General features: G+C 70.0%; 95 protein-coding genes, 1 tRNA gene and 1 pseudogene (2 of these 97 only partly in view). 46 read left to right on the top strand and 51 right to left on the bottom strand.

Annotated elements, in window-relative coordinates; all coding sequences use genetic code 11:
* The 3 genes from ACFO6Q_RS07040 to ACFO6Q_RS07030 form a co-directional block, all read right to left on the bottom strand.
* On the bottom strand, positions 1-3,299 hold the 5' end (the start) of the coding sequence (locus ACFO6Q_RS07040) for an RHS repeat-associated core domain-containing protein (RefSeq protein ID WP_380019893.1). 6,286 nt of this gene lie to the left of the window's left edge; 3,299 of the gene's 9,585 nt are visible here — the first part of the coding sequence; it begins with the start codon at positions 3,297-3,299; the stop codon falls past the left edge of the window.
* A gap of 615 nt (positions 3,300-3,914) precedes the next feature.
* Positions 3,915-4,346, bottom strand: a complete 432-nt coding sequence (locus ACFO6Q_RS07035; RefSeq protein ID WP_380019892.1) for a helix-turn-helix domain-containing protein — start codon at positions 4,344-4,346, stop codon at positions 3,915-3,917.
* Positions 4,347-4,903: 557 nt separating this feature from the next.
* Positions 4,904-5,377 (bottom strand): DoxX family protein, encoded by a 474-nt coding sequence (locus tag ACFO6Q_RS07030; protein ID WP_380019891.1) that lies wholly within the window; start codon positions 5,375-5,377, stop codon positions 4,904-4,906.
* Between the two features lie 287 nt (positions 5,378-5,664).
* On the opposite strand from ACFO6Q_RS07030, the gene bufA2 reads away from it, so the two are divergent.
* From bufA2 to ACFO6Q_RS07015, 3 genes are all read left to right on the top strand, one after another.
* Positions 5,665-5,940, top strand: coding sequence for a BufA2 family periplasmic bufferin-type metallophore (gene bufA2, locus ACFO6Q_RS07025; RefSeq protein ID WP_380019890.1), 276 nt, complete (start codon positions 5,665-5,667; stop codon positions 5,938-5,940).
* 63 nt (positions 5,941-6,003) lie between these two features.
* A complete protein-coding gene (gene bufB, locus ACFO6Q_RS07020; protein ID WP_380019889.1) occupies positions 6,004-6,852 on the top strand; it encodes an MNIO family bufferin maturase in 849 nt (282 codons plus the stop codon).
* Complete coding sequence (locus ACFO6Q_RS07015) at positions 6,849-7,637, top strand: HvfC/BufC family peptide modification chaperone (RefSeq protein ID WP_380019888.1); 789 nt, start codon at positions 6,849-6,851, stop codon at positions 7,635-7,637. The genes bufB and ACFO6Q_RS07015 overlap by 4 nt, the downstream gene beginning before the upstream one ends.
* Positions 7,638-7,954: 317 nt before the next feature.
* Here the strand turns inward: ACFO6Q_RS07015 and lpxO are convergent, their stop codons facing one another.
* Positions 7,955-8,857, bottom strand: coding sequence for a lipid A hydroxylase LpxO (gene lpxO, locus ACFO6Q_RS07010; RefSeq protein WP_380019887.1), 903 nt, complete (start codon positions 8,855-8,857; stop codon positions 7,955-7,957).
* 328 nt (positions 8,858-9,185) lie between these two features.
* Here lpxO and ACFO6Q_RS07005 point away from each other — a divergent pair, with 328 nt between their 5' ends.
* Together ACFO6Q_RS07005 and ilvA are read left to right on the top strand one after the other, a co-directional pair.
* Positions 9,186-10,436: a porin gene (locus tag ACFO6Q_RS07005; RefSeq protein ID WP_380019886.1), complete on the top strand. Its 1,251-nt coding sequence runs from the start codon at positions 9,186-9,188 to the stop codon at positions 10,434-10,436.
* A gap of 145 nt (positions 10,437-10,581) precedes the next feature.
* Positions 10,582-12,108: a threonine ammonia-lyase, biosynthetic gene (gene ilvA, locus ACFO6Q_RS07000; RefSeq protein ID WP_380019885.1), complete on the top strand. Its 1,527-nt coding sequence runs from the start codon at positions 10,582-10,584 to the stop codon at positions 12,106-12,108.
* Positions 12,109-12,111: 3 nt separating this feature from the next.
* On the opposite strand, the gene ACFO6Q_RS06995 is transcribed toward ilvA, so the two are convergent.
* The 6 genes from ACFO6Q_RS06995 to ACFO6Q_RS06970 form a co-directional block, all read right to left on the bottom strand.
* Positions 12,112-13,287 (bottom strand): ABC transporter permease, encoded by a 1,176-nt coding sequence (locus tag ACFO6Q_RS06995; RefSeq protein ID WP_380019884.1) that lies wholly within the window; start codon positions 13,285-13,287, stop codon positions 12,112-12,114.
* A 148-nt stretch (positions 13,288-13,435) separates the two neighbouring features.
* A complete protein-coding gene (locus ACFO6Q_RS06990) occupies positions 13,436-14,170 on the bottom strand; it encodes an ABC transporter ATP-binding protein (RefSeq protein WP_380019882.1) in 735 nt (244 codons plus the stop codon).
* Positions 14,167-15,723 carry an alpha/beta hydrolase gene (locus tag ACFO6Q_RS06985; RefSeq protein ID WP_380019881.1) on the bottom strand — a complete coding sequence of 519 codons (1,557 nt, stop codon included), beginning with the start codon at positions 15,721-15,723 and terminating at the stop codon, positions 14,167-14,169. The genes ACFO6Q_RS06990 and ACFO6Q_RS06985 overlap by 4 nt, the downstream gene beginning before the upstream one ends.
* Positions 15,720-15,923 carry a helix-turn-helix transcriptional regulator gene (locus tag ACFO6Q_RS06980; protein WP_380019880.1) on the bottom strand — a complete coding sequence of 68 codons (204 nt, stop codon included), beginning with the start codon at positions 15,921-15,923 and terminating at the stop codon, positions 15,720-15,722. The genes ACFO6Q_RS06985 and ACFO6Q_RS06980 overlap by 4 nt, the downstream gene beginning before the upstream one ends.
* Entirely contained in the window at positions 15,920-16,324 is a 405-nt protein-coding gene (locus ACFO6Q_RS06975) for a hypothetical protein (RefSeq protein ID WP_380019879.1), read from the bottom strand. The genes ACFO6Q_RS06980 and ACFO6Q_RS06975 overlap by 4 nt, the downstream gene beginning before the upstream one ends.
* 41 nt (positions 16,325-16,365) lie before the next feature.
* Positions 16,366-16,764 (bottom strand): hypothetical protein, encoded by a 399-nt coding sequence (locus tag ACFO6Q_RS06970; RefSeq protein ID WP_380019877.1) that lies wholly within the window; start codon positions 16,762-16,764, stop codon positions 16,366-16,368.
* Between the two features lie 276 nt (positions 16,765-17,040).
* On the opposite strand from ACFO6Q_RS06970, the gene ACFO6Q_RS06965 reads away from it, so the two are divergent.
* From ACFO6Q_RS06965 to ACFO6Q_RS06950, 4 genes are read left to right on the top strand one after another with little or no spacing between them, the layout of a single operon-like run.
* Positions 17,041-17,535, top strand: coding sequence for a Csu type fimbrial protein (locus ACFO6Q_RS06965; RefSeq protein WP_380019876.1), 495 nt, complete (start codon positions 17,041-17,043; stop codon positions 17,533-17,535).
* An 8-nt stretch (positions 17,536-17,543) separates the two neighbouring features.
* Positions 17,544-18,308 carry a fimbrial biogenesis chaperone gene (locus tag ACFO6Q_RS06960; RefSeq protein WP_380019875.1) on the top strand — a complete coding sequence of 255 codons (765 nt, stop codon included), beginning with the start codon at positions 17,544-17,546 and terminating at the stop codon, positions 18,306-18,308.
* 7 nt (positions 18,309-18,315) lie between these two features.
* Complete coding sequence (locus ACFO6Q_RS06955; RefSeq protein WP_380019874.1) at positions 18,316-20,652, top strand: fimbria/pilus outer membrane usher protein; 2,337 nt, start codon at positions 18,316-18,318, stop codon at positions 20,650-20,652.
* A complete protein-coding gene (locus ACFO6Q_RS06950; RefSeq protein ID WP_380019873.1) occupies positions 20,649-21,647 on the top strand; it encodes a Csu type fimbrial protein in 999 nt (332 codons plus the stop codon). The genes ACFO6Q_RS06955 and ACFO6Q_RS06950 overlap by 4 nt, the downstream gene beginning before the upstream one ends.
* Here ACFO6Q_RS06950 and ilvN read toward each other — a convergent pair.
* From ilvN to ACFO6Q_RS06900, 10 genes are all read right to left on the bottom strand, one after another.
* Entirely contained in the window at positions 21,637-22,158 is a 522-nt protein-coding gene (gene ilvN / locus ACFO6Q_RS06945) for an acetolactate synthase small subunit (RefSeq protein WP_380019872.1), read from the bottom strand. The genes ACFO6Q_RS06950 and ilvN overlap by 11 nt on opposite strands.
* Before the next feature lie 184 nt (positions 22,159-22,342).
* Positions 22,343-24,208 carry a biosynthetic-type acetolactate synthase large subunit gene (ilvB, locus tag ACFO6Q_RS06940; protein ID WP_380019871.1) on the bottom strand — a complete coding sequence of 622 codons (1,866 nt, stop codon included), beginning with the start codon at positions 24,206-24,208 and terminating at the stop codon, positions 22,343-22,345.
* A 54-nt stretch (positions 24,209-24,262) separates the two neighbouring features.
* Positions 24,263-25,237, bottom strand: coding sequence for a ketol-acid reductoisomerase (gene ilvC / locus ACFO6Q_RS06935; RefSeq protein WP_380019870.1), 975 nt, complete (start codon positions 25,235-25,237; stop codon positions 24,263-24,265).
* A 159-nt stretch (positions 25,238-25,396) separates the two neighbouring features.
* The gene (gene ilvD, locus ACFO6Q_RS06930) at positions 25,397-27,100 is read right to left on the bottom strand and encodes a dihydroxy-acid dehydratase (protein WP_380019869.1); all 1,704 of its coding nucleotides are present in this window, start codon (positions 27,098-27,100) and stop codon (positions 25,397-25,399) included.
* The gene (leuB, locus tag ACFO6Q_RS06925) at positions 27,097-28,164 is read right to left on the bottom strand and encodes a 3-isopropylmalate dehydrogenase (protein ID WP_380019868.1); all 1,068 of its coding nucleotides are present in this window, start codon (positions 28,162-28,164) and stop codon (positions 27,097-27,099) included. Before leuB ends, ilvD begins: the two co-directional genes overlap by 4 nt.
* Before the next feature lie 183 nt (positions 28,165-28,347).
* Positions 28,348-28,929 (bottom strand): 3-isopropylmalate dehydratase small subunit, encoded by a 582-nt coding sequence (gene leuD, locus ACFO6Q_RS06920; protein ID WP_380019867.1) that lies wholly within the window; start codon positions 28,927-28,929, stop codon positions 28,348-28,350.
* A gap of 163 nt (positions 28,930-29,092) precedes the next feature.
* Positions 29,093-30,508: a 3-isopropylmalate dehydratase large subunit gene (gene leuC / locus ACFO6Q_RS06915; RefSeq protein WP_380019866.1), complete on the bottom strand. Its 1,416-nt coding sequence runs from the start codon at positions 30,506-30,508 to the stop codon at positions 29,093-29,095.
* A 247-nt stretch (positions 30,509-30,755) separates the two neighbouring features.
* Positions 30,756-31,700, bottom strand: coding sequence for a branched-chain amino acid transaminase (locus ACFO6Q_RS06910; protein ID WP_380019865.1), 945 nt, complete (start codon positions 31,698-31,700; stop codon positions 30,756-30,758).
* 77 nt (positions 31,701-31,777) lie between these two features.
* Positions 31,778-33,364, bottom strand: coding sequence for a 2-isopropylmalate synthase (locus tag ACFO6Q_RS06905; RefSeq protein ID WP_380019864.1), 1,587 nt, complete (start codon positions 33,362-33,364; stop codon positions 31,778-31,780).
* 477 nt (positions 33,365-33,841) lie between these two features.
* Positions 33,842-34,585: an FAD-binding oxidoreductase gene (locus ACFO6Q_RS06900; RefSeq protein ID WP_380019863.1), complete on the bottom strand. Its 744-nt coding sequence runs from the start codon at positions 34,583-34,585 to the stop codon at positions 33,842-33,844.
* Between the two features lie 83 nt (positions 34,586-34,668).
* On the opposite strand from ACFO6Q_RS06900, the gene ACFO6Q_RS06895 reads away from it, so the two are divergent.
* The 3 genes from ACFO6Q_RS06895 to ACFO6Q_RS06885 all read left to right on the top strand — a co-directional run bounded on the left by ACFO6Q_RS06895 (position 34,669) and on the right by ACFO6Q_RS06885 (position 38,961).
* Complete coding sequence (locus ACFO6Q_RS06895) at positions 34,669-35,631, top strand: ATP-binding cassette domain-containing protein (RefSeq protein ID WP_380019862.1); 963 nt, start codon at positions 34,669-34,671, stop codon at positions 35,629-35,631.
* Positions 35,632-35,717: 86 nt separating this feature from the next.
* Positions 35,718-36,494 carry an ABC transporter permease gene (locus ACFO6Q_RS06890; RefSeq protein ID WP_380019861.1) on the top strand — a complete coding sequence of 259 codons (777 nt, stop codon included), beginning with the start codon at positions 35,718-35,720 and terminating at the stop codon, positions 36,492-36,494.
* 136 nt (positions 36,495-36,630) lie between these two features.
* Positions 36,631-38,961 (top strand): delta-60 repeat domain-containing protein, encoded by a 2,331-nt coding sequence (locus ACFO6Q_RS06885; RefSeq protein WP_380019860.1) that lies wholly within the window; start codon positions 36,631-36,633, stop codon positions 38,959-38,961.
* Here ACFO6Q_RS06885 and ACFO6Q_RS06880 read toward each other — a convergent pair.
* Entirely contained in the window at positions 38,958-39,746 is a 789-nt protein-coding gene (locus tag ACFO6Q_RS06880; RefSeq protein WP_380019858.1) for a TatD family hydrolase, read from the bottom strand. The two genes, ACFO6Q_RS06885 and ACFO6Q_RS06880, sit on opposite strands and share 4 nt — an antisense overlap.
* A gap of 108 nt (positions 39,747-39,854) precedes the next feature.
* Here ACFO6Q_RS06880 and ACFO6Q_RS06875 point away from each other — a divergent pair, with 108 nt between their 5' ends.
* The 3 genes from ACFO6Q_RS06875 to hrpB all read left to right on the top strand — a co-directional run bounded on the left by ACFO6Q_RS06875 (position 39,855) and on the right by hrpB (position 44,967).
* Complete coding sequence (locus ACFO6Q_RS06875) at positions 39,855-41,051, top strand: hypothetical protein (protein WP_380019857.1); 1,197 nt, start codon at positions 39,855-39,857, stop codon at positions 41,049-41,051.
* 136 nt (positions 41,052-41,187) lie between these two features.
* Complete coding sequence (locus ACFO6Q_RS06870; RefSeq protein ID WP_380019855.1) at positions 41,188-42,327, top strand: hypothetical protein; 1,140 nt, start codon at positions 41,188-41,190, stop codon at positions 42,325-42,327.
* A gap of 81 nt (positions 42,328-42,408) precedes the next feature.
* Positions 42,409-44,967, top strand: coding sequence for an ATP-dependent helicase HrpB (gene hrpB / locus ACFO6Q_RS06865; RefSeq protein ID WP_380019854.1), 2,559 nt, complete (start codon positions 42,409-42,411; stop codon positions 44,965-44,967).
* 72 nt (positions 44,968-45,039) lie between these two features.
* On the opposite strand, the gene ACFO6Q_RS06860 is transcribed toward hrpB, so the two are convergent.
* Positions 45,040-45,525 (bottom strand): hypothetical protein, encoded by a 486-nt coding sequence (locus tag ACFO6Q_RS06860; RefSeq protein WP_380019853.1) that lies wholly within the window; start codon positions 45,523-45,525, stop codon positions 45,040-45,042.
* Between the two features lie 225 nt (positions 45,526-45,750).
* On the opposite strand from ACFO6Q_RS06860, the gene ACFO6Q_RS06855 reads away from it, so the two are divergent.
* From ACFO6Q_RS06855 to ACFO6Q_RS06845, 3 genes are all read left to right on the top strand, one after another.
* Positions 45,751-46,854 (top strand): flagellar motor protein MotA, encoded by a 1,104-nt coding sequence (locus ACFO6Q_RS06855; protein ID WP_380019852.1) that lies wholly within the window; start codon positions 45,751-45,753, stop codon positions 46,852-46,854.
* Positions 46,851-47,915 carry a peptidoglycan -binding protein gene (locus ACFO6Q_RS06850; protein WP_380019851.1) on the top strand — a complete coding sequence of 355 codons (1,065 nt, stop codon included), beginning with the start codon at positions 46,851-46,853 and terminating at the stop codon, positions 47,913-47,915. The genes ACFO6Q_RS06855 and ACFO6Q_RS06850 overlap by 4 nt, the downstream gene beginning before the upstream one ends.
* Before the next feature lie 65 nt (positions 47,916-47,980).
* Positions 47,981-49,876: a hypothetical protein gene (locus ACFO6Q_RS06845; protein ID WP_380019850.1), complete on the top strand. Its 1,896-nt coding sequence runs from the start codon at positions 47,981-47,983 to the stop codon at positions 49,874-49,876.
* A 36-nt stretch (positions 49,877-49,912) separates the two neighbouring features.
* Here ACFO6Q_RS06845 and ACFO6Q_RS06840 read toward each other — a convergent pair whose 3' ends face one another.
* A complete protein-coding gene (locus tag ACFO6Q_RS06840) occupies positions 49,913-50,803 on the bottom strand; it encodes a DMT family transporter (protein WP_380019849.1) in 891 nt (296 codons plus the stop codon).
* 174 nt (positions 50,804-50,977) lie between these two features.
* On the opposite strand from ACFO6Q_RS06840, the gene ACFO6Q_RS06835 reads away from it, so the two are divergent.
* Positions 50,978-51,679, top strand: coding sequence for an ArsR/SmtB family transcription factor (locus ACFO6Q_RS06835; protein ID WP_380019848.1), 702 nt, complete (start codon positions 50,978-50,980; stop codon positions 51,677-51,679).
* A 7-nt stretch (positions 51,680-51,686) separates the two neighbouring features.
* On the opposite strand, the gene ACFO6Q_RS06830 is transcribed toward ACFO6Q_RS06835, so the two are convergent.
* The 3 genes from ACFO6Q_RS06830 to ACFO6Q_RS06820 form a co-directional block, all read right to left on the bottom strand.
* Positions 51,687-52,430, bottom strand: coding sequence for a class I SAM-dependent methyltransferase (locus ACFO6Q_RS06830; protein ID WP_380019847.1), 744 nt, complete (start codon positions 52,428-52,430; stop codon positions 51,687-51,689).
* 62 nt (positions 52,431-52,492) lie between these two features.
* Complete coding sequence (locus ACFO6Q_RS06825; RefSeq protein WP_380019846.1) at positions 52,493-53,032, bottom strand: pseudouridine synthase; 540 nt, start codon at positions 53,030-53,032, stop codon at positions 52,493-52,495.
* 43 nt (positions 53,033-53,075) lie between these two features.
* Positions 53,076-54,008, bottom strand: a complete 933-nt coding sequence (locus ACFO6Q_RS06820) for a class I SAM-dependent methyltransferase (RefSeq protein WP_380019845.1) — start codon at positions 54,006-54,008, stop codon at positions 53,076-53,078.
* 172 nt (positions 54,009-54,180) lie between these two features.
* Between ACFO6Q_RS06820 and ACFO6Q_RS06815 the strand changes: the two genes are divergently transcribed.
* The gene (locus tag ACFO6Q_RS06815; RefSeq protein ID WP_380019844.1) at positions 54,181-54,345 is read left to right on the top strand and encodes a DUF1328 domain-containing protein; all 165 of its coding nucleotides are present in this window, start codon (positions 54,181-54,183) and stop codon (positions 54,343-54,345) included.
* 92 nt (positions 54,346-54,437) lie between these two features.
* Here ACFO6Q_RS06815 and ACFO6Q_RS06810 read toward each other — a convergent pair whose 3' ends face one another.
* The 3 genes from ACFO6Q_RS06810 to aceK all read right to left on the bottom strand — a co-directional run bounded on the left by ACFO6Q_RS06810 (position 54,438) and on the right by aceK (position 57,903).
* A complete protein-coding gene (locus ACFO6Q_RS06810) occupies positions 54,438-55,670 on the bottom strand; it encodes a collagen-like domain-containing protein (protein WP_380019843.1) in 1,233 nt (410 codons plus the stop codon).
* 59 nt (positions 55,671-55,729) lie between these two features.
* Complete coding sequence (locus ACFO6Q_RS06805) at positions 55,730-56,032, bottom strand: hypothetical protein (protein ID WP_380019842.1); 303 nt, start codon at positions 56,030-56,032, stop codon at positions 55,730-55,732.
* Positions 56,033-56,160: 128 nt separating this feature from the next.
* Positions 56,161-57,903: a bifunctional isocitrate dehydrogenase kinase/phosphatase gene (gene aceK, locus ACFO6Q_RS06800; RefSeq protein ID WP_380019840.1), complete on the bottom strand. Its 1,743-nt coding sequence runs from the start codon at positions 57,901-57,903 to the stop codon at positions 56,161-56,163.
* A gap of 192 nt (positions 57,904-58,095) precedes the next feature.
* On the opposite strand from aceK, the gene ACFO6Q_RS06795 reads away from it, so the two are divergent.
* Positions 58,096-60,561 (top strand): hypothetical protein, encoded by a 2,466-nt coding sequence (locus ACFO6Q_RS06795; RefSeq protein WP_380019839.1) that lies wholly within the window; start codon positions 58,096-58,098, stop codon positions 60,559-60,561.
* A gap of 67 nt (positions 60,562-60,628) precedes the next feature.
* Here the strand turns inward: ACFO6Q_RS06795 and ACFO6Q_RS06790 are convergent, their stop codons facing one another.
* Together ACFO6Q_RS06790 and icd are read right to left on the bottom strand one after the other, a co-directional pair.
* Positions 60,629-62,257, bottom strand: coding sequence for a hypothetical protein (locus tag ACFO6Q_RS06790; protein WP_380019838.1), 1,629 nt, complete (start codon positions 62,255-62,257; stop codon positions 60,629-60,631).
* A 250-nt stretch (positions 62,258-62,507) separates the two neighbouring features.
* Positions 62,508-63,767, bottom strand: coding sequence for an NADP-dependent isocitrate dehydrogenase (gene icd / locus ACFO6Q_RS06785; RefSeq protein ID WP_380019837.1), 1,260 nt, complete (start codon positions 63,765-63,767; stop codon positions 62,508-62,510).
* 183 nt (positions 63,768-63,950) lie between these two features.
* Between icd and ACFO6Q_RS06780 the strand changes: the two genes are divergently transcribed.
* From ACFO6Q_RS06780 to ACFO6Q_RS06770, 3 genes are all read left to right on the top strand, one after another.
* Positions 63,951-64,253 (top strand): FitA-like ribbon-helix-helix domain-containing protein, encoded by a 303-nt coding sequence (locus tag ACFO6Q_RS06780; RefSeq protein WP_380019836.1) that lies wholly within the window; start codon positions 63,951-63,953, stop codon positions 64,251-64,253.
* Between the two features lie 391 nt (positions 64,254-64,644).
* Positions 64,645-64,995 carry a nucleotide pyrophosphohydrolase gene (locus ACFO6Q_RS06775; protein ID WP_380019835.1) on the top strand — a complete coding sequence of 117 codons (351 nt, stop codon included), beginning with the start codon at positions 64,645-64,647 and terminating at the stop codon, positions 64,993-64,995.
* A gap of 28 nt (positions 64,996-65,023) precedes the next feature.
* Positions 65,024-66,856 (top strand): DNA/RNA helicase domain-containing protein, encoded by a 1,833-nt coding sequence (locus ACFO6Q_RS06770; RefSeq protein ID WP_380019834.1) that lies wholly within the window; start codon positions 65,024-65,026, stop codon positions 66,854-66,856.
* 279 nt (positions 66,857-67,135) lie between these two features.
* Here the strand turns inward: ACFO6Q_RS06770 and ACFO6Q_RS06765 are convergent, their stop codons facing one another.
* On the bottom strand, positions 67,136-67,354 hold the full coding sequence (locus ACFO6Q_RS06765) for a hypothetical protein (protein WP_380019833.1): 219 nt from the start codon (positions 67,352-67,354) through the stop codon (positions 67,136-67,138).
* A gap of 567 nt (positions 67,355-67,921) precedes the next feature.
* On the opposite strand from ACFO6Q_RS06765, the gene ACFO6Q_RS06760 reads away from it, so the two are divergent.
* The gene (locus ACFO6Q_RS06760) at positions 67,922-68,878 is read left to right on the top strand and encodes a DegV family protein (protein WP_380019832.1); all 957 of its coding nucleotides are present in this window, start codon (positions 67,922-67,924) and stop codon (positions 68,876-68,878) included.
* A gap of 42 nt (positions 68,879-68,920) precedes the next feature.
* Here the strand turns inward: ACFO6Q_RS06760 and ACFO6Q_RS06755 are convergent, their stop codons facing one another.
* From ACFO6Q_RS06755 to ACFO6Q_RS06710, 10 genes are all read right to left on the bottom strand, one after another.
* Entirely contained in the window at positions 68,921-70,141 is a 1,221-nt protein-coding gene (locus ACFO6Q_RS06755) for an MHYT domain-containing protein (protein ID WP_380019831.1), read from the bottom strand.
* A 220-nt stretch (positions 70,142-70,361) separates the two neighbouring features.
* Complete coding sequence (locus ACFO6Q_RS06750; protein ID WP_380019830.1) at positions 70,362-70,853, bottom strand: hypothetical protein; 492 nt, start codon at positions 70,851-70,853, stop codon at positions 70,362-70,364.
* A gap of 16 nt (positions 70,854-70,869) precedes the next feature.
* Positions 70,870-71,232: a LysM peptidoglycan-binding domain-containing protein gene (locus tag ACFO6Q_RS06745; RefSeq protein WP_380019829.1), complete on the bottom strand. Its 363-nt coding sequence runs from the start codon at positions 71,230-71,232 to the stop codon at positions 70,870-70,872.
* Between the two features lie 89 nt (positions 71,233-71,321).
* Positions 71,322-72,149, bottom strand: coding sequence for an NADPH-dependent 7-cyano-7-deazaguanine reductase QueF (gene queF, locus ACFO6Q_RS06740; protein WP_380019828.1), 828 nt, complete (start codon positions 72,147-72,149; stop codon positions 71,322-71,324).
* 16 nt (positions 72,150-72,165) lie between these two features.
* A complete protein-coding gene (locus ACFO6Q_RS06735; RefSeq protein ID WP_380019827.1) occupies positions 72,166-73,707 on the bottom strand; it encodes an ArnT family glycosyltransferase in 1,542 nt (513 codons plus the stop codon).
* Positions 73,708-73,829: 122 nt separating this feature from the next.
* Positions 73,830-76,940: an efflux RND transporter permease subunit gene (locus ACFO6Q_RS06730; protein WP_380019826.1), complete on the bottom strand. Its 3,111-nt coding sequence runs from the start codon at positions 76,938-76,940 to the stop codon at positions 73,830-73,832.
* Positions 76,941-77,036: 96 nt separating this feature from the next.
* A complete protein-coding gene (locus ACFO6Q_RS06725) occupies positions 77,037-78,206 on the bottom strand; it encodes an efflux RND transporter periplasmic adaptor subunit (protein WP_380019825.1) in 1,170 nt (389 codons plus the stop codon).
* A 64-nt stretch (positions 78,207-78,270) separates the two neighbouring features.
* A complete protein-coding gene (locus ACFO6Q_RS06720) occupies positions 78,271-79,785 on the bottom strand; it encodes an efflux transporter outer membrane subunit (RefSeq protein ID WP_380019824.1) in 1,515 nt (504 codons plus the stop codon).
* A gap of 296 nt (positions 79,786-80,081) precedes the next feature.
* Entirely contained in the window at positions 80,082-81,191 is a 1,110-nt protein-coding gene (gene zapE, locus ACFO6Q_RS06715) for a cell division protein ZapE (protein ID WP_380019823.1), read from the bottom strand.
* Positions 81,188-81,862 carry an alpha/beta hydrolase gene (locus ACFO6Q_RS06710; RefSeq protein ID WP_380019822.1) on the bottom strand — a complete coding sequence of 225 codons (675 nt, stop codon included), beginning with the start codon at positions 81,860-81,862 and terminating at the stop codon, positions 81,188-81,190. The genes zapE and ACFO6Q_RS06710 overlap by 4 nt, the downstream gene beginning before the upstream one ends.
* Before the next feature lie 83 nt (positions 81,863-81,945).
* Between ACFO6Q_RS06710 and ACFO6Q_RS06705 the strand changes: the two genes are divergently transcribed.
* The 4 genes from ACFO6Q_RS06705 to ACFO6Q_RS06690 all read left to right on the top strand — a co-directional run bounded on the left by ACFO6Q_RS06705 (position 81,946) and on the right by ACFO6Q_RS06690 (position 87,061).
* A complete protein-coding gene (locus ACFO6Q_RS06705) occupies positions 81,946-83,235 on the top strand; it encodes a choice-of-anchor Q domain-containing protein (RefSeq protein ID WP_380019821.1) in 1,290 nt (429 codons plus the stop codon).
* Between the two features lie 96 nt (positions 83,236-83,331).
* A complete protein-coding gene (locus ACFO6Q_RS06700; RefSeq protein ID WP_380019820.1) occupies positions 83,332-83,895 on the top strand; it encodes an ECF-type sigma factor in 564 nt (187 codons plus the stop codon).
* Positions 83,892-86,462, top strand: coding sequence for a serine/threonine-protein kinase (locus ACFO6Q_RS06695; RefSeq protein ID WP_380019819.1), 2,571 nt, complete (start codon positions 83,892-83,894; stop codon positions 86,460-86,462). Before ACFO6Q_RS06700 ends, ACFO6Q_RS06695 begins: the two co-directional genes overlap by 4 nt.
* Positions 86,459-87,061: an acyl carrier protein phosphodiesterase gene (locus tag ACFO6Q_RS06690; protein ID WP_380019818.1), complete on the top strand. Its 603-nt coding sequence runs from the start codon at positions 86,459-86,461 to the stop codon at positions 87,059-87,061. The genes ACFO6Q_RS06695 and ACFO6Q_RS06690 overlap by 4 nt, the downstream gene beginning before the upstream one ends.
* Positions 87,062-87,076: 15 nt before the next feature.
* Here the strand turns inward: ACFO6Q_RS06690 and ACFO6Q_RS06685 are convergent, their stop codons facing one another.
* The 4 genes from ACFO6Q_RS06685 to ACFO6Q_RS06670 form a co-directional block, all read right to left on the bottom strand.
* A complete protein-coding gene (locus ACFO6Q_RS06685) occupies positions 87,077-87,451 on the bottom strand; it encodes a VOC family protein (protein ID WP_380019817.1) in 375 nt (124 codons plus the stop codon).
* Between the two features lie 82 nt (positions 87,452-87,533).
* Complete coding sequence (locus ACFO6Q_RS06680; RefSeq protein WP_380019816.1) at positions 87,534-88,064, bottom strand: c-type cytochrome; 531 nt, start codon at positions 88,062-88,064, stop codon at positions 87,534-87,536.
* Between the two features lie 182 nt (positions 88,065-88,246).
* Positions 88,247-88,323, bottom strand: a tRNA-Arg gene (locus ACFO6Q_RS06675).
* 39 nt (positions 88,324-88,362) lie between these two features.
* Positions 88,363-89,796 (bottom strand): amino acid permease, encoded by a 1,434-nt coding sequence (locus tag ACFO6Q_RS06670; RefSeq protein ID WP_380019814.1) that lies wholly within the window; start codon positions 89,794-89,796, stop codon positions 88,363-88,365.
* Between the two features lie 146 nt (positions 89,797-89,942).
* Between ACFO6Q_RS06670 and ACFO6Q_RS06665 the strand changes: the two genes are divergently transcribed.
* From ACFO6Q_RS06665 to ACFO6Q_RS06655, 3 genes are all read left to right on the top strand, one after another.
* Positions 89,943-90,551, top strand: a complete 609-nt coding sequence (locus ACFO6Q_RS06665; protein ID WP_380019813.1) for a DedA family protein — start codon at positions 89,943-89,945, stop codon at positions 90,549-90,551.
* A gap of 79 nt (positions 90,552-90,630) precedes the next feature.
* On the top strand, positions 90,631-90,888 hold the full coding sequence (locus tag ACFO6Q_RS06660; RefSeq protein WP_380019812.1) for an AbrB/MazE/SpoVT family DNA-binding domain-containing protein: 258 nt from the start codon (positions 90,631-90,633) through the stop codon (positions 90,886-90,888).
* A complete protein-coding gene (locus ACFO6Q_RS06655) occupies positions 90,875-91,261 on the top strand; it encodes a PIN domain-containing protein (protein WP_380019811.1) in 387 nt (128 codons plus the stop codon). Before ACFO6Q_RS06660 ends, ACFO6Q_RS06655 begins: the two co-directional genes overlap by 14 nt.
* Positions 91,262-91,267: 6 nt before the next feature.
* On the opposite strand, the gene ACFO6Q_RS06650 is transcribed toward ACFO6Q_RS06655, so the two are convergent.
* Positions 91,268-92,908 carry an FMN-binding glutamate synthase family protein gene (locus ACFO6Q_RS06650; RefSeq protein ID WP_380019810.1) on the bottom strand — a complete coding sequence of 547 codons (1,641 nt, stop codon included), beginning with the start codon at positions 92,906-92,908 and terminating at the stop codon, positions 91,268-91,270.
* A gap of 85 nt (positions 92,909-92,993) precedes the next feature.
* Here ACFO6Q_RS06650 and ubiA point away from each other — a divergent pair, with 85 nt between their 5' ends.
* The 4 genes from ubiA (at position 92,994) to ACFO6Q_RS06630 (ending at position 97,114) form a co-directional block, all read left to right on the top strand.
* Complete coding sequence (ubiA, locus tag ACFO6Q_RS06645; RefSeq protein WP_380019809.1) at positions 92,994-94,496, top strand: 4-hydroxybenzoate octaprenyltransferase; 1,503 nt, start codon at positions 92,994-92,996, stop codon at positions 94,494-94,496.
* Positions 94,497-94,561: 65 nt separating this feature from the next.
* Positions 94,562-94,990 carry an antitoxin Xre/MbcA/ParS toxin-binding domain-containing protein gene (locus ACFO6Q_RS06640; RefSeq protein ID WP_380019808.1) on the top strand — a complete coding sequence of 143 codons (429 nt, stop codon included), beginning with the start codon at positions 94,562-94,564 and terminating at the stop codon, positions 94,988-94,990.
* On the top strand, positions 94,987-95,439 hold the full coding sequence (locus tag ACFO6Q_RS06635) for an RES family NAD+ phosphorylase (protein ID WP_380019807.1): 453 nt from the start codon (positions 94,987-94,989) through the stop codon (positions 95,437-95,439). Before ACFO6Q_RS06640 ends, ACFO6Q_RS06635 begins: the two co-directional genes overlap by 4 nt.
* A 94-nt stretch (positions 95,440-95,533) precedes the next feature.
* A complete protein-coding gene (locus tag ACFO6Q_RS06630) occupies positions 95,534-97,114 on the top strand; it encodes a serine hydrolase domain-containing protein (RefSeq protein WP_380019806.1) in 1,581 nt (526 codons plus the stop codon).
* Between the two features lie 48 nt (positions 97,115-97,162).
* Here ACFO6Q_RS06630 and ACFO6Q_RS06625 read toward each other — a convergent pair.
* Together ACFO6Q_RS06625 and ACFO6Q_RS06620 are read right to left on the bottom strand one after the other, a co-directional pair.
* Positions 97,163-97,327, bottom strand: a pseudogene (locus tag ACFO6Q_RS06625) (ECF-type sigma factor); the annotation flags it as partial.
* 182 nt (positions 97,328-97,509) lie between these two features.
* Positions 97,510-98,289 (bottom strand): ComF family protein, encoded by a 780-nt coding sequence (locus ACFO6Q_RS06620; RefSeq protein ID WP_380019805.1) that lies wholly within the window; start codon positions 98,287-98,289, stop codon positions 97,510-97,512.
* Between the two features lie 95 nt (positions 98,290-98,384).
* Here ACFO6Q_RS06620 and bioB point away from each other — a divergent pair, with 95 nt between their 5' ends.
* The 9 genes from bioB (at position 98,385) to ACFO6Q_RS06575 (ending at position 109,700) form a co-directional block, all read left to right on the top strand.
* Positions 98,385-99,398 (top strand): biotin synthase BioB, encoded by a 1,014-nt coding sequence (bioB, locus tag ACFO6Q_RS06615; RefSeq protein ID WP_380019804.1) that lies wholly within the window; start codon positions 98,385-98,387, stop codon positions 99,396-99,398.
* Between the two features lie 86 nt (positions 99,399-99,484).
* A complete protein-coding gene (locus tag ACFO6Q_RS06610; protein ID WP_380019803.1) occupies positions 99,485-100,051 on the top strand; it encodes an ECF-type sigma factor in 567 nt (188 codons plus the stop codon).
* Positions 100,048-102,783, top strand: coding sequence for a protein kinase domain-containing protein (locus ACFO6Q_RS06605; protein ID WP_380019802.1), 2,736 nt, complete (start codon positions 100,048-100,050; stop codon positions 102,781-102,783). Before ACFO6Q_RS06610 ends, ACFO6Q_RS06605 begins: the two co-directional genes overlap by 4 nt.
* Positions 102,784-102,886: 103 nt before the next feature.
* Positions 102,887-105,445, top strand: a complete 2,559-nt coding sequence (locus tag ACFO6Q_RS06600) for a serine/threonine-protein kinase (protein WP_380019801.1) — start codon at positions 102,887-102,889, stop codon at positions 105,443-105,445.
* A gap of 30 nt (positions 105,446-105,475) precedes the next feature.
* A complete protein-coding gene (bioF, locus tag ACFO6Q_RS06595) occupies positions 105,476-106,675 on the top strand; it encodes an 8-amino-7-oxononanoate synthase (protein ID WP_380019800.1) in 1,200 nt (399 codons plus the stop codon).
* The gene (locus tag ACFO6Q_RS06590; protein WP_380019799.1) at positions 106,672-107,079 is read left to right on the top strand and encodes a DUF7079 family protein; all 408 of its coding nucleotides are present in this window, start codon (positions 106,672-106,674) and stop codon (positions 107,077-107,079) included. The genes bioF and ACFO6Q_RS06590 overlap by 4 nt, the downstream gene beginning before the upstream one ends.
* A 1-nt stretch (position 107,080) precedes the next feature.
* Positions 107,081-107,842, top strand: coding sequence for a pimeloyl-ACP methyl ester esterase BioH (gene bioH / locus ACFO6Q_RS06585; protein ID WP_380019798.1), 762 nt, complete (start codon positions 107,081-107,083; stop codon positions 107,840-107,842).
* Positions 107,839-108,711 carry a malonyl-ACP O-methyltransferase BioC gene (bioC, locus tag ACFO6Q_RS06580; protein WP_380019797.1) on the top strand — a complete coding sequence of 291 codons (873 nt, stop codon included), beginning with the start codon at positions 107,839-107,841 and terminating at the stop codon, positions 108,709-108,711. Before bioH ends, bioC begins: the two co-directional genes overlap by 4 nt.
* Positions 108,708-109,700 (top strand): DMT family transporter, encoded by a 993-nt coding sequence (locus tag ACFO6Q_RS06575; RefSeq protein ID WP_380019796.1) that lies wholly within the window; start codon positions 108,708-108,710, stop codon positions 109,698-109,700. The genes bioC and ACFO6Q_RS06575 overlap by 4 nt, the downstream gene beginning before the upstream one ends.
* 25 nt (positions 109,701-109,725) lie before the next feature.
* Here the strand turns inward: ACFO6Q_RS06575 and ACFO6Q_RS06570 are convergent, their stop codons facing one another.
* Positions 109,726-110,475 (bottom strand): MHYT domain-containing protein, encoded by a 750-nt coding sequence (locus ACFO6Q_RS06570; protein WP_380019795.1) that lies wholly within the window; start codon positions 110,473-110,475, stop codon positions 109,726-109,728.
* Between the two features lie 31 nt (positions 110,476-110,506).
* On the bottom strand, positions 110,507-111,280 hold the full coding sequence (locus ACFO6Q_RS06565; RefSeq protein WP_380019794.1) for a hypothetical protein: 774 nt from the start codon (positions 111,278-111,280) through the stop codon (positions 110,507-110,509).
* Between the two features lie 323 nt (positions 111,281-111,603).
* Between ACFO6Q_RS06565 and ppc the strand changes: the two genes are divergently transcribed.
* Positions 111,604-113,572, top strand: the 5' portion of a protein-coding gene (ppc, locus tag ACFO6Q_RS06560) for a phosphoenolpyruvate carboxylase (protein ID WP_380019793.1). Its footprint extends 737 nt past the window's final position; only the first 1,969 of its 2,706 coding nucleotides appear in the window; the start codon lies at positions 111,604-111,606; its stop codon lies beyond the right edge, outside the window.

Below are 113,572 nucleotides of genomic sequence, written 5' to 3'. Positions count from 1 at the left end.
GCCGAGCATTCCCTGAGCGAGAACAGCACGGGACGGCCGCGTGCCCACGCCGGCACATAGGGGTCGCTGACGGCGGTGTTGTAGGTCGGCTCGTAGTAGCGCAGCGTGCTGCCGTCGGCTGCCTTGACCTCGATGCCGCTGACCAGCTTCGACTGGCGGCGCGGACCGAGCACGGAATACGCCACGTCCGGCCGGCCCGAGTCCTGGTATTCGAACGCGACGCTGCCGCCGGCGTAGTTCACCCGGTCCAGATAGCGCTCTCCCGTCGCGGTCTGCGCGCCGTACTGGAACGCGATCGCGTTGCCGGCGACGTCCCTCAGCTGGGTCTGCAACCAGGCCTGCGCCGTGTAGCGCGTGCTCTGGACCGGTGCCGGCTCGAGGCCGGCCTGGGTGGTCGAACCGTCGGAGCCTTTCGTCGCCATTGCGGAGACCGTTCCGGCGGCGCCGCCGAACGTGCGCACGCTGCCGTCCTTGCCTTGCACGGTGAACACGTATCCGGTCGCGTCGTGCCTGGCGATGCCGATGCCCTCCAGCGCGGTAAGCCGCACGCGCTGGAAACTCTCGATCTCGGTGCGGTATTCGGCGCCGACCTGACGATGCGTTCCGCGCACCAGCAGCAGGCGCTGGCCGTCCAGGCAGAATTCGCTCGGCTCGGCGGTCGGGCCGGCCGCGTCGCCGGTTTCCACGCCCGGACGACACGCCACGATCGCGGACGCGCCTTCCAGGCTGAAGCCGGTGCCGAACGCACCGTCCGCGCCATTGCTGTTGTAGACCAGCGCCAGCGACGGCGACAGCCCGCCGGCCCCGGGCGGTGTCGCCAGCGGAATGCGGTACGACGCCCCGCCGGCCTCGTCGACGCGGAATTCGCCGGCGATGGCGCCGACCTTGTCCGATTCGACGTCCGCGCCGGGATCGGCGAACGGCGCCCGCGGCGGCGGCATGTCGACCGTGCCGCCGTCGCTGGCGTCGCCGCCTTCGCTGTCGGTGCTGGCCGTCGTCGTCGGCGTCACCGCGTGCACGGCGCCGCCGATGCGCACCTCGTAGTGGACGCGCGCGCCTGGCGCGAGGAGGTCGTCGACGCTCCCGCTGAAGCCGGCGACGTCGTTGCCGCTGTCGTCCTTGAGGGGTTCGAGAACCTGGGTGGATTCGTTCAGACGGTAGATCCGCGCGCCGTCGACCGAATTCCAGTTGACCGTCACCGTGCAGGCCTTCTGGCCGGACGGCACGATGCAGTTCGGCACGCTCGTCCATATCCTGCTGGCGATCGCGCTGACGTCGTTGGACGCGCCCTGCGGCTGGGCGAACACCTTGACCACGTACTGCACGCGGCTGCCGGCGGTCAGCTTGTCGATCACGTCGGTGCCGTCGATGCCCGCGGCGATTTCCTTGTCCGGCGCGCTTCCGACCAGATCCTTGCGGAACACCTTCGCGTTCGCCGAGCCCGCCAGCCAGCTGACCCGGGTCGGGCAGGTCGTGTCGTTCAGCGGCACGGAGCAGGCGTTCGGCGTCGCCTTGACGTAGGCCGACACGGGGATCACGTAGCTCGTCACGGCCAGATGCGTGGAGGTCGCAGGACCCACGCGCCGCACGGAATAGACGACGACCTCGTTGCTCCTGATCGTGTCGTTCTTGCTGCCGACCGACTTGTACTCTTCCCAGGGACCGTTCGGTTCGTACACCGGCGCAGCGCCGCCCCGGCTCACGCTGCGATAGATCTTGATCGGGCTGCCGGGAGAAACCGCATCGGGAGTGCGCCAGCTCACCTGCGTCTCGCACTGGGTCGAACCGTACGGGATCACGCAGCGCGTGGCGGAGATCGTACTTTCGCCGACGCGGACCGATCGCGTGGTGACCAGCCGGTTGGCGACCCTCAACCGATAGAGCAGGCGTCTTTCGGACCGGAACTCGTCCACGGCGCGGCCCCAGGCGCTGGCGCCGACGATGCCGTCGTCGCTCTTGCCGTCGCGGATCATCGGCAGCAGTCGCTGGGTATCGGCGTCCAGGCGCTCGACGTAGGCGAGGATCGACGCGTTCCAGGCGATGTTGACCTTGCACACGCCCCCGGCCTGGTTCTGCAGGTCGCAGTTCGGCGGCGACACGGTGAGGTTCTCCTGGTCGGTGATGCGCTTCACCGGACGGCAGGCCTCATTGCGCGGGGAGTCGGTCGGACATCCGGAAACATCGCTGCCGGCGGGCACCGCCGGCCAGTCGTTCGGCGGCCAGTTGATCGCCACCGGCGACGCGGAGGCGATCCTCAGGCCCATCACGGCGTTGTTCAGACCCGAACTGGCGCTGCTGTAGTACGCGCGGCCGAAGAAGTTGCCCGGTCGCTGGAAGCGTTTCTCCTCGACGCAGCCGGCCAGCGATTCGCAGTCCCGCGCGGACATGTCGTACTTGGCGGTGCGATAGACCAGGTCCACCTCGGTGCGGTCCACGGCGGGGGCGTTGCCGCCGACCCAGGCGGTGGACGGCCAGTCGGTCGGTCCGCTCGCACCCGAAGGCAGCAGCGGAATCTGCGCGGAGACCCAGGTCGGCTCCTTGTTCTGGTCGTAGATGTTGAGCGTGACCAGTTCGTGGAACGGATTGATCATCGAGACCGCGGCCTCGAATCCCGGCGTGGAGGGATCGGTCCAGATGCCGGTGTAGAACGGTCCGCGCGCGGAAGCGTCCGTGGCCGGCGGCGGCGCGGACTCCGTCGCCTGCTCCAGCGACGGCCCTCTCGCGGCCGGCGAATCGTTGCCGAAGGAGTAGATGCACTCGACGTTGCTCAGCGCCCTGCCCGCTCCGTTGTCGGAGTCCCAGCGCCAGACCACCGCGGCGCGCGTGGCACTGTCCTGCGGGAAGGCCAGCGTGATGCGGCCGATGCGCGAGAACGGTGGCGCCTGACGGTATTTCGGGCGATACGCCCCCGCGCTCCAGACGCGCTCGTTCGGCCCCGCGCGCTGCACTTCGGCCGAGTCCGACGCCAGCCAGGTCATGCCGCCGCCCACGCGCGGATAGAACGTGTGCCAGAGCACGCGCATGCGCGCCCCGTCGTAGGCCAGGGTCCAGCCGGTGCTGCTGCGCTTGGGGTTGGACCAGATTCCCGGCGGCGCGTCACCCGGATCGGGATTGCTCACGTTCGAGGTGCAGGCTGTGCGCACGTGCGCCAGCGCGGTCTGCATGTCCGCCTCGGCTTCGCTCGCATCGACGGCGTCCTCCGGCGGCACTTCCAGCGGCATCGCGCCTTCCTCGCCGGATTCGATCGAATTCCCCGAATCCGGCAGATCCGGAGAAGCGGCCGTGACCGCCGTCGCCACGCCCGGTTCGGACAGGAGCAGCGGCGCAGCACCGCGGGAATCGTCCGCCGCGATCGCTCCGTCTTCCGCCGGCGCGGGCGGCATCGCCGCGGCGACGTGCGGAGTCTGCGCAGGCGCCAGCCATCCCGACGACCACGCCCATGCACCTCCGGTGGCTCCCAATGCAAGCGCCAGACCCGCCCAAATCCCTTTCCTGCCCATGATCGTTCCTTGAAATTCCTGTCGTCTGTCCGTTCGCCTCGACGATCGCCGCTCGCCGGAATCCGCTCCGCCGCGAGGGCGCAGCCGTCCGTCGAGCCGATGCCCGATGCGAGACCACCCGATTGCCGTCGGTCGCCGCGCTCGAAAGCGGACGACCCGGGGAGTCCATGCGCCGTGCGCGATGCGCACCGCATGGATTGCCCGGATCTGCCGTGCTGTGGCGGCGTGTACCGGGAGACGGGCGTTGCGTACGCGCAGGCGTACCCGAACCGCGCAGCGCGCGGTCGCCCTAGGGATGCATCGTGGATGCCTTTTTCCCGGATGTGCCGCCGATGCGATCGGCGAACCGGTCACGCGCCGCCGGGCACGTGATCCGCTTCACAGAATGCAGAAAACGCCGGGGATTTTCAAAGTTTAGAACCGCTTGATACGGCGCTTGCGCCGATGGCTCGTCGACTCGTGCACCAGCGCCGCGAGATGGTCACGCGCCCTGGCCGGCAGGAGGCGGAAATCCCTGAGCAGGGCTTCCTCCTGCAAGGTCTCCGCGTAGACGTCGAAGACGACGGCGGGCGGCTCCTTTTCCGCTTCCGCCGGAGCGGACCTGGGCGTCCAGGCGCCGCCGGCGATCAGCCAGTCGATCGGAACGCGCGTCGCCTGCGCGATGACCTCCAGCCGCTGCAGGCTCGGCCGCGTGCCTTCCGGGTGTTCCCATTGCGCCACTGCGCTCGCGGTGACCTCGGTGCTGCGCGCCAGTTTGGTCTGCGAAAGCCCGGCCCAGTGGCGCGCCATGCGGATTCTCTGGCCTAGCGTGGAAATCGAAGGTTTAGCATTCCTTGAAAAATTCATTGCAGTATTGCTCAACAATTAGCCGTACTTGGCGAATAAACGATCCATGCCGACAAAACGACGGCGCTCGCGGCCCGCTCAGTATCGAGCACATGGCATTGTCACAAAAGGGAAAATCCTCACTGGACGACTGCCTGGATTTCTGACAGGGCCGGAACGCCGGCATTTGCGAGGCCCGCCATAGACACCGGCGGCAGGCGAATGGTTCCGGAAAAAATGTCGCAGCGTCGCCTCGGCGCCGCCGCACGGAGATGTCACGGGAATACCGCCGATGGCATTTGCGCAACGGAAAACGCGGCCGGCAAGAAAATCACACGCCGGCCGACGGATATTCCATCGGTAATACCAGAAATCCTCTTTTACAAATATCACGGAAAATCGCGACTGGATTATCGCCTCATCCGCATCCGTGACGGATTGGCAGCCGACCCGGATGGCGGCGATTGCCCCTCACCGGAGCGTTTCCCGCGCACGCGGGCGGAAATCGGTTCGACCGATCCCGGGCGGCGATGCCTTGCGCATCCGCCGCCGCGTGCAATCGAGGTTCCTGCCGCGCATCACCCCAAACGCATCTGCGGCGTGGCGATCCCGAGCCGGCGCGCGACCAGCGTGTCGAGGCTGGCCTTGCCGGGCCCGGCCATCAGCAGCCAGAAGAAGATCAGCACGTAGACCACTTCGTCCAGCTCGACGAACTCGTCGAAGCCGGCGACGTTCTTGATCACCACCAGCGCGATCGCGACGACCATGTTGAAGCCCATCGCCGCCGCGGTGAAGCGCGTGAGGAAGCCGAGCATCAGGAACAGGCCGCCGACGAAGTCGGTGCCGGCCGACAGCGCCGCGCTCGCCGCCGGAAACGGGATGCCCCAGTCGACGAAGCGCGCGGCGAAGCCGTCGAGATTGTGCAGCTTGGCCCAGCCCGTCTCGAGCCAGAAGTAGCCGAAGAACAGGCGCAGCACCAGCGGACCGAGCCAGTGCAGGCGCGTCAGCAGTCGGAGAACGGCCTCGCAGCCGCGGGCGATCGGGTCGAGCATCGGAAGGCTCCCTGGCAGGAATCGCTGAAGGAAAACGTGCGCCGGGCGACGCAACCGCGACGGTTTTGGCGACCGTTGCAACCGGTTCACGTTCGGCGTGTACAAAGACCAGCGCCGGCCGGGAGTTCTTTCACGCAGGTGTTCGCGCTTCGCTGCATTGCGGCAAGCGGACGTTGAAAGGACTCGCGCACAATGCCGTTCCTTTCCCCGCCGGCCGGTGAGCGGGAACCGCGACGGGACGGCGACCCAGCAACACACAACCACTCGAACCCACTACGGAGTACGTCATGGAAACGAATGTTTCGAAGCTGACCGGAATCGCGCTCGCCACCGCCGTCGCCGGCCTGTTCACGCTGGTCAGCGCCGCGCCGGCCTACGCCGCCGACGAGGCCAAGGTGAAGTGCGAACACTCCTCTTCCTGCAAGGGCCAGGGCGCCTGCGCGACGGCGAAGAACTCGTGCAAGGGCGAGAACGCGTGCAAGGGCGAAGGCATGACCATGCAGAAGGACGATGCGGCCTGCAAGGCGGCGCAGGAAGCGGCCAAGAAGAAGGAAGCCAAGTAAGACCGGACGGCTCCGGCCGCGCCCGTCCGCACGGACGGTGCGCGGCTCCGCCGGCGACCGCTGATGTCCAGCCACGATCCGCGCCACCCGCCGCTCGGCTATGGCCTCGGCCTGCGCGTCGAGCACTACGAGGAAATCTTCGCCGGCGATCCGCGCGTCGACTGGTTCGAGGCGCTGAGCGAGAACTACATGGTCGACGGCGGCCGCCCGCTGGAGAACCTCGCGCGCGTGCGCGAGCGCTGGCCGGTCGTGCTGCACGGCGTGTCGCTGTCGATCGGCAGCGTCGATCCGCTGGACCGCGACTACCTGCACCGCCTGCGGCAGCTCGCCGACGCGGTGCAGCCGGCCTGGGTCTCCGACCACCTGTGCTGGACCGGCGTCGACGGCGCCAATCTGCACGACCTGATGCCGCTGCCCTACACCGAGGAAGCGCTCGGGCACGTCGTCGCGCGCGTGCGCCAGGTGCAGGACTTCCTCGGCCGCCGCATCCTGCTCGAGAACGTGTCGAGCTACGTCGCGTTCCACGCCTCGCAACTGTCCGAATCGCGGTTCCTGGCCGAAATCGCGCGACGCGCCGACTGCCTGATCCTGCTCGACGTCAACAACGTCCACGTCAGCAGCCACAACCACGGTTTCGACGCGCGCGCCTGGCTGGAGGAAATTCCGGTCGAGCGCGTGCAGCAGTTCCATCTCGCCGGCCACGAGCACGACGGCGCGCTGATCGTCGACACGCACGACGCCGCGATCGTCGATCCGGTGTGGGATCTGTACGCGCACGCCGTGCGCCGCTTCGGCCCGGTGTCGACGATGATCGAGCGCGACGACCACATTCCGCCGCTGGCCGAGCTGATCGCCGAACTCGACCGCGCGCGCGAGATCGCCGCGCCGATCCTGCAGCAGGCCGCGGCGTGACGACGCTGGCCGGGCTGCAACGCCAGATGCAGGCGCACGTGCTGCGCGAGGACTCGTCCGCGCTCGACGCGGTGGTGGCGAGCGCCGACGCGGATGCCGGCCGGCGCCTGGGTATCTACACGCATGCCTACCGCGCGCGCCTGCTCGGCGTGCTGCGCAACGATTTTCCCGGCCTGCGCGCTCTCGCCGGCGAAGACGAATTCGAGCGGCTCGCCCGGGCCTACGTCGAGGCGGCGCCTTCGACGCACGCCAACGTGCGCTGGTACGGTGCGCGCCTCGCCGCATTCGCGCGCGAACGCGCGCCGTGGTCCACGCGCGCGGAGCTGGCCGAAATGGCCGGGCTGGAATGGAAGCTCGGCCTCGCCTTCGACGCGGCCGACCAGGCGAGCGTGGAGTTCGCAGCGCTCGCCGCGTTGCCGCCGGCCGACTGGCCGACCCTGCGCCTGACTCTGCACGCGTCGCTGCAGCGCGCGCGGCTGACGCGCAACGTCGATGCAATCCGCCGCGCCGTCGACCGCGAGGAGGCCGTTCCCGCGCTCGAACCGTTCGCATCGCCGCAGGGCTGGGTCACGTGGCGCAGGGATTCGATCGTGCGCCACCGCCGCCTCGACGACGACGAAGCCGCCGCGCTCGACGCGGTCGCGCAGGGAGCGACGTTCGCCGACCTGTGCACGCACCTGTGCCGCTGGCACGCGCCGGAAGCCGTCGCCGCGCGCGCGGCGACGCTGCTGCGCCGCTGGGTCGAGGACGGCTGGATCGCTGGATACGCGCCGGCAGGCGAGTGAGTCCGCGGAACATCCGGGGCCCGAAGAGCATCTCTCGCAGAGCCGCAGAGAGCGCGGAAAAGAGAAAAAAACGAACTGCCGGCACATCGAAAACTTCGAGTGCCGTCATTTCCGCGAACGCGGGAATCCATCTGGCTTCCGGGTTGCAGAAAAATCAACGTGGATTCCCGCATTCGCGGGAATGACGCCGCTCGCTTGGCGCCTTTCGCCCCCTTCGCGCCCTTCTCCGCGCCCTCTGCGTCTTTGCGAGAAATCTTTCCCGCAATCCGCAGGCTTGCGCTCACCCGTACGGCGAACGGAAGCTCAATTCGCCACGTTCACCAGGGCCAGAAGATCGCCAGCGCCAGCGCGCCGAGCAGGCCGAACTTCAGCGTGTAGTACAGCTTCTTGCGCGTCTTGCGCAGCCGCTTGGCGCGTTCGCGCACGCGGTAGAACGAGGCGAACGCACGATTGAGTCCGCCGGTGGCGTCGCCGTCCATGTTCGGCGAGGCGGCGGCGGCGACGAACTTGCGCGCCACGAAGCGGTTCAGCGCGGCCGCCCAGCGGTATTTCATCGGCCGCTCGACGTCGCAGAACAGGATGATGCGATCGCGCTCGGTGGCGTTCTCGGCGCGATGGATGTAGGTCTCGTCGAACATCACGCTCTCGCCGTCGCGCCAGCTGTAGCGCTCGCCGTCGACCTCGATGTAGCAGCGGTCGTCGCCCGGCGTGACCAGGCCGAGGTGGTAGCGCAGCGAACCGGCGTACGGATCGCGGTGCTTGCGCAGCTCGCTGCCCGGCGGCAGTTCGGCGAACATCGCCGCCTTCACGCTCGGGATCGAGCGCAGCAGCTCGGTCGTGCGCGGGCACAGCGTCGCCGCGGACGGATGCGCGTCGTCGTACCACTTCAGGTAGAAGCGCTTCCAGCCGCGGCGGAAGAACGAATTGAAGCCGACGTCGTTGTACTTGTCCGAGGCCTTGATCTGCTGCGCCGCGCGCAGCGCCAGCGCCTCCTCGCGGATCTCCTGCCAGCGCTCGCGCAGCGGCGCGAGCTCGGGGAACTCGTCCACCGCGATGTAGCGGGTCGCCGGCACGCGCGAGCAGGCGTACATCAGCACGTTCAGCGGCGCCATGAAGGTCGAGTGATCGGTGATCTGGCGCGACAGACGCAGGCGCACGCGGCCGCGCAGATGGATGTACGCGGCACAGCCCACGAAGATTGCGAGGATCAACCACTTCATCGGAAGGACATCGGGTTTTCGGCGCCGCGTAGTCTATCGCCTGGGCATGACCGGCCGCGGTGGCGCGCGATACGGCTGTACCGCGGGGATCGCGAACTGTTCCGTTCCGGCGACAGGGCGCGGGCAATGTGTCATGAAAAACTCACGGCGACGCGGGCGACGCGCCGGGCACGGCCGCGAGAATCGATCGTGCGTCGCAGCATTCTCCTGCCGCGAGCGGCCAATTGGCAAGCATTTGGCAAGCATCCGGCCCTGCCTCGCCGCAGCAAGACGAGCGGTGGCACGCAACCTGCTGATACGGGGCGCTGCTGCAGCGGAGGAGGACGACATGCACGCGTTTTCAGCGAGGTCGAATGCCGCGCGGATGGTCCGCGCGGAGGCTAACCGCAATCTGCCGCGGGCGAGGCCGCGGCGCTTCGTCGCGCTCCTGCGCTGGAGCGTGCTCGGCATCGCCGCCTGTGCGGCGGACGCCGGTGCCGTCTCGATCCAGGGCGGCGACTGGGAACTGGACGTCGGCGGCATCGTCAACGCCTACTACACGGCGACGAGCTGCTCGGGCGATGCGGTTGGTGGCCTGGCGCTGGCCGGCCGTGCGCTCGGCTGCTCGGGCGAGAGCCACAAGACCAGCATCGGCAACGGTCTGCTGCCGAGCGGCCTGATCACCAAGTTCAAGACCACCCAGGACGGCATCGACATCGGCGGCACCGTCGGCATCATGGTGCACGCGGCCACGTCCTCGGGCGTGGACACCAACACCAACGTCGACGTGCGCCAGGCGTTCTTCACGGTCGGCACGGCCGAGGCCGGCACGGTGAAGATCGGCCGCGACTACGGCATCTTCGGCGCCAACGCGATCCTCACCGACATGACTTTGCTCGGTGCGGGTGCGCCGACGCAGGCCACGCAGCGCGGCCGCGTCACGCTCGGCCACATCGGTGCCGGCTACACGTATCTGGACAACTACGGCCAGATTTCCTACAGCTCGCCGACCTTCGGCGGCGGCTTCACCTTCACCGGCGGCGTGTTCAGCCCGGTCGACGCGAGCACGCTGTACGTGTCCAAGGCGTATCCGCAGGTGCAGGCGCAGCTCGCCTACAAGACCGAGGGCGTCAAGGTGTGGGCCGGCGTGAAGTCGCAGAAGTTCTACGGCGCCAGCGGCAGCACGGCCGAGGGCGACAACTTCACCGAAGTGGCCGGCGAGGTCGGCGCCTCGCTCAGCGCCGGCGCGTTCGGCCTGCTCGCCAACGTCCAGTACGGCAAGGGCATCGGCATCCTGTCCGACGGCGACCAGGGCGACGTGAAGGGCCTGAACTACCTGCTGCAGGGCACCTGGAACTTCACCGACAAGCTGAAGTTCGGCCTGAACTACGGCAAGAGCGAGAACCGCGACGACGACGTCTACAACGACGCGCTCAACGCGAGCTTCAAGTCGAACGAGAACATCACCGGCGGCCTGTACTACAAGCTGACGCAGAGCGTGACGCTGGCCGGCGAACTCGGGGTGACGCGCTCGAAAGACTACCTCGGCCAGGAGGCCAAGCAATACGGCGGGTCGCTCGGCGGCATCGTGTTCTTCTGAACCGGACGCCGGCGCTCCGCGACGACGCGTTTGCGCCCGAACCGACCCGCGCGCCGGCCTGCGTCGGCGCGCGGGTTCGGTATGCCCGCTCGCCGACGGCGCGATCGTCTATGATCGCGAAGGTCCCCCGCGTCCGCGACTGCGCATGTCCGCCAACGATCTGCTGCGCCGCATCCTGACCGCGCGCGTCTACGACGTCGCGCGCGAGAGCGAGCTGGATTTCGCGCCGAACCTGTCCGCGCGCCTGCGCAACCGCGTGTTCCTCAAGCGCGAGGACAACCAGCCGGTGTTCTCGTTCAAGCTGCGCGGCGCGTACAACAAGATGGCCGGCCTCTCCGGCGAGCAGCGCGCGCGCGGCGTATTCGCCGCCTCGGCCGGCAACCACGCGCAGGGCGTGGCGCTGGCGGCGCGCCGGCTCGGCGTGCGCGCGGCGATCGTGATGCCGGTGACCACGCCGGCGGTGAAGATCGACGCGGTGCGCGCGCACGGCGGCGACGCGGTCGAAGTCGTGCTCGCCGGCGAGTCCTACAGCGACGCCTACCGCACCGCGCTCGAACTCGGCCGCGAGCGCGGGCTGACCCTGATCCATCCGTTCGACGACGACGATGTGATCGCCGGCCAGGGCACGGTGGCGATGGAGATCCTGCGCCAGCACCAGGCGCCGATCCACGCGATCTTCGTGCCGGTCGGCGGCGGCGGACTGGCCGCCGGCGTCGCCGCCTACGTCAAGGCGGTGCGGCCGGAGATCCGCGTCATCGGCGTGCAGACCGAGGACTCCGACGCGATGGCGCGCTCACTCGAAGCCGGCCGGCGCGTCGAACTCGCCGAAGTGGGCCTGTTCTCCGACGGCACCGCGGTCAAGCTGGCCGGCGAGCGGACCTTCGCGCTGTGCCGCGACCACCTCGACGAAATCCTGCGCGTGGACACCGATGCGCTGTGCGCGGCGATCAAGGACGTCTTCGCCGACACGCGCAGCCTGCTCGAGCCGGCCGGCGCGCTCGCCGTCGCCGGCGCCAAGCGCTACGCCGAACGCGAGGACCTGGCCGGACAGACGCTGGTCGCGGTGTGCAGCGGCGCCAATCTCAACTTCGACCGCCTGCGCTTCGTCGCCGAGCGCGCCGAGGTCGGCGAGGCGCGCGAGGCGCTGTTCGCGGTGACGATCCCGGAGGAACGCGGCAGCTTCCGCCGCTTCTGCGCCCTGCTCGGCGAACGCAGCATCACCGAGTTCAACTACCGCATCGGCGATCCGCGCCGGGCGCGCCTGTTCGTCGGCGTGCAGACGAGGAACGCCGGCGAGAACGCCGCCATCGCCGCCGATTTCGCGCGCGGCGGCTTCGACGTGCTCGACCTCACGCACGACGAGCTGGCCAAGCTGCACCTGCGCCACATGGTCGGCGGGCGTTCGGAGCTGGCCGTCGACGAGCTGCTCTACCGCTTCGACTTCCCCGAGCGCCCCGGCGCCCTGGCGCGCTTCCTCGCCGCGCTCGACCCGGCCTGGAACATCAGCCTGTTCCACTACCGCAACCACGGCGCCGACTACGGCCGCATCCTGGTCGGCATCCAGGTGCCCGAATCCGACCGCGCCGCCCTCGCCGGCTTCCTCGAACGACTCGGCTACGCGCACCGCGACGAGAGCGCCAATCCGGCCTACCGCCTGCTGCTGCGCGCGTGAGCCTCAGGCCGAGATCGCCAGCCGCTCGCTGCCGTAGATGCGCGCGGTGATCAGGTAGAACACCAGCGCCGCGACGGCGGTGCAGGCGAAGCACAGGCCGAGCTGCTGCGGCGTGACGACGTCGCCGCGCAGGAAGCGCATGATCGCGACCTGCTGGCCCATCAGCGGCACCGCGTACATCCAGGTCTGCGTCTTGAGCGGGAACACCGACAGCATCAGGGTCGGGATCACCGGCACGAACATCAGCAGCGAGAGATACGTCTGCGCCTCGCGGAAGCTCTTGGCGAACGCCGCCGCGAGCGTCTGCAGGGTCGCCAGCAGCAGCACCAGCGGCAGCATCACGAACAGCGTCAGCGCGGCGAAGCGCACGCCGATGTCGAGCGACATGCCGAGCTTCTCGGTCGGCAGGAACTGCCCGGCGATCGAGAACGCGACGATGCTCAGCAGCACCGTGACGAAGGCGAACAGGCTGGTCGCGCCGAGCTTGCCGGCGAGGATGCGGCCGCGCGCGACCGGATTGACCAGCAGCGGCTCCAGCGACTGCCGCTCGCGCTCGCCGGCGGTGGTGTCGATGGCCAGCGCCATGCCGCCGATGAAGCCGCCGAGGATGAAGAAGTACGGCAGCATGCCGAACAGCGCGCTGCTGCGGTTCTGCGCGGTGGACTGGTCGCGCGAGGCGACGGCCAGCGGGCGGATCAGGTCCGGGGTCAGCCCGCGCGCGATCAGGCGCAACGCGCCGGCGCGCTGGCCGTAGCCTTCCAGCGCGCGCTGCAGGCGCGACACCGAACCCTGCGCGTCGCGCTGCGAGGCGTCGAAGATCAGCTCGACCTGGGCCGATTCGCCCTTGCGCCACGCGTCGCCGTAGTCGGGCGGAATGCGCAGCACCAGGTCGGCGTCCTGCTCGCGCACGGCGCGCTCCGGATCGGCCGGCGCGTCCTTGATGCGGAAGTTCTGCTGCTTCAGCGCGGCGATCAGGTTCGGCGCGTGCTCGGCGCCGACCACCGGCACGTCCAGCGGCAGCTCGGCCTTGTCCAGTTCGCGCGTCACCGCCGCGTTGATGATCAGCACGAACACCAGCGGCGCGAACAGCGGCCCGGTCAGCAGCGTGTTCATGACGGTGCGCCGGTCGCGAAGGTTCTCGCGGATTTCCTTCCAGAAGACGGTCAGTACGGATTTCATGTCGAAAACCATCCTTTCGGAAAAAGCCGAGTCGGTGTGCAGGCGTCATGCCCGCGAAAGCCGGCGATTGCCTTGCGTGACGCCACGGGAACGCGAGGGATGCCCGCGTTCGCGGGCATGACGTCGCGGCGAAATCGGAGGGGAGCGCTCATGCGGCCAGTCCCTCTTCGGAGCCGATGATCTGGACGAAGGCGTCCTCCAGGCTCGTCTGTCCGGTCTGTGCGAGCAGCTGTGCCGGCGACTCGTCGGCGACGACGCGCCCGTGCGCGATCACCACGATGCGGTCGCACAGCGCGCCGACCTCCTGCATGATGTGGCTGGAGAACAGCACGCAGCGGCCCTCCTCCTTCAGACGGCGCATGAAGGTGCGCATCGCGCGCGTGGCCATCACGTCCAGACCGTTGGTCGGCTCGTCGAGGATCACGTTGCGCGGATCGTGGATCAGCGCGCGCGCGATCGCCGTCTTCACGCGCTGGCCCTGCGAGAAGCCCTCGGTGCGGCGCTCGGCGATGTCGGCCATGTCCAGCGCGGCGATCAGCTCGTCGGCGCGGCGGCGGCGGGTGGCCGCGTCCAGCCCCTGCAGGCGGCCGAAGTAGTCGATGTTCTCGCGTGCGCTCAGGCGCTTGTACAGGCCGCGCGCGTCGGGCAGCACGCCCAGGCACCGGCGCACGGCGAGCGGATCGGCGGCCGCGTCGATGCCGTCCACGCGCACTGCGCCGCGGTCGGGCCGCATCAGCGTGTAGAGCATGCGCAGCGTGGTGGTCTTGCCGGCGCCGTTCGGGCCGAGCAGGCCGGTGATCTCGCCGTCGCGCGCGGCGAAGGACACGCCGTCGACGGCCTTCACCGCGCCGAAGGCCTTGTGCAGGTCGTTCACTTCGATCATGGACCGGCTCCGTTGAAGTCGATGAAGGCCGGGGTCGGACCGAAGTCGGCGATGCAACCGGCGTCGAGGTTCTTCGCGTCGAGGTCTTCGACGAAACGCGCGACGAGCTTGGGCAGACAGCCGCGGCCCATCACGCTGTGGCCCTGCCCGGCGGCGACCAGCTGGCGCCCGTTCGACAGCCCCTTCACGATCGCCTCGCCGTAGCGCGGCGGCGTGACCGGGTCGAACTCGCCGGACAGGATCAGCACCGGCTTGTCGCTCTTGGCCGGCGCGTGGAAGTCGGCCGGCCGGCTGCCGCGCGGCCAGACTGCGCACTGTTCGCGCAGCACGCGCACGAACGCGTCGCCAAGCAGGAGGCCGGCGTCCTGCGGCCGCTCGACGAGGCCCTCGGCGTCCTCGGCACAGATCACCGACAGCTGCATGGCGTTGCCGGTGAGATCGGACATCTCCTGGGCGATGAACTCGGACTGGCCGACCATCGGCGCGAAGTCGCCCTTCAGCGCACGATCGATCACCAGCGGCAGCAGGGCGCTGGTTTCCGGCGCGTAGGCGAACAGGCGTACCAGCCCGGCCAGGCGCAGCGCGCCGAGCGGCTTCTTATCGGTCGCGTAGGTGCGCGGATCGCGCAGGCTCACCTCCTCGGGCCGGGCGGCGAGCTGGTCGCGCAGGCGGTACAGGCTCGCGTACGGGTCGCCGAAGGCTTTCGCGCAAGCCGGCGTCTTGCCGCAGGCGGCGAACTGCGCCTTCAGCGAGGCGTCGAGGTTGGCGGCGAACTGCGAGCCGAGCATCTCCTCGTTCGGCACCGGGCTGTCGAGCACGATGCTGCGCACGCCGTCGGGATGACGCATCAGGTATTGCTGCGCGACGCGCGTACCGTAGGAAACCCCGACCAGGTCGAACTGCGGTGCGCCGAGCGCCTGGCGCAGGGCCTCCAGGTCGCGTACCGCGGCGCTGGTGGTGTACTGCGCCGGATCGGACGTCGCGGAGAGCTGCTCCAGACAGGCCTGCGTGTCGGCGCGCATCCTGGCCAGGTCCAGCGCCTGCGCCGACGGCGCCTCTTCGTCCAGATCCTGCTTGCACTCCAGCGGATGCGAGGCGCCGGTGCCGCGCTGGTCCATCAGCACGAGGTTGCGATGACGCAGGATCGGCGCGAACGCGCCGGCCACGCGCGGATACGACTCGGTCGCCGCCTGGCCGGGTCCGCCGGCGAGCAGCACCGCCAGGTCGCGCGCCGGCGCCGGCGCCTCGCTGCGGATCAGCGCCAGGTGCAGGTCGATCTTGCGGCCGTCGGGGCGATCCCAGTTCTCCGGTACCTGGAACGGCGCGCAGAACGCGGCCGTGGTCGCGGCCGTGTTGCGCTGGGCCAGCTCGCACGGCTCGAACGCGAGCGAGCCGAGGCGAAAGCCGCGCTCGCCCTTCTTCTGCACGATCGCCGGTCCCTGCGCCGCGGCCGGCGTGCGGCCGGACTCGCGCGACTTGCTCCATTCGCGCGCGCCGACCACGGCCAGGAACGCCACCGCGACCGCGATTTGCAACAGGTTGCGTCTGTTCATTGCTCTGGTTCTCCCGGATCGAAGATCGCCTCGATCGATGTGCGGAAAAGCTTCGCGATGCGGAACGCCAGCGGCAGGCTCGGGTCGTACTTGCCGGTCTCGATCGCGTTCACGGTCTGCCGGGAAACGCCGAGCTGCTCGCCCAGTTCGCCCTGCGACCAGCCTCGCGCCTCGCGCAGTTCGCGCAGGTGGTTGTTCATCCTCGGCCTTCCCTGCCGTAGTACCGCGACAGGCTCCATCGCGTGAGGCCGTAGATCGCGCACAGACCCGGAAACACCCAGATCAGCGCGTCTTCGCCCGGCGCGACCACACCGCCGGCGGCGAGAAAGCCGACGATCAGGCTCAGCGAGGCGACCGTGCCGCTGGCGACGCTGAGCGCGATCAGGTGTACGCGCTGCTCGAGTTCGTCGCTGTGGACGACGCGCCAGGTCATCAGCCAGACCACGCCGACCACCGGCAGCGCCGGCGCGACCGCGAGCACCGCCTTGGCCAGCACGCCTTGCGCGTCGCGCACGTGCGGCGACAGCAGGAGGATCGCGGCGAAGTAGATCGCCATCAGGACCAGCACGGCGGTCTGGTAGCGCTTGCGGCTGTATTTCATGCGCAGTGCCTGCAGCAGTCGGAGAAGCCCATCGTGGCGTTCTACTGGTAGTGCCGGTGCGCCCAGACCTGCGCGGCGATGTAGACCACGCACATCACCGGCGCGGCCAGCAGCAGCGGCAGCTTCACCACGCCGGCGCCGTCGAGCAGGCCCAGCGCCATCACGATCAGGATCGAGGCGACCAGGCCGAGCAGACCGGCCTCCAGCTCCATGCGCTGCCGCAGCTCGTCGGTACGGCGGATGCGCAGGTATTCGAGGTAGACCGCCGCCAGCAGGAACGGCATCGGCGACAGCGCCGCGACCGCGCGCAGCAGCGGCGACTGGATCGAATGCATCTTCGCCATCGCGAAGACGAAGGTCGGAATGTAGGCGGCCATCAGCCCGGTCATCGCCCACCAGTACCTGCGCGTCGTGCCGGAACACCACAGTTCCCTGAACATGCCTCACCCCTGTCAAGCTTCCTTGACAAGAGGCTATCCGCGGCCGGGAGGACTGTCAAGCGTCCTTTACAGCCTGCCGCCGCATCCCGCAGGGAAGCGGCAGGCGGACGGCGGCCCCGTCACAAGCAGGCATTTTTCGACAGGAACTACGGCCAGAAAGTCAATTGGAGAACTGTTTCCAAGTACATAAATGACTAATTTGTCATTTTTGAGGCTGGCACGACTTCTGCGTAGCGGTGCGTACCGACACTTCGTCGACTACCCAGTGGAGACGTCATGCAAGCCAGAATCCTCGCCGCCGTCCTTGCGGCCCTCGCCGCCGGCACGGCTTCCGCCGCCACCGACACCACGACCTTCAACGTGAAGATCGTCATCACCAGCTCCTGCGACATCCACACCGTGGCGGCCACCGACGTCGACTTCGGCAACCAGCCGTCGACCTCGACCAACATCGACAACCAGGGCGCGCTCAACCTGAGCTGCACGCCCGGCACCGCCTACACCGTCGCGCTGGACAACGGCCAGAACGGCACCGACGTCAACTCGCGCAAGATGGCCAACGGCGCGAACCTGGTGCCGTACCAGCTGTACCGCGCCGCCGCGCGCGGCGCCGGCGACGTCTGGGGCAGCACCATCGGCGCCGGCGGCAACGTGCTGGCCGGCAGCGGCACCGGCTCCACCGTGAGCATCCCGGTCTACGGCCGCGTGCCGAGCGCGAACTTCCCGGCCGGCAGCTACAACGACGTGATCACCGCGACCGTCACCTACTGAGGCCGCCGATGTCCCTGCGTCGGCTCGCGCTCGCCTGCGCCGTGGCCTGGCTCTGCGGCGCCGGACCGCAGGCGCGCGCCAGCGGCCTGCAGGTCACGCCGACCTCGCTGACGCTGGCGCCGGGTCGCAATGCCGACGGCCTGTGGCTGGGCAATACCGGCGGCCAGACGCTGCACGCGCAGGTGCGCGTGCTGCACTGGACGCAGCAGGGCGGCGAGGAACAGCTGGCGCCTTCGCACGGCCTGGTCGCCAGTCCGCCGATGATCGAGCTGGCGCCCGGCGCGCGCCAGCTGGTGCGCGTGATCCGCACGGCGCCGGCCGACGGCGCGCGCGAGGACGCCTACCGCGTGCTGGTCGACGAACTGCCGCTGGCGCCGGCATCCGCGCCGCCGCCGGCGCAGGATGCGGACGCACAGCGCGGACTGCGTTTCGTGCTGCGCTACTCGGTGCCGGTGTTCCTGCCGCCCGCGGGCGACGCGCCGGCCGCGCCGCAGCTGCAGGGCCGCCTGCTCGAGGACGGCGGAAAGCGCGTGCTGGAAGTGGCCAATCGCGGCGCCGCGCACGCGCAGCTCGGCAATCTCGTCCGCGTGGACGTGCAGGGCCGCCGCACCGAACTGGTCCCCGGCCTGGTCGGCTACGTGCTGCCCGGCAGCGCGATGCGCTGGCCGCTGGCGGCGGACGCGCCGGCGCTCTCGGCCGGCGATCGCCTGGCATCGAGAATCAACGGTGCACCCGACGAACAGACCCTCGCCGTCGTCGGCGCCTCGCCGTAGCGCGGCGATGCGCCTGCGGCTGGCCTGCGGCGCCGCGCTGATGCTGGCGGCGTCCACCGCCGCAGCCGACACCGCGCCCGGGCTGATCGCCGACGGCGAGGACTGGACGCGCGGCACCAGCCTGTACCTGGAGGTACGCGTGAACGGCCGCGACACCGGGCAGATCGCGCACTTCGACGAACGCGCCGGCAAGCTCTACGCGCGCACGGCGACGCTGCGCCAGCTCGGCTTCGTGCTGCTGGACGACGCGGTCGATCCGCTCGCGCCGGCCGACCTGGACGGCGTCGAAGTCCAGTACGAGGCCACGCACCAGCGCATCGCCATCCAGGCGCCGTCGCGCTGGCTCGCCTACGAAACGACCCGGCTGAACGCACCGGACGCACACGTGCCGCGCGCCGACGGCGCCACCGGCCTGCTGCTGAACTACGACGTGCGCGGCGCGCGCGACGGCGATGCGACGCAGCTGGACGCGAGCACCGAGCTGCGCGCGTTCGCCGGCCGCGCCGGCGTCTTCAGCACCACCCAGATCCACCGGTTCGGCGACGGTTCCGGCGCCGGCTGGAACGGCGAGACGGTGCGCCTGGACAGCAGCTGGCAGCTCGCGTTTCCCGACTCGATGCTGCGCCTGACCGTCGGCGACACCACCACCGGCGCGCTCGACTGGACGCGCCCGACCTACATCGGCGGCGTGCAGATCGGCCGCGATTTCGGCCTGCAGCCCGATCGCGTGACCGCGCCGCTGCCGGCCTTCTTCGGCGAGGCGACGGTGCCGTCGACGGTCGATCTCTACATCGGCGGCATGCGCCAGTACAGCGGCAGCGTGCCGCCCGGCCCTTTCCAGCTGACCACGATCCCGACCGTCAACGGCGCCGGCATCGCGCGCGTCGTGCTGACCGACGCACTCGGCCGCAGCCGCAGCTACGAACTGCCGTTCTACGGCTCGCGCCAGCTGCTGCAGGCCGGACTCTCCGACTGGTCGGCGAGCCTGGGCTTCGTGCGCCAGCGCTACGGCCTGGCCTCGTGGGACTACGCCGGCGAACCGATGGCCAGCGCCAACCTGCGCTACGGCTGGAGCGACCGCCTCACGCTCGAGGCGCACGCCGAAGGCAGTGCCGACGTGTTCGCCGCCGGCGGCGGCGGATCGCTGCAGCTGGGCAGCGCCGGCATCCTCGGCGCGGCGGTCGCGCACAGCGTCGGCGACGGCCGCTCCGGCTCGCTGCTGCACCTCGCCTACGACTGGACCGACGGCCGTTTCGCCATCGGCCTGGACAGCACGCGCACGTTCGGCGACTACCGCGACGTCGCCACGCGCTACGGCCCGCCGCCGGCCCGCGCCAGCGAGCGCGCCGTGTTCGGATTCAACAGCGCGGCGGCCGGCAGCTTCTCGGTCGGCTACGTGCACCTGCGCTATCCGGGCACCGACGATTCGCGCTACGCCAGCGCGTACTGGTCGCGCACCTTCGGCGGCCGCGTGTCGCTGAACCTCGGCGTCAACCGCAATCTCGACGACGCCGGCGACCGCTCGGCGTTCGCCACCCTGGTGCTCGCGCTCGAGCGCAGCCGCAGCGTCAACGCCGGCGTGCAGCACTCGCGCGGGCGCACGTCCGCCACCGTCGACGCCGGCCGCCCGGTACCGGCCGACGGTGGCTTCGGCTGGCGCGTGCAGGCGCGCAGCGGCGACGCGCACGGCGGCCTGGCCGAAGCCGGCTGGCTCGGCGAGAACGGCCAGTGGACCGGCGGCGTCGGAAGCTTCGGCGGCGACGGCTACGCCTACGCCGAGGCGAGCGGTTCGCTGATCCGCATGGGCGACCACACCTTCGCCGCGCGGCGCGTGGAAGACGCGTTCGCCGTCGTCTCCACCGACGGCGTCGCGCAGGTGCCGGTGCGGCTGGAGAACCGCCCGATCGGCCGCACCGACGACGACGGCATGCTGCTGGTGACGCGCCTGCAGGCGTACCAGCGCAACCAGCTGTCGATCGACCCGATGGAGCTGCCGGCGGCGATGCGCATCGAACGCGTGGACGCGATCGCCGTGCCGCGCGATCGCGCCGGCACCCTGGTGCGGTTCGCGATGAAGCCGGTGCGCTCGGCCGAACTGGTCCTGCACGATGCGCACGGCGCTCCACTCGCGCTCGGCAGCCGCGTGCAGGTCGAGGGGCGCGCGAGCGAGGCGCCGGTCGGCTACGACGGCGTGGTCTACCTCGACGACCTCGACGAACACGTGCGGCTCGCCGTGCGCACGCCGGAAGGCCGCCTCTGCCACGTGCGGCTGGACCTGCCGCACGCAGCCGGGGCCGCGCTGCGCCTCGGCCCGCTGCCGTGCCGCGAGGAGGATTTCCGATGAGACGGCGCCTCCTTGCGCTGGTCGCACTGCTCGCTTTCGCCCTCGGCGCCACGGCGGCGCACGCGACGACGACGTGCTCGGCGACGCTGACCGATCTCGCCTTCGGCGACGTCGCGCCCGGCGGCGCGCTGGTCAACGCCGGCGCCACGCTGAACTACCGCTGCACCTACAACGGCGGCCTGCTCGGCGGGCTGTACGGCGTGTACGTGCGCATGTGCTTCAGCATCGGCACCGGCGCGCAGAGCGCGGGCTACAACCCGCGCCAGATGACCAGCACCCCTGGCGACACGATGGCGTTCCAGATCTACCGCAACTCGGCGCGCACGCAGATCTGGGGCTCGGTCGACAACGCCAGCTACCTGCCGTTCCAGCAGGACCTGTCGTTCACGATCCTCGCCAACGGCGAGACGCGCACCGGCTCGATTCCGGTCTACGGCCAAGTGCCGGCCGCCCAGGCGGGCCTGGGCGTCGGCGCCTACAGCGACGTCTTCAACGCCGCGCACACCAAGCTCTCGTACAACTACAACGAGGTGCTGCTGAGCCTGGGCACGTATCCGGCGACCTGCGGCAACGCCAGCCTCGGCAGCTTCCCGTTCACTGCCAGCGCCAACGTGGTGCCGTTCTGCCGGCTGACGCTGGCCAGCGATCTCGACTTCGGCACCACCTCGACCCTCGCCGCGCCGATCGACAAGGTCTCCACCATCGGCATGAACTGCACCGCGCGCACCGCCTGGCAGCTCGGGCTCGGCGCCGGCCAGCATGCGCTCGGCGGCACGCGGCGCATGCTCGGCGGCGGCGGCGCGGCGATCGCCTACGGGCTCTACCGCGACACGGCGCGCAGCCTGCCGTGGGGAAGCACGCTCAACACCGACACCCTGGTCGGCACCGGCAGCGGGTCGGCACAGTCGTTCGACGTCTACGGCCGCGTGCCGGCACAGGCGCCGGTGCCGAGCGGCGCCTACGCCGACGTGGTGCTGGTCACCGTCACGTACTGAGCGCCGCAGCCAGCGACTCGAAGCGCGGCGCGCTGCCGCGCGGCAGCGCCGCCGTGCCGCTGCGTGCGAACTCGACCGGCGGCGAGACACGTGTGAGCTCGGCGAGAAACTCGTCCACCTCGGCGCCGCTGCCGGCGTACTCGACCGTGCGCACGCCGGCGACGATCTCCACCACATAGGCGCGCGGATGCCGGCGCAGGCAGGCGACGAATCCGGCCAGCGCCGCGTCCGCCACGTGCACCCGCACGATCAGCAGTTCCGACTCGATCGCACTGCCGCCGGTGAGGTCTTCGATCTCGATCACGTCGACGAGCTTGCGCGACTGCTTGACGATCTGGTCGATCACCGCGTCGTCGCCGACCGTGACCAGGGTCAGCCGCGACACCGCGGCGTCGTGCGTGGCGGCGACCGTCAGCGAGTCGATGTTGTAGCCGCGCGCGGCGAACAGACCGGCCACGCGGGCCAGCGCGCCGGCTTCGTTCTGCAGCAGGATGGAGATGAGTCGGCGCATGGGTTGGGGAGCCGGGATTGGGGAATAGGGAATCGGAATCGGGAAAAGCCTGCGTCTTCGTCATTCCCGCGAAAGCGGGAGGCGCTCCATCAACAGCCGAAGGGCTGGTCATCCATCTCGCACTCGCACAGCTGAAGTGGATTCCCGCTTTCGCGGGAATGACGAGCAAGAAAAACACAAGGAATCAGAACATCTCCGCCGGCCCCACTTCCTGCTCCGTCGGCTTGCGCCGCGACGCGATGAAGTCGCCGGTGATCATCTCCGAGTACGCCATGCCCGGCCCGACCATCGGGTACACGCCGGCGTCGGGATCGATGATGACTTCGAGGAAGGCCGGGCCGTCGAACGCGACGAAGTCGGCGACCACGCGCGCGAGGTCCTCGCGCCGGTCCAGGCGCCGCGCCCACTCGAAGCCATCGGCCTGCGCCGCCTTGACGAAGTCCTTGCGGTGCAGGCTCTTGTCGCTGCCGGAGAAGCGTCCCTTGAAGAACAGCTTCTGCCACTGGCGCACCATGCCGTCGCCGAAGTTGTTGAGCACGACGATCTTGATCGGCAGCCCGTAGGTCGTCACCGTCTCCAGCTCGCCCAGGTTCATGCGGATGCTGGCGTCGCCGTCGACGTCGATCACGACGAGGTCGCGCCGCGCGAACTGCGCGCCGATCGCCGCCGGCAGACCGAAACCCATCGTGCCCATCGAGCCGGAGGTCAGCCACAACCGCGGCGCGCGGAAGTCGAAGTACTGCGCCGCCCACATCTGGTGCTGGCCGACGCCGGTGGTGATGATCGCGCGGCCGTCGGTATGCCGGTTGATCTCCTCGATGACCGCATACGGCTGGATCCGCTCCGCCTCGCGGTCGTAGTTCATCGCGTGGACCTTCTTCAGCTCGGCGACGTGCGCGTGCCAGGCCGCGTAGGCGCCACTCTGGCGCGGACGGAAGCCGAGCGCGACGCCGTAGGCGTGCAGCCGCGCGAGCGCCCGCGTGAGGTCACCGAGGTGGTGCCAGTCCACGCGCTTGACCTTGTTGATCTCGGCCGGATCGACGTCCAGGTGCGCGACGAAGCGCGCCTGCGGCGCGAACTTCGCCGGCACGCCGGCGACGCGATCGTCGAAGCGCGCGCCCACCGCGAGCAGCAGATCGCAATCCTCCACCGCGTAGTTGGCGAAGGCGGTGCCGTGCATGCCGAGCATGTGCAGCGACAGCGGCTCGGTCGTGTCGCAGGCGCCCAGCCCCATCAGCGTGGTCGTGACGGGGATGCCGAACTCGTGCGCGAACGCGCGCAGCGCCGGCGCCGCCTCCGCCGCGACGACGCCGCCGCCGGCGTAGATCAGCGGCCGCTCGGCGCGCGCCAGCGCCTCGAACAGCTGCCGGCACTGCGCATCGGAGAGCGCGGCCTCGTCGAGCGCGCGCAGCCGCGCGCGATAGCCCGGCAGCGCCAGCGTGCCGCGTCCGGCGAAGACGAGGTTCGCGTTCTGCACGTCCTTGGGAATGTCCACCACCACCGACCCCGGCCGGCCGGTGCGCGCGATCTCGAACGCGCTGCGCAGGGTCGCCTCGAGCTTGCCGGCCTCGGTGACGAGGAACACGTGCTTGGCACAGCCGCCCATGATGTTGCTGACCGGCGCCTCCTGGAACGCGTCCGAGCCGATCGCCGCGGTGGGCACCTGGCCGCAGATCACCACGATCGGCACCGAATCGGCCATCGCGTCGCGCACCGGCGTGACCGTATTGGTCGCGCCCGGCCCGGAGGTGACCAGCGCCACGCCGACCCTGCCGGAGGCGCGCGCGTAGCCCTGCGCCATGAAGCCGGCGCCCTGCTCGTTCGCCGGCACGATCAGCGGCAGCGGCTCGCCGCCGTCGGCGCGCGCGTGCTCGCGGTTGTAGCGGAACACCGCGTCGTACACCGGCAGGATCGCGCCGCCCGAATAGCCGAACACGACCTCGACGCCTTCGTCGGCGAGTACCTGCACGACGATGTCGGCACCGGACATCGCGCGACCGGCGAGGGGGTGCGAATCGACGGGCACATCGGACTGCAGCACTGCGTTCATCGGTCGGTCCTCATTGCGGGATCCCTTCTCCCGCAAGCGGGAGAAGGGAAAACCTCAAGCCTCGTTGAGCCACACCATCTTCGCGCGCAGCTGCGCGCCGACCTTCTCGATCGGATGCTCGAGGTCGGCCTGCTTCATGCGCCGGTAGTTCGGCAGACCGGCCTTGTATTCCTCGCTCCAGTTGCGCGCGAAGGTGCCGTCCTGGATCTCCTTCAGCACCGCTTTCATGCGCTCCTTTGTCGCCGCGTCGACGATGCGCGGACCGCTGACGTAGTCGCCGTACTGCGCGGTCTCGGAGATGAAGTTCAGCATCTTGGTGATGCCGCCCTGGTAGAGCAGGTCGACGATCAGCTTCAGCTCGTGCAGCACTTCGTAGTAGGCGATCTCCGGCCGGTAGCCGGCCTCGACGAGGGTCTCGAAGCCCTTCTGCACCAGCTCGCTGGCGCCGCCGCAGAGCACGGCCTGCTCGCCGAACAGGTCGGTCTCGGTTTCTTCCTTGAAGTCGGTCTCGATCAGCAGCGCGCGCGCGCCGCCCAGACCCGCCGCGTACGCCATCGCCTTGTCCTTGGCGTGGCCGGACACGTCCTGGTAGACCGCGTACAGGCACGGCACGCCGCGGCCGATCTCGTACTCCGTGCGCACCAGATGACCCGGCCCCTTCGGTGCGACCAGGATCACGTCAATGTCCGCGCGCGGCGCGATCGCCTTGAAGTGCACGTTGAAGCCGTGCGCGAACAGCAGCGCCGCGCCCGGCCGCAGGATCGGCGCGATCGCCTCCTCGTACAGCTTGGGCTGCACCATGTCCGGCGTCAGCACGGCGACCAGATCGGCGCCCTTGACCGCCTCGGCGGGCGTGGCGACCGCGAAACCGTCGGCGGCCGCCTTCGCTGCGGTCGGTCCGCCGGCGCGCAGGCCGACGACGACGTCGAGTCCGGAATCGCGCAGGTTCAGCGCGTGCGCGCGGCCCTGGCTGCCGTAGCCGAGGATGGCGATGCGCGAGTCTTGCAGGGCTTGCGTGGTAACGGTCATTTCGATCTCCGGGGCATGAATGGACGTGCTTCTCCTTCTCCCGATGCGGGAGAAGGTGGCGCGTAGCGCCGGATGAGGGGAACGGAGCGAAAGACCCCACTCCGATTTCCCTCACCCCAACCCTCTCCCGCAAGCGGGAGAGGGGGAACCGCAAAAAGATCACGAACTGGTCACGGCGCCTTTCGCCGCCGAACCGACCAGCTTGGCGTACTTCGCCAGCACGCCGTGCAGCACCTTCGGTGCCGGTGCCTGCCACGCCGTTCTGCGCGCCTCCAGGTCGGCATCGGTTTCGATCACTCGGCGCGCGGCGTCGATGACGATGCGGTCGCCGTCGCGCAGCAGCGCGATCGCTCCGCCGCGGGCGGCTTCTGGCGCGACGTGGCCGACCATGAAGCCGTGCGTGGCGCCGCTGAAGCGGCCGTCGGTGATCAGCGCGACGTCGTCACCAAGGCCGCGCCCGACCAGCGCCGCGGTGACGGCGAGCATCTCGCGCATGCCGGGGCCGCCGACCGGCCCTTCGTTGCGGATCACCACGACGTCGCCGGCCTGGATCGCGCCGGCCTGCACCGCGCGGAACGTGTCCTCCTCGCTCTCGAACACGCGTGCGCGTCCTTCGAAGTGCAGGCGGCCCTTGCCGGCCAGCTTGAGCACGCAGCCCTCCGGTGCGAGGTTGCCGTACAGGATCGAATAGCCGCCACGCGGCTTGAACGCGCGCGCCACCGGCACGACGACGGCCTGGTCGGCCGGCGCCGGCGGCGCGGCGTCGAGTTCGGCGAACAGGCTGCGGCCGGTCGTGGTCGGCACGTCGGCCACCAGCCCCGCCGCGCGCAGCTCGCGCAGCACCTGGGCGAGGCCGCCGGCCGCGCTCATCTCGATCGCGGTGTAGCGCCCGCCCGGCATCAGGTCGGCGATGACCGGCGTCGACACCGAGGCGTCCTCGAAGTCTTCCAGCGTCAGCGCCACGCCGGCCTCGGCGGCGATCGCCAGCAGGTGCAGCACGGCGTTGGTCGAACCGGCGGTCGCCGCGGCGACGCGCGCGGCGTTGCGGAACGCGGCCGGCGTCATCACGTCGCGCGGGCGGCGCTGCGCGCGCAGCGCGTCGAGCGCGAGCGTGCCGCAGCGGCGCGCGGCGTCGAGCTTGGCTGCGTCGGTGGCAGGAATGTCGTTGAAGCCGAGCGGTGACAGGCCCAGCGCGGTCAGCACCATCGCCATCGTGTTGGCGGTGAACTGGCCGCCGCAGGCACCGGCGCCGGGACAGGCCTTGCGTTCGACGTCGGCCAGGCGCGCGTCGTCGATGGTTCCCGCGCCGTGCGCGCCGACCGCCTCGAACACCTGCTGCACGGTGATGGAACGGCCGTCCAGACGTCCGTGCGCGATGCTGCCGCCGTACAGCGCCACGCCGGGGATGTTCAGCCGCGCCAATGCCATCGCCGCGGCCGGAATGGTCTTGTCGCAGCCGCACAGCACGACCATCGCATCGAGCGAATGGCCGTCGACGGCGAGTTCGATCGAATCGGTGATGACCTCGCGGCTGACCAGCGAGGCGCGCATGCCCGGCGTGCCCATCGCGATGCCGTCAGTGACGGCGATGGTGTTGAACTCGATCGGCGTGCCGCCGGCCGCGCGCACGCCCTCGGCTGCGGCCTCGGCGAGGTCGCGCAGGTTGAGGTTGCACGGCGAGATGTTCGACCACGTGTGCACGATCGCGACCAGCGGCTTGGCGATCGCCTCGGCGTCGAGGCCGGTCGCGTACAGCATCGCGCGCGCCGGTGCGCGATCGGGGCCGGATTTCATGACGTCGCTGCGCAGCGGCACCGAAACGACCGCCTCGATCCGCTTCGCGCCGGGTTTCGGCTCGCTCATGCGGCTTCCCGCCTTTGTGCGGCCAGCGCGGCCCGCACCGATCCGGCGAGATCGCTCGTGCCAGCCTTGCCGCCGAGGTCGCGCGTCAGTTCGCCGCTGGCGAGCGCGCTCTCGACTGCGGCCTCGACCGCCGCCGCTTCGGCGTCCAGGTGCAGCGAGTGGCGCAGCAGCAGCGCCGCACTGAGGATCGCGCCGAGCGGATTGGCCAGCCCCTGCCCGGCGATGTCCGGCGCCGAACCGTGGATCGGCTCGTACAGGCCGACGCGGCCTTCACCGAGCGAGGCCGACGGCAGCAGGCCGAGCGAGCCGGCCAGCGCGGCGGCCTCGTCGGTGAGGATGTCGCCGAACAGGTTCTCGGTCACGACCACGTCGTAGGACGCCGGCCGCGTCAGCAGCAGCATCGCCATCGAATCGACCAGCTGGTGCTCCAGCTGCACGTCTGGGTAGTCCGAAGCGATGCGCGTGATGGTCTCGCGCCACAGGCGCGAGGTTTCCATCACGTTCGCCTTGTCGACCGAGGTGACGTGGCGGCGGCGGCCGCGCGCCAGCTCGAACGCGCGGCGCGCGACGCGCTCGATCTCGGCGACGGTGTACCTCGTCTCGTCGGTGGCCGTGTCGGCGCTGCGCGTCTTCGCGCCGAAGTAGGCACCGCCGGTCAGCTCGCGCACGAACAGCACGTCGACGCCGGCGAGCTTCTCGTTCTTCAGCGGCGACAGCCCGGCCAGGCGCGGATGCACGCTGACCGGGCGCAGGTTGGCGTACACGCCCAGTCCGGCGCGCAGCGCCAGCAGGCCCTGCTCGGGCCGCACCGGCGCCTTCGGGTCGGACCACTTCGGTCCGCCGACCGCGCCGAGCAGCACCGCGTCGGCGGCCTTGCACGCCGCCAGCGTCGCCGCCGGCAGCGGCTCGCCGTGCGTGTCGATGGCGATGCCGCCGATCGCGTGTTCTGCGAAGGCGAACTCGTGACCGTGGCGGCGCGCGACGTCGGCGAGGACGTCGACCGCGGCGGCGATGACTTCGGGGCCGATGCCGTCGCCGGGGAGGATTGCGATGTTGGCTTTCATGTTCTTCTCAGGTTGCGTCGATCGTGGATTTCGCTTTTCCGGCCATACGCTTTTTTTTTCACGCGAGTGAAAGAGCTCTCTCGCAGACGCGCAGGGAACGCGGAGAAATACGTCTCCTCTGCGTTCTCCGCGCCTCTGAGAGGATTCCTTCTTGTATGCGCCGGGTCCTCATGCAGCAGTCGACTACGCCGCTTCGCGCGCACGCTCGAACGCCGCGATCGCGTCCGCGTGCTTGAGCAGGAAGCCGAGCTGGTCGACGCCTTCGATCAGGCAGTGCCGCGCGAACGCGTCGAGCTCGAAGCCGAAGCGGCCGCCGTCGGGCAGTTCGATCGTTCCGGCGGCGACGTCGATCGCCAGCTCGATGCCCGGATGGTCGAGCAGCCAGCGGTGCTCCGCCTCGCTCAGCACGATCGCGAGCACGCCGTTCTTCAGCGCGTTGCTGCGGAAGATGTCGGCGATCTCGCTGGACAGCACCGCGCGGATGCCGTAGTCGGCCAGCGCCCACGGTGCGTGTTCGCGCGAGGAGCCGCAGCCGAAATTGCGGCCGGCGACGAGGATCTGCGCGCCGCTGGCCTCCGGCCGGTTCAGCGCGAAATCCGGGTTCTCGCTGCCGTCCTCGCGATAGCGCCAGTCGTTGAACAGCACGCGCCCGAGGCCGGAGCGCTGGGTGGTGGTGAGGAAGCGCGCCGGCACGATGCGGTCGGTGTCGATGTTCTCGAACGGCAGCACGACGGTGCGCGAACGCAGGGTGGCCAACGGTGTCATGCAACCTCCGGACGCATGTTGATTCCTCGCGCAAGCACGGACGGATCCGACGTCATTCCCGCGCAGGCGGAATTCCATTGCGCCGCTCCTGCGCCGCTCAGGATCAAAAGGGATTCCCGCGTTCGCGGGAATGACGAAGGCAGGAGACGAAGCAGCGCGGGTTTCATGCAGCCTCCTGCGCGGCGTAGTCGCGCGGGTCGGCGATGCAGCCGGCCAGCGCGGTCGCGGCGGCGACCAGGGGGCTGGCCAGCACCGTGCGCACGCCCGGCCCCTGCCGGCCCTCGAAGTTGCGGTTGCTGGTACTGACGATCAGCTGCCCCGGCCGGCCGATGTCGCCGTTCATGCCCAGGCACATCGAGCAGCCCGGCTCGCGCCATTCGGCGCCGGCGGCGCGGAACACCTCGTGCAGGCCTTCGCGCTCGGCGTCGAGCTTGACCTGCTCGGAGCCCGGCACGACCAGCATGCGCAGGCCGTCGGCGATGCGGCGGCCGCGCAGCAGCGAGGCGGCCTCGCGCAGGTCCGGAAGGCGCGAGTTCGTGCAGCTGCCGACGAAGACGACGTCGACCGGCGTGCCGGCGAGCGCCTGGCCGGGCTCAAGCCGCATGTAGTCGAGTGCACGGCGCTCCTGCGCACCGGCAGGCGCCGGCACACGCGCGCCGATCGGAGCGACCATGCCCGGATGCGTGCCGTAGGTGATCGAAGGCTCGATCGCCGCGGCGTCGATGCGCACTTGCGCGTCGTAGCGCGCGCCTTCGTCGCTGCGCAAGGTGCGCCAGTAGGCCACGGCACGGTCCCAGTCGGCGCCTTGCGGTGCGCGTTCGCGTCCTTTCAGCCAGGCGAACGTGGTCTCGTCCGGCGCGATCAGGCCGGCGCGCGCGCCGGCTTCGATCGACATGTTGCACACCGTCATGCGCTCTTCCATCGACAGCGCCTGGATCGTGTCGCCGCGATATTCGACGACGCAGCCGGTGCCGCCGTTGACGCCGATGCGGCCGATCACGTGCAGGATCAGGTCCTTCGCGCCGACGCCGGGACGCAGCCGGCCCTCGACGTGAATCGCCAGCGTCTTCGGCTTTCTCTGCAGCAGGCACTGCGTCGCCAGCACGTGGCCGACCTCGGTGGTGCCAATGCCGAACGCGAGCGCGCCGAACGCGCCGTGCGTGGACGTGTGGCTGTCGCCGCAGACGATCGTCATGCCCGGCCGGGTCGCGCCGAGCTCGGGACCGATCACGTGCACGATGCCGCGGTGCGCGCTGCCCCAGCCGTGCAGCTCGATGCCGAACTCGCGCGCGTTGCGCTCCAGCGCGGCGACCTGCTGCTCGGCTTCGGCGGTCGCATACGGCCGCCGGCCGGCCGCGTCCGGCGGCAGGGTCGGCGTGGAATGGTCGAGCGTGGCGAGCACGCGATCGGGCCGGCGCACCTTCAGGCCGCGCGCGCGCAGCTCGTCGAACGCCTGCGGCGAGGTGACCTCGTGGAGCAGCTGGAGGTCGACGTAGAGGACCGCCGGCGCGGAAGCCGACTCCGGCGCGACGAGGTGCGCGTCCCAGATCTTTTCGAACAGCGTGCGGGGTGTGGTCATGAGCGAATGCGTGTGTGAGATGGATGGCGTATCGGGTAAATCGTCGTCTGCCGGACGTTCCCTCTCCCGCTTGCGGGAGAGAGCAGGGTGAGGGTTGTCGGAGCGGAGTGCTTCACTCCGGCTTCCCCCCATCCGCGTGACTCGCGCCATCCATGGCGCTCGCCCTTCGGGCCAGCTTCGCTGTTCGCAGGCGCTCCTGCGCCCGCGGTCGGCACCTTCCCCCGCCTCGCGGGGGAAGGAAAAGGGTTCAGGCCGCGGCCCTCGCCAGCGCCTCGTCGTGCACCGGCGTCAGCCAGCCGCGCCGGTCCGGCGTGCGTCCCTCGAACAGGCCGAAGAAGGTGTCCTGCAGCGCGCGCGTGATCGGGCCGGGCTTGCCGTCGGCGACCGGCTTGCGGTCGACCGAGCGCACCGGCGTGATCTCGGCCGCCGTTCCGGTCATGAAGATCTCGTCCGCGGCGTACAGCGCCTCGCGCGGCAGGTCGCGTTCCTCCACGGCGATGCCGAGGTCGCCGGCCAGCGCGATCACGCTGTCGCGCGTGATGCCGGAGAGGATTCCGGCGCTGGTCGGCGGCGTCAGCAGCCGGCCCTTGCGCAACACGAACAGGTTCTCGCCGGCGCCTTCGCTGAGCAGGCCGTTGGTGCCGAGCGCAATGCCCTCGGCGTAGCCGCCGCGCCGCGCCTCGAAGGCGATCAGCTGGCTCGACAGGTAGTTGCCGCCGGCCTTGGCCCAGCTCGGGAAGGTGTTCGGCGCCGGGCGGTTCCACGAGGACACGCACACGTCGGCGCCGTGCTCGCGCGCCTCGCCGTGGTAGGCGCCCCAGTTCAGCGCGAGGATCGACACGTCCACCGGCGAGCCCTCCGCCGGCAGCACGCCGAGCCCGCCGGCGCCGCGGAACACGATTGGCCGCACGTAGGCGCTGTCCAGGCCGTTGGCGCGGATCAGCTCCAGGCAGGCCGCGTTGATCTCGTCCTCGCCGTAGCCGATGTCGATCTCGTACATGCGCGCGGACTCGAACAGGCGCCGCGTGTGGTCCTCGAGCCGGAAGTAGCACGGCCCGCGCGGCGTCGAGTAGACGCGCTCGCCCTCGAACACCGAGGAGCCGTAGTGCAGCGCGTGCGCGCTGACGTGCACGGTCGCCTCCGCCCAGGGCTTGAGCCTTCCGTTGTGCCAGATCAGCGGTGCGTGGTTCATGACGTCGACCCTTCGTGGTTGTCGTTCGGTTGCGTGACGGATGTCGATCAGACGGATGTTGATCAGACCGATGTCGATCAGTGGTTGGCGGCCAGTGCGGTGGCGACGCGCTGCGTGGAGTGTTCGATGCGGTTGACGATCTCGAGCACGGCCAGCGCGGCCGCCTCGACGATGTCGGTGGAGACGCCGCGACCGGTGAGATTGCGGTTTTCGTGGCGCGCGCTCAGCGTGGCCTGGCCCTGCGCGTCGCCGCCCTCGCCGAGTGCGCGGATGCTGAATTCGTGCAGGGCGAGGTCGCAGCCGACCGCGCGTGCGACCGAGCGCAGCACCGCGTCGACCGGGCCGTCGCCGATCGCCGCCTCGCTGACGCGGCGGCCGTCTTCGTGGAGCAGGCGCACCGAGGCGGACGCGCTGCCGCCGAGATGGCTGGCCGCGTGCAGGTGCTCGAGCGTCCACGGACCGGCCGCCTCGGGATCGCGGCCGACCGCGAGCGCCTCGAGATCGCCGTCGTGGACCTCCTTCTTGCGGTCGCACAGTGCCTTGAAGCGCGCGAAGACGTCCTCGAACGCGGCCTCGTCGAGCGTGTAGCCGAGCGTCTTCAGGCGATCGCGCAGCGCGTGGCGGCCGGAGTGCTTGCCGAGCACGAGCGAGGAGCGCGCGCAGCCGACGTCCTCGGGCCGCATGATCTCGTAGGTCGCGCGATGCTTGAGCACGCCGTGCTGGTGGATGCCCGATTCGTGCGCGAACGCGTTCTCGCCGACGATCGCCTTGTTGCGCGGGATCGTCGCGCCGACCAGGTTGGCGAGCAGGCGCGCGGTCGGCTGCAGCCGCTCGGTGCGGATGCCGGTGCGCGCGCGGTAGAGGTCGTGGCGCGTGCGCAGCGCCATCACGATCTCCTCCAGCGAGGCGTTGCCGGCGCGTTCGCCGATGCCGAGCAGGGTGCATTCGGCCTGGCCGGCACCGGCGGCGATCGCCGCCAGGCTGTTGGCCACCGACATGCCGAGGTCGTCGTGGCAGTGCACCGACAGCACCACCTGCTCCACGCCGCGCACGTGGCGGCGCAGGTAGGCGATGCGCTCGTACATCTCGGCCGGCGTGGTGTAGCCGACGGTGTCGGGCGTGTTGAGCGTGCGCGCACCCGCCTGGATCGCGGCGCTGAACACCTCGGCGAGATAGTCCGGCTCGGTGCGGATCGCGTCCTCGGCGGAGAACTCGACGTCGTCGCACAGCTCGCACGCGCGGCGGATCGCGCTGGCCGCCGTGTCGACGACCTGCTGCTTGCTCATGCCGAGCTTGTGCTCGCGGTGCAGCGGGCTGGTCGCCAGGAAGATGTGGATGCGCGCGTGCGCGGCCGGCTGCAGCGCGCGCGCAGCGGTCTCGATGTCGTTGACCTGCGCGCGCGCCAGGCCGCAGATGCGCGCATGGCGGACTTCGGTGGCGATCGCGCGCACCGATTCGAAGTCGCCGTCCGAGGCGATCGGGAAGCCCGCCTCGATGACGTCGACGCCCAGCTCCTCCAGCGCGTGCGCCATGCGCAGCTTCTGCGCGCGGCTCATCGAGAAGCCGGGCGACTGCTCGCCGTCGCGCAGGGTCGTGTCGAAGACCAGGACGCGCCGTTCGGCTACGTCGGCTTCGCTGTCGGTCGTGGTGTTTTCAGCGTTCATCTGGGTCCCGAACTTGGTGAGAAAGGCGACCGGGGCGGCCGCCGAGGGGTCTTGCGAAGCCGGAGCTTCCTGGTGTCCTTGCGGCCTTGCGGGCCGCGCGATCCCGGACGGACCGCAAAAAAGTTCATAAAAAAACCCCGCATCCGTCGCCGGGTGCGGGGTTTTCGGGTGTCTTCGGCCTGTTTCGCCTTCGACGCGTGCCCTAACCCGCACCTCCGCTGGTAATAAGGAGTACGAGTACAAGGACGAGCGCGCCGCGCTGCACGAGCAGGGCACGAACGAGCACCGCCGCCGCGAGGCGGTTGGCGATCGGACGGTGGCTGCTGCGATGCGACATGGAGCCGACCCTAAACGAGTCGAAAACGGTATGTCAAGCGTTGCGCATTGCCGAATGTTGGCACGTTTCTTGGCGGGAATTGCGCGGCGCGAATTTCCGTCTGGACGTCCAGACGGCCGTGCCAACGAAACCGCGCCGCCTCAGCGCGAGGAGACGTACTTCTCGCGCCGGATGTGCGGCACCGGCAGGCCGGCCTCCTTCAGCATGGCGAACGTCTCGTCGACCATGTTCGGATTGCCGCACAGATAGGCGATGTCGTGTTCGGCGTTCGGGCCGAGCTCGCCCAGCGCGACCTGGGCGCGTCCGCTGCGGTCGTGCGGCCGCGGCACCGCACGCGGCGTGCGGCTGAAGCACGGATGGAAGGAGAAACCCGGCACCTCGCGCGCGAACGCCTCGAACTCGTCGCCGTAGAGCAGCTCCTGTTCGTTGCGCGCGCCGTAGACCAGCGCGAACGTGCAGCCGCGCGAGGCGGTCAGCGCACGGATCTGCGGCAGCATCGCGCGGTACGGCGTGACGCCGGTGCCGGTGGCGACGAGCAGATAGCGGCGGTTGGTGTCCGCATCCATCAGGCAGAAGCGGCCGAAGGGGCCGCTGGCGTCGATCGTGTCGCCCTCGTCCAGCTGCGACAGCAGCGCCGTGGCCGCGCCGCCCTCGACGTAGGAAACCGCGATCTCGACGCGCTGCACCGTGCCGCTGCCGTCGCCGACCGTGCCGACCGAATAGCTGCGCTTGGTCGCCTTGCCGTCGGCGTAGTGGAAGTGCACCTGGATGAACTGCCCCGGCACGAAGGCGAACGGCTGGCCGTCGTCGCGCTCGAAGGCGAGATGGCGGACGGACGGGGCCAGCATGTGGCTCGCGGCGAGGCGGAGCTTGAAATGTTCCATCGAGGCGGCAACTGGGGGCAACGGACAGCCCGGTATACTAGCAGGCGGCCGCGTTTCTCCCCCGTGCGCCCTCTCCGGAACCCATGACGAACATCCCCGCACTCGACGTCGTCGAGCTGAAGAAGACCTATCCGAACGGCGTGCAGGCGCTCAAGGGCGTCTCGCTGAGCGTGCAGCCCGGCGACTTCTTCGCCCTGCTCGGCCCGAACGGCGCCGGCAAGTCGACCCTGATCGGCATCCTTTCCTCACTGGTCAACGCCACCGGCGGCGACGCGCGCGTGTTCGGCGTGTCGGTGCTGCGGCAGCGCAGCGCGGCGATGCGCCTGATCGGCCTGGTGCCGCAGGAGCTCAACTTCAACCTGTTCGAGAAGCCGTTCGACATCTGCGTCAATTCGGCCGGCTTCTACGGCATCCCGCGCCGCGTCGCCGCCGAACGCGCCGAGAAGTATCTCAAGCAGCTGGCGCTGTGGGACAAGGCCTTCGACGCCGCGCGCGCGATGTCCGGCGGCATGAAGCGCCGGCTGATGATCGCGCGGGCGATGATGAGCGAGCCGAAGCTGCTGATCCTCGACGAGCCGACCGCCGGCGTGGACATCGAGATCCGCCGCTCGATGTGGAAGTTCATCAGCGGCATCAACGCCGCCGGCACCACGGTGATCCTGACCACGCACTATCTCGAGGAAGCCGAACAGCTCTGCCGCAACATCGCCATCATCGACCACGGCCGCATCATCGAGAACACGTCGATGAAGCAGCTGCTGGGCAAGCTCGACGTGGAGACCTTCGTGCTCGACCTGGTCGAGCCGGTCGCCGCCCTGCCGGAAGTCGCCGGCGTGAGGCTGACGCGCGTGGACGAGGTCACGCTCGAAGCGGAGATGTCGCGCGAGCACGACCTGAACTCGCTGTTCGCCGCGCTCTCCGCGCACGGCGTGACGGTGCGCTCGATGCGCAACAAGGCCAACCGCCTGGAGGAGCTGTTCGTGCGCCTCGTCGAGAGCGGCAAGACCGCCTCGGACACGGTCGAACGCGGCCCGCAGGCCGCGTGAGGGAACGCGAAGTGCCGAACGGCGGCCGCTCCACCGACGAACCTCCGCGGGTCCTGCGCGAACTTCCCGAATCCGGAAAACCAGAAATGTCCTCTTCCCCGAACCTGATCGCCTTCTTCACGATCACGCGCCGCGAGGTGGTGCGCATCCTGCGCATCTGGATGCAGACCCTGCTGCCGTCGGCGATCACGATGACGCTGTACTTCGTCATCTTCGGCCGCCTGGTCGGCAGCCGCATCGGCGAGATCGCGCCCGGCATCCAGTACATCGACTACATCGTGCCGGGCCTGATCATGATGGCGGTGATCACCAACAGCTACGGCAACATCTCGTCCTCGTTCTTCGGCGCGAAGTTCGGCCGCCACGTCGAGGAAATGCTCGCCTCGCCGATGCCGCCGTGGGTGATCCTCGCCGGCTACGTCTGCGGCGCCGTGCTGCGCGGCCTGCTGGTCGCGGCGATCGTGCTGGCGATCTCGCTGTTCTTCACGCGCATCCACCTGTACCACCCGTGGATCACGCTGTCGACGATCCTGCTGACCTCGATCGTGTTCTCGCTGGCCGGTTTCGCCAACGCGGTGTGGGCGAAGAAGTTCGACGACATCGCGCTGGTGCCGACCTTCGTGCTGGCGCCGCTGACGTACCTGGGCGGCGTGTTCTACTCGGTCGACCAGCTCGGCAGCCCGTGGCGCGAGATCAGCTACGTCAATCCGATCCTCTACATGGTCAATGCGTTCCGCTACGGCCTGCTCGGCATCAGCGACGTGCCGCTCGGCGTCTCGTTCGCGGTCATGCTCGGCTTCGCCGTCGCGCTCGGCGTGCTCGGCATGGTCCTGCTCCAGCGCGGCGTCGGTCTGCGCAGCTGACGCGTGCGCAGGCCGCCCCGGCTCTCGACCTGAGCCGATCGCCCTCCTGCTCGTGGCTGCGGCTGCCACCGAAGTCACTCTCCCAACGTATGATAGCCGCCGACGCGGAGAGTCGGGGATCGGGCGAATGGCACGGATGAGCGCGGACTTCCTACGCTGCTGCGCCAAATTCCTGCTGGTGCTGGCGACGTCGCCCGCCATCGCGCAATCGCCGACGCCTCTGCCCGTGCCGAACGTGCCCGTGGGGCTTCAGGGAACGATTTCCGCGATCGCACGCCAGCCCGATGGCGGCCTCATCCTCGGCGGCTCGTTCACGATGATCGACGGTATACCCCGCCGGAATCTCGCGCGGCTCCAGCCAGACGGCACGCTAGACCCGGACTGGAATCCCTCGGCCGACAGCGAAGTCGTCGCGCTTGCGGTGGACGCGGCCGGCGACGTCTACGCCGGCGGATCCTTCAAGGTCGTCGACGGACACCCTCGCGCCTTCGCCGCGAAATTGTCGGGAACGGGACGCGGTTCGCTGGACGCGTACTGGAACCCCGGTTTCGGCACGGAAGACGTCCCGGATGGGGCCGTCCTGTCTCTTGTCGTCGACACGCACGGCAACGTGTTTGCCGGAGGGAACTTCCATTCCGTCGGCGGACTGCAGCGGGACTTTCTCGCCAAACTGGATGGGGACGGCACGGGAGCCGTCGACCCCCAATGGGCCCCGTCGGTCGAAACCGCCGTCAATGCGCTGGCGATAGGGCCCACGGAAAGCCTGTACGTCGCGCGAATCCCGCCGGACAACTCTCCCGGCTTTCCGACGGAAAACCTATGCGACGTGCTCTGCATCCAGAAGATTTCGACTTACGGTGCCGGCGCGGCGGCTGCCGACTGGAATCCTCGATTCATCACCGGTGCCGCTTCTGCGCTGCTGATCGATGCCGAAGGCTCACTGTATGCCAGCGGGTCGTTCGGGACTGCGGCCGGAGCATTCCTCACCCTGGTTCGGTTCCCGGACGGAAGCGATGGGGAAATCGATGACGGCTGGACCTCACCGATAACAGGGTCGACGGCCGCCCTGGTTGCCGACGGTGCCGGCGGGCTGTACGTCGGTCACGAGCAGGGCGTCAGCCGCCTATCCACGATGTCGTCCGGCGCGGTCGTCGTGGACTGGACATCGCACACCGGGAAGTACCCCGCCGCCCTGGCGATCGGCATGAACGGAGACCTGTATTCAGGCGGAAATTTTCAGCCAATCGGGAATCCGCCGACATTTGGCCTTGATCGCCTGTCGCCCGTGGACGGCAGCCCGAAGGCCACCGTCGAGGCCCAGTCGCCGGGATGGGTCGAAGCCATTGCCCATCAGCCGAACGGCGGAACGATCGTGGGAGGCTTGTTCTCACGCGCCGGCACGTTCGCACGCCAGAACATCTTTCGCATTGCGCCGGACGGAAATGTCGATCCGGATTGGATACCCTCGCTTCCGGAGCGAGCAATGGCGCTCGCCGTGGATGCGGACAATGCCGTCTATGCCGGCACCGCAGCGAGAGCGGGAGCGACCGGCGCCGTGATCAAGTTCGCCGGCTCCGGCTCGGGCCAGCGCGATCCGCTTTGGAGCAATCCCATCCCCGAAGGCAGCGTCGGCACCATCGCGCTGGACCCGCGCGGAAGCACGCTTGTCGTCGGCGGACTGTTCTCCCGGGTTGACGGAGTCTCGCGACGGAACATCGCCCGGCTTTCGATGTCCGACGGCTCGCTGGACACGACCTGGAACGCCTTCGTGGACTACTGGGTGCAGGCCGTCGCCTTGGACCGTTCCCTCACAGCCTACTATGTCGGCGGCGCAGCCCTCGCCGATCCTCTGAACCATCATGGGCTGACGAAGTTCTCGGCGTCTTCCGGCGCGGTCGACGCGTCCTGGCAGCCGCCGATCGTCTCGAACGAAGTCTCCGCCATCGCCGTGGCACCGGACGACACGATTTACATCGGAGGTGGCCGATACGCCTCTACGTGGGAGGGCTACTCGTCTCGCTGGTCCGTCGAGAAAATATCGCCGGCAGGCCTGGTGCTCGATCGCTGGGACGGGCCCGAAAACGCCGACGACGAGCCCAGCTACGCGTACGCATTGATCGTCGGCCCGGGCGGCGCGGTCTACGCGGGCGGATGGTCCTCGTCCAGCGGAGCCCACCTGACGAGATACTCCGGCACTGCAGACCCCTCATCGGGCACGCAGTGGAGTCCTGCCATCGACGGCGGGGCGATCAATGCCCTGGAATTGGATGGAAAGGGCCACCTCTACGTCGGTGGCCAGTTCCAGACCATCGGCGCACAGCCGCGCATCGGCTTGGCCGCCTTGCCGATCCCCTCCGACCCGGTTCAACCGCGGCCGCACAGACAGCGTCCGCTGCCGCCGATCGTCCGCGAACGCCCCCCACGCGCGGACAATTTCCTGCCACCGGTTGGCGCACGCGAGCGCTAGCCGAGCCCGAAGAAAGCCACCGCATTGGCCGTCGTCCGCGCCGCGGTTTCCGCGACATCCTCGCCGCGCGCCGCGGCGACCGCGGTGCAGATGTGCGCCAGATACATCGGCTCGTTGCGCCGGTGCGAGGGCTTGGGGTGCAGGTCGCGCGGCAGGAGGTACGGCGCGTCGGTCTCGATCATCAGGCGGTCGGCGGGAATGTGCTTCACCAGCTCGCGCAGGTGCAGGCCGCGGCGCTCGTCGCAGATCCAGCCGGTGATGCCGATGTACCAGCCGCGGTCGAGGTAGGCGGTCAACTCCTCGCGCTCGCCGGTGAAGCAGTGCACGACGACGCGGCCGATGCGGTCGCGCACCGGGTCCAGGCAGGCGAGGAAATCCGCGTGCGCGTCGCGCTGGTGCAGGAACAGCGGCTTGCCGCTGTCGACGGCGATGGCGAGCTGGCGCTCGAACGCGGCGATCTGCGCCGCGTGCGGCGAGTAGTTGCGGTAGTAGTCCAGCCCGGTCTCGCCGACCGCCTTCACCTCCGGCGCGGCGGCCAGCTCGCGCAGCAGCGCGTCGGTGGCGTCGTCGTACTCGTGCGCGTGATGCGGATGCACGCCGGCGGTGGCGTACAGCAGGCCCGGATGCGCGCGCGCCAGCTCGCGCGCGGCGCGGCTGCCGCCGGCGCTGGCGCCGGTCACGACGAGGCGTTCGACGCCGTGCGCGCGGGCGCGCTCGAGCACCGCGTCGAAGTCGGCGCGGAAGGATTCGTGAGTCAGGTTCGCACCGATGTCGACCAGCCGCATGCGCACTTCACTCCACCGTTCAAACGCGCGATTATGCGGCGAAGGTGCGCCGGCGCCTACGCACGCCGGCCGAAACGGATCCATGAAACCCAGCGAAGGGGACTTGCGATGAACCCATTTTCTTCACTCACGCTCGCGATCGCCGCCGCCACGGCGGCCGGAGCGGCGTTCGCCGCGGGCGGTGTTTCCGTCCAGCAGGTTCCGGCGGCGAGCCGGCAGCAGCGGCTGGAAACCGCGGCCGCCGCCCAGGTGCGGCAGGCGCAGGCGAAGACCGCCGGCCTGAAGGCGATGGGCATCTCTCTCACGCCGGGCACGCCGCAGGCCAACCCCTATCGCGCCTACCCGCCCAGCTGCGCGGCCGATCCGCTGCCCGACGCCAGCGGCAGCAACGGCGTGGTCCTGAGCCAGGACCTGCCGCTGTACACCAAGGACGCCAACGGCCGCACCACGCCCGAAACGGTCAAGGTCACGCTGTGGCGCATCGCCTGCAGCAGCGGGAATTCGAAGACGCCGTACAACGCGACCGGGCAGGGATCGAACTCGATGACCCTGCTGCGCTTCGACCGCAGCGCCGCCAACGAGGGTGCCACTGACCGCATCCCGACGATGCCCCTGGTGCAGACCCAGCAGGCCGGCATCGGCTACGACGACGCGGCGAGCCTGGTGCGCGTCGCGGCGGAACCGAACACGGTGATCTCCGAGGCGCCGTTCGACAGCCCGATCATCTACAGCACCACCTACGTGCTGGAGAACTTCCCGTTCGGCGAGGACTACAACCACCAGTTCAACCAGGCGTTCAAGCTGCTGGTCGACCCGCAGGACACCGACGTCGCCAACTACCCGACCGCGGAATTCGACGTGCCGGCCTACGCGCCGACGCAGGGCACCTACCCGGACGCGAACGGCCCGCTGTTCCTCGACGGCTACGCCGCGGCGCAGTGGATCAACCTCGACACCGACGACGGCCTGCTCGTGCAGATCGCCGAGCAGTACGACGGCGGCGGCGCGATGACGCGCCAGCTCGTGTTCGACCTGCTCGTGCGCGACCTGGACGGCAATCCGTTCTGGCTGGTCGGCAACGCGGTGTTCCCGCTCGGCGCCAAGGAAATCGAGGTCGGCGCGTACTACCTCGGCAACGGCGAGGACAAGCCGGCCTGGGGCAAGGCGACGTTCCGCCTGCACAACTGCAACCGCCTCGACGTCACCTTCGCGCCGAACGCCGGCCTGGTCGCGCCGGTGCCGAGCTTCGAGGGCACGCGCCCCTACACGCGCCTGTTTAGCGCCAACGGCATGCTCTGCGAATAGCGCGGCGGCGCACTGCGGACGACGCTCCGCGCGGCCTGCGACGACCGGACGCCGAGCCACGTCTGGAGGCTCGGCGTACGCCTTTCCGCGCAAATCCGCGTACAGTCCGCGTGTTCACTTTGCAAGGGGTTTCATGATGAAGAAGTGGTTGAGCCTGACCTTCGCTTTCGCCTGCAGCGCCGTGTCGGCGCCGGGTTTCGCCGCCGACGGCCAGACGCTGTCGGCCGACGTGGTCGCCGCGTACAGGGCCGACATGGAGCAGTGGCAGCGTTCGCGTTTGGCGAACACGAAGGTGACGGGCAACAACGAACGACCCGGCACGCCGCAGGCCAACAAACTGCGCGCCTATCCGCCGAGCTGCGCCGCGAACGCGCTGCCGGACAAGCCGAGCGGCCCCGTCTACAGCAAGGACGTGACCCTGCTCGCCGCCAATGAAACCCAATACGTCACCGAAACCGTCAAGGTCACGGTCTGGCGCCTCTCGTGCAGCAGCAGCGGCCTTCCGACGCGCTACAGCCCGAATGGAACGCCCAACTCGATGACCCTGCTGCGCATCGACCGCACCGCCGATCTCGCCAACCAGGTCGTATCGCTGCCCTTGGTGAGCATCGCGCAGGGCTCGATCGCGTTCGACACCCCGGCCAGCTATCCGCGCCTGACCAGCGAGCCGAACACGCTGTCGGCGGAAATCCTGCCCGGCACGTTCTTCGCCAATAGCGAGACGTACGTGCTGGAGAATTCGCCGGTCCCCAACGCCGGGTACTACTTCCTCAACAACGCGTTCAAGCTGCGCGTCAACCCGCGCTACAACGGCGCGCAGGTCGTCGACTTCGACATCCCGGCCTACACGCCGACGGCGGACACCTACCCGACAGTGCCGATGCCGCTGGACGGCTACGCGGCCGCGCAGTGGACCAGCCTGGATCCGAACCACGGCCTGCTCGTGCAGGTCGCCGAGCAGTACAACGCCGACGGCGCGATGACGCGCCAGCTCGTCTACGACCTGCTGCTGAAGGATCTCGACGGCAATCCGTTCTGGCTGGTCGGCAATGCGCCGTTCGCAGTCGGCACGACCAGCCTCACGCTCGATGCGTACTACCTGGACGCCGACCTCGCCACCCGTCCGTGGGGCAAGGCCACGTTCCAGATGAAGAACTGCAACCTGCTCGAAGTGACCTACACGCCCAATGCGGACCTCGCCGCGCCGGTACCGAGCTTCGAAGGCGTCATCGCCTACGACCGCCTGTTCAGCGCGAACGGCATGCTCTGCGAATAAATCGCGGCGCCCGAGGAAACGCGGCGCGGCCGTTCGCACGGCCGCGCCGTTTCCTTTTGCGGAGCCCGCTACGATAGCGCGATGACTCCGCCCGCTTTCCCGATCGACGCCCTGCTGCCGCGCCTGCTGGCTACGCTGCGCGAACACGCCCGGCTCGTGCTGGAGGCGCCGCCCGGCGCCGGCAAGACCACGCGCGTGCCGCCGGCCCTGCTCGGCGAGGACTGGCTGGGCGGACGCCGGATCCTGATGCTCGAGCCGCGCCGCATCGCCGCTCGCGCCGCCGCCGAGTTCATGGCGGCGCAGCGCGGCGAGCGCGTCGGCGAGACGGTCGGCTACCGCATCCGCTTCGAATCCCGCGTATCGGCCGCGACGCGCATCGAGGTCGTCACCGAGGGCATCCTCACGCGGCTGATCCAGGACGACCCGGAGCTGGCCGGCATCGGCGCGATCCTGTTCGACGAATTCCACGAGCGCCACCTGCACGGCGACCTCGGCGCCGCGCTCGCGCTCGACGTGCAGGCGAACCTGCGGCCGGACCTGCGCCTGGTCGTGATGTCGGCGACGCTCGACGGCGAGCGCGTCGCGCGCTGGTTCGACGCGCCGCAGCTGGCCAGCGAGGGACGCAGCTTCCCGGTGCGCCTGGCGCATCCGCCCGCGCGCGCCGGCGAGGCGTTTCCCGAACGCGGCTGGCCGTTCCACCTGCGTCGCGCGGTCGCGCAGGCGCTGGCCGAGAGCGAAGGAGACGTGCTCGCGTTCCTGCCGGGCCGGCGCGAGATCGAGCAGGCGCGCGCGGCAATCGCCGCCGGCGACGACCTTGGCGCGGTGCACGCCGCCGTCGATCTCGTCACGCTGCACGGCGAGCTGTCGCTGGCCGAGCAGCACGCCGCGCTCGCCCCGGCGAGTGCGGGCCGGCGCCGCGTCGTGCTCGCCACGAACGTCGCCGAATCGAGCCTGACCCTGCCCGGCGTGCGCGCGGTCGTCGACCTCGGCCTCGCACGCGAACCGCGCTTCGATCCGAACTCGGGCTTCACGCGGCTCGACACGGTCGCCGTCTCGCAGGCGTCCGCCGACCAGCGCGCCGGCCGTGCCGGCCGCCTCGGCCCCGGCGCCTGCTACCGGCTGTGGCCGCAGAGCCGGCGCCTGGAGCCGGCGCGCACGCCGGAAATCGCCCAGGTGGAACTGTCGCAGCTCGCCCTCGAACTCGCCGCCTGGGGTTCGGATGCGCTGCGCTGGCTCGATGCGCCGCCGCCCGGCGCGCTGGCGCAGGCGCGCGACCTGCTGCGCGCGCTCGGCGCGCTCGACGACGACGGACGCCTGGGCGACTTCGGCCGCCGCGTACTCACGCTCGGCGCGCAGCCGCGCCTGGCTGCCGCCGTGCTGCGCGCCGAGCCGCCGATGCAGCCACTCGCCTGCGAGCTGGTCGCGCTGATCGAGGCGCGCAATCCGCTGCGCGGCGAGTCGATGCGCAGCGACGATTTCCGCCTGCGCGTGCAGGCATTGCATGCCTGGCGCGAACGCGACACCGCCGGCGCGCGCGCGCTCGGCGCCGAACCCGCCGCGCTGGCGGCGATCGGCCAGGCGGCCGATGCCTGGCGACGCCGCCTCGCCGGCCGCACGCCCGCGACCGACCGCGACACTCGACGCGGCGGCGACCCGGCGCACCGCGAGAGCACGGCGGTGGGCGACCTGCTGATGCACGCCTTTCCCGATCGCCTCGCGCGCCAGGACGCGAACGATCCGCGCCGCTATCAGCTCGCCAACGGCCGCGGCGCGCGGCTCGGCGACGCCAGCGCCCTGTACGGCGAGCCGTGGCTGGTCGTCGTCGACCTGCGCCACGAAGCGCGCGACAGCCTGATCTACGCCGCCGCGCCGTTCGATCCGCAGCGGCTCGCGCGCGATTTCCCGCAGCGCCACCGGCGCGAGCGCCGCGTGCGCTGGAATCGCGACACGCGCGCGGTGGAGGCCTTCGAGGAACTGCGCTTCGACGCCATCGTGCTCGAACGCCGTGTCGTGCCGGCCGCGCCGGAAGACGCACTGCCGGCGCTGCTCGCGGCGATCCGCGAACTCGGCCTGGACGTGCTGCCGTGGACCGAGCACGCGCGCGAACTGCGGCTGCGCGTGCAGTCGCTGCGCGGCTGGTCACCGGAGCTGGAGCTGCCGGACTTTTCCGATGCCGCGCTGCTGCGCGACCTGGAGCACTGGCTGGCGCCGTACCTCAACGGCAAGCGGCGCCTGGACGCCGTGCAGGCCGCGGAGGTTTCCGAGGCGCTGTCCTCGCGGCTCGACTACGAGCAGCGCCGCGCGCTCGACGCGCAGGCACCGGTCGCGATCGGCGTGCCGAGCGGACTCGAGCGGCGCATCGCCTACGCGGCCGACGCGCCGCCGGTGCTGGCGGTCAAGCTGCAGGAACTGTTCGGTCTCGCCGACACGCCGCGCATCGCCGACGGCCGCGTGCCGCTGACCCTGCACCTGCTGTCGCCCGGCGGCAAGCCGGTGCAGGTGACGCAGGACCTGCGCAGCTTCTGGGAACGCACCTATCCGGAGGTGAAGAAGGAGCTGAAGGGGCGCTATCCGAAGCATCCGTGGCCCGACGATCCGTGGACCGCGACGCCGACGCATCGGGCCAAGCCGCGGCGGTGATCGAAGCCTCGCGTCCGCTTGCCCCCACCCTGCCCTCTCCCGCAAGCGGGAGCGGGAGATACCGCTGCGCCTCTACGTCAGCACCAGGTTCCACCGCGTGGCGCCTTCGTCCGAATCCGTGCTCATCGCCACGTCGCGGGTCCAGCTGGCCACGTAGTTCCAGTCGGAATCCTCCTGCCAGGCGAGCGTGTCGAAGCTGGTCGCGCGCAGGCGGATCTGCCGCACGTACAGGTCGACGTTGTCCTTGATCCACATGTCGTCGCCGCGGATGTGCAGCTGCAGCGTCAGATGGCCGTTCATGCCGTGGGAGAACTCGAAACCGTAGCCGGGATACGGCATCGGGTTCTGGCCGATGCCCGGCGGCAGTTCCGGCGTGCGGTCGTTGCGGCGCGGCAGCCGCGTCGGGCCGGAGTAGTCGTAGTTGCGGATCGCGCCGCGTTCGAGATCGTCCTCGCTCGGATAGTCCAGGTTGAGCACCCGCAGCTCGTCGCCGTTCCTGAGCACGCGCGCCTGGACCAGACTGTCAGTCCCGGCGTCGCGCGCGTCCTTGGTGTGCACTGTCAGTCGAATCGCACCTATCCACATTGCCGTTTCCTCCTCGGGTGGGCGCCGCGGCGGGCGTCCTTCGCAGAGAGACGCGGCTCGCCGCAGCTTCATGTTCGACAGGAAATACGCCGAACGCCGAAGACAGCTGACACGTGCGCGTGGGAACCTAACCGCCCGGCAACCGGTCGCAACCCTGTTGCATCTCACGTCGCAGACCCCTCGAAAAGGCTTTTCCGCATGAGCAACCCGCAACGCGTACTTCCCTGGATGCTCGCCTTCCTGTTCGCGGTCGCCGTGCTCGCCGCGCTGCTGGCGACACGGCTCGGCGCGATCTTCGCCGCCAATCCGTTCTTCAACGGCGTGATCCTCGCCGTGCTCGCCGCCGGCGTCGTGGTGAACCTGCGCCAGATCTTCGTGCTCTCGCGCGAGGTCGCCTGGATCGAGGCGTTCAAGCGCTCCAACCCCGACCAGCGCGCGCCGGGCAAGCCGCGCCTGCTGGCGCCGATGGCGCGCATGCTCGACGGGCGCGACCGCGGCCGCGCCGCGCTGTCGGCGCCGTCGATGCGCACCATCCTCGACAGCGTGCAGTTGCGGCTGGAGGAATCGCGCGACCTGTCGCGCTACCTGATCGGCCTTGCGATCTTCCTCGGCCTGCTCGGCACGTTCTGGGGACTGCTCGTCACGATCCGCTCGGTGTCCGACATCATCGGCACGCTGAACGTCGGCAACGACGCGGTGACCATGTTCGGCGCGCTGAAGGACAACCTGAAGGAACCGCTCGGCGGCATGTCGACGAGCTTCTCGACCTCGCTGTTCGGCCTGGCCAGCTCGCTGGTGATCGGCTTCCTCGACCTGCAGGCCGGACACGCGCAGAACCGCTTCTACAACGAGCTGGAGGAATGGCTGTCGGGCATGACGCGGCTGTCGTCCGGTTCGAGCTTCGAGGGCGACGCCTCCGTGCCGGCCTACGTGCAGGCGCTGCTGGAGCAGACCGCCGACGGCCTCGACCGCATGCAGCGCGCGGTGGTCGAGTCGGAGCGCGAGCGCCACGGCACCAACCAGCAGCTGGGCGAACTCGGTGCGCAGCTCGGCCGCCTCGCCGACCTGCTCGGCCGCGATGCGCGCGAGCGCCACGCCGCCGCGGAAACGCAGGACGAGCTGAAGAACGTGCTGCGCCAGCTGGCCGCGCAGAACCAGTCTCCGGCCCAGCTTTCCGACGAACTGCGCGCCGAGCTGCGCCTGCTCTCGCGCACGATCGCCGCCGCGCTGGACGGCCAGCGCGCGCGTGCGGCGCCCGCCGCCGGCGAACGCATGGTCGCCGAGCGCGAGCCGCGCCGATGAGCAGCTTCGTGCGGCGGCGCCGCGCATTCGACATCTGGCCCGGCTTCGTCGACGCGCTGACCTCGCTGATCATGGTCATGATCTTCGTGCTGCTGATCTTCGCGATCGGCCAGTTCGCGCTGAGCGACACGCTGGCCGGCAAGAACCGCGCGCTCGACGCGCTGAACGCGAAGGTCGCCGAGCTGGCGAAGACGCTGTCGCTGTCGGAGGAACAAAAACTCGCGCTCGACGCGCGCGCGAAGGAACTGGCCGCCTCGCTCGGCACGATCAGCGGCGAACGCGACGCGGCGAGCGGCGAAGCGGCCAAGCTCAACGCCGACGTCGCCGCGCTGACCGCGCTCAAGCAGCAGCTGGAGGCGCAGATCGCGAGCATGGCCGCGCAGCTGGATTCCTCCAAGGACGACCTCGTCAAGCAGACCGAGCTGACCTCGGCCGCGAGCGCGCAGGTGGAACTGCTCAACCGCCAGCTCGCCGCGCTGAACGAGCAGCTCGGCAAGATCCAGGCCGCGCTCGACATCGCCGACAAGGACGCCAAGGCGAAGGACGCGAAGATCGCCGACCTCGGCAAGCAGCTCAACGTCGCGCTGGCCAACCGCGTCGGCGAACTGGAACGCTACCGTTCGGAATTCTTCGGCAAGCTGCGCGCCGCGCTCGGCGAGCGCAGCGACGTGCGCATCGTCGGCGACCGCTTCGTGCTACCCACCGACATCCTGTTCGACAGCGCTTCGGCCGAACTCGGCCCCGAAGCGCAGGAACGCCTCGCGACGCTGGCGCAGACCGTCAAGGAAGTCGCCGCCGAGATCCCGTCCGGCATCGACTGGGTGCTGCGCATCGACGGCCACACCGACAAGCGCCCGATCCACACCGCGCAGTTCCCGTCGAACTGGGAGCTGTCCAGCGCGCGCGCGGTGGCGATCGTGAAGTACCTCGTCGTGCAGGGCATCCCCGCGCATCGCGTCTCGGCCAACGGCTTCGGCTCGTTCCAGCCGATCGACAACGCGGACACGCCGGAGGCGTACGCGAAGAACCGGCGCATCGAGATCCAGCTGACCAATCGCTAGGACGAATGCTGCGACGAGGACGAATTCCGCCTACCATTGCGGAAGGGGTTATTTGGAAGGGAATCATGAAGCATTCGGCTCGTTTGTTCAGGTCATTCGCGCTGGCGGCTGCACTGGCTGTCCGGATCGCTCACGCCGGCGAGCCGGCTGATCGTATCTTTGCCAGCGGCTTCCTTTCGGCACTGGTGATCGAGGGGAGTGCGAACTATCCCGTTCCACTTGCCCACGCGCACGTGGAAGCACATTTCGGCGATACCGTTGCGACGGCGACGACAGCCGCCGACGGCAGCTATCGAGTCGGACTCGAGACCGATCAGATCGATCCTCGGACCATCGTCGAAGTGTTCGCGCGCGGCAGCGGTGCACAGACGAAAGTGGTCTGGGCCAGCCCATTGGGCCCGGCGAGCCGCCTGTTGTCGTTAGCCGGAAGCAGCCTTCGGGTCGGGTTCGAGCAGGAGCCGTTCGTCCACCTAAGCCCGCGCAGCACAGTGGCCGCCGCCGCTGCGCGCGCATTCAACGATTGGCAACCTATTACGGACGAAACGACGTTCTGGCGCGCCGTGCGCAGCAGGCAGAACGTCACGGACCATCTCGTGTTCGCGCTGGCGCTGGTCGCACGGAGCGAACTCGCCTTGCCCGAAGGCTCAACCGATACCTTCGATGCCGTGTCTTCGCTGTCGAAATCCCAAAATCTGTTCGCTGCGTACTACTCCCTCAACACCGTCAACATGTGCAATTGGCCAGCGACATGGGCATTCTGTGACGTTTACCGGAATCTGCCCCGCGACCCTCGGATGTTTCCGCCGGTGGCGTGGGTTCCCGACGAACTGTATTCCCAGGTTACCCCGTTTCGTTCCCTGGTCCGCGAAGTATTCGCATTGCGTCCAAGCGCAACCGGCGCAACGGTATTGCCCTCCAATGGCACGGCCGTACCGGCAACGGTTACCGTCTTGTCCGACGGCGGCTATGAGCTCGCGCCTGCTGAAGGCAGCGATTTTTTTTCCGAAGAAGAATGGGTGAGAGGTGCGGACGGATTCGCCGTACGCTCGATCCGGCACGTGACACGCCTGTATGTGAAATTGACGCGTGGTCCAGGTGGGCAGGTGGAGTTCGGCTGGTCCGGAGATGTGCGGCGAACCTACCCCGACGAGCCGAATACTCCCGAAGACTACATTCCGTATGACCCTACCGTGATGCCTCGGCTGTCTGCCAGCTCTGCACTACCCGGGAAACTGGCGTCCAATGTGCCGACGTTGAATGGGCATCGGTGGGCCCTGACTTCGCCGATCTTCAGGCAACAGGATGCGTCGGTTGATCTCGGCCCCCATGGATATGAGGTGCACGCGTTCGGAGACACCTCCGGACATGCGGAGCGCTCCGGTCAAGCGTTTACGTTCGCTTTGGTATCTCCAACGGCCTTCACGCTCGACACCAATGGACGTCATGCCGAGTTTCTCCTCGTCAACGAGGAAGAGCCCGGCGTATGGCAGATGCGAATGCATGTCACCGCCGATGGATACGAAAACGTCGTGACCGGCCTCCTCGTTCCGGCGGACGCTGGCCTGATGACGCCGGCCGGCGTCGTCGGAACCTGGCGCAGCCGCATCTACGGGGACGTTTGTTCCGGGCCATACGGCGATCTGGGAAGCTGCGATCAGGATCTTCACTTTCAGTTCCAGCCGGATGGAACCGCCACTCGCCTCAACGGGTCGGCCGAAAGTGGGGCGGGCAGCTGGAGTCTGACCGAGGGAGATGACGCCGGACGCCTGTTGTTCGATTTACAGGTCGAATTGGGGCCTGGCTACATCGATGGCCAACGGCGCGGATGGGAACTCGTGCACGAAACCGCCGGCCATCGCTGGGTGCTTGAAACCTTCAACTATGATGATGCTCATATTGGCCTACCTCCTCCCGTCGTCTTCAATCCGACGATGAGACTGATCCGATACGATCGCGAGTAGGGAACCATCGGCAGTATGCCGGCGCACCGCTGAGACTCACCTTGCCTCGCGCTGGCTCACGATCACGCTGCCGAGGATCAGCGCGCCGGCGGTCAGCATCGTCGCGGTCGGCTCCTCGCCGAGCAGCAGCCAGGCCCAGCCGACGCCGAACAGCGGCACCAGATAGGTGTTGGTGGACGCGCGCGAGGCGCTGACGCGCCGGATCAGGTTGAAGAACAGCGCGTACGCGATGCCGGTGCACAACACGCCGAGCGCGGTGGCGGCGAGCCATGACTTCAGCGGCGGCGACGTTTGCGGCCAGGCGAAGAACGCGAACGGCGCCAGCATCACCGCAGCGCAGCTCAAGGTGCCGGCGACCGCGGCCAGCGGCGGAACGCCGGCCAGCCAGTGCTTGGTGAAATTGACCGCGAAGCCGTAGCACAGCGAGGCCAGCGCGCCGGCCAGCGCGGCCGCGCCGACGCTCTCGCCTTCGATCTTGCCGCTGGCCAGCACGACCACGCCGACGAAGCCGGCGACCAGCGCGATCGCGCGGCGCGTGCCGATGCGGTCGCCGTAGACGAAGAACGCAATCAGCGCGGTGAACAGCACGGTGGTGCTGTTGGCGATCGCGCCGATGCCGGCGGGTGCGCGTGCCGCGCCCCAGGCGAACAGCGAGAACGGGATCGCCGAGTTCAGCGCGCCGATCAGCGCGAAACGGCGCCAGTGCGCCGCCGTCAGCAGGCCGCGCGCGCGCCACAGGAACGGCAGCAGGATCAGCGCGCCGAGCACGATGCGCACCTCGACCAGGGCGAACGCGCCGAAGTCCTTGGCGGCGACGCGCATGAACAGGAACGAGCCGCCCCAGATGGCGCCGAGCAGGCCCAGTTCGAGCGGCGTGCGCCAGTCGACGGAAGGGACAGATGCATCGCCGGCAATCGGATCGGCCATCGTGGGTTCGCTCGAAGGAATCGGGACGGGTGCGGCGTTCGGACGTCGGCTCCGGAGGTCCGGCCGAGCGCCCGCCGCCGAACGACATGGTGACGGAAAACCTGCCGCAAAGGGGCGGTGCACGCTTCGTCGTGCGACGAAGCGTGCACCGGTGTGCCGCGCTAGGCTGCACGTATGTCGTCCGGCAGTCCGCTCACCCAGTTCCAGCTGGCCGAAACCGGCGCGCTGTTCGCCGATCCGGCGCGCGCGGCGATCCTGCTCGCCCTGATCGACGGCAGCGCACGGCCGGCGAGCGAACTTGCCGCGCTCGCCGGCGTGTCCGCCCCGACCGCGAGCGAACACCTGCGCCGGCTCGTCGAAGGCGGCCTGCTCGCGGTGCTGGCGCAGGGCCGTCACCGCTACTACCGGCTCGCCGGCGAGGACGTCGCACACCTGCTCGAGACGCTGGTGGTGCTGCGCTCGGCTCCGCGCCAGGCGGTGCGTGTGGCGCAGGCGGAACCGGCGCTGGCCTACGCGCGCACCTGCTACGGCCATCTGGCCGGCCGGCTCGGCGTGGCGCTGTTCGAGCGCCTGCGCGACGCGTGCGACGTGCAGCTCGAGGCCGATTCGCTGAGCCTGACGCGGCAGGGCGCGCAGCGCCTGCACGACGCCGGCCTGCTCGACGCCGGCGAGGACCTGGGCCGGCTGCGCGGGCGCAGCTGCCTGGACTGGACCGAGCGGCGCTTCCACCTCGCCGGCCCGCTCGGCTGCGAGCTGACCCGGCGCCTGCTGGAACGGCGCTGGCTGCGCCGCGTCGAAGGATCGCGTTCGCTCGCGCTGAGCGCGGCCGGCCGCGCCGGACTGCGCGCGTTGCGCATCGAGCTTGCCGCGCGCTGAGCGCGATTCAGACCCGCCCGCAGCGCAGGTAGAAGTCCCAGCGCACGTCGCGCCGGCTCGACGGATCGCCCCAGGCGGCGAGCAGATCGGGCTCGACCAGGGCGACCGGATCGACGCCGTGCGCCTTCGCGTAGGCCTGCGTGCCGGACCAGGAACGCAGGTAGGCGAGGAACTGCGCGGCGTTCCAGTGCGCGCGCATCTCGAACGGCGGAGCGGCGATCTCGTCGAACGGGAACGCCAGATCGCGATAGCCGTTCTCCACGTGCGCGCGCTCGGGCTGCCAGTACGGTCCCGTCAGGTCGACGTAGAGGCGCTGCTTGACCGCGTCGACGGCGGCGTCGATGCGGCAGTCGGCGTAGGTCCAGGCGGCGAATACGCCGCCGGGCCTGGCCACACGGCGCACTTGTGCGTGGAAGCGCGGCAGGTCGAACCAGTGCAGCGCCTGCGCGACGGTGACCAGGTCGGCGCTGCCATCGGCGAGGCTGCAGCGCTCGGCCGGCTCGACGCGATAGTCGATGTTGGGACGGGCATCGGCCTTGGCGATCTGCGTCGCGCTCGGATCGCTGGCGTGCACGCGGGCGAAGCGCGCGGCCAGTGCGACGCTGGCCTGGCCGTTGCCGCAGCCCACATCCCAGGCGAGGTCACGCGCCGGAGCCTGCGCGGCGAGCCAGTCGAACAGCGCCTCGGGATAGGTCGGGCGCGACGCTTGGTAGACGTCGGCATGGCCGGAGAACAGATCCTTGAATTCCATTGCCGTGCGCTCTTTCGTGATCGATCGCCAAGGTCAAAAGCGGCCGCCGGCGGCCGCCTCCGTCACACCACTCTCCACTCGCCGCTGCGCAGGCCGTCCAGTTCGTAGTCGCCGACGCGTTCGCGGATCAGTCGCAAGGTCGGCAGGCCGACCGCGGCGGTCATGCGGCGCACCTGACGGTTGCGCCCTTCGCGGATGGTCAGGCGCAGCCAGTGGTCGGGCACCGTCTTGCGGAAGCGCACCGGCGGATCGCGCGGCCACAGCCAGTCCGGCGTGGCGACCAGCACTTCCGCTTCGGCCGGCCGCGTGAGGCCGTCGGCGAGTTCGACGCCGCGGCGCAGCGCGTCGACGGCGGCGGCCGAAGGCGCACCTTCGACCTGCACCAGATAGGTCTTGGCGAGCTTGTGCCGAGGATCGGTCAGGCGATTCGCCAGCGCGCCGTCGTCGGTCAGCACGAGCAGGCCTTCACTGTCGTAGTCGAGCCGCCCGGCGGCGTAGACGTTCTTCTGCCGGACGAACTCGGCGAGCGTGCGGCGCGGCGGCGCGCTGCGGTCGGTGAACTGGCACAGCACGCCGTACGGCTTGTTCAGCAGGATCAGCATGCAGCGGGGCCGGAGCGCGGCGCGCTCCGGCGGTCGCGCGCGACTACGGCTTCGCGGCGCCTTCCTCCTGCTGGAAGATGCGGTCGCCCTGCGGCTTGACGAACTTCAGCGTCATGCGGTCCGACTCGCCGATCGCCAGGTACTTGTCGCGATCCTGTTCCTTCAGCGCCAGGGTCGGCGGCAGCGTCCACACGCCTTTCTCGTAGTCCTTGGTGTCCTTCGGATTGGCGTTGATCTCGCTCTGGTCGACCAACTTGAAGCCGGCGTCGGTGGCGAGCTTGATGACGTAGTCCTGCGGCAGGTAGCCGGAGTCCTTGATCTTCTCCAGGTCGGCGCCGGCCGCGGCGCGGTGGTCGACCACGCCGAGCGTGCCGCCGGGCTTGAGCGCCTCGAAGAACGCCTTGAACATCGGCGCCACGCTGCCGTCCTCGGTCCAGTTGTGCACGTTGCGGAAGGTCAGCACGACGTCGGCCGAACCCGGCGCTCCGAATACCGGCGCCTTCGGATCGAATTCGAGCAGCTTCACCTCGCCGTACTGCGCCGGCTTCTCCTGCAGCTTGGCACGGTACTTCTCGTTGTTCTTGCGCGTGTAGTCCGAAGCGGAATCCTGCGCGATCGCCGCGTAGTACCTGCCGCCGCCCTTCAGCAGGGGCGCCAGCACTTCGGTGTACCAGCCGCCGCCGCCGGGCGTGATCTCGATCACCGCGTCGCCGGACTTGATGCCGAAGAACTCCAGCGTCTGCTTCGGATGACGGTACTGGTCACGCGCCTTGTTCTCGGGCGAACGCCAGTCGCCGGCGAGCACCTGGTCGAGCTTCGCCGCGGACAGGTCCGACGCGCTCTGCGGCGGCGTCGGCTGTGCCGGCTGGTCGGCCGGTGCGGCCTTCGGCGCGGGCGCGGCCGGCGCGGCGGACTGCTCGGCGCCGCAGGCGGCGAGCGCGACGACCAACGGCAGCAGACAGGCGAACTTGTTCATTGGCACACCCCTTCGTGAACGGATCGCGCGAGCGTAGCACAGCGTCTTGCGCCCTCGCGGCGCGTAACTTGCGCGGTGGCGAAGTCACCGCGGATTCATGCGCGCAGGGGCAAGGTCGATTCAGGGAAGGACGTTGCATTGCCTGGATCGCACCAGCGCAAAGGAGGCTTCGATGCTTCACTACGCCATCGTATTTCTCGTCATCGCCCTCATCGCCGCCGTGCTCGGCTTCGGCGGCATCGCCGGCGCCGCGGCCGGCATCGCGAAGATCCTGTTCCTGGTTTTCCTCGTGTTGTTCATCGCTTCGCTGATCATGGGCCGCAGGCCGCGAGCCTGACGCGCCGCCGCCGCCGGGCATGTCGCCCGGCGGCGGCCCGACCCCGCAGCAATCCGCCACGGCATCTGCCCATCTGCACGCCGCGCCTTGCGTCAATTGGAAAAACGGATGCAGGAAACGTAGTGGCGGACCGTCGCCGACGCGAACGAGGCGTTGTGGATGGTGAAAAACCATTTGCTCGGGTCGGTGCCGGGATAGCTTGCGCGGATCGTCGTGTCGAACGCATTGCCGAGGATCGACGCGAAGATGCCTCCGCCCAGCGCGAGATCGCCGGCGTTGCATTGCGCGCTGTAGGTGCAGTTCATGCTGGAGCCGCAGGAATTCCCGGCCGGCTCGGTCTTGCTGACCATGTACAGGCCGACATCCTTGTAGCTCGAATCGGCGATCGAGAAGATCGAGCCGGGACCTTGCGGACCGGCCGGACCGATCTCGCCTTGCGGCCCGACCGGCCCCATCGGACCGGCTTCGCCCTGCGCACCCGCCAGTCCTTGTGCACCCGCCGGTCCGACGGCGCCCTGCGGACCCGCCGGGCCCATGGCGCCGGCATCTCCCTTGGCACCCGCCGGACCGGTGTCGCCCTTCGGGCCTGCGGGGCCCTGCGTTCCGGCCAGGCCCGTATCGCCCTTCGGACCCGCAGGACCGACCTGGCCCTGCGCACCGGCGGGTCCGGCCGCACCCTGCGGCCCGGCCGGGCCCGCCGCTCCGGCCTCTCCTTTCGGACCCATCACGCCTTGCGGACCGACCGGGCCGACGTCGCCTTTCGGACCGGCCGGGCCGATCGGTCCCGGCGCGCCGGCCGGGCCTGCGACGCCCTGCGGACCGACCGGACCGATCGCTCCGGTTTCGCCCTGGGGACCCGCGGGTCCCGCGGCACCGATGTCTCCTTTCGGGCCCGTCGGGCCGGCCGCTCCTGCCTCGCCCGCGGGGCCCTGCGGTCCGACCGGCCCCGCCTCGCCTTGCGGACCCGTCGGACCCGTCTCGCCCTGCGCACCGGCCGGACCCGGATTGCCGTTCAACGCGTACTGCGCCACCGGCGCCGCCATCACCGGCTGGCGCGGCGTCAGCAGCACGCCGCCGACCTCGATCTCCAGCCACAGCTGCTCGCCGGTGAACGCCTGCGGGAACGACAGGTCCACCATGAACAGTCCGTCGGACACCGGATAGTCGTCCGCCACCACCGGCGCGCCGAGCGCCTGGCCGCCCTCGGCCTGGCCGTACAGGCGGAACACCAGGTCGCGCTCGCCGTTCACCAGCGCGCCCGCCTGCTTGAGCTGTCCCTGATACGTGAACGCCGCCAGCTGCGGCTCCGCGTACGACAGCGTCATGCCGCAAGCCAGGCACGCCGCAGCGACCCACTTCGTCAGTCGATTCCGTGCCATCTCGTTCACCCCTCGAATCCGTTGCAGAAAATGCGCTCGGGGTCGGTCGCGCACGACGCACGGCGCGCCTGCCAGAACCCCGCGGTCAGTTCGTAGTCGCCGCCCCAGCTGCTGCCGACGACCGCCTGGCCGACGCTGCCGCGCAGCTCGTAGCCGCCGCCGGCACTGGCGTTGGCGGCGCCGCCGTTGATCGAATACCAGTCGACGCGAAGGTCCTCGCCGGCACTGGCCGGGACGTTCGCCAGCGCGACGCCGATGGCGACCAGGACGGATCGCAGGATCCGCCGGCGCCTGGAGAGCCCGTTCATTCGCTTACCCCTGTCACACGCGCAGGAAGGCCCGCCGGCGCGATGCGTCGCGGCGGGGTTCGCCTCCAGTACGGGAAGGCGCGCGGTGAGGGATCAGCGCCTGCGCGCTTCGCCGCGTCGGCGTGCGCTCAGTCGGGCAGCCGCGCCGAAGCCGGATACGGCGGCACGTCGACGTGCTCGCCGGCGCGGAAGCGTTGCTGCAGCGACTGCCACCAGCTGGCGTCGAAGATCTCCGGATGCGCGTGCAGCACCGCGTTGCGCAACGCCTCGGGCAGGCCGAGGAAGCGCGGGAACTGCTCCGGGAAGACGTCGTTGTCGGCGATGCTCAGCCAGTCCTCGACCGGACGCGTCTCGTCGCCCTCGCGCGGCTGCGGCAGCTTGCGGAAGCGGCACTGCTCGACCAGGCACAGCTCGTCGTAGTCGTAGAAGATCGCGCGGCCGATGCGCGAGACGCCGAAGTTCTTCAGCAGCAGGTCGCCGGGGAAGATGTTGCTGCGCGCGAGATCCTTGATCGCCTGGCCGTAGTCGAGCACCGCGCGCTCGGCCGCGTCCGGCGACGCCTCGCGCGCGTAGAGATTGAGCGGCCGCAGCCGGCGTTCGATGTAGCAGTGCCTGACCACCAGCTCGTCGCCGTCCAGTTCCACCGTCTCGGCGCATTCGCCCAGCAGCTCGGCCAGCATGTCCTCGTCGAACTGATGCCGCGGAAAGCGCAGGTTGCGGAACTCCTGCGCATCGACCAGTCGGCCGACGCGGTCGTAGCCGAACACCAGGCGGTATTTCTCCTCGACCTGGCGCCGCGCGATGTCCTTCGGATAGGCGAAGCGGTCGCGGATCAGCTTGATCACCACCGGATAGTCGCGCGGCGTGAATACCGCCATCACCATGCCGCGCTCGCCGTCGGCACGCACCAGGCGTTCGTCGGGGTTGGACGACAGATGACGGAACAGATGACGGTAGCGCTCGGTCTTGCCCTGCTTCAGGCGCCCGAGCACGCTGTAGATCTCGCCGACCGGTTTGTGCGGCATCAGCGCTTCGAGGAACACGACGGTGTCGCCGATGGTCGGCAGGTCGGCGTGGAATGCGTTGCGCGCGTAGCCGAACAGCAGCGAGACGTGGTTGAGATTGGTCAGCACCGCGTCCGCGTGCACGCCGGCGGGCGTGCTGGTCAGCGCGACGACCAGCGGCGTGCCGCCTTCACCGTCGTCGATGCGGCCGACCAGATACGCGCGCCGCTCGCGGTAGAAAACCGGCCGCAGCAGCTCGATCGCGCGCAGCGGCACGCCGTTCTCGAACGTGCGCTCGGCGATCTCGTGCGCGATCGCCGCCGCCGCGCGCGCGGGATCGACGTAGCCGGTGGCGAAGGGATAGTCGCCGAGCAGTCGCGCACAGGCGCCGACCAGGTCCTGCGCGACCTCGTAGCGGTTCAGCGCGACGCGCTCGGCGATGCCGACGGTCGGGTCCAGGTCGAGCGCGACGAACTCGATCTCCGCGTCGACGCCGAGCGTGTGGAAGAAGCGCCGCGACAGCGTGTTGAAGAAGGTCTTGGTCAGCTCGCGATCGATCAGACCCTGCACCTGCGACTCGTACGCGCGGCGCATCGCCGCCCACAGCGAGCGCGAACGCACGCGATCGTCGAGCAGGAGTTCGAGCCGCTCCAGCGTCTCGACGACGCACACGTCGTAGAGGTCGATGCGCGCCAGCGCGTCCAGCTGCGCGGCGCGCCAGTCGCGCTGCTCGAAGTGCCGCTTCGCGCGCCGCGTGATGTCGGCGAAGCGTTCGTTGTAGTCAAGGAAGGCGTCGAGGATCAGCGCGGCGGCGCGCGCCGGCACATCGGCGGCGGAGGCGGCGGATCGCGGCGGAGTCGACACCATTGCCGGCAGTCTAGCCGATCCGCCAAAAAACAAGGCCGCCTCGCGGCGGCCTTCGTGCGAGCCGGTCTTGCGTCCGACGGCCCGCACGCGGAGCGCGGCGTCGCATGGTTCCCGGAGGCGCAGCGGCCGACGCGGGTAGTCGGCCCCTGCTAGCATCACTCGCTCAGAGACCAGGGTCGGGGAAGCGTTCGGATGACTTTCTTCTGCGCGCGGCGCTGGCGGCTTCCGGCGTCCATTCTGCTCGTCGCGAGTCTGCCGCTGCATGCCGGGGACACCGTCGTGGAGCTGCAACCGCAATGGATGGCGGTGATGTCTCACGAGCAGCTGGTCTACGACCAGATCGCGACGTCGTCCGAGCCGGCCGCCCTGCGCTTGCCCGATGGCGGCGAGGTGACCGTTACCGCCACGACTCACGAGATCGTGCTGCGCCGCTACGCCGCCGATGGCAACGTGGTGCAGTCCCGGGTGGCAATGATCGAGTACGGCCGCTTCGACGTCGTCCTGCGCGCGACGCCGGCTTACGATGCCTTCTACGTGCTCGCCGGCGGCGCCCAGAGCGAGGCGCAGCTGCTGCGCTTCGATGCCGATCTGACGTCCGAGTGGTCGTTGCGCCTGCCCGATGCGTCGACCTGTCAACGCGAGGGCGCGTGCCTGCGCCTGGAGGTGCTGGACGACGGCTCGGCCGTCGCGACGCGCGCCTCTGTCGCGATGCACGTCGACAGCGAAGGGGAGATTCGCTGGAGCCGTAACGTCGACAGTCGCACCCGTTTCCTGGGCAGTGATCTCGCCGTCACTGCGGACACGATCTGGTTCGCCACCTCCGGCAGCGACGCGTCCGACGAGTCGTCCGCGACGCTGACGCGCCTGGATTTCGACGGCGTGCCGCTGTCGAGCGAGGTTTCTTCCTGCCAAGGCTGCGGTGGCGTGGAATTGAACGATCTCGACGCCTCCGGCGACGGCGGCATGTTCGTGGTCGGCAATCGCGGCGGGCGCGGCTTCCTGCAGCGCTACGACGCCGGCGGCAATCCGCTGTCGTGGTCGGCGAGCGACGAGGCGCACGGCTACTGGCGGTTCGGCCGCGACGGCGATGGCGCGGCCTATGTCCTGGCCGGCGACATGATGCAGGGTTACCTCGTCAAGCGTGTCGATATCGACAGCGGCGCGACGCTGTGGTCGGCGCCGGCCGACGACTTCGTCGCGCGCCAGGCCGGCGTGGCGACGATTCGCAGGACGCCTTCCGGCGTCGTGGCGGCAGCGCTCGATGCGGCCGGCGCGCCGCTGTGGGACCAGCCGCTGACCGTCAGCGATGGCGGCGGCTTTCCGGTGTGGAGCCAGCCCGCCTACATGGCCAACGAGGTCGAGCTGCTGGTGCGCGACCTTGCGTCCTCCGACGACCCTTGCGCGACCTATCCGCGATTCGTGCGCATCGACGATGCCGGCGCGACGACGCGCTTCCCGCTGCCCTGCCGCTCCGTGCCGCAGCCGATCGAGATCGACGGCCTCGATGCGCGCGCCGGCATCGGCGTGCTGGCCAATACGCCGGCGCAGCTGGTGGCGCTCACCCCGGATGGCGATCAGCGCTGGCAGGTCGAAGCCTGCCCCTGGTGCAATGGGTATTGGGGTGCCAGCGTGTGGCTCGCCGCCGCCCTGAGCGCGGATGGCGGTGCCTGGGCGGTGCGCTGGGATGTGCCGTCGTCGCCGCAGCCGGATGGGCGCACGCGAGTCCAGCGCATCGACGCGAGCGGCACGCCCGTCTTCGACATCGCCTCGACCGCCGCGGGCGCGAGCAACGCCCAGTTCCGCGTGTTGCCGGGTGCGGACGACGTCGTGGTCCTGCGCGGCGGCGGTGCGCGGGTGCTGACCTGGCAGCGCATCGGCGAGGACGGCTCCGATCGTGGTTCGCAGCAGCATGCGATTCCCGACGACCATTACCTGCTCCGCGGCGCGCACCGCCTGTCGGACGGCGGCACCAGCGCACTCACCGAGGGATACGGCGACTGCGGCGTGGGCTGTCCGCCGTTCTACACCACCGTGCTGCGGCTGGCGGCGGACGGCGCCCTGCTCTGGCGCTACCAGTTTCCCGAACTCTACGCACCCGAACTCACCGCTGCCCTCGCAGCGGACGGCCGCGCCGCCGCCGTGCTGCCCGCAACACCCTACACCGACGGTGCGCTGCGGTTGCGCACGATCGACGCCGACGGCAACGCCGGCGACGACGTGTCGCTGACCGAAGTCGATCTCTACGTGCGCTCCCTGCATCTGCTGGCCGCACCCGATGGCGGCTGGCTGCTGAGCACGTACGCCGACGACGGTCAGGTGTCCTACTGGCTGCTCGACGGCGGCGGCCATGTCCGGGTCGAACGCCGCAACGGCCCGTTCGCGTATCTGCTGCAGGCCACCGCGGCCGGCTTTCTGGCCAGCGAACCGATCGGCGCCGACAGCCTGGGCGCCGTGCTGCTGGATCCGGCCACGCTCGCCACCAGCGCGCGGCCGTACCGCGGAAGCGGCGACTGGCCCAGTCGCTGGTTCCTGCTCGACGACGGCAGCCTCTACGGCGCGATCTGGCTACCGCAGCGCGGCGGCTATCAGGCCGTCGCGCGCTTTTCCGCGCCGGGCACGGCGCCGTCGGACGTGATCTTCCGCTACGGCATGGATTGAACGGGACGACGAGCAAAAACAAGGCCGCCTCGCGGCGGCCTTGGCGCTCGGGGCAGAGCGAGAGGACCTAGCCGTCGAAGCCGTTGGCGAAGATCGCGTCGATCGGGTTGGACGGCAGCGCCGTGATCATGGCCGAGCCGTACGTCGCCAGGCTCACGCTGATCAGCAGCGAACCGTCGGCGCCGATCCACGAGTCGCCGCCGCGGCTGTACGGCGCGGCGCCGCTGGGCACCTCGTAGCTGCTGACCGCGGCCTGCACGACGCCGGAGGCGGTTGGTACCGACACCGACTGGCCGGCCTTCAGGATGCGCCGCGGCGCGGAGCCGTCGTTCTTCAGCAGCCACAGGGCGTATTCGCTGTCCGGCTGGGTGCGCGCCTGCGCGATGATGTCGCCGTTGGCGAGCACCGCGTTGCCGTAGAACGTATCCCACTGGCGGCCGGCTTCCGGGCCGGTCTCGTTGATGCCGCGGATCGCCACCAGCTGCGGCGTGCCGCCGGCGCGCACGCGCCACAGGCCCCACGGATTGCCGCCGTCGCTGCTGCGCACCTGCGCCTGGAAGGCGGTGTACTCGCCGGCCGAGGTCAGCGAACTGGTGTCGAACGAGTTCCAGGTGGTGCCGCGCCAGTTCGGCCCGTACACGCCGGCGTCGTCGTTCATCGCCAGCGGCTTGCTGCTGGCGCCGTCGTGGTGGAACAGGCCGGTGCGCGAGGTGTCCGACGGGGTCGGGCGGAAGTTGGCGAAGAAGTACAGCGACCCCGGCTGGCCCGGATGCACCGGATTGAAGCCGGTGAACACGGCCGTGCCGATGCCGATGTCCGGACCGCGCGCGCCGGTTTCGTTGTTGACGATCACCGCGCGCGGCGCACCGGAGCACAGCTCCCAGATGCCGACGCGGCTGTTGCTGGCGTCCAGCTCCGCGTAGACGCGGTTGTCCGGCGTCACCGTGATGTCGGAAAAGCCCCAGCTGGTGTCGAAGGTGTCGCCGTCGGTCAGGTTGGGCGCCAGCGCGCGATCGGTGGAATCCTTCATCGCGCACGGCAGCATCGGCTGGCCGGGCACGCTCTTGGCGAGGTAGCGCCGCGTGGCATTGGTCGGCGAGGTGACGAAGGCGTCGATCAGCACCTGGCCGCCGTTCATCGCGCGCGCGCCCTGGAAGCTGGTGCTGGAGTCGTTCTGGAACACCCAGTCATCGCCCAGATGCGGCCCCAGCGGATCGGCATCGGTGGCGCCGCGCGCGATCTCGACGTTCTTGGTCGTGTCCCAGCGCCACAGGCCCCAGGTGGCGGTGTTGGTGTTGTCGGGCGCGCCGGCGCGCGCGATGAAGACGCGCTGGCCGTCGGCACCGGCGCCCGAACCGCCCGAGTTGATCGACAGGAACACGTGCGTGGCGTCCGTGCCGGTGCGGCCCGGTCCCTGCGCACCGGTCACGCCGTACTTGGTGTACTGCGTCCAGCTGCCCTGCTTCATCGCCCAGTAGCCCTGCGCCGAGTCGGGGCTGGTGATGCGCACGCCGACATAACCCTTGCCGAGATCGCCGAGCAGCTCGTCGGTGACGCCGCGGTTGACCGCCGGCAGGCCCGGTACGGTGACGCCGCTGTTGTCGCCGATCACCGCGCGCCAGGGCACGCTCTGCGCGACGGCCGGATTCTGGCCGAGAAGAACCGCCACGGCGGCGGCGAGGAAGGTCTTTTTCATTGCGATTTCCCGAGAGGTTTCAAAAAAGTGTCTGCGCGCACGCGCGGCGCGCGAGCGATGCAGTGTCGCGAGGACGCGGCCGGATGTCGGCACGGAGCGGAAACGGGGAGGTAACGGATCGGAAACGGCGCGCGGAAACGCCGGCTCAGCGCGCGTCAGCGCCTTCGGACGCGCCGCGGCGCGCCGATCGGAACGGAAGGGGAACGTGCCGCCCCGGCACTCCTCGCGGAGCGCCGGGAGCGGCCGGCGATCACATCGCCGCGATCAGGCGGTCGCCGAACTCCGAGCACTTCACCTCGGTGGAGCCTTCCATCAAGCGGGCGAAGTCGTAGGTCACGAACTTGGCACCGATCGCCTTGTCCATCGCCGCGATGATCGCGTCAGCGGCCTCGGTCCAGCCCATGTAGCGCAGCATCATCTCGCCGGACAGGATCACCGAACCCGGATTGACCTTGTCCAGGCCGGCGTACTTCGGCGCCGTACCGTGGGTGGCCTCGAACACGGCGTGGCCGGTCACATAGTTGATGTTGGCGCCCGGCGCGATGCCGATGCCGCCGACTTCGGCGGCCAGCGCGTCGGAGAGGTAGTCGCCGTTGAGGTTCAGCGTGGCGACCACGTCGTACTCGGCCGGACGCAGCAGGATCTGCTGCAGGAACGCATCGGCGATCGCGTCCTTGACGGTGATCGTCTTGCCAGTCTTGGGGTTCTTGAACGTGCACCACGGACCGCCGTCCAGCTCCACCGCGCCGAACTCGCGCTTGGCCAGCTCGTAGCCCCAGTCGCGGAACGCGCCCTCGGTGAACTTCATGATGTTGCCCTTGTGCACCAGGGTCACCGAGCTGCGGTCGTTGTCCACCGCGTACTTCAGCGCCGCGCGCACCAGGCGCTCGGTGCCTTCCTTCGACACCGGCTTGATGCCGAAGCCGGAGGTGGCCGGGAAGCGCACCTTCTTGAAGCGGTCCGGGAAGTGCTCTTGCAGGAGCGCTGCGAACTTCTTCGCGTCGTCCGTGCCTTCCTGGAATTCGATGCCGGCGTAGATGTCCTCGGTGTTCTCGCGGTAGATCGTCATGTCCACCTTCGACGGATCGCGCACCGGCGAGGGCACGCCCTTGAACCAGCGCACCGGACGCACGCAGGCGTACAGGTCGAGCATCTGGCGCAGCGCAACGTTCAGCGAGCGGATGCCACCACCGACCGGCGTGGTCAGCGGCCCCTTGATCGAGACGAGGTAATCGCGGCACGCGGCGACCGTGGCGTCCGGCAGCCAGTTGCCGGTCTGGTTGAACGCCTTCTCGCCGGCCAGCACTTCCATCCAGTGCAGCTTGCGCTTGCCGCCGTAGGTCTTCTCGACCGCGGCATCGAGCACGCGCACCGCTGCGCGCCAGATGTCCGGACCGGTGCCGTCGCCCTCGATGAACGGAACGATCGGGTTGTCCGGCACGTTGAGCACGCCGTCGGCGATGGTGATCTTGGCGCCGCCGGCGGGCGGCGTGGGCGAGGTATCCGTCATGAGTTTCTCCAGCAAGGGCCTGGGAAGCGCGGCCGGGAGCGGCCGGGCGGGAAGACAGTCGCGTATTGTCGCGCGTTCGGGGGTGGTTATGAAGTCGGTGGGGTCCGGGGTGCGTTGTGGCTCGCGCGCGGAACGACGGTCGCGCTGGTCTCGCAGCCGGACCTTACGTTCCGCCGGCCCTCCGTGAGCAATCTGCAATTGATGATCACAGGCTCTATCCCACTGCCTGAAGGAGCATTCGGCTTGCCCAGCATCGCCACCCGCAATCTCGATGACGTATTGACGGAACGTCTGCGCGAGCGCGTGGCCCTGCATGATCGCTCGATGGAGGACGAAGCTCGCGGAATTCTCGCCTCCGCGTTAGCGGGGAAGTCGCTCCAGATCCAATCTTGCCGAAAGCGCGCGCCGCCGCTTCGCGGAAGTCGACCTGCCAATGCCCGTGTACGATCCGCCGCACTTCAGGCCATGACCGTATTCGACAGCTGACGTGTCGGGACAGCGCCGGGCCATGTGGAAGGCCGGATCACAGGACGGCGCGCGAGCAGCTGTGCTTGACCTCGACCCCCAAGCCGGGGTGCTTTGCGATGCTTCCACCGGAAGCGCGTAGAGCTGGAGACGCCATTCTCATAGCTCGGCGGCGACCGGCCGCCGGTCCATAGGCGTACTCGATGGGCAAGTCAAAAAGTGAGGCTACGGCGCCCGCGCGATGCGACGTGCGCTTCCCAATACCCACTGGCAAATCAATCGAGCCCCGGTTCTCGGAGCCGCCCCGACCAGGAGCCGTTACCCGTGACGCAACGCCGGCCCGCTTCTCCGTGCCTTTTTCGCCTTATCCCAACATTTTCTATACTGCAACGAGGACCACGAGCAAGCCAGAGTGAACAGAGATATCGAGCAACTGCAGGCTGACCTACGCCGCTTCGCCGAGGAGCGTGACTGGGGGCAGTTCCACACGCCCAAGAACTTGGCGGCGTCCCTGTCCATAGAGGCCGCCGAAGTGCTGGAACACTTCCAGTGGCTGACCGACGCACAGAGCCATCAACTGAGCGATGAGAAACGCCGAGAGGTCGGTCATGAGATCGCCGACGTACTGCTCTACCTGCTGCAGCTGGCCGACAAGCTGAATATCGATCCACTTGCTGCTGCGCGCGAGAAGCTGGTCATCAATGCTACCAAGTACCCGGTCGAGCAGGCCAAGGGCACCAGCAGGAAATACACCGAGCTTTGAAAGAGCCTCCCAGGGGAAGCCCGTCTGCGTGATTGTTTATCAGGCAACAAAGAGCACCTTCCTGCACGATACCGATCATGCGCAGATCGAAAACGTGATCGAGCGGGAGTTCGTGCAACGTGTCGGGCGTTACGCGTCCCAGTCCGAATTCAAGTCCTGGCGCTATTCGCTCGCCGCCATGGCCCGCGTGCTGCGCGACGGTGAGATTCCGGACGACGTGGGGGTCGGCGTCGAATTCGGCATCCCGCAGTCCTCCAAGCGAATCGACTTCGTCCTTTCCGGCAAAGCGGACGATGACACGCCGCATATCGTCATTGTCGAACTCAAGCAGTGGTCCAACTCCCGCGTCAGCGAGAAGGACGGCATCATCGTCGCCAATCGCGGCGGTCACGCCGAAATTGAAGGCCCGCACCCCAGCTACCAGGCATGGTCTTATGCCGCACTTCTCAACGGCTTCAACGAAGCCATCTACGAGTCCGGCACCGAGCTGCGGCCGTGCGCCTACCTGCACAACTACAAGGACGACGGCGTTATCCGCGACGCCCGCTACGCTGCTTACCTGGACAAGGCGCCGGTCTTTCTTGACGGCGCGGACGAGCTGGCCAAGCTGCGCAAATTCATCAAACAGCACGTCAGGAAAGGCGACAACGGCGAGCTGCTCTACAGCATCGAGAACGGCCGCATCCGGCCCTCCAAGATGCTTACCGACAGCATCGCCAAGATGCTCAAGGGCAACCAGGAGTTCGTATTGGTGGACGACCAGAAGGTCGTCTATGAGACCTGCCTGGCCAAGGCCGCGCAGGCCAGTGACGATCGAAAGCAGGTCGTCATCATCAAAGGCGGCCCCGGCACCGGCAAGTCCGTCGTTGCCATCAACCTGCTGGTCGAGCTGACCAAGCGCGGTCAGGTCACCCAGTACGTCTCCAAGAATGCCGCGCCGCGCGCCGTCTACAAACAGAAATTGGCAGGCCACTTGCGTCAGGCGGAGATCGGCAATCTGTTCGCCGGCTCCGGCAACTTCCACGGCAGCCAGCCCAATGTGTTCGACGCGTTGGTCGTGGACGAAGCCCATCGCCTCAACGAGAAGAGCGGCCTGTACGGCAATCTCGGCCAGAACCAGGTCATGGAGCTGATCCGCAGCGCACGCTGTACGGTCTTCTTTTCCGATGACGACCAGATCGTGACCTTGTCCGACATCGGCCGCATCGCCGAATTGAAGCATTGGGCGCAGGCGATGGGCGCCCATGTGACCGAGCTGGAACTGACCTCGCAGTTTCGTTGCGCCGGGTCGGATGGCTACGTCGCGTGGCTCGACAACTTCCTCGGCATTCGTGAGACCGCCAATACCGACTTCGACCGCGACAGTTTCGACTTCCGCATGGTCGACTCTCCCGTCGAACTGCACGACCTGATCCGCGAGAAGAACGAGCGCGACAACAAGGCCCGCGTCGTAGCCGGCTACTGCTGGGACTGGCAGAGCAAGAAAGACCCGAAGGCTTGGGACATCGAGATTGCCGAGTTCGGCTACAAGGCCCAGTGGAACCTCGACAAGGACGGCAGTCTCTGGATCGTTGCCCCGGACTCCGTCGAACAGGTCGGCTGCATCCACACCTGTCAGGGATTGGAGCTGGACTACGTCGGTGTGATCATCGGCCCGGACCTGCGGTGGATCGATGGCAAGGCGACGGTGTTTCCCGAGTCGCGCTCGGTCATGGACCGGTCGATACGAGGATACAGGAAGCTCCTGAAGGAGGACCCTGACGGTACGCGAAAAAAGCTGGAGGTGATCGTGCGGAATACGTACAGGACTCTGATGAGCCGAGGAATGAAGGGCTGCTACGTACACATCATGAGCAAGTGAACCGAATTCAGCAGATAGTTCTGGCGGCCATGTCGGCTGCTTGAGGCATGGCGAGCAGGTGCGCTCGCACGTGCAACGCGATCAAGTCCGTGTTAGCCGGGCACTGGGCGCCGAAACGACCCAAGCCGACTGAGCGCCGTGACCTCGGGTGCAGCCGCGACGGGATCCGAATGCCCTCCGTCCAGTCGAGACGTCGTCGATTATCAAAAAAGGGGCCGACCGGTTGAGGGGAGGTAGAAGGAAGACGCTAGGTGGCTCAAAGCTGCCCGGCGCGCCGCGTCAACGTTGCAACCCGCTCTGCCGCTCGAGCCGCTCCAACTTCCGCCGCAGCATTTCTTCGCACAGCGCGGCGATCTTGCGTGCCTGCGTGCCGTAGAACTCGACCGAGCCGTAGCCGGTGTGGATGCGCACGCGGCGCTTCATGGCGGGGACGTGGCACGAGAGCGCGTAGCGCAGTTCTGCGATCTCTAGGGCGCGTTCGTCGTATTTGGGGTGCATGGCATTTCTCCTTTTGCCCGCGGCCCGGAGGGGTCGCTGTGGGCGTCCTTTCCCAGCGCCGCGCGCAGGTGCGTCAAGGCCGCGCGCAGCGCGCCCGAAGGGCCTGGCCTTGACGCGCCGAGCACGGCGCTACGCTGGGACGACCATAGCGAGGCCCATTCTCATAACCTGCGTCGGGTGAGCTTGTGGATGCCGCCGGCTCTCGCTGTGGTCGCGAGGTTGCCTATCGCCGGGAAAGGGGCTGATCGGGCGGGAGGAGATCAACATGGATCCCCGCTTTCGCGGGGATGACGGGGCGTTTGTAGCTGAGGTATTTGCGGCTGAAGCGTTTGCGGCCGAGGCGTTTTCAGCGGAGGCTGCCGTGGCGCGGCTCGCGGGATGACGGAGCAGTCGGTTCGCCCGCCGTCAAACCTCCCGAAAAATGGTAATACCATTCCCCCCCGGCCTCCCCTGCGAGCCCCCACCTCCACCCCGTCCGCCCAACCCCCATTCGCTGCGCCGCAAGAACCCATCCCCGCCCCACGGTGGTAGGTTTGCCCCCCAATGCGGCGGACGCGAGGGGGCGCCATGCGCATCGGCATCGTCGTCGACTCGGCCTGCGATCTGCCGGCCGAATTCCTGCAGCGGCACGAGATCACCGTGCTGCCGATCGGCGTGCACCTGGACGGCGAGACGCTGGTCGACGACCGCTCGCCGGAGGTGCGGCAGCGCTTCCTCGATCAGAACCTGGGCGCGCGCGGACACGCGGCGGAGACCGAGCCGTACTCGGCCGAGCAGATCCGCGAGCTGTTCCTCGGCCGCCTCGTGCTCGACTACGACTGCGTGTTCTGCCTGACCATCACCGCCACGCGCAGCCCGATCCACGACAACGCCAGCCGCGCGAGCTTCGCGATCCTCAAGGACTACCGGCCGATCCGGCGCGACGCGGGCGTGCCGGGGCCGTTCCTGATGCGCGTGATCGATACGGAAAACCTGTTTGCCGCGCAGGGCGTGACGGCGGTGGAAGCGGCGCGGCTGCGCGACGCGGGGCAGACCCCGGGGCAGATCCGCGAGCGCCTGGAGCAGATCGCGCGCCACACCTACGGCTACATGCTGCCGCGCGACCTGTACTACCTGCGCGCGCGTGCGCAGAAGAAGGGCGACCGCAGCGTCGGCTGGTTCAGCGCCGCGCTCGGCACGGCACTGGACATCAAGCCGCTGCTGCGCGGCCATCGCGGCGAGACCGGCGCGGTGGCCAAGGCGCGCGGCTTCGAGCACGGTGCACAGATGCTGTTCCAGCACGCGGCGCAGCGCGTGCGCATCGGGCTGATGACGCCGACGCTGTGCGTCAGCTACGGCGGCGATCCTGTGGAACTCGCCGCGCTGCCGGGTTACGCGGAACTGCTGCAGACCTGCGCCGAGCACGCGGTGGAGGTATACGAAAGCCCGATGAGCGTGACCGGCATGATCAACGTCGGCACCGGCGCGGTCACGCTCGGCTTCGCCGCGGAGGACTACGAGTTCTCCGCGCGCGCGGCGGAATGAGCGAAGGGCGCCGGCCGCGGCGCCCTTCGAAAGAACGACGCCTCAGGCGCTCTTGCGAGCAGGCGCCGGTGCGAAGTGGTCGGCGATGGCCGACTTCGGCGCCGCGCGCAGCAGCAGCCACTGCGCGTTGTCGCCGTCGCTGGGGCAGTGCGCGCTGTTGGTGACCAGCTGGTAGCGCCCCTGCGCGGCGAATTCGCGGCGCAGCACGTCCACCAGCGGCGCGCAGGCCTGCGCCACGTCGTCGACGCGGCCGTTGAGCATCACCACCAGGTGTTCGGGCTGCGTGCGCGCGATGATCGCGCCGGGCAGCGCCTGGGCGATGCGCTCGCGCATCCAGGTCATCGTCTCGCCGTTGGGCGTGCGGCCGTTGCGGCCCTCGACGCGGAAGGTGACCAGGGCGAAGCCGTCGGTGCCGCGCGAGCGGATGCGCTCGACGATCAGCTGCGACAGGCGCGCGCGGTTGGGCAGGCCGGTTTCACGGTCGACGAAGGCGAGTTCGCGCACGCGCGTGTCGCGCTCGCGCACCGCGCGCCGTGCGGCGGCGACTTCGCGCGCGTCGATCACGGTGAAGGCGATGCCGAAGCCGAGGATCAGCAAGGTGCCCAGCGTGGTCGGAATCGGCAGCTCGCTGGCCTGCAGCTGGTTGCCGGTGAAGCAGAACGCGCCGTCGGCGAACTCCGCCGCGGCCATGCCGGTGTAGTGCATGCCGGTGACGGCCACGCCCATGATCAGCGCGGCGCCGACGCGCATCGCCACGTCGCGCCAGCTGCGCACTTCCTTCAGGTAGGCGATGATCAGCAGGGCCGCGCCGGAGGCGGCGACGGCGATGCCGGCCGAAGCGGCGAACAGCGCCGGCTGGTAGGCGATGCCCGGGTCCATGCGCATCGCCCACATGCCGCTGTAGTGCATCACGCAGATGCCCGCGCCCATCACCAGCGCGCCGACGGCGAGCGTCCAGTGCCTGAGCTGGCCGTAGCCGACGAGGTACAGCGCGAATGCGGAAACCGCCACCGCCGCCACCCAGGACAGCGCGGTGATGCCGCTGTCGTAGCTGATCGGCACCGGCAGGGAGAAGGCGGTCATGCCGACGAAGTGCATCGACCAGATGCCGGTTCCCATCGCCAGCGCGCCGCCGACCAGCCAGGCGAAACGGTTCGCGCTGCGCGCGCGCATGCGCGAGGCGAATTCGATGGCGACGAAACCCGCCAGCGAAGCGATCAGATACGAAAGCGCGACCAGTTCGAGGTCGTGACTGCCTTGCATGTGCGTGCCCCCTGATGTGATGTAGCGCACACATTTGACGAATCCGCGCCGCAACCCGCCAGTCAAGATTGGTGAACTGGCCGGTTCAGCGCCGTTCGCTCACCAAATGTCACAACGGCGCCGCCGCGCTCGCCACAGCGCTGCGTTCGCGCAAAAAAAAGAAGCGCGGATCGCTCCGCGCTTCTCATGGGGACCACGTGCCGCGGCTGCGGCATCGGGTTTACTTGACGCTGAATTCCTTGGTCGCCGCCGGCTTGCCGTCGAGCGAGATTTCCACCTTGTAGTTGCCGGCCGGCCAGCCGTCGGCCTTGCTGATGTGGAAGGTCGTCACGCTGGAGCCTTCCGGAGCCAGCGGCTGGCTCGACTCGCTGACGGTCTGGCCGTCCTGGTAGCTCCACTTCGCCGCGAGGGTCGCCATCGGCGCGCTGCCGGTCGTCTTGACCGCGGCGTAGATGGTGTCCTTCGGCGTGAAGGTGGTGGTCGGCGTGGTGACCTTGTCGTCGTTGCCGAGGTCGACCGAGGCGACCGCGACGGGTTCGGGCGCCGGCGTCGCTGCGGGCGGCGGCGTGGTCGGAGCCGGAGCGGGCGCCGGGGTGGCGGCCGGCGGCGGGGCGGCCGGAGCCGGTTCTTCCTTCTTGCCGCAGGCGGAGAGCGCGAGCGCGCCGGCCAGTGCGACGACCAGGGTGACTTGGTGGCTGCGTTGGATCTTCATCTCGTAGTCTCCGTTTTCAGGCCTTGGAAGCGGTGTCGGCGGGAAGTTTGAGGACCTGGCCGGGCTGGATCAGGTCGGGGTTGTCGATCTGGTCGCGGTTGGCGTCGAAGATCTCGCGCCAGCGGTTCGCGTTGCCCAGCACCTTCTTGGCGATCTTCGACAGGCTGTCGCCCCTGGCGACCGTGTAGGTCGCGGGAGCGGCCGGCTCGGCCAGCGGCGCGGTCGAGGTGACACCGGACTGCACGTTGTTGAAATCCGCCTTCGGTGGCACCGGAGCGGTCGTCTCCGAGCCGCTCTGCACATTCGAAAAGTTCGGTTTGTTCGGGTCGTTGCCCACGTCCGTCTCCTCTCCGTTACGAACCTGAACATTACACCTCATCCCGCTTAACGGGGGGTGAGTGCAGGCCGCCTTGAAGGATTACAAATCGCAACGCGGCGCAGGTGACAGCGGCGTGAAGGTTGCGCCGGCTACTGGCGGGCACCGCGCGGGTTGGGCGGCTGGCCGGCGTGCGTGGCGCGCCAGGGGTTGATGTCCAGTCCGCCGCGCCGCGTGTAGCGTGCCTGCACTTCGAGCCATCGCGGCGCGCAGCGGCGCATCAGGTCGACGTGGATGCGTTCGACGCATTGCTCGTGGAAGCCGGCGTGCTCGCGGAACGAGATCACGTAGCGCAGCAGGCCGGCGCGGTCGATGCGGCGCCCGGCGTAGCGGATCTGCAGGCTGGCCCAGTCCGGCTGGCCGGTCACCGGGCAGTTGGACTTGAGCAGGTCCGAGGTCAGGCTTTCCTCCACCTCGCCCGCCTCGTCGGCCAGGCGCAGGTGGCCGGCGTTCGGCGGGCCGTAGTCGTCGATCTCCAGCTCGAGCGCGTCGATCGATTCGCCCGCAAGTTCCGCCAGCGCGACGTCCGCGAAGCGCTCGGGCGGCGTGATCGTCACCGCCACCGGCGCGCCGGCCGCCGCGGAAAGATCGCGCACGAGCACTTCGCGCAGCGCCTGCGCGTCGCCGATGCGCTCCTGGTTGAAGCTGTTGAGATACAGCTTGAACGACTTCGATTCGACGATCGCCGGCGACGAGGCCGGCACGCGGAATTCGCCCAGCGCGACGCACGGCTTGCCGCGCGCGTCGAGCCACGACAGCTCGTAGGCGTTCCAGATGTCCACGCCGTGGAACGGCAGCGCCTGGCCGAGGCCGAGTTCGGCGCGGCCCTGCGCGCGCGGGATCGGAAACAGCAGGCCGGCGTCGTAGCGGCTGGCGTAGGCGACGGTCTGCCCGAGCGGGCTGAGGTGCGGCTGGGTCATCGAAACGGCGGTCCGTTCACGGCGCGGGAGGCGCGCCCGGAGGCGTATTCTCCGTCATGCCGGTCCCTTGCGCCTTCCACGCGCAGTCGCCCTCGATTTCCGCCAGCAGCGCGTAGCCGCGCGCATCGCGCAGGCGCCACCATTCCACCTCGTGCACGGTCAGCGCGCGTTCGAGCGCCTCGCGCGCGTCCTCGCGCACGGCGAGCAGGCGGCAGCCCTCCTGCTCGAGCACCTCGGTCGAGAGGTTCTCGGCCTGCGGCGTCGGCGGTTCGTCGGGCAGGTCCAGGCGTTCGATCGTGCTGCCCAGATAAAAGCGCAGCCCGAAGCGCGGCGCGGTTTCGACGAAGGCGATCTCGTCGGGCACCGGCGACAGCTGCGCGGCGATGTCCCGCGCCAGCCGGCGGTCATCCTCGTCGACGTCGAGCCGCGCGGGCAAGGCACGCGCCAGCACCAGCGCCGCGCACCACAGCGCGATCAGCGTGAGGCGGCCGCGCGAGTGCAGGTCCAGCGGCGCGAGCGCCCGCGCCACCAGGATCGCCAGCGGGGCGAACAGCGGCAGCACGTACAGCGGCAGGCGCGAGCGCGCCAGCACGAACACCGCCAGCGGCAGCAGCAGCCAGCATGTGAGCAACCTGGCCTGGTCGTCCGCGCGCCAGCGCGCCAGCGCACCGCGCCGCGACTTCCACGCGGCGGCGAGCAGCAGCGGCAGCCACGGCAGGCTGCCGAGCAGCAGGGTCGGCAGGTAGACCTTGAACGCGCCGTACCACTCGGCGTTGCGGTGCATCTTGTCGCTGGCGACGCGGTTGACCACTTCCTCGACCACGAAATAGCGCAGCACGCCGGGCTCGCGCCAGGCGATCACCGCGTACCAGGCGCCGCCGACCAGCAGGAACACGAGCAGCGCGTCCCAGCCGAACGTGCGGTACAGGCCGCGCCCGCGCTCGCTCCAGAACGCGAAGGCGAAGCAGGCCGCCAGCGCGAGCAGGCCGGGCGGGCCCTTGGTCATGAAGGCCAGGCCGGCGGCGAGGCCAAGCAGCAGGCGCGCGCGCCGTGCGGCCTGCGGCGTCGCCGCGTGCCACAGCTCGACGAAGACGGCCACCTGCGCAATTTCCCACAGCGCCAGCAGCGAATCGGTGGTGACCAGGTTGGCCGCCAGCGATGGAAAGACGAAGCTCGCGTACACCAGCGCCGGCAGCCACGGCTGCCGCGGCACGAAGCGCCGGCCCAGGCGCAGCATCAACACGATCGCGCCGGCGAACGCCAGCGCGCCCGGCAGGCGCGCGGCGAACTCGCTGCGGCCGAACGTGGCGAAGCTCGCGGCGATGCTCCAGTAGGTCAGCGGCGGCTTGGACCAGTGCTCGACTTCCGGATGCAGCATCGGCCGCATCCAGTCGCCGCTGTCGAGCATGCCCAGCGCGACGTTCGTGTAGCGGCCCTCGTCGGGCGAGTACAGCGGGCGCACGCCCTGCAGCAGGCAGGCGTAGGCGATCACGCAGGCGAGCAGCAGCCAGCTGCGCCAGGCGGCACGGGAAACGGGAAGGGAGGGCGGCGACGGCATGGCGGCCGCAGTCTAGCCGCGAAACCTTAAGCCACTCTTGCGCCGGCGCAAGAAAGGCGCGGAAAAGAAAACGGCGCGCGGCCGCGGCCGGAAAGCCGTGGCCGCGCGCCGTGTCGCACAGGTCAGGCCAGCGCCGCCTCGTCCAGGCCGGCGCTGACGTCCTTGGCCTTCTCGGCGTGGTGGTCCTCGGCCAGCAGCATGTAGAACGCCGGCACCACGAACAGCGTGAACAGCGTGCCGATGGTCAGGCCGGTCGAGATGACCAGGCCCATGTTGAAGCGGCCCGCGGCGCCCGCACCGGAGGCGATCACCAGCGGGATCACGCCGAGCACCATCGCCGCGGTGGTCATCAGGATCGGACGCAGGCGCACCGCCGAGGCATGCTCGATCGCCTCGCGCTTGGTCATGCCGGCGCGCCGCATCTCGTTGGCGAACTGCACGATCAGGATGCCGTGCTTGGAGATCAGGCCCATCAGCGTGACCAGTCCGACCTGCGTGTAGATGTTCAGCGAGGTGTTCCAGCCGAAACCGATCGCCTTCATGCCGACCAGCCCGGGCAGGATGTTGATGAACACCAGTGCGCCGAACAGCGCCATCGGCACCGACACCAGGATCACGATCGGGTCGCGCAAGCTGTTGAACTGCGCCGCCAGCGCCAGGAACACGATGATCACCGCGAACAGCAGGGTCAGCGCGAAGCCGCCGGACTCGGTGACGAACTGGCGCGCCTGGCCGGAGTGATCGACCTGGTACGTGCTCGGCGCGGTCTCGCGGATGGTCTGCTCGACGAACGCGATCGCATCGCCCTGCGCCACCATCGGCACGCCCTGGAAGGTGACCGAGTTGAGCTGCTGGAAGCGCGTGAGCGACTGCGGCACGACTTCGTTCCTGATCGTGGCGATGGTCGAGGACGGAATCACCGAGCCGTCCTGCACGCGGATGTAGTTGTCCAGCACCTGGTCGGGATTGAGGCGGTCGGTCTGCAGCACCTGCGGGATCACCTTGTACGAGCGGCCGGCGATCGAGAAGTAGTTGACGTAGCCGCCGCCGAGCGCGGCACCGAGCGAAGCGCCGACGTCCTGCTGCGTGAGGCCGAGCGTGGCGACGAGGTCGCGGTCGATCTCGACGGTGCTCTGCGGCTTGTCGATCTTCAGGTTGGTGTCGACGAAGAAGAACATGCCGCTCTTCTGCAGCTTGTCGAGCACCGCCTGCGAGACCTGGTACAGGTTCTCGAACGGCTCGGTCGTCTTCATCACGACCTCGACCGGCATGCCGGTGGCGCCGGGCAGCGGCGGGAACTGGAACGCCACCGTGTTCGCCGCGGCGATGCCGCCCCACTTGGCCTGCAGTTCCTCCTGCAGCTCGTGCGCGCTGCGCGCGCGCTGGTCCCAGGGCTTGAACACGATGCCGGTCAGCGCGGAGTTCGGGCCGGAGAAGCCGGTGAACTGGAACACGAGGTCGGTTTCCGGCAGCGCCTTGGCCACGTCGTAGGCCTGGTTCATCACCGAGACGGTCTGCGCCGGCGAAGCGTTCGGCGCCGCCAGCGACATGCCGACGACGATGCCCTGGTCTTCTTCCGGCGCCAGCTCCGACTTCGAATTCATGAACAGAAACACCGTGCCGCCGAGCAGCAGCACACCCATCACGACGGGCACGATCCAGGTGTCCAGCGTGCCGTGCAGGCGGCGCTCGTAGGCGCCGTGCAGGCGTTCGAACTGGCGGTCGATGAACTGCACGAAGCGGCCGCTTTCCTGCTCGGCCTTGAAGAAGCGCGAGCACATCATCGGCGACAGCGCCAGCGCGACCACCGCCGACACCGTGACCGAGCCGGCCAGCACGAAGGCGAACTCGGTGAACAGCGCACCGGTCAGGCCGCCCTGGAAGCCGATCGGCACGTACACGGCGATCAGCACGATGGTCATCGCCAGGATCGGGCCGCCGAGTTCGCGCGCGGCGAGCAACGCGGCCTGCATCGGCGTCTTGCCCTCCTCCTTCATGTGGCGGTCGACGTTCTCCACCACGATGATCGCGTCGTCGACGACCAGGCCGATCGCCAACACCAGCGCGAGCAGGGTGATCAGGTTGATCGAGTAGCCGAGCGCGAGCATCACGAAGAACGTGCCGATCAGGGACAGCGGCATCGCCACCACCGGGATGATCACCGCGCGGAAGCTGCCCATGAACAGGAAGATCACGAGGGTGACGATGACCAGCGCCTCGACCAGCGTCTTCACCACTTCCTCGATCGAGGTGTTGATGAAGTCGGTGGCGTCGTAGCCGATGTTCGCGCTGAGGCCGGTCGGCAGCTGCTTCTGGATCTCCGGGAACACCTCGCGCACCTTCGCGGCGACGTCGAGCACGTTCGCGTCCGGCGCCACCTTGATGCCGAGGAACACCGACTGCTGTCCGTTCAGCGCGGTCGCCGAATCGTAGTCCTCGGCGCCGAGCACGACGTTGGCGACGTCCTCCAGGCGCACGATCGCGCCGTCCTTCTGCTTGACCACCAGCCGGCGGAATTCCTCCACCGAGTGCAGGTCGGTGGACGCGGTCAGCGGCACCGTCACCGCGTCGCCCTTGCTGGCGCCGACCGCGGTCAGGTAGTTGTTGGCCGACAGCGCGGTGTAGACGTCGCCGGCGGTGACGCCGTGCGCGGCCAGGCGCGACGGATCCAGCCACGCGCGCAGCGCGAACTGGCGCGCGCCGAGCAGCTCGGCGGTCTGCACGCCGTCGATCGAGTCCAGCTGCGGCTTGACCACGCGCAGCAGGTAGTCGGTGATGTTGTTGGTCGGCAGCGTGGTGCTGTAGAAGCCGAGGTACATTGCGTCGGTAGTCTCGCCGACGGCGACCGAGATCACCGGCTGCTGCGCCTGCGGCGGCAGCTGGTTGCGCACCGAGCTGACCTGGGTCTGGATCTCGGTCAGCGCGCGGTTGGAGTCGTAGTTCAGCTGCAGCGTCGCGGTGATGGTCGACACGCCCGACAGGCTCGACGAGGACAGGTAGTCGATGCCCTGCGCCTGCGCGATGGCCTGTTCCAGCGGCTGCGTGATGAAGCCGGCGATCGTCTGCGCGTCGGCGCCGTAGTAGGTCGTCGACACGGTGACGACCGCGTTCTCGGTCTTGGGGTACTGGCGGATCGTCAGGTCGCTGATCGAGCGCAGGCCGAGCACGAGGATCAGCAGGCTGACGACGATCGCCAGTACCGGTTTCTTGATGAAGATGTCGGTGAAATTCATGGGGGTACCTTTCGCCGCCGACGCAATGGCCGCCGGCGGACAGCGCGGCCGCGGACGGCCGCTTCTCGACTTTCGCGCTCGGTTGAGCGCCGAAAATCAGTGTTCCTGCGGCTTCGGGCTCGTCTGGTCCGGCGGCTGCACGGTGTTGTCGATGATCAGCGGCGTGCCGTTCTTGAGCTTGAGCTGGCCGCTGGTGACGATCTCGGCGCCTTCGTCGATGCCCTTCACGATCGCGACCTGGTCGCCGCGCTTGGCGCCGGTGGTCACGAACGCCTGCTGCGCGATCGGCATCTCCTCCTTGCCCTGCGCGTCCTTCTTGCCCGAGCGCGCGACCAGGAACACCGTTTCGCCGTACGGATTGAACGTGACCGCGCTCTGCGGCAGGGTCAGCAGCGATTCCTGCGAACCGACCGCGACCTCGACGTTGGCGAACATGCCCGGCGTCAGCGCCTGGTCCGGATTGGCGACCAGCACCTCGGCCTGCACGTTGCGCGTGTCGCCGTCGACCTTCGGATTGACCGCGGTCAGCTTGCCCTCGAAGGCGCGGCCGGGGAACGCGTCCAGGCGCAGGGTCGCCGGCTGGCCGACCTTCAGCGCGGCGAGATTGCGCTGCGGCACGAAGAAGTCGACGTAGACCGGATCGAGCTGCTGCAGGGTCACGATCGCCGCGCCGGGATTGACGTAGGCGCCCGGGCTCAAGGTGACGATGCCGGCGCGGCCGGCGAACGGCGCACGCAGCTGCTTCTTGGCGATCACCGCCTGCTGCTGCGCGACCGCGGCCTGCTTGGCCTTGAGGTCGGCGACGGCGGTGTCGTAGTCGGCCTTGCTGATCGCCTGCGAGGCGAGCTGCTGCTTGGCGCGGTTGAAGGTGACCTCGGCCAGCGAAGCGGCCGCCTCGAACTGCTTGAGCTGCGCCTGTTCGTCGGCGTCGAACAGCTGCACCAGCAGGTCGCCCTGCTTGACCTCGTCGCCCGAGCGCACCGCGACCTTGGTCACCAGGCCGGCCACCTCGAAGGCGAGATCGGCGCCGCGCGCCGCGCGCAGGGTGCCGACCGCGGACTGCTGCGGCTGCCACTCCTGCTTGCCGGCCTTGGTCGAGCTGACGGTCTGCGGCGGCGCCGTCATCTTCGACATGGCCTCCTTCATCATCATGCGGCCACCGACGTTCCAGCCGACCAGCAACAGCAGCAGCAGGCCGACCAGCAACAGCATGATGATCATGCGCTTGGTCGTGCTCGGTTTCTTCGTTTCGATACGGGTTTGCATGCGGAGAGCTCTGGCTGTGCGGTGTTGCGGAACGCGAGGATCGTGAAACGCCCGCGGATGACGGTTACTGCGCGGTGGTGTCGGCGGCCGCGATCGACGGGGCGGAGACGCCGTCCCAGCCGCCGCCGAGCGCCGCGTACAGCGCGGCGGTGTCGGCCAGGCGTGCCGCGCGCGCCTGGATCAGGCCGATGCGCGTCTGCTGGTACTGGCGCGTCGCGTCGAGCAGCTGCAGGTAGCTCGCCGCGCCTTCCTTGTACTGGCCGCGCACGAGGTCGAGGCTGCGCGAGGCGGAATTTTCCGCTTCGGCCTGCGCCTTGAGGCTCTCGGCGTCCAGTTCCAGCGCGCGCAGCGCGTCGGAGACGTTCTGGAACGCGCCGAGCAGGGTCAGCTGGTAGTCCGCCGCGGCCTTGTCCAGCCCGGCCTCGGCGGCGCGCTTCTGCGCGCGCAGCGAACCGCCGTGGAACAGCGGCTGCAGCAGGTTGGCACCGATGCCCCAGGCCTTGGTGCCGCTGGAGAAGAGATCGCCGGCGTCGCGCGCCTGCGAGCCGAGGCTGCCGGTCAGTGTGATCTGCGGGTACAGGTTCGCGGTGGCGACGCCGAGGTCGGCGGTGGCGCGATGCAGCTGCGCCTCGGCCGCGCGCACGTCCGGACGCTGGCGCGCCAGCTCGGACGGCAGGCTCACCGGCACTTCGCGCGGCAGGTTCAGCCCGTCCAGTTCCAGCGCGGCAAGCTCCGCTTCGGACGGGAACTGGCCCAGGTACACCGCGAGCTGGTTCTGCGTTTCGCCGAGCTGGCGGCGCAGGTCCGGCAGCAGCGCGCGCGAGGTCGCCGCCTGCGTGCGGATGGCGAGCACGTCGCCGAGCGACTTGGCGCCGATCTCGTGCTGGCGCTCGACCACTTTCAGCTGCTCTTCGTAGAGCTTGATGACTTCCTCGGTCGCCTGGATCTGGCCGCGCAGCGAGGCCTCGCGGAAGCTCGCCGTAGCCACGTTGCCGGCCAGGCTCAGGTAGGTGCCCTGCAGCTGGAACTCCTGGTAGTCGGCCAGCGCGGACTGCGCCTCGACGCCGCGCCGCACGCCGCCGAACAGGTCCAGCGTGTAGCCGACGTCGACGCCGGCGTTGTGCAGGGTGAAGGCGCTGCCGTCGAGCGAATTCTGGTTGCCGCGCGTCACGCCGAGCTTCGCGTCGACGCTGGGGAACAGCGAACCGCGCGAGGCCTTCACGTTTTCCTGCGCCTGGCGCAGCGCTGCCTGCGCCGAGGCGACGCTCGGGCTGTGCGCCAGTGCGCGCTCGACGCGGCGGTCGAGTTCGTCGCTGGCGAACGCGGTCCACCAGCGCTCCGGCACGTCGGCGCCGTCGAGGAAACGCTGCGCGTCGCCGGTCGGCGCATCGGTGGCGACCGTCGCCTGCGGCAGCGCATCGGCGCGGTAGCCCTTGCCTTCGGGCAGGACCGGAGCGCGGAAGTCGGGGCCGGCGGCGCAGCCGGCGAGAACCAGCGCCGTCGCCAGGGCGAGAACGCGCAGCGGCAGGCTCGAAGAGGGCGCGACGCCTGCGCGTGCGCGGTGCAATTCACCAGTCATGGCACACCTTAAAAACTGAACTAATGAGTTCAATAATACCGAGGCCAGGCCGCCTCGATCAAGATGTGCCGGACGTCATGCCGCGATGGACGGCGGGCGCACGCGAACGCTACGGCGTCCGCATGCAAAGTGGACAATGACAAAAGTCATCGCCCGGCACGGATTGCGCACGGCATTGTTCCGCCGTTCAGATTTCCCCGTTCAAGGACTCGTGGGGCCGACGACGCGCGATTTCAAGGGACGACGGCGAGACGCATTTCGTTTCGCCGCGCGCGAAAAAAACGTCGAACGGCGTTTCAGGCGCGATGCTCGCGCGCGAGGTAGTCCTCGCTCTGCATCTCGATCAGGCGCGATTCGGTGCGCGCGAACTCGGCGCGCAGGCGCTCGCCGTCGTACAGCTCGACGATCGGCGCGGCGGCCGACAGCACGAGGTTCACGCCGCGGTCGTAGACCTCGTCGACGAGCTCGATGAAGCGCCGCGCCGCGTCGTCGGTCTGCGGCGTGAACTGCGGGACGTTGGAGACCACGATCGTGTGGTAGGCCCTGGCGATCTCGATGTAGTCGGCCACCGCGCGCGGGCCTTCGCACAGCGCATCGAACTCGAACCAGATCGCGCCGTCGGCCTCGCGCCGCACGGCGACCGGGCGCTCGTTCAGCGTGGTGGTGAAGTCCTGCCGCGCCGTGCCGTGCGCGACGCGGTTGAACGCGGCCAGCAGCGCGCGCTCGGCGGCCGCGTCGGGCGGCGTGTAGTACACCGGCGCCTGTTTCAGCGCGCGCAGGCGGAAATCCTGCATCGAAGCCAGTTCGTGCACCTGGCAATGCTGCTCGATCAGCGCGATCGCCGGCAGGAAGCGCTCGCGCTGCAGGCCGTCCCTGTACAGCTCCGCCGGCGGCGTGTTCGAGGTCGTGACCAGCACCACGCCACGCTCGAACAGCGTGCGCAGCAGGTTGCCGAGGATCATCGCGTCGCCGATGTCGGAGACGAAGAATTCGTCGAGCACCAGCACGCGCACCTCGTCGGCCAGGCGTGCGGCGACCTCGACCAGCGGATCGCTGCGTCCTTCCAGCGCGCGCAGCCCGGCGTGCACGTCCTGCATGAAGCGGTGGAAATGCACGCGGCGCTTCGCCGGAGTCGCCAGCGATTCGTAGAACAGATCGCACAGGAAGGTCTTGCCGCGACCGACGCGCCCCCACAGGTACAGGCCGCGCGGCGCCGGCGGCGCGGCGCCGCGCAGGCGCTGCCACAGCGACGGCGGGCGCTGCGCGTCGAGTTCGGCGCGCAGCCGGTCGAACACGACCAGCGCCTCGCGCTGCGCCGGATCGTCCTGCCATTCGCCGGCCGCGACGCCGGCGCGATAGCGCGCGCTCGGCGTGTCCGCGCCGGCGTCGTAACCGGCCACGCTCATGCCGCGCGCAGCGGCGGCAGGCGGTCGGCGAGCTGCGCCTTCACCGCGTCGCGCAGTTCGAGCAGACGCCGGTGGAAGAAATGGCCGGTGTCCGGCAGGCGCACCACGGTCGGCGCCGGCTGCAGGGTCGCCGCCCAGGCGTAGACGGCGGCCGGATCGACCACCTCGTCGGCCTCGCCCTGCACGATCAGCCACGGACAGCGCGGCGCGGCCAGCCGTGCGAAATCCCAGCGCCCGGCCGGCGGCGCGACCAGGATCATCTGCGCCGGATCGAGCGCCTCCGCACCGCGCATCGCCACGTAGCTGCCGAACGAGAAGCCGGCCAGCCAGAGCGCGTCGCCCGGCCGCTGCTCGCGCGCCCAGCGCGCGATGCGGATCAGGTCGTCGGTCTCGCCGACGCCGTCGTCGTGCACGCCTTCGGAGCGGCCGACGCCGCGGAAATTGAAGCGCACCGTGGCGAGGCCGAGGTCGAGCAGGCTGCGCTCCAGGGTCGTGACGACCTTGTTGGTCATCGAGCCGCCTCCGCCCTGCAGCGGATGCGGATGGCAGATCACCGCGACGCCGGCGCGCGCCAATGCCGGGTCCGGCACGGCGCAGGCGAGTTCGAGCGCACCGGCGTCGCCCTGCAGCAGCAGGGTCGCAGCTTCGGTCGGGAAAGGGGGATTCGTCATGCGCGAATGATACGGGAGCCGCGCGTGTCGTTTTCGCTGCCGCATTCCGTACTGCTTGGCGAACCCCCGCCGAGGAGCCTGCGATGTCATTGCGTAGCGTGTTCGTCTCTTTCCTGTTCGCCGCCGGCCTCGCGCCGGCGTCGGCCGCGGTCTACAACGTCAACAGCGAAGTCGACAATCCCGAGGATTCGCCGGGCGACGGCGTGTGCAATCCCCAGTTCGCGCTGCAGCCGGACCTGTGCACGCTGCGCGCGGCGATCCAGGACGCCAATGCGCATCCCGGCCTGGACATCATCTTCGTGCAGCCGGGAACCTACGCGCTGACCCGCGTCGGCGGCGACGACAACGCGCTGAACGGCGACCTGGACATCACCGACGCGGTGCAGATCCAGGCCCTCGATCCGATCGTGCAGCGGCCGGTGATCGACGCCGGCGCGATCGACAACCGCGCGTTCCACATCCTGTCCGGCGGCGTCAGCCTGATCGGCCTGGACATCACCGGCGGCAGCAGCGTCGATGCCGGCGGCGGCATCCTGGTGCAGGCGCCCGGCGCCACCAACATCGCGCTCAACCTGCTGCGCGTCCACCACAACCGGGCCGACGTCGGCAGCGGCCTGTACAACGCCGCCGCGGACGTTTCCGTCGATGGCAGCAGCTTCTTCTACAACCGCTCGCCCGGCGTCGACGGCTCGGCCACCGCCGGCAGCGCGATCTTCAACACCGGCACCCTGCGGCTGGACCAGAGCAGCGTCTTCTACAACTTCGGCTTCACCGACGACGAGGTGCTGCCGACGCACGCCATCCTCAGCAGCGGCGACCTCGACGTCGTCAACTCCGTCGTGGCCAACAACTACGGCAACGGCATCACCAACACCGCGGGCGGCATCCTGCGGCTGGACAACGCCACCCTCGCCGGCAACCTGTTCCTCGGCGTGCGCTACGACGGCGACGGCGAGTTCCGCATGGGCAACAGCGCCATCGCCAGGAACGGGCTGCGCGATTGCCTGCTCGACGCCGAGGATCCCGGCCTCGACCTCAATCGCTACAACCTGGATTCGGACGACACCTGCGCGCTGTCCGGCGGCAACACGAATTTTCCCGGCACGGAGCCGCTGCTGACGCCGCTCGCCTCGCGCGGCGGCCTCGTCGTGGTCAGCTGGCCGCTGACCAGCAGCCCCCTGCTGGAGAACGGACATCCGGCGAACACGGCCGTGGGCTGCGAGGACGTCGACCAGCAAAACCGGCCGCGTCCGCAGGATTTCGACGGCAACGGCATCGCGCGTTGCGACATCGGTGCGATCGAACTCAGCGACGACCTGATCTTCTTCGATCCGGTCGAGCAGATGGGCCCGTTCTTCCCCCCGCTCCTGTAGCCGCCCGCCGTGGCGGCGCTTGCCCTTGCGCCCCGGCCCGGCGCGATAATCCGGCCTCGATCCGCGCTGCGGCGGATCCGCCGGGTTGTCGCGCCGATGGCCACCAACGACGCCGAGCTTGCCGACCGCCTGGCGCAGGAAGGCTACGGCGACGCGCGCGAACTGCGCGCCCTGCTGCCCGACGTCTACGCCGACCTCAAGCGCATCGCGCATCGCCAGCTGTTCCGCCGCGTGCCGGGCGCGAGCCTTTCCACCACCGTGCTCGTGCACGAGACCTACGCGCGCCTGGCCGAGCGCGGCGCCGGCACGGTGCTGACGCGCGCGCATTTCCTCGCGCTCAGCGCGCGCGTGATGCGGCAGATCGTGGTCGACCACGCGCGTTCGCGCGGCGCGGAAAAGCGCGGCGGGACGCAGGTGCGCATCGAGCTGCCCGAACAGGACGGCGACAGCGCCGCGCCGAACCATGCGCTGGCCGTGCTGGCCGACGCGCTGGATGCGCTCGAGCGCGTCGATCCGCGCCTGGTCCGGCTGATCGAGCAGCACTGGTTCATCGGCCTGGACGCGGACGAGCTGGCGGCGCTGCACGAGGTTTCGCTGCGCACGGTGCAGCGCGAACTCAAGCGCGCGCGCGCCTGGCTGGCCGAACTGCTGGCGCCATGAAAGCCGGCTGGAACCCGCGCCGCTTCGACGAACTGGACACGCTGCTGCGCCGCGCGCTCGATCTCGAAGGCGATGCGCGGGCGGGATTCCTGCGCGAGCTGGCCGCCACGCGTCCGGACCTCGCCGCGGCGCTGCGCGGCATGCTCGCCGCGGCCGACGCGGGCGGCGACGACGCGCTGGCCGCGGCACTGGATGCCGACGTCTGGGCCGCACTGGCCGACGATCCGGCCGCCGGCCAGCGCTTCGGCGCATGGTGCGCGCTGGCCACGCTGGCGCACGGCGGCATGGCGCGCGTGCTGCTGGCCGAGCGCGCCGACGGGGCGTTCCAGCAGCGCGCAGCGATCAAGTGCCTGTGGTCGGGCCTGGCCACGCCCGAGCTGGTCGCGCGCTTCGAGCAGGAGCGGCAGATCCTCGCCCGCCTCGACGACCCGCGCATCGCGCGGCTGCTCGACGGCGGCGTGCGCGCGGACGGCGTGCCGTGGCTGGCGCTGGAGTACGTCGACGGCGAACCGATCGATGCGCATTGCGACACGCGGCGCCTGCCGCTCGACGCGCGCGTGTCGCTCTGGCTCGACGTCGTCGCCGCGGTCGCCGCGGCACACCGCCAGCTGATCGTGCATCGCGACCTGAAGCCGGCGAACGTGCTGGTCGGCGCCGGCGAGTCGGTCAAGCTGCTCGACTTCGGCATCGCCAAGCTGCTCGACGCGCAGGATTTTCCGCACGCCGCGCCGGCGACCCGGCTCGGCAGCCACGCGCTGACGCACGCCTACGCCAGCCCCGAGCAGCGGCGCGGCGAACCGGTCACCACCGCCAGCGACGTCTACCAGCTCGGCCTGCTGCTGTACGAACTGTCGACCGGCGTGCCGCTGCTGCGCGGCGCCGAGCCGTACCGACTGCCGGCGCTGGAGGACGATCCGCCGCCGCCGTCAGTCGCGGCAATGCGCGGCGCCGCCGCCGCCGCCCGTGCGCAGCGGCGCGCGACGCACGCCGTGCGCCTGGCGCGGCGCCTGCGCGGCGACCTCGACGCGATCGTGCTGCGTGCGCTGGCGAAGGATCCGGCGGCGCGCTACGTCTCGGCCGACGCGCTGCGCGAGGACGTGCTGCGCTGGCGCCGCGGCCTGCCGGTGTCGGCGCGTCGCATCGGCGCGCTGCGGCGGGCCGGCAAGTGGCTGCGCCGGAATGCGTGGCTGGCCGCCGCCGCGGCCGTGATCGTCGCCACCAGCGGCTTCTACGCCGCCTCGGTGCTGCACCAGGCGCGCGCGCTCGCGCGCGAAGCGTCGGTCAACCGCGCCACCCGCAACTATCTGGTCGGCTGGTTCCAGACCGCCGATCCCGGCAGCGGAGCCGGCGATCCGCGCGCCAGCGAAATGCTCGCGCGGGCGCTGAGCCAGGCACAGCGCGAACTGCGCGAGCAGCCGGAACTGCAGGCCGAGGTGCTCACCACGCTCGGCGAAGTCCACGTCGCGCGCGGCGAGTACGGCCTGGCCGAACCGATCCTGCGCGAAGCCTACGCGCTGGCGCGTTCGCTGCCCGACGCCGGTCTTCCGCGACGGACCGGAGCGGCCACCCAGCTGGCGACGCTGCTGCACTACACCGGCCGCTATGCGCAAAGCGAAGCGCTGTTCGGCGAAGCGCTGGCCGACGACGGCGGCGCCTCCGGCGACAGCCGCATCCTGCTCGCACGCCAGCACTACGGCGATCTCCTGCACAGCCGCGGGCGCTACGCCGCGGCGATCGGACAGCTCGAACGGGCGCGCGACGACGCGCGCGCCGCCTTCGGCGCGAAAGCTCCGCTGGGCGCCGCCATCGCGCGCCATCTCGGCGACGTCTATCGCGACAGCGGCCGCTACCGCGAAGCCGAAGCGCTGTATCTCGACACCCTGCGCCTGCAGCGCGCCGCGCACGGCCCGACGCACGTGAACACGCTCGCCACGCGCCAGAGCTACGGCCGTCTGCTGCTCGACCTGGGGCGCATCGACGAGGCGGCGGCGGAAATCGGGCCCGCGTTCGAGGACTACCGGCGCCTGATCGGAGCAGCCGCGCCGGGAACGGCGTACTGGGAGCGCTCGCTCGCCGGGCTGGAAGAAGCGCGCGGCGAACTCGACGCGGCGCGCGCGCGGTTGCAGCGCATCGACGAGGCCCAGCGCGTGCGGCTTCCGCCCGAAAACCTCGGATTCGGCTACGTGGCGCTCGACACCGGGTACGTCGAACTCGCGCGCGGAGACCTCGCCGCCGCGCGCGGCGCGTTCGAGCGCGCGATGCAGGTCTTCGACCACGTACAGCCGGACGGGCATCCGCGGCGCGCCGATGCGCTGCTCGGCCTGGCCCTGCTGGCGCGTCTCGACGGCGACGCCGGGCGCGCGTCCGCACTGCTCGACCGTGCCCAGACCCAAGCGCAGCGCGCGCTGGCGCCGCAGCATGCGCTGTTCGCCGCGATCGCCCAGGCGCGCGGCCACGCCGGCGCCGCGCCGGCGCCCTCGCTGGCGCAGCTGCGCGTGCAGCGGGCATTGGCCCGGATCGACGACAATGCCGGTCGCGCAGCTCCGTCCGCCGTCGAGACCCGATGAATCATCTCGCCCATGCCCTGCTCTCCATGCCGGACGAAGACGTCATGCTCGGCGGCCTGATCGCCGACTTCCTGCGCGGGCGCGTGGACCCGGCGCTGCCGCGCGGCGTGCGCCTGGGCGTGGCCCTGCATCGCGCCGTGGACGTGTACACCGACGCGCATCCGCAGGTGGTCGCGGCGCGCGCGCGGTTCGAGCCGCCGTACCGGCGCTATGCCGGCATCCTGCTCGACATCTGGTTCGACCATCGGCTCGCGCGCGAATGGGCGACGTACGGCACCGGCACCCTGCACGAATTCTCCGCGCGCGTGCGCGAGCTGCTGGTGCGGCGCGACGCGGAACTGCCCGGGAACATGCGCGGCTTCGTCCGCTACCTGCTCGCGCACGACCTGCCCGAACGCTACGGCGAGACGGCGATGATCGGCGAAGTGCTGCGCGGCATGTCCACGCGCCTGTCGCGCGCCAATCCGCTGGCCGAGGCGCTGCCGGTCCTGCAGGGCGACGCCGCCGCGCTCGAGCGCCATTTCGCGGCGTTCTTCCCGCAACTGCAGGCCCATGCCCGCGCGGAACGCGAGCGGCTCGGCGCGAGCCTGCCGGAGTAGGTTCGCCGCTGCCGGCTACGCCCGCGGCGGGATGTTCTGCGCGATGCGCCACATCACGCCGCCCGGATCGAGCAGGGTGAAATCGCGCATCGCCCAGCTGCGGTCCTCGGGCGTGCCGATTTCGATGCCGAAGCGCGCGGCGACGCCGGAAGCGACCACGTGCGCGTGCCAGTCGTCGACGTTCTCGACCAGCAGGTGCATCTGGAAATGCCGCGCGAACGCCGGTGCGTCGAACGCCTGCAGCAGGAAGCTGGTGTCGCCGTGGCGGACGTAGGCGAGGTCGTCCGACGACCACGGCACCTCGAAGCCGAGCGCGAGGTAGAACTGCCGGGATCGCTCGAAATCCAGCGCCGGCAGGAAGGCCTTGATTTCGACGGCCGCGAGGTTCATCGCACGTCTCCCGCACATGCGAACGCCGCCCGGAGGCGGCGTTCGCAGATCACATCCGGCGGACTCTCGTCCCTGCCGCGCGTCACTTCACCTGGCTGAGGATGTACTCGACGACCGCCTTCATCTGCGCGTCGTTCAGCGCCGGGTTGCCGCCCTTCGGCGGCATCACGCCGGCCTTGCCGGTGAAGCCTTCGATGGCGTGCTTGAGCAGGGTGTCTTCACCGGCGGCGACGCGCGCCGCCCACGCCGACTTGTCGCTGATCTTCGGCGCGCCGGCGACGCCGGCGTCGTGACAGGTGTGGCACAGGCTGCCGTAGATCGTCTTGCCGTCGGTGGTGCCGCCGTAGGCGACCTGCGAAGCCGCGGCCTTGGCCGCCGCCTCCTGCGCGGCCTGCATCGCGGCGCGACCGGTATCGCCGGCATAGACGCCGCCGACCGGTGCGATGCGCTGCTCGGTCAGCTTCTGCTTGTCCGGATTCTGCGGCGGCGGATGGCTGCCGTAGATGTGCAGGGCGAGCGCGATCAGCAGCACCGCGACCAGCGCGAGAAAGCCGATCAGCATCGCGAAACGCTTCAAGAAGACCGAATCGGCCTGAGTGACGGGATTGGTCACGGAACCACCTCAGCGGGAACGAGATCGATACCCGGCACGTCGGGCACACCCCAAATAAGCCTGACGAGTATAACGGCCGTATCCGGGTCGGGGAAGGCTCCGGCCGGCGCGCCGCGTGACGCGAGGGGCATTCGCCGCACGGCCGAATGCGGCGTGTTGCCGCAGTTCGGGGGCGGGGAATGTGGCGCGCTCGAGAGGATTCGAACCTCCGACCACCGCCTTCGGAGGGCGGTACTCTATCCAGCTGAGCTACGAGCGCGTGATCCTCATTGTCGCACGAAGCTTCGCGATTTCGCGATCAGCCCTGCGCGAGCTTGCTGTGGCGGATGCCGTAGCCGAAGTAGATCAGCAGGCCCAACGAGACCCAGACCAGGAACACCAGCCAGGTCACCGCGGCCAGTTCCGACAGCAGCCAGATCGAGAAGCCGATGCCGACCAGCGGGATCAGCGGTACCCACGGCGTGCGGAACGCGCGCGGCAGGTCGGGCTTGCGCACGCGCAGAAGGATCACCGAGGCGCAGATCACGATGAAGGCCGACAGCACGCCGATGTTGACCAGCTTGGCCACCTCGCCCAGCGGGAAGAACCCCGCGACCAGCGCGGTGAACACGCCGAGCACGATGGTCGGGCGGTGCGGCGTGCCGTAGGCCGGGTGCACCTTGGCGAACCAGTTCGGCAGCAGGCCGTCGCGCGACAGCGCGAACCAGATGCGCGCGGCGCCGAGCATGAAGGCGAACAGCACACTGATCAGGCCGAACACCGCCGACACCGAGATCGTGACCGCGACCCAGTGCAGGCCGAGGTTCTTGAACGCGTCGGCGACCGGCGCATCGGTGTTCAGGGTCGAGTAGTGCGCGATGCCGGTCAGCACCATCGACACCGCCAGGTACATCGCCATCGAGATGCCGAGCGAGAGCAGCACCGCGCGCGGCAGGTCGCGCTGCGGGTTCTTCGATTCTTCCGCCGCGGTGGTCAGCGTGTCGTAGCCGAACACGGCGAAGAACACCACCGCCGCCGCGGTCACGACGCCCTGGAAACCGAAATGGGCGACGCCATCAGCGCCGATCGCAGGCTCGGGGATGAACGGGTGCCAGTTGGCAGGATCGATGTAGAACACGCCGATGCCGATCACCAGCACCACCGCGGCGACCTTGATCGCGACCACCAGCGTGTTGAAGCGCGCGCCCCATTCGGTGCGGAAGATCAGCAGCGCGGCGATGCCCAGCGTCACCAGCGCCGCGATCACGTTGAACACGCGGCCTTCGCCGGTGCCCATCGCGCCCTGCGCCCAGACCGGCAGCACGATGCCGGCGGCGGCCAGCGCCGACTGCACGTAGCCGGACCAGCCGATCGCGACAACCGCCACGATCAGCGCGTATTCGAGCAGCAGGTCCCAGCCGATCAGCCAGGCGACCAGTTCGCCGAGCGTGGCGTAGCTGTAGGTGTAGGCGCTGCCGGTGACCGGGATCAGCCCGGCGAACTCGGCGTAGCACAGCGCCGCCGCTGCGCTGGCGATGCCGGCGATGACGAAGGCCAGCGCCACCGCCGGCCCGGCGTTGACCGCCGCCTGCTGCCCGGCCAGCACGAACACGCCGACGCCGATGATGCCGCCGATGCCGATCGCGGTGAGCTGCCACAGGCCGAGCACGCGGCGGAATTCGCCGCGCCGGCCGAGTTCGGACTGCAGCTGCTCGACCGACTTGTGCCGCATCAGTTGCGCGATCAGGCTCATCGACGTCCTCCCAAATGACGCCGGATCATAGCCGAGCCCCGCGCGATACCCCTGCTGCGCTGCGCGCATGACCACCGGCGTTTGCGCCGCGCGCGCCGCACGCGCTAGGGTGGCCGGCTTCGCCACGTTTCGGACTGCCGCCGCCGATGGACATCCCGGGTCCGCTCGCCGCCCTGCTCGCCTGGGGCCTGCCCGGCATCGCGGTCATCGCGCTGGCGGAGAAGCTGATTCCGGCCGTGCCCTCGTACGTGCTGTACGTGTTCCTCGGCATGACCGCGGTGAGCGGCGGCGGCGCGCTGGTCACGACGATCCTGGCGGCCACGCTCGGCTCCTCGCTCGGCGCGCTGGCCTGGTACGGCCTCGGCCGCGCGCTCGGCGAGCGCCGCACCGAAGCCGCGGTCGAGCGCTGGGGGCGCTGGGTGTTCCTGCCGCCGCAGCGCTACCGCCATCTCGCCGGCCTGTACCGGCGCAACCACTTCGTCGCCACCCTGCTCGGCCAGATCACGCCGGTGGTGCGCATCTACCTGCCGCTGCCGGCCGGCGTGCTGGGACTCGCGCTCGCGCCGTTCACCCTGGCGATCGTGCTCGGCAACCTCGCCTGGGACGCCGCCCTGCTCGGCATCGGCTACGCGCTGCGCGGCAGCGGCGGCGATCCGCTGAAGGTCGGACTCGCCGTCGTCGGCGGCCTGCTGCTGGCGGAGACGCTGGCGGTGCTGGCGCTGCGCTGGCGGGCGCGGCGCGGGCGGCCTGCATAAGGAAGCACCATGGGCAACGTTGTTGCACTTGGCAGCCGGCAGAGCGAGAATCGCTTTCCATTACCGGGGTAATGAAGCAATGAACGCCACCAGCAAACTCACCGCGCAGGCGCAGGTTTCCGTTCCTGCCGCCATGCGACGCAAGCTCGGTATCGGTCCGGGCTCGACGATCGTCTGGGAGCTGGAGGGCGACCACGTCGTCGTGCGTCGGGTCGGATTGCACACCTCCCAGGCGATCCATTCCATATTGTTCGACGACGCACCGAAGCGGAAAACGCTGGCCGAACTCAAATCCGGTATCGCCAAGCATCTGCGCCAGCGCCATGCGCGCGATTGACACGAACGTCCTCGTCCGTCTCCTCGTACGCGACGATCCGGCGCAAGTCGCCGCTGCCGAAGAATTCGTCGCCCAGGGGGCGTGGGTTCCTTTGCTCGCTCTGGCCGAAACCGTATGGGTGCTCGATGCCGTCTACCAGCGCAAGCCTCAGCAAATCGCGCTGGCCATCGAAATGCTGCTCAATCACCAGCGGCTGGTCGTCGAGCGCAGCGACATCGCGGCCGCCGCCCTTGCGCACTACCGCCAGAGAACCCGGCCAGGTTTCAGCGACTGCCTGATGCTCGAAGTCGCACGCGCAGCGGGACACACACCTTTCGGTACGTTCGACAGGCCTCTCGCGCGGCTGGACGGCACACGGCTGTTGAAGCCGTAGTTCTCCTCAGCGCAACTTCGTCGCCCGCCGCGCGGAAAGCTCGGTCGGCGCCGCGAACGTGTCCGGCCGCGACGCCGCCCAGAAGCGCTGGAACACCGCGTGCTCGGGTACGCCGGCGAGCAGCTCGCCTGGCTCGAGGAAGCGGTACAGCGCGGCCAGCGAGCGCACCTCGTTGCCGGACACGCGGCGGATCAGGTGCTCGGGGCCGAGTTCGGTCGGATGGTTCAGGCCCGAGGCCTGGATCAGGTCCTTCAGCGCCTTGAGCGTGTTCTCGTGGAAGCTCGCCACGCGCGCGGCCTTGTCCGGCACGTCGAGCTTCCGCCAGCGGCCCTTGTCCTGCGTCGCGATGCCGGTCGGGCAGCGGTCGGTGTGGCAGCTCTGTGACTGGATGCAGCCGAGCGCGAACATGAAGCCGCGCGCGGCGTTGCACCAGTCCGCGCCCAGCGCGAGCGTGCGCGCGAGGTCGATCGCGGTGATGACCTTGCCGCTGGCGCCGATGCGGATGCGGTCGCGCAGGCTCAGGCCGACCAGGGTGTTGTGCACCAGCATCAGCGCCTCGCGCAGCGGCGCGCCGACGTGGTCGGTGAACTCCAGCGGCGCCGCGCCGGTGCCGCCCTCGCCGCCGTCGACGACGATGAAGTCGGGCAGGATGCCGGTGGTGGTCATCGCCTTGGCGATGCCGAACCATTCCCACGGATGGCCGACCGCGAGCTTGAAACCGGTCGGCTTGCCGCCGGACAGCTCGCGCAAGGTAGCCACGAAGTGCAGCAGGCCCTCCGGCGTGTCAAAGGCGGAATGGCGCGACGGCGAGATGCAGTCCTCGCCCATCGGCACGCCGCGCGTGAGCGCGATCTCCGCGCTGACCTTCGGCGCCGGCAGCACGCCGCCGTGGCCGGGCTTGGCGCCCTGCGAGAGCTTGATCTCGATCATCTTGACCTGCTCAAGCACGGCCTTCTCGGCGAACCGCTCCGCGCTGAACACGCCGGCGCGCTCGCAGGCGCCGAAATAACCGGAGCCGAGTTCCCACACGATGTCGCCGCCGTTCTGGCGGTGGTACGGCGACAGCGAGCCCTCGCCGGTGTCGTGGTAGAAGCGGCCGCGGCGCGCGCCTTCGTTCAGCGCCAGGATCGCGTTCGGCGACAGCGAGCCGAAGCTCATCGCCGAGATGTTGAACACGCTGGCCGAGTACGGCCTGGCGCACTGCGGGCCGCCGATGTCGATGCGGAAGTCGTGGCTGTCGATCACGCTCGGCGCGAGCGAGTGGTTGATCCACTCGTAGCGCTCGGCGTACATGTCCAGCTCGCTGCCGAACGGGCGCACGTCCAGTTCGTTCTTCGCGCGCTGCTTCACGATCGCGCGCTGCACGTGCGAGAACGGCACCTCCTCGTTGTCCGACTCGACCACGTACTGCCGCAGCATCGGCCGCACGTCCTCGAAGAAGAAGCGGATGTGCGACAGGATCGGGTAGTTGCGCCGCAGGGTCGATTTCTTCTGCGCCAGATCGGCGACACCGATCGCCACCAGCACGCCGGCGACGATCGCCAGCAGCTGGTTCGCCGCGCCGTAGCGCCAGCCGGCGAGCGCCAGCACGAACACCAGCAGGCACAGCACGAACGCGAGATAGCGGGTGGGCAACCACTTGTCCATCGGCGACGACTCCTGAATGCGGCATGCGGCCGAACGGCAGCATAGCCGACGTTTCGCGAACGGCGTTGCCGCTAAACTTCGCGCCATGGAAGACATCGAGCGCCCGAAGACGCCGCGCCGTCGCCGCGCCGCGTCGACGGCCGGCGACGCGACCGCAACCGACGGCGCCGCCCCCGCAAAACCCGCACGACGCCGTGCCGCGCCCAAGGCCGGCGACGCCGCCGCGGACACCGCGCCGAAAGCGCCGCGCGCACCGGCGAAGCCGCGCGTCCCGCGTCCGGCCCGCACGAGCGACGACGGCGCGGACATCGCGCCGCCGGCAGCGGTGCCCACGCGCAGAGCCGCGCCGCGCAGCCGCAAGCCGGCCATCGCCCCGGCCGATGCGGCGCCCGCATCCGTCGAGGTCGCGTCGAACGCGCTGCGCGCGGACGACATCGCGCCGCGCGAAGCGCCGGCGCCAGCGCCGAGCACGCCTCCCATTCCCGCCGCGCCGCCGCGCGAACCTGCCCCCGCACCGGTCGTCGCGGCGAGCCCGCCGCCGTCCGTCGAGCGCCCATCCGTGCGCGAGCCGGCCGCGGACGTCGCCGAGGCGCCGGCGAAGATTCCGTCCTTCGCGCGCAAGCCCGAACCGCCGCGGCCGCTCCCCGCCGCGACGGCGCGCCCGGCCGACACCGCCAAACGGCCCGGCCAGGTGCTGGACTGGCTGCTCGAACGCCTGCCCCCGCGCCATCGCGGCCGCGTGCACGACTACCTCGTGCTGATGCGCATGGACCGCCCGATCGGCGCCCTGCTGCTGCTGTGGCCGACGTGGTGGGCGCTGTGGTTCGCGGCGAACGACTTCCCGCCGATCGGGCCGCTGCTGATCTTCACGCTCGGCGTGTTCGTCATGCGCGCCGCCGGCTGCGTCATCAACGACTACGCCGACCACGGCTGGCTCGACGCCAAGGTCGAGCGCACCGCCGGCCGCCCGATGGCGGCCGGGCGCGTGTCGAAGAAGGAAGCGCTGACGCTGTTCGGCGGCCTGCTCGCGCTGGCCTTCGTGCTGGTGCTGTTCACCAACGCGCTGACCATCCAGCTGTCCTTCGTCGGCGCCGCGCTCGCCGCGATCTATCCGTTCACCAAGCGCGTCACGCACCTCGCCCAGGTCGTGCTCGGCGCCGCGTTCGGCTGGTCGATCCCGATGGCGTTCGCGGCGGTGACCAACTCGCTGCCGCCGCTCGCCTGGCTGCTGTTCCTCGCCAATGTTCTGTTCTCGACCATCTACGACACCGAATACGCGATGGTCGACCGCGACGAGGACATCCGCGCCGGCGCCAAGTCCACCGCGATCCTGTTCGGCGACGCCGACCGCATCATCATCGGCGTGCTGATGGCGACCTTCGTGCTCGCCATGCTGCTGGCCGGCACGCGCGCGAACCTCGCCTGGCCCTACTTCGTCGGCCTCGCCGTCACCGTCGGCCTGTTCGGCTACCAGCAATGGCTGATCCGCGCGCGCGACCGCATGGCGTGCTTTGCCGCGTTCCGCCACAACAACTGGGTCGGGCTGGCGCTGTGGGTGGGGCTGGCGATGGCGCTGGCGGTGCGCTGAACCTGATTGCCCGGCTTGCCTCGGCCATTTGCCGCCTCCATAATGGCATCTGGCAGGAGGTGGCCATGAGTTCCGTTCCCCACATCGCCCAAGTGCTCGCGCTGCCGGACATCCACACCGACGGCGATCTCGTCGAGGCCATCGCCGAAGGCCTGCCGTCCGCCACTGTGCGGCGCCTGGAAGGCTACGGCTTCGCCGCGGCGGAGATCTATTCCGTGGTTGGCCCCGAACGCACCTTGCGCCGGCGCATCGGCGAGAAGTCGCCGCTGACCGCGCGCGAGGCCGACGGCCTGGTGCGCATGGCGCGCATCGCCGCGCTCGCCGACGACGTGTTCGGCGACCGCGAGAAAGCCCTGCGCTGGCTGCGCAAGCCCAAGCAGCACCTGCTGCCCGGCCACCGCGACACGCGCCCGATCGACCTCGTCGCCACCGAGCACGGCGCGCGCCTGGTCGAGAACCGCCTGCGCCAGATCCAGTACGGCATCGTCGCTTGACGTCGCTCTGGCGCCTGTCGGCGTACGACACGCTCGACGGCCTCGGCGGGCTCTACGCGGACGGGCGCTGGCACAACCAGGGCGTACGCATCGTCTACACCGCCGAATCCGCAGCCGGCGCGCTGCTCGAACTGCGCGTGCACCTGGAAGTCGACGAGGAAGACCTGCCCGACCGCTACCAGCTGCTCGAAATCGCGCTGCCGCCGGGCTTCACGATCGAATCGCTCGACCCCGCCACGCTGCCGAAGGACTGGACCCACCGCCCCGACGTGTCCGCCGAGTTCGGCATGACCTGGCTCACCGCGCAGCGCAGTCCCGCGCTGCGCGTGCCGTCGGCGATCCTGCCGGCGACGTGGAACGTGCTGCTGAATCCCGCGCACCCGGCGATGGGCGGGGTGCGCGTGGTGAGGAAGTTGCCATTGGAGTGGGATCGGCGGTTGTTCCGGTGAGGGATTGTCCGAGTCGCGGGTCTCGACGTTGATCCGGCGGGCCAGCCCGGCCCGATCGGCAAGCCCGGCCCAATGCCCCAAACGCGCAGGCCCCATGCCGGTGCCAGGCGCTGCGGGCGACGCGACCGTCCGCGATGTCCGTGCCCCGCGTCCGCGGACACTTCACGGCAGGTCTCTTGCAAAAAAAAACCGCGCGACACCGGGCGAATCGCGCTTGGTACGCTACTTGCTGCCGGCGATCGTCCCGTTCGCTCGAGAGGCCGCCGTGCTTCGTTCCTTCGTACTCGCAACGTCGTTGCTCGGCCTCGTGTCGGCTTCCGCTCTCGCCGACTCGCTCGGCCCGGATCAGATCCGGCGAATAGATGCCGACGTCACAGCGATACTCGATCGCACCAGAGCGCCCAGCGCGGTGGTTGCCGTCGTCCGGAACGATCGGATCGTTTTTCGCAAGGCCTATGGATTTCGTGACAGCGAGCGCCGGCTCGCTGCCGACGTCGGCTCGCTCTATGAAATCGGCTCGATCACCAAGCAGTTCACCGCCGCCGCAATCGTGCAGTTGCGCGACGAAGGCAAGCTCGCTCTCGACGACAAGTTGTCGAACTTCCTGCCCGATGCGCCGCATGCCGACGAAGTGACGCTGCGGCAATTGCTTTCGCACACGAGCGGGCTACCCGAGTATCTCGACGGGCCCGACATCGAAGAAGCCGCGACTCGGCCGGCCACGTTCGCGCAACTGATGGCGCGCATCGCAGGAAAGCCGCTGGTGTTCGCCCCCGGCAGCAAGATGGCCTACAACAACACCGGCTACATCCTTCTGGGCCGTGTCGTCGAGGTCGTTTCGCATCGAAGCTACCGCGACTACGTCCGCACGCATCTGCTCGACCGCGCCGGGATGAAGCGAACCTTCACCGTCGCCGACGAATCGCGGCTCGCCGGCATGGCGATCGGCTACCAGGTCAGGCAGGGAACCCTGCAGCGCGCACCGACGATCCACGACAGTTTCGGCTGGGCGGCGGGAAATCTGGTGTCGACGGTGGACGATCTGGCGAGCTGGAGCACGGCACTGGCGCGCGGGAAGATCGTCAACAAGAAGAGCTACGAGGAAATGACGACGCCGGCGCCGGTTTCCGAAGGAACCAGTGACTACGGTCTCGGACTGTTCGTCGATTCCGTTCGAGACCAGCCACGCATCGGCCATACCGGCGGCTCGTTCGGCTTCACGACGGCGGACGAGTTCTTCCCGAAGCAGAACCTGCGCGTCATCGCCTTCACCAACGGCAGCAGCGATCCCGAGCCGGGGGAAATGATCACGAATGCGATCTTCGACGATCTCTTCCCCGAGATCGCTGCCGCGGCGCGCAAGGCCGCATCCGGCGAAAATCCGGAGATCACCACGCAGACCAGAGCGCTGTTCGAGGAGCTGCAGCGAGGCAGCGGTGACTATTCCACGCTGGGCGGCAAGCTGGCCGCGAAGATGAAAAACGGGTTGGCGGGACGTCTAGCAGACCGGTTTTCCCCGTTCGGATCGCCGACGCGCTTCATCTACAAGGGCGCGCGCTCGGAGGGCAATCTTCACTGGCACGACTATCTGATCGAGTTCGGACCCGGCAGCCAGCTCAAGTTTTCCATCGGTCTCGACGAAGCCGCGAAGATCGCTTCGATTTCCTATGGGTAGGGAGTGACGGAGAACTGCGCTGATGGCGGTGTCCGGGCGCTCTGTACCCGCTGTGCGTAGGAAGACGTCGTGTACCAATGTGGTCGGCTGCAAGGTACCGAGGCCGTTGCGCTCCTCGGACAGGCGGCGCGCGGCCATCGTGCGCAGGTCGGCGTAGACCAGCGGCAACAGCCGATCGAGCGCGCCGGCGTTGCCGGACTGCCGCTGATCCAGTGCGTCACGTCCCTGTTCTCGCCCCCGCGCCGACGTCTCCGCTGCCGAGGGAGGGGCATTCTAGAGCGTTTTCCGGGCAATCCTTTGCAAGCACGCAGGACGTAGCCCGCTTTCACCTCTCCCGCTCGCGGGAGAGGTCGGCGCGCGCAGCGCGGCGGGTGAGGGGTTCGGAGTGAGGTTGTTCACTCCGGCTTTCCCTCATCCGGCCCTTCGGGCCACCTTCTCCCGTTTCCGGGAGAAGGGACGGCGGAGCGGCCCGGCGCCCTTGCCAGCGCCCACACATCGACTCGCGCGACACCCGCTGCACGCAGCGCACGCGCACATTCACGCAGAGTCGCACCAGTCGTCATGACGTCGTCGACCAGCGCCACATGGCCCGGCAACGTCGCGCCAACAGCCACCGCAAACGCCCCCCGCAAATTGCGCCGCCGCGTCTTCGCATCGAGCCCGGTCTGCGGCGGCGTGGCGCGCGTGCGCAGCAGCAGGTCGGCGCGCAGCGGAATGGCGAACGCGCGGGCCAGCGGCCGGGCGAGTTCCAGCGCCTGGTTGTAGCCGCGCTCGCGCAGCCGCGCGGTGTGCAACGGCACCGGGATCAGCAGCGCCGGAAGCGCAGGCGCGTCGATCGCCACACGCTCGATCATCAGCGACGACAGCACGCGGCCGGCGGCGAGGTCCGCATGGAACTTGAAGCGCGCTTCGAGCAGGTCCAGCGGGTGCTCGTAGCGGAATGGCGCCCAGGCGGCCGCGAACGGCGGTTCGCGTTTCAGGCATTGGCCGCACGCCGGGGCCGGCACCGCCAGCGGCAGGGCGCAGCGCGGGCAGCACACCGGGTTCGGTGCGAGGTCGCCCGCGCAGCCGGCGCACAGGTCGCGGCCGTCGGCGCCGGGCGCGGCGCAGAGCAGGCAGCGCGGCGGCAGCACGAGGCGCAAGGCGCGTGCCGCGAGGCCGTCAACTTTTTGCATCGGCTCCAGGTTGACAGCCCTCCGTTGGCCGCCGAGACTCGCCGGGCGCGCGACGCCGCCCGGCGAGCGCCCACTCTACCGAATCGGAAAGCCGCATGACCGCCATCCGCCACGACTGGACGCGCGAGGAAGTCCGCGCCCTGCTCGACCTGCCGTTCGCCGACCTGCTCGCCCGCGCGCATGCCGTGCATCGCGAGCACCACGATCCGAACGCGGTGCAGGTGTCGACCTTGCTCTCGATCAAGACCGGCGGCTGCCCGGAAGACTGCGCCTACTGCCCGCAGGCGGCGCGCTACGCGACCGGCGTCGAGGCCGAAAAGCTGATGAGCCTGGACGCCGTGCTGGCGAAGGCGAAGCAGGCCAAGGCCGCCGGCGCGACGCGCTTCTGCATGGGTGCGGCCTGGCGTTCGCCGAAGGATCGCGACGTGCCGAAGGTGGCCGCGATGATCGGCGCGGTGAAGGCGCTCGGCATGGAAACCTGCGCCACGCTCGGCATGCTCACCGACACGCAGGCGCAGGCGCTCAGGGACGCCGGCCTGGACTACTACAACCACAACCTCGACACCGCGCCGGAGTTCTACGGCGAGATCATCCACACGCGCGAGATGCAGGACCGCCTGGACACGCTCGGCCACGTGCGCGACGCGGGCCTGAAGACCTGCTGCGGCGGCATCGTCGGCATGGGCGAGACGCGCGAGCAGCGCGCCGGCCTGCTGCAGACGCTGGCGACCCTGCCGGCGCATCCCGATTCGGTGCCGATCAACCGCCTGGTGCAGGTCGCGGGCACGCCACTGGCCGGCACGAAGGAACTCGATCCGTTCGAGTTCGTGCGCACGATCGCCGTGGCGCGCCTGCTGATGCCCAGGTCGATGGTGCGCCTGTCGGCCGGCCGCGCCGAGATGAGCGACGAGCTGCAGGCGCTGTGCTTCTTCGCCGGCGCCAACTCGATCTTCTACGGCGAGAAGCTCCTGACCACCGGCAATCCGGACACCGAGCGCGACCTCGCCCTGTTCGACCGCCTGGGCATCCACGCGCTGCAGGTGGAGGTGGAGTCGGGCACGGTGCACGCCGACATCCTCGACCCCGCGCCGAGCTGCGCGGCGGCCTGAGCGCCGCGCTTCGAGGCCGCCCGCGGGCGGCCCGGGGCCGCCGGCCGGCCCGCCCAAGCACGAGGCCGCCTCGATACAATCGCCCGATGGACGCGCCGCCCGACCCGCACGACATCACCCGTCTGCTCGCCGCCTGGCGCGGCGGCGACGGCGAGGCGCGCGAGGCGCTGATGCAGCGCGTCTACGCCAACGTGCGCGCGATCGCCGCGCAGTCGCTGCGCAACATGCCCGGCGCGACCCTGAGCGCCACCGATCTCGCCCACGAAGCGCTGCTGCGCCTGCTCGGCAGCGAGCTGGACTGGGCCGACCGCCGCCACTTCTTCCACGTCGCCGCGCAGGCCACGCGCCAGGTACTGGTCGACGCCGCGCGCCGGCGCCTGGCCGACAAGCGCGGCGGCGACGTGCAGCGCGTCGAACTGGACGAGGCGAAATCGCTGGCCACGCCCGAGAGCGACGCGCAGCTGCTGCGCATCGACGAGGCGCTGCGCGATCTCGCCGCGAACGATTCGCGCCGCGCGCAGACCATCGAACTGATCTATTTCGGCGGCCTCACGCGACCGGAAGTCGCCGCCGCGCTGGACGTCTCCGAAGGCACCGTCGACCGCGACCTGCGGCTCGCGCGCGCCTGGCTGAAGACGGCCCTCACCGCGTGAGCACGCCGTCGCTCGACCGCTACGCCGACGATTTCGAACGCCTGCGCGCCCTGCCGCCGGACGAGCACGAAGCCGCCCTCGCCGCGCTGCCGCTGAGCGAGGACGAACGCGCCACCTTGCGCCGCCTGCTCGAAGCCGACACCGACGCCGACGATCCGCTCGCTCGCGCGCTCGGCGCCGGCGCGGCGCGCCTGGCGTCGCCGCACGGCGACCGCCTCGGTGCGTACCGGCTGATCGGCGAACTCGGCGCCGGCGGCATGGGCACGGTGTTCCTCGCCGAGCGCGTCGACGGCGGCTTCGACCAGCGCGTGGCGATCAAGCTGCTGCGCGGCTTTCCGACCGCCGACGGCCTGCGCCGCCTGCGCCAGGAGCGGCAGATCCTGGCCGGCCTGGACCACCCGCACATCGCGCGCCTGCTCGACGGCGGCGAGACCGCCGAAGGCCAGCCGTGGCTCGCGCTCGAATACGTCGACGGCCTCGACCTGCTCGACTACGCCGCGCACCACGCGCCGCATCTGCACGATCGCCTGAAACTGCTCGACGCGATGCTCGATGCGGTCGGCCACGCGCACCAGCGCCTGGTCGTGCATCGCGACCTGAAGCCGGCCAACGTGCTGGTCAACGCCGCCGGCGAGGTCAAGCTGCTCGACTTCGGCATCGCGCGGCTGGTCGATCTCGACACCGGCGACGCGCGCGAAACCTCCACGCGCGTCTTCAGCGCCGGCTACGCCAGCCCGGAGCAGCGCGAAGGCCGCGCGGTGACCACCGCCAGCGACATCTACAGCCTCGGCGTGCTGCTGCGCGAACTGGTCGGCGGCCGCGCCGATCGCGGGTCGCGCGCGCCGGCGCCGCTGCCGCTCGATGCGGAACTGGCCGGCATCGTCGCCAAGGCCACCGACGAAGATCCCGCGCGGCGCTACGCCAGCGCCGGCGAATTCCGCGACGACCTCGATCGCTACCGCGACGGCCGCCCGGTGCGCGCGGCGCCGATGACCAACACGTACCGCCTGCGCAAGTTCGTCGGCCGGCATCGCGTCGGCGTCGCCGCGGGCGTGCTGGCCGCGCTGGCGCTGGGCCTGTTCGTCTGGCGCCTGGATCGCGAACGCGATCGCGCGCTCGCCGCCGAGGCGGTCGCGCAGCAGGCACGCGTGGCGTCCGAGCGCGACGCCGAGCGCGCACGCGCCGCGCTCGGCTTCCTCACCGACGCCTTCGAGGCCGCCGCGCCGGAGAACGCGCTGAGCACGACCGTCAGCGTGCGCGACCTGCTCGACACGGCACGCGCCAAGCTCGACGCGCAGAAGCTCGATGCGGCGGTGGCGCGGTCCACGCAGCGCCTGCTCGGAAGCCTGTACAACGCGCTGGGCGAGACCGACGCGGCGATCGAGCTGTTCGGCCGCGGCCTCGACGGTGCGCAGGCCGGCGATCGCGCCGAGGCGCTGGCCCTGGCGCAGGACTACGACAAGTACGCCAACCTGCTGGGCACCAACGACCGCATCGAGGATGCGCGCGCGGCGCTCGACGCGGCCGCGGCGCTGCGCCGCAAGCATGCGCCGGACGATCTCGACGAACAGGCGCGCGACCTGATCTCGCTCGGCTTCCTGCATCACAACGCCGGCGAGGACGCGAAGGCCATTCCGATCCTCAAGCAGGTGCTCGCGCGGCCCGCGGGCGCCGCGCCGCTGCCGCTGTCGCTGGCCATGCACACGAGCCAGATGCTGGCTTCGCTGCTGTCGTCGAACGGCGATTGCGAGGCGGCGCTCGGTGTGGTCGAAGACGCTCTCACCCGCGCTGCCGGGCTGGCGCCGAACGCGCCGGACCGGCTGCTGCTGCTGCGCGAGCAGGCGGCGGCGCAACGCAGCTGCGGCCGTCCGGAGCAGGCCGAGCGGATCCTGCGTACGGTAATCGCACAGCAGCGCGAGCTGACCGGCGCCGGCGGCATGGAGATGCTGCAGCTGGACAACGAGCTGGCGCTCACCCTGAAGGATCTCGGCCGCTTCCGCGAGGCGGCCGAAGTGCTGCGACGCTCCACCCGGATCGACAACGAATCGAAGTACAACCGGGCCGTGCTTCTCGGCAACCTGGCGGTGGCGCTCGACGACGCCGGCGACTACGCGCAGGCGTTCGAGATGCACGCGCGCACGCGCGCCGCGCTCGACGGCGGCCAGTTCGACGCCGACAGCGACATCCGCCGGCGCGCGATGCGCAACGAGGCGCGCACGCTGGCGCAGACCGGGCAGCCCGAACGGGCGATCGCGATGCTCGCCGACTTGCGCGAACGGGCGCTGCGCGTCGACGGCGAGGCGTCCTTGGAATACGCGATGGTCACCTGGCAGCTCGCGCTGGCGCAGCGGCGCGCGGCGCACGTCGAACAGGCGGAGGCGCTCACCTCCGAGGCCGAACGGCTCTGGTCGGGGCTGGTGCCGCCGACGCACTCGGTCTTCGCGCACGTACATCGCCAGCGCGCCGCACTCGCCCTGATGCAGAACCGGCTCGACGTGGCCGACCGCGAAATCGCTGCCGCGGTCGCGATCGTCGAGGCGAATGCGGCGTCGCCGGTCGAGCTGGCCACGGTACGCAGCGAGCAGGCCGAAGTGCGCCGGCTGCAGGGGCGCAAGGACGAGGCGCGCACGCTGCTCGCGTCGTCGCTGCCGGTCATGCGCGACGCTTTCCTGCCGACGCAGATCTGGCTCGCCGCGGCCGAACGCACGGCCGCGCAGGTCGGAATGAAATGATCAGCACCGGCCGCCCCTCGCCCGACGTGCGGACTGCCGTGCAGCGCGACGCCGCGAGCGCGCGTCCGGCCCACGCCGGACTGGCGCAGGCGAGGCCCTGCGCGTGAGCACGCCCTCGCTCGACCGCTACGCCGAGGATTTCGAGCGCCTGCGCGCCCTGCCGCCGGGCGAACGCGAAGCCGCCCTCGCTGCCCTTTCGTTGAGCGAGGACGACCGTTCGACGCTGCGCCGCCTGCTCGAAGCCGACACCGACGCCGACGATCCGCTGGCGCGCGCGCTCGGCGCCGGCGCGGCGCGGCTGGCGGCGCCGCGCGACGAGCGCCTCGGCCCGTACCGGCTGATCGGCGAACTCGGCGCCGGCGGCATGGGCACGGTGTTCCTCGCCGAGCGCGTCGACGGCGGCTTCCACCAGCGCGTGGCGATCAAGCTGATCCGCGCCGGCCTCGGCGGCCGCGACGTGGTGCGGCGCTTCCGCATGGAGCGGCAGATTCTCGCCGGGCTGGATCACCCGCACATCGCGCGCCTGCTCGACGGCGGCGAGACCACCGACGGCGTGCCGTATCTGGTCATGGACTACGTCGACGGCGTGCCGATCGACCGCTACTGCCGCGAGCGCGACCTCGGCATGCGTGCACGCCTGGCGCTGTTCTGCGACGTTTGCGCCGCGGTGCAGTTCGCGCACCAGCGCCTGGTCGTGCATCGGGACCTGAAGCCGGGCAACATCCTGGTCGACGCCGGCGGCAGCGTGAAGCTGCTCGATTTCGGCATCGCGCGCCTGATCGAAGCCGGCGACGACGCGGCCGACCCGGCGACGGTGAATGCCTTCACGCCCGAGTACGCCAGCCCGGAACAGGTGCGCGGCGCGCCGATCACCACCGCCAGCGACGTCTACGCGCTCGGCGTGCTGCTCTACCGCATGCTGACCGGACGCAGTCCGTACCAGGCCGACAAGACCCGGCTCGCCGACCTGGTGCAGGAAATCGTCTCGAAGGAACCCGAACGGCCGAGCGTCAACCTCACCTCGCGCGCCGCGACGGGCGACGCGGACGAACCGCGCCCGCTCGACCTCAGGCGCCTGCAGCGCGAGCTGCGCGGCGACCTCGACAACATCGTGCTGATGGCGCTGCGCAAGGAGCCGGAACGGCGCTACGCCAGCGTCGAGCAGCTCGCCGAGGACGTGCGCCGGCACCTCGCCGACCGGCCGGTGCGCGCGCGCGGCGGCGCCTTCGCCTATCGCGCGCGCAAGTTCCTGGCGCGCAACCGCATCGGCGCCGCGCTCGGCGCGCTCGCGGTCGCCGCCCTGATCGGCACCGCGGCCTACGCGCTGCGTCAGGCGCACCTCGCGCGCGACCAGGCCGCGCGCGCCGAAAAGCACTTCGCCAACGTGCGCGCGCTGGCGAACCAGTTCATGGGCACCGTCTACGAGGAAGTGGCCTACGTGCCGGGCACGGCCAAGGCGCAGCAGACCCTGCTCGACACCAGCCTGGAGTACCTGCGCAACCTCGCCGCGGAAGCCGATCGCGATCGCGGACTGCTGCTTGAAGTGGCCACCAGCTACATCAAGCTCGCGCGCATGCAGGAGCGCATCGTCGCGCCGCCGGCGCAGCGCGAAGCCACCGCGGAACTGGCGATCGGCGTGATCGGACGGATCGAAGCGCTCGGCGGACGCGACGTGCATTCGCGCCAGCGCCTGCTGTCCGCCTATGGCCTGCTCGCCGAAAGCGAAGCGGCGCAGCAGAAGTTCGACGACGCTCGCGCGCGATTCGAGGCTGCCGCCGCGCTCGCGCGCGAGGACGTGCGCGCGGACGAGCCGGTGGCGCTGACGCACGCGCGCGCGCACACCCTGCGCACCTACGCCGAAGCGCACGACGTCGGCACCTCGGCCGATCAGCGCGTGGCGATGCTGAGCGACGCAAAGGGCCTCTACGCGGACGTGCGCCGCCGCGTCGAGGAAGGTCCGCTGCACGACGAGGCCGACAATTCCTATTCGGTGAACCTGCAGTCGCTGGCGCGGGCGCTGCTGGACCAGACCTCGAACCCGCAGCGCAAGGAACAGGCGCTCGCCGCGCTGCGCGAGGCGCAGGCCATCCTGGAAGGACTGCTCGCGCGCCGGCCGGACGACCTGCGCGCGCTGATCAACCTCATCGTCGGCCACACGGTCGCGGCCAATATCGCCGCCAAGAGCGGCGACTTCGCCGCCGCGCGCGGCGATTTCGCCAGGGCGCGCGAATACGACGCGCGCATGCTCGCGCTCGATCCCGAGCAGCAGCGCACCGGCCTCAACCGCATCAGCGTGCGCCTGTACGAAGTCGAAGCGGAGGCGCGTGCGCAGACCTCGCCGCGCGCGCAACTGGCGCAGCTGGACGAGATCGAGCGGATGCTGCACGCCCTGCCGCAGGAACTCGCCGGGCAGCCCGAAGGCGTCGGCCTGGGCGCGTGGCTGGACGGCCTGCGCGCCGAGTTCGAGCTGCGGCGCAGCGCGGAAGCCGACGTCTCCGCGACCGAGCGGCGCGCGCTGGCGCAGAAGGCCGCCGAACGGTTCGCCGACGCCAACGCGCGCCTGGCCAAGGCGCCGGGCACGATCGAGGAAGACTCCGTCGCGCTGCTGCAGGACGGCACCGAACGCGCGCGTGCCGCCGCGATCGCGCCGTCCGCCCGCTGAGCGCTGCAGGTCGATGCGCCGAATCGTGCCATGACTTCCCCGCGACCCGATCCCCTGCAGCGCCTCGCCGCCGAACAGGCGCGGCGCGCGCACGCGCAGCTGCGGCGGCGCGTGCGCACCGTTGCCACCGGCGAGGGCGCGCAGATCGTCGTCGACGGCCGCCGCCTGATCAATTTCGCCAGCAACGACTATCTCGGCCTGGCGCGGCATCCGGCCCTGGTCGAGGCACTCGTGCGCGCGGCGCGCGAGGACGGCGTCGGCGCCGGCGCGGCGCACCTGCTCGGCGGCCATCGCGACGAACACGCCCGGCTCGAGGAGGCGCTCGCGCGCTGGACCGGGCGCGAGCGCGCGCTGCTGTTCTCGACCGGCTACATGGCCAATCTTGGCGCGATCACCGCCCTCGCCGGCGCGGGCGAACCCGGCGCACGCGCCGAGCCGCTGCTGTGCGTGCAGGACAAGCTCAATCACGCCAGCCTGCTCGACGGCGCGCGGCTCGCCGGCTGCACGCTGAAGCGCTACGTGCACGCGAACGTCGACAGCGCCGCGCGCCAGCTCGACACGTATCCCGGCGATCCCGCGCTGCTCGCCACCGACGGCGTGTTCAGCATGGATGGCGACGTCGCGCCGCTGGCGCCGCTGGCCGCGCTGTGCCGCGCGCAACGCGCCGTGCTGATGGTCGACGACGCGCACGGCCTGGGCGTGCTCGGGCCGGACGGCGCCGGCAGCGTCGCCGAGGCGAAGCTGTCGCAGGACGAGGTGCCGGTGCTGATGGGCACGCTCGGCAAGGCGCTCGGCGTATCCGGCGCGTTCGTGGCCGGCAGCGCCGTGCTCGTCGACGGCCTGGTGCAGGCCGCGCGCAGCTTCGTCTACACCACCGCGATGCCGCCGGCCCTGGCCGCGGCGACGTGCACGGCGATCGACGCCGCCCGCTTCGAGGGCTGGCGCCGCGACCGGCTAGCGCGCTTGATCGCGCATTTCCGCCACGGCGCGCAGGCGCGCGGCATCGCACTGCTGGAATCGCGCACACCGATCCAGCCGGTGCCGGTGGGCGACAGCACGGCCGCGCTGGCCGCGTCGGCGCGGCTCGAAGCGGCCGGCTTCTACGTGCCGGCGATCCGTCCGCCGACGGTGCCGCCGGGGCAGGCGCGTTTGCGCGTCACGCTGTCGGCGCTGCATGCGGAGGGCGACGTCGAGCGGCTGCTGGATGCGCTGGCGGCGGCATGCGCATGAGCGGGACGGGCGAAGACATGCAGGCACGGCAGGCGGTGTGGTCGGCCCTGTCGGATCTGTATCTGGACAACTCCTATCGTGACTACGTGCGCGTGGCCGCGCGCGAACTCGCGCGCTCGCCGTACACGCCGGCCGAGCTGCGCTCAATCCTGTTCGACGAGGTGCACCCGGTGCTCGCACGCAATCTGTGTGCGATCGTTGGCGTGTGGGACCACTTTGATCAGGCGTGGCTCGCGCAGCGCATCCTCGCCAACCGGCGCCGGGTGCCCTGGCTGCGTCCGCGCGGCCGCTGCCAGCGCCGCTACGCCGCGCTGCTGTGGCGCCTGCTCGAGCCGCGCGTCGCCGGCCTGCGCGCGGCGACGGCGCCGCCGCGCTCGCGCTACGACTTCAACCTCAAGGAATGACGTGTTCATCGACGTTCAAGGCAACGGACCAGACCTGGTCCTGATCCACGGCTGGGCCATGCACGGCGGCATCTTCGCGCCGCTGCTGGAGTGGTTGCTGCCGCGCTTTCGCGTGCATCTGGTCGACCTGCCGGGCCACGGCCACGGCCGCGACGAGCCCGGTTTCGACGTCGCCGACTGCGCGCGGCGCATCGCGGCGCAGACGCCGCGCGCGCCGTGGGTCGGCTGGTCGCTCGGCGGGCTGGTCGCGTTGCACGCGGCGCGCGATTTCGCCGATCGCGTGCGCGGCGTCGTGCTGATCGCGTCGAGTCCGCGCTTCGTCGCCGCGCCGGACTGGCCGTACGGCGTGCCGATGGAGGTGTTCACCGCCTTCGGCACCGACCTGGAAACGCACTACCGCGACGCGATCGAGCGCTTCCTCGCGCTGGAGACGATGGGTTCGCCGAATGCGCAGGCGGAACTGCGCGATCTCAAGCGGCAGGTGTTCGAGCGCGGCGAGCCGTCCATCGCCGCGCTGCAGGACGGCCTGCGCGCGCTGGAGACGGAAGACCTGCGCGAGGACCTCGCACGGCTGTCGATGCCGAGCCTGTGGATCGCCGGACGGCGCGACCGCCTCGTCGCGCCGGGCGCGATGCAGTGGGCCGCACAGCACGCTCCCGGCGGCCGCTACATGGAACTCAACAGCGGCCACGCGCCGTTCATCGGTCACGCCGAGGCGGTCGCCGAAGCGCTGGCGGCATTCGAGGCGGAGCTGCCGGCATGAGCGCGGGCCTGGACCAGGCGCACGTGCGCCACGCGTTCGGCCGCGCGGCCGACAGCTACGAGGAACACGCGGTGCTGCAGGCCGAGGTCGGCACGCGACTGCGCGAACGGCTCGACGGCGAGGACCTCGCGCCGCGACGCGTGCTCGACGTCGGCTGCGGTCCGGGTGCGGGCGCGGCGGCGCTGCACGCGCGCTTCCCCGATGCGCAGATCGTCGCGCTCGATCTGGCCGTGCCGATGCTGCGCGCGGCGGCGCGCCACGCCGGTTCGCCGCCGGCGTTCGTGCGCGTCGCCGGCGATGCGCAGGCGCTGCCGATCGCCGATGCCAGCGTCGACCTGGTGCATTCGAGCCTGTGCCTGCAATGGTGCGAGGATCCGGGCCTGGCGCTGGCCGAGTTCCGCCGCGTGCTGCGGCCGGGCGGCCTGCTGTTGTTTTCCACGTTCGGGCCCGACACCTTGAAGGAACTGCGCGCCGCGTTCGCCGCGGTCGACGGCACGCCGCACGTGAGCCGCTTCGTCGACATGCACGACATCGGCGACGCGCTGCTGGTCGGCGGCTTCCGCGATCCGGTGCTCGAGCGCGACGATTTCGTCCTGACCTACACCGACGCGCGCACGCTGATGCGCGAACTGCGCGCGATCGGCGCGACCAACGCCGATACGCAGCGCACGCGCACGCTGACCGGCAAGGCGCACCTCGCGCGCGTGATCGAGGCGTACGAGCGGTTCCGCCGCGACGGCGTGCTGCCGGCCACCTACGAGGTGGTCTACGCGCAGGCGCGCGCGCCCGAGCCCGGCCAGCCGCGCCGCGAGCGCGGCGCGGACGTGGCGACCTTCCCGATCGAGCGCCTGCGCGGGAGCCGCCGTTGAACGCACCCCGCCACGCGGTCGCCGCGGTGCTGCTGGCGCTCGCCTCGGCGCTGTTCTTCACCGCGACCTACGTGCTGAACCGTGCGATGGCCAGCGACGGCGGTCACTGGGCGTGGTCGGCCGCGCTGCGCTATCTGCTGACCCTACCGATGCTCGCCCTGGTGATGCCGTGGCAGGGCGGCTTCGCGGCGGTGTGGCGCGCGCTGCGCGCGCATCCGTGGGTCTGGCTGGCGTGGAGCGGTATCGGCTTCGCGCTGTTCTGCGTCTGCCTGACCTGGGCCGCCGCGTTCGCGCCGGCCTGGCTGGTCGCCGGCACCTTCCAGCTGACCGTGATCGCCGGCATGCTGCTCGCGCCGCTGCTGTACCGCGACCAGCGCGCGCGCCTGCCGCGGCGTGCGCTCGCGCTCGGCGGCGTCATCGTCGCCGGCGTGGCGATCATGCAGGCCGGGCACTTCGAGGGCCGCCTCGACCGCGACGCCTGGCTCGCGCTGCTTTCGGTGGCCGCGTCGGCGTTCCTGTATCCGCTCGGCAACCGCGCGATCCTGCTGCACCTGGAACGCAGCGGCGAAACGCTCAACGCGACGCAGCGCGTGTTCGGCATGACGCTCGCCAGCCAGCCGTTCTGGTGGCTGGTCGCCGTCTACGCGGGCGCGTCGGCCGGCGCGCCGCCGTGGTCGCAGGTGCTGCTCGCGGCCGGTGTCGCGCTGTTCGCCGGGACGATCGCGACGATCCTGTTCTTCCAGGCGACCGGCATGGTGCGCAACGACCCGGCCGCGCTCGGCGCAGTGGAGGCGATGCAGGCGGCCGAACTGCTGTTTTCGACCCTGCTCGGCGTCGCCTTCCTCGGCGAAGCCGCGCCGAGCGGCTATGCCGCGCTCGGCGCGGTGCTGGTGGTCGCCGGCATCGTCGGCCTGGGTCTGCTGGTCGGCCGCGACGCCGCCGGCGACGCGCGTTCGACGCAGGCGCTGCGCACTGATCGCGGCGCCTGACGCACGCGCGGATCGGCGCGCACGTTCAGATGCGGACCAGGGCGCGGCGCTGCTGGCGCAGCAGGCTGATCGTCAGCACGGTCGCCAGCAGCACGGTGGTGACGCCGAAGATCGTCGCGCCCAGATACTGGCCGCCGATGCCGCCGGCGGTCGCCGCGGCCGCGCTCTCGCGGGTCGGGACGAACGTCGCCGCCGCCATGCCGAGGTAGTGCATGCCGCACACCGCCACGCCCATGATCATCGCGCTGCCGAGCATCTGCGCCACGCCGCGCATGTTGAACGCGAGCCACAGCGCCGCGCACGAGGCGACCACGGCGACCGCCAGCGACGCGGCGACCATGCCGGTGTCGTAGTGCGTGGTGGCCGCCATGCGCATCGCGGCCATGCCGGTGTAGTGCATGCCGCCGACGCCCAGGCCCATGAACAGGCCGGCCAGCCCGAGCTTGGCCCAGGAGAACACGCCACTGCCGGCGATCGCCAGGCCCGCCATGCACGAGAGCATGCCGATGATCGCCGAGATCAGGGTCAGCGGCACGTCGTAGGTGACCTGCACGTCCATCTGGCAGGCCAGCATGGCGATGAAATGCATGGCCCAGATCGCGCCGCCGATGGCCGCGCCGGAAGCGAGGATCGCGTGCGTGCGCTCGCGCGAGCTGTGCGCGGCGGGGATGCCGATCGCCAGCTGCAGCGCGGTGTAGGAACCGAGCACGGCGACCAGGTAGGACAGTGCGACGAGCATCGGGTCGTGAATGCATTGAATGGCGTGGTCGTGCATGGCGAATCCCCTCTCCGGTGGGCAAAGGCGGTCAGGCGGCGAACGTGAAGATGCAGGCGTCGGCGCCGGTGTTGCGGCAGAACGTCTCGACGACGCGCGGACGGCCCAGATGCCCTGGCTCGTTGAGCAGGCCTTCCAGGCAGCCGCGCAGGAAATGGCAGCTGGTGCCGCGATGCAGGCCGACGCCGGTGAACGGGCTGTCCTTGATGCGCAGCGTCTCGCCGTCGAGTTCGGTGCCGCGCAGCAGCTGGCGCATCGCCGGCAGTGCGATGTGGCGGATCGAATCGGCCAGGTTCAGGCGCGCGCCGAGGGTGTAGTCGCGCTTGTAGATCCAGGCGCCCAGGCGCGTGCCGGCGTAGCGCGACGTCGCCTCGCGATGCGCCGACGAGACCTCGTGCTCGAACGCGAGCATGCGGTTGAAGACGTCCGGGTACTCGCGCGCGAGCGCGCCGAGCAGCGCTTCGACGCGGCCGGGATCGGGCGCCGCGCCGGAGGGTTCCGGGCGCGCTTCGGACAGCAGCGTGCGCGGGCGCGCCGGCTCGGGCGCGGGCGGCGCGGCCGCTGCCGCGGCGTCGACGCTGGTCGCCTCGAAGCTCTGCACGATCGGATGACTGCCCAGGCGGTCCTCGAGCGCGAGCAGGTTCTGCTCCGGGCCGCGCACCACCATCGTCAGCACCACGCCTTCGTCGCTGCGCGTCATGCGCTGACGCTGCAGGGTGAATCCGCTGGCGACGATCAGCCGTCCCAGCTCGAGCAACAGACCCTCGCGGCGATCGGAAACGACGCGGAATTCGATATCGGCCATGAGTCCCTCTGGCAACGGTACGCGCAGACGCGCCTGCCGACGGGCGGCGTGGGTCCGCTGGCATCGCCCCGGCGGAGGGGCCGCCTGCGAACGGAAGGCTGCGGCTGGCGTCGGCGGGCCGCAGATGAATTCCACAGTTATCTTTGTGAAATTGGCGTCTGCATCGACCGGTTTTTCGTTCATTTCACGCGGAGTCTTCACGGAACTGCGACGGCAGTCCCATTCTCTTCTCCTCCGCGCGCCGGATCGCCTCGCCGGCAGCGGCACGCTGCAAAGCAGCACGACTTGCTAAGCTGCGCGTTCGTCCCTTCGGAGCCGACCGCGTGCAGGAACGTCGCGATGCCGATTTCCGCCCCCACGAGCAGGGCCTGCGCGACGACGTGCGCCGCCTCGGCCGCCTGGTCGGCGAGCTGCTGGTCGAACAGCAGGGCGAGGCGTTCTACCAGCGCGTCGAGTCGGCGCGCAGCGCCGCGATCCAGCGCCGCCTGAACGACGAGCCGACCACCGCTCTCGCGCGCGAGCTGGCCGGGCTCGACGCCGCCACCGCCGACGCGGTCAGCCGCGCCTTCTCGACCTATTTCCAGGTGGTCAACATCGCCGAGCGCGTGCAGCGCATCCGGCGCCGGCGCGACTACCAGATCGCCGGCGCGCAGCCGCAGCCGGACGGCCTGCACGACGTGCTGCTGCGCCTGAAGGAGGCCGGCGTCGGCGCCGACGAGATCCTGTCCGCGCTGCCGCGCATCGACGTCGAGCCGGTGTTCACCGCGCATCCGACCGAGGCCTCGCGCCGCGCCCTGCTGGAGAAGGAACAGGAGATCGTGCGCGCCCTGGTCGCCGATTTCGCCGGGCCGCGCACCGAGGGCGAGCGCGCGGTCGACTGGGCGCGCCTGCGCATGGCGCTGACCAGCGGCTGGCAGACCGCCGACATCTCGCACGTGCGGCCGTCGGTGCAGGACGAGCTCGATCACGTCGACTTCTATCTGTCCGACCCGATCTACCGCGTGCTGCCGGTGTTCTACGAGGTGCTCGAGGACGCCATGGTGGCGGTCTACGGCACCTGCCCGAAGCTGCCGCGCCTGCTGCGCTTCGCCTCGTGGGTGGGCGGCGACATGGACGGCAATCCGAACGTCGGTGCCGATACCGTCGCCGCAACCTTGCGCACGCAGCGCCGCATCGTGCTCGCGCGCTACCGCCACGAATGCGCCGAACTGGCGCGCCTGCTGACCCAGACCAGCGACCGCGTCGGCGTCGAGCGCGGCGTGCTGGCGCGCCTGGCCGACTACCGCGCCCTGCTGCCGGAGGCGGCGGCGAAGATCCGCCCGCGCCACGCCAACATGCCTTACCGCGGCCTGCTGCAGCTGATCGGTGCACGCCTGGCCGCGACCGCGCACGACGAGCCCTCCGCCTACCGCGAGCCGGCCGAGTTCGCCGCCGATGTCGAGCTGATCGCCGCCTCGCTGCGCGCCAACGGCGGCGCACACGCCGGCTGGTTCGCCGTGCGCCGCCTGCAGCGGCGCATCGCCGCATTCGGCTTCCATCTCGCCCGCCTGGACACGCGCCAGGATTCTCGCGTGCACGCGGCCGCGCTGGCCGAGGCGCTCGGGGAATCGCCGCCGGACCCGGCCCAGCTCGCCGCGCGGCTGGCACCGTACGCGAGCGGCGCGCAGGCACTGCCGATGCCGGCCGCGGCGCCGGCGCTGGAACCGACCGTCGCCGTGTTCGCCGCGCTCGCCGATGCGCGCCGGCGCTACGGCGACGCCGCGCTCGGCGTCTACGTCATCAGCATGGCCGGCAGCGTCGCCGACGTGCTCGCGGTGCTGGCGCTGGCGCGCGCCGGCAAGCTGGTCGAAGGCATCGGCACGGTGCCGCTCGACGTCGCGCCGCTGTTCGAGACGATCGCCGACCTGCGCGCCGCGCCGCAGACGTTCCGCGCGCTGCTGGCCGATCCGGTCTATCGCGCGCACCTGGCCGCGCGCGGCGACCGCCAGACGATCATGCTCGGCTACTCCGACAGCGCCAAGGACGGCGGCCTGCTCGCCGCGCGCTGGTCGCTGCAGCGCGCGCAGGTGGAACTGCTGGAGATCGCGCGCGAGGCCGGCGTCGCGCTGACCTTCTTCCACGGCCGCGGCGGCAGCGTCAGCCGCGGCGGCGGCAAGACCTCGCGCGCGATCATGGCCGCGCCGCGCGGCGCGGTCGACGGCCACTTCCGCGTCACCGAGCAGGGCGAGGTCATCCACCAGAAATACGGCGTGCGCGCGCTCGCGCTGCGCAGCCTGGAGCAGAGCGCCGGCG

It is taken from the genome of Dokdonella ginsengisoli (assembly GCF_042652785.1).
In the GTDB taxonomy this organism is placed as follows: Bacteria; Pseudomonadota; Gammaproteobacteria; order Xanthomonadales; family Rhodanobacteraceae; genus Dokdonella_A; species Dokdonella_A ginsengisoli.
Note: the sequence above shows the minus strand (reverse complement) of the source record. Positions and strands in the feature narration are given on the sequence as shown.

Excerpts from the sequence above, each read along its gene's own strand:
- ubiA (WP_380019809.1), top strand. The coding sequence starts at position 92,994 with ATGGAAGACATCGAGCGCCCGAAGACGCCGCGCCGTCGCCGCGCCGCG.
- ACFO6Q_RS06960 (WP_380019875.1), top strand. The coding sequence starts at position 17,544 with ATGTCCCTGCGTCGGCTCGCGCTCGCCTGCGCCGTGGCCTGGCTCTGC.
- ACFO6Q_RS07035 (WP_380019892.1), bottom strand. The coding sequence starts at position 4,346 with ATGAATTTTTCAAGGAATGCTAAACCTTCGATTTCCACGCTAGGCCAG.
- ACFO6Q_RS06700 (WP_380019820.1), top strand. The coding sequence starts at position 83,332 with ATGGCCACCAACGACGCCGAGCTTGCCGACCGCCTGGCGCAGGAAGGC.
- ACFO6Q_RS07005 (WP_380019886.1), top strand. The coding sequence starts at position 9,186 with ATGCACGCGTTTTCAGCGAGGTCGAATGCCGCGCGGATGGTCCGCGCG.
- ACFO6Q_RS07030 (WP_380019891.1), bottom strand. The coding sequence starts at position 5,377 with ATGCTCGACCCGATCGCCCGCGGCTGCGAGGCCGTTCTCCGACTGCTG.
- ACFO6Q_RS06805 (WP_380019842.1), bottom strand. The coding sequence starts at position 56,032 with ATGAACGGGCTCTCCAGGCGCCGGCGGATCCTGCGATCCGTCCTGGTC.
- ACFO6Q_RS06970 (WP_380019877.1), bottom strand. The coding sequence starts at position 16,764 with ATGTTCAGGGAACTGTGGTGTTCCGGCACGACGCGCAGGTACTGGTGG.
- ACFO6Q_RS06570 (WP_380019795.1), bottom strand. The coding sequence starts at position 110,475 with ATGCACGACCACGCCATTCAATGCATTCACGACCCGATGCTCGTCGCA.
- ACFO6Q_RS06665 (WP_380019813.1), top strand. The coding sequence starts at position 89,943 with ATGGACATCCCGGGTCCGCTCGCCGCCCTGCTCGCCTGGGGCCTGCCC.
- ACFO6Q_RS06750 (WP_380019830.1), bottom strand. The coding sequence starts at position 70,853 with ATGAAGATCCAACGCAGCCACCAAGTCACCCTGGTCGTCGCACTGGCC.
- ACFO6Q_RS06845 (WP_380019850.1), top strand. The coding sequence starts at position 47,981 with ATGAAGCATTCGGCTCGTTTGTTCAGGTCATTCGCGCTGGCGGCTGCA.
- aceK (WP_380019840.1), bottom strand. The coding sequence starts at position 57,903 with ATGGTGTCGACTCCGCCGCGATCCGCCGCCTCCGCCGCCGATGTGCCG.
- ACFO6Q_RS06835 (WP_380019848.1), top strand. The coding sequence starts at position 50,978 with ATGTCGTCCGGCAGTCCGCTCACCCAGTTCCAGCTGGCCGAAACCGGC.
- ilvD (WP_380019869.1), bottom strand. The coding sequence starts at position 27,100 with ATGAGCGAGCCGAAACCCGGCGCGAAGCGGATCGAGGCGGTCGTTTCG.
- leuB (WP_380019868.1), bottom strand. The coding sequence starts at position 28,164 with ATGAAAGCCAACATCGCAATCCTCCCCGGCGACGGCATCGGCCCCGAA.
- ACFO6Q_RS06825 (WP_380019846.1), bottom strand. The coding sequence starts at position 53,032 with ATGCTGATCCTGCTGAACAAGCCGTACGGCGTGCTGTGCCAGTTCACC.
- ACFO6Q_RS06890 (WP_380019861.1), top strand. The coding sequence starts at position 35,718 with ATGTCCTCTTCCCCGAACCTGATCGCCTTCTTCACGATCACGCGCCGC.
- ACFO6Q_RS06790 (WP_380019838.1), bottom strand. The coding sequence starts at position 62,257 with ATGAAAAAGACCTTCCTCGCCGCCGCCGTGGCGGTTCTTCTCGGCCAG.
- ACFO6Q_RS06910 (WP_380019865.1), bottom strand. The coding sequence starts at position 31,700 with ATGAACCACGCACCGCTGATCTGGCACAACGGAAGGCTCAAGCCCTGG.
- ACFO6Q_RS06830 (WP_380019847.1), bottom strand. The coding sequence starts at position 52,430 with ATGGAATTCAAGGATCTGTTCTCCGGCCATGCCGACGTCTACCAAGCG.
- leuD (WP_380019867.1), bottom strand. The coding sequence starts at position 28,929 with ATGACACCGTTGGCCACCCTGCGTTCGCGCACCGTCGTGCTGCCGTTC.
- ACFO6Q_RS06950 (WP_380019873.1), top strand. The coding sequence starts at position 20,649 with ATGAGACGGCGCCTCCTTGCGCTGGTCGCACTGCTCGCTTTCGCCCTC.
- ACFO6Q_RS06995 (WP_380019884.1), bottom strand. The coding sequence starts at position 13,287 with ATGAAATCCGTACTGACCGTCTTCTGGAAGGAAATCCGCGAGAACCTT.
- ACFO6Q_RS06610 (WP_380019803.1), top strand. The coding sequence starts at position 99,485 with ATGGACGCGCCGCCCGACCCGCACGACATCACCCGTCTGCTCGCCGCC.
- ACFO6Q_RS06990 (WP_380019882.1), bottom strand. The coding sequence starts at position 14,170 with ATGATCGAAGTGAACGACCTGCACAAGGCCTTCGGCGCGGTGAAGGCC.
- ilvN (WP_380019872.1), bottom strand. The coding sequence starts at position 22,158 with ATGCGCCGACTCATCTCCATCCTGCTGCAGAACGAAGCCGGCGCGCTG.
- icd (WP_380019837.1), bottom strand. The coding sequence starts at position 63,767 with ATGACGGATACCTCGCCCACGCCGCCCGCCGGCGGCGCCAAGATCACC.
- ACFO6Q_RS06670 (WP_380019814.1), bottom strand. The coding sequence starts at position 89,796 with ATGAGCCTGATCGCGCAACTGATGCGGCACAAGTCGGTCGAGCAGCTG.
- ilvB (WP_380019871.1), bottom strand. The coding sequence starts at position 24,208 with ATGAACGCAGTGCTGCAGTCCGATGTGCCCGTCGATTCGCACCCCCTC.
- ACFO6Q_RS06955 (WP_380019874.1), top strand. The coding sequence starts at position 18,316 with ATGCGCCTGCGGCTGGCCTGCGGCGCCGCGCTGATGCTGGCGGCGTCC.
- ACFO6Q_RS06975 (WP_380019879.1), bottom strand. The coding sequence starts at position 16,324 with ATGAAATACAGCCGCAAGCGCTACCAGACCGCCGTGCTGGTCCTGATG.
- ilvA (WP_380019885.1), top strand. The coding sequence starts at position 10,582 with ATGTCCGCCAACGATCTGCTGCGCCGCATCCTGACCGCGCGCGTCTAC.
- ACFO6Q_RS06565 (WP_380019794.1), bottom strand. The coding sequence starts at position 111,280 with ATGGCCGATATCGAATTCCGCGTCGTTTCCGATCGCCGCGAGGGTCTG.
- ACFO6Q_RS06755 (WP_380019831.1), bottom strand. The coding sequence starts at position 70,141 with ATGCAAGGCAGTCACGACCTCGAACTGGTCGCGCTTTCGTATCTGATC.
- bioC (WP_380019797.1), top strand. The coding sequence starts at position 107,839 with ATGAGCGCGGGCCTGGACCAGGCGCACGTGCGCCACGCGTTCGGCCGC.
- ACFO6Q_RS06795 (WP_380019839.1), top strand. The coding sequence starts at position 58,096 with ATGACTTTCTTCTGCGCGCGGCGCTGGCGGCTTCCGGCGTCCATTCTG.
- ACFO6Q_RS06900 (WP_380019863.1), bottom strand. The coding sequence starts at position 34,585 with ATGGAACATTTCAAGCTCCGCCTCGCCGCGAGCCACATGCTGGCCCCG.
- ACFO6Q_RS06650 (WP_380019810.1), bottom strand. The coding sequence starts at position 92,908 with ATGGACAAGTGGTTGCCCACCCGCTATCTCGCGTTCGTGCTGTGCCTG.
- leuC (WP_380019866.1), bottom strand. The coding sequence starts at position 30,508 with ATGACCACACCCCGCACGCTGTTCGAAAAGATCTGGGACGCGCACCTC.
- ACFO6Q_RS06855 (WP_380019852.1), top strand. The coding sequence starts at position 45,751 with ATGAGCAACCCGCAACGCGTACTTCCCTGGATGCTCGCCTTCCTGTTC.
- bufB (WP_380019889.1), top strand. The coding sequence starts at position 6,004 with ATGTCCAGCCACGATCCGCGCCACCCGCCGCTCGGCTATGGCCTCGGC.
- ACFO6Q_RS06720 (WP_380019824.1), bottom strand. The coding sequence starts at position 79,785 with ATGACTGGTGAATTGCACCGCGCACGCGCAGGCGTCGCGCCCTCTTCG.
- ACFO6Q_RS06660 (WP_380019812.1), top strand. The coding sequence starts at position 90,631 with ATGAACGCCACCAGCAAACTCACCGCGCAGGCGCAGGTTTCCGTTCCT.
- lpxO (WP_380019887.1), bottom strand. The coding sequence starts at position 8,857 with ATGAAGTGGTTGATCCTCGCAATCTTCGTGGGCTGTGCCGCGTACATC.
- ACFO6Q_RS06690 (WP_380019818.1), top strand. The coding sequence starts at position 86,459 with ATGAATCATCTCGCCCATGCCCTGCTCTCCATGCCGGACGAAGACGTC.
- ACFO6Q_RS06875 (WP_380019857.1), top strand. The coding sequence starts at position 39,855 with ATGAACCCATTTTCTTCACTCACGCTCGCGATCGCCGCCGCCACGGCG.
- ACFO6Q_RS06685 (WP_380019817.1), bottom strand. The coding sequence starts at position 87,451 with ATGAACCTCGCGGCCGTCGAAATCAAGGCCTTCCTGCCGGCGCTGGAT.
- ACFO6Q_RS06765 (WP_380019833.1), bottom strand. The coding sequence starts at position 67,354 with ATGCACCCCAAATACGACGAACGCGCCCTAGAGATCGCAGAACTGCGC.
- bioF (WP_380019800.1), top strand. The coding sequence starts at position 105,476 with ATGACTTCCCCGCGACCCGATCCCCTGCAGCGCCTCGCCGCCGAACAG.
- ACFO6Q_RS06725 (WP_380019825.1), bottom strand. The coding sequence starts at position 78,206 with ATGCAAACCCGTATCGAAACGAAGAAACCGAGCACGACCAAGCGCATG.
- ACFO6Q_RS06850 (WP_380019851.1), top strand. The coding sequence starts at position 46,851 with ATGAGCAGCTTCGTGCGGCGGCGCCGCGCATTCGACATCTGGCCCGGC.
- ACFO6Q_RS06640 (WP_380019808.1), top strand. The coding sequence starts at position 94,562 with ATGAGTTCCGTTCCCCACATCGCCCAAGTGCTCGCGCTGCCGGACATC.
- ACFO6Q_RS06815 (WP_380019844.1), top strand. The coding sequence starts at position 54,181 with ATGCTTCACTACGCCATCGTATTTCTCGTCATCGCCCTCATCGCCGCC.
- ilvC (WP_380019870.1), bottom strand. The coding sequence starts at position 25,237 with ATGACCGTTACCACGCAAGCCCTGCAAGACTCGCGCATCGCCATCCTC.
- bioB (WP_380019804.1), top strand. The coding sequence starts at position 98,385 with ATGACCGCCATCCGCCACGACTGGACGCGCGAGGAAGTCCGCGCCCTG.
- ACFO6Q_RS06965 (WP_380019876.1), top strand. The coding sequence starts at position 17,041 with ATGCAAGCCAGAATCCTCGCCGCCGTCCTTGCGGCCCTCGCCGCCGGC.
- ACFO6Q_RS06630 (WP_380019806.1), top strand. The coding sequence starts at position 95,534 with ATGCCGGTGCCAGGCGCTGCGGGCGACGCGACCGTCCGCGATGTCCGT.
- ACFO6Q_RS06985 (WP_380019881.1), bottom strand. The coding sequence starts at position 15,723 with ATGAACAGACGCAACCTGTTGCAAATCGCGGTCGCGGTGGCGTTCCTG.
- ACFO6Q_RS06905 (WP_380019864.1), bottom strand. The coding sequence starts at position 33,364 with ATGAACGCTGAAAACACCACGACCGACAGCGAAGCCGACGTAGCCGAA.
- hrpB (WP_380019854.1), top strand. The coding sequence starts at position 42,409 with ATGACTCCGCCCGCTTTCCCGATCGACGCCCTGCTGCCGCGCCTGCTG.
- ACFO6Q_RS06810 (WP_380019843.1), bottom strand. The coding sequence starts at position 55,670 with ATGACGCTGTCGTACGCGGAGCCGCAGCTGGCGGCGTTCACGTATCAG.
- ACFO6Q_RS06895 (WP_380019862.1), top strand. The coding sequence starts at position 34,669 with ATGACGAACATCCCCGCACTCGACGTCGTCGAGCTGAAGAAGACCTAT.
- zapE (WP_380019823.1), bottom strand. The coding sequence starts at position 81,191 with ATGAGCGTGGCCGGTTACGACGCCGGCGCGGACACGCCGAGCGCGCGC.
- ACFO6Q_RS06885 (WP_380019860.1), top strand. The coding sequence starts at position 36,631 with ATGAGCGCGGACTTCCTACGCTGCTGCGCCAAATTCCTGCTGGTGCTG.
- ACFO6Q_RS06880 (WP_380019858.1), bottom strand. The coding sequence starts at position 39,746 with ATGCGGCTGGTCGACATCGGTGCGAACCTGACTCACGAATCCTTCCGC.
- ACFO6Q_RS06730 (WP_380019826.1), bottom strand. The coding sequence starts at position 76,940 with ATGAATTTCACCGACATCTTCATCAAGAAACCGGTACTGGCGATCGTC.
- queF (WP_380019828.1), bottom strand. The coding sequence starts at position 72,149 with ATGACCCAGCCGCACCTCAGCCCGCTCGGGCAGACCGTCGCCTACGCC.
- ACFO6Q_RS06655 (WP_380019811.1), top strand. The coding sequence starts at position 90,875 with ATGCGCGCGATTGACACGAACGTCCTCGTCCGTCTCCTCGTACGCGAC.
- bufA2 (WP_380019890.1), top strand. The coding sequence starts at position 5,665 with ATGGAAACGAATGTTTCGAAGCTGACCGGAATCGCGCTCGCCACCGCC.
- ACFO6Q_RS06695 (WP_380019819.1), top strand. The coding sequence starts at position 83,892 with ATGAAAGCCGGCTGGAACCCGCGCCGCTTCGACGAACTGGACACGCTG.
- ACFO6Q_RS06840 (WP_380019849.1), bottom strand. The coding sequence starts at position 50,803 with ATGGCCGATCCGATTGCCGGCGATGCATCTGTCCCTTCCGTCGACTGG.
- ACFO6Q_RS06710 (WP_380019822.1), bottom strand. The coding sequence starts at position 81,862 with ATGACGAATCCCCCTTTCCCGACCGAAGCTGCGACCCTGCTGCTGCAG.
- ACFO6Q_RS06760 (WP_380019832.1), top strand. The coding sequence starts at position 67,922 with ATGCGCATCGGCATCGTCGTCGACTCGGCCTGCGATCTGCCGGCCGAA.
- ACFO6Q_RS06870 (WP_380019855.1), top strand. The coding sequence starts at position 41,188 with ATGAAGAAGTGGTTGAGCCTGACCTTCGCTTTCGCCTGCAGCGCCGTG.
- ACFO6Q_RS06980 (WP_380019880.1), bottom strand. The coding sequence starts at position 15,923 with ATGAACAACCACCTGCGCGAACTGCGCGAGGCGCGAGGCTGGTCGCAG.
- ACFO6Q_RS06735 (WP_380019827.1), bottom strand. The coding sequence starts at position 73,707 with ATGCCGTCGCCGCCCTCCCTTCCCGTTTCCCGTGCCGCCTGGCGCAGC.
- ACFO6Q_RS06620 (WP_380019805.1), bottom strand. The coding sequence starts at position 98,289 with ATGCAAAAAGTTGACGGCCTCGCGGCACGCGCCTTGCGCCTCGTGCTG.
- ACFO6Q_RS06745 (WP_380019829.1), bottom strand. The coding sequence starts at position 71,232 with ATGAGGTGTAATGTTCAGGTTCGTAACGGAGAGGAGACGGACGTGGGC.
- ACFO6Q_RS06705 (WP_380019821.1), top strand. The coding sequence starts at position 81,946 with ATGTCATTGCGTAGCGTGTTCGTCTCTTTCCTGTTCGCCGCCGGCCTC.
- ACFO6Q_RS06820 (WP_380019845.1), bottom strand. The coding sequence starts at position 54,008 with ATGAACAAGTTCGCCTGTCTGCTGCCGTTGGTCGTCGCGCTCGCCGCC.
- ACFO6Q_RS06590 (WP_380019799.1), top strand. The coding sequence starts at position 106,672 with ATGAGCGGGACGGGCGAAGACATGCAGGCACGGCAGGCGGTGTGGTCG.